This is a genomic window from Eubacterium segne (assembly GCF_014287775.1).
Taxonomy (GTDB): domain Bacteria; phylum Bacillota; class Clostridia; order Lachnospirales; family Lachnospiraceae; genus Eubacterium_G; species Eubacterium_G segne.
The window spans coordinates 57,672-173,014 of record NZ_JACOOZ010000006.1 but is presented as its reverse complement, the minus strand read 5'-3'; the positions used below and the strand labels follow the sequence as shown (position 1 = coordinate 173,014).

103 protein-coding genes, 1 pseudogene and 1 other annotated feature (2 of these 105 cut by a window edge) are annotated in these 115,343 nt (G+C 34.7%); of the genes and pseudogenes, 18 read left to right on the top strand and 86 right to left on the bottom strand.

The window, feature by feature from the left end; all coding sequences use genetic code 11:
* From H8S00_RS09705 to spoVAD, 5 genes are all read right to left on the bottom strand, one after another.
* Positions 1–474 carry the start of a sodium-dependent transporter gene (locus H8S00_RS09705; protein ID WP_186840483.1) on the bottom strand. It extends 897 nt beyond the left edge of the window, so 474 of the gene's 1,371 nt are visible here — the first part of the coding sequence; its start codon is at positions 472–474; its stop codon lies beyond the left edge, outside the window.
* 19 nt (positions 475–493) lie between these two features.
* The gene (locus H8S00_RS09700) at positions 494–1,867 is read right to left on the bottom strand and encodes a sodium-dependent transporter (RefSeq protein WP_186840482.1); all 1,374 of its coding nucleotides are present in this window, start codon (positions 1,865–1,867) and stop codon (positions 494–496) included.
* A 297-nt stretch (positions 1,868–2,164) separates the two neighbouring features.
* Positions 2,165–3,499 carry an NADP-specific glutamate dehydrogenase gene (gene gdhA, locus H8S00_RS09695; RefSeq protein WP_186840481.1) on the bottom strand — a complete coding sequence of 445 codons (1,335 nt, stop codon included), beginning with the start codon at positions 3,497–3,499 and terminating at the stop codon, positions 2,165–2,167.
* Positions 3,500–3,827: 328 nt separating this feature from the next.
* The gene (locus tag H8S00_RS09690) at positions 3,828–4,181 is read right to left on the bottom strand and encodes a SpoVA/SpoVAEb family sporulation membrane protein (RefSeq protein ID WP_118589320.1); all 354 of its coding nucleotides are present in this window, start codon (positions 4,179–4,181) and stop codon (positions 3,828–3,830) included.
* A gap of 12 nt (positions 4,182–4,193) precedes the next feature.
* Positions 4,194–5,201 (bottom strand): stage V sporulation protein AD, encoded by a 1,008-nt coding sequence (spoVAD, locus tag H8S00_RS09685; RefSeq protein WP_021953858.1) that lies wholly within the window; start codon positions 5,199–5,201, stop codon positions 4,194–4,196.
* Between the two features lie 187 nt (positions 5,202–5,388).
* Between spoVAD and putP the strand changes: the two genes are divergently transcribed.
* Positions 5,389–6,924 carry a sodium/proline symporter PutP gene (gene putP / locus H8S00_RS09680; RefSeq protein ID WP_118589321.1) on the top strand — a complete coding sequence of 512 codons (1,536 nt, stop codon included), beginning with the start codon at positions 5,389–5,391 and terminating at the stop codon, positions 6,922–6,924.
* A 40-nt stretch (positions 6,925–6,964) separates the two neighbouring features.
* Here putP and H8S00_RS09675 read toward each other — a convergent pair whose 3' ends face one another.
* From H8S00_RS09675 to hydE, 6 genes are all read right to left on the bottom strand, one after another.
* Complete coding sequence (locus H8S00_RS09675) at positions 6,965–7,279, bottom strand: sce7726 family protein (RefSeq protein WP_147365658.1); 315 nt, start codon at positions 7,277–7,279, stop codon at positions 6,965–6,967.
* Positions 7,280–7,312: 33 nt separating this feature from the next.
* Positions 7,313–8,581, bottom strand: a complete 1,269-nt coding sequence (locus H8S00_RS09670; protein WP_118589322.1) for a peptidoglycan-binding domain-containing protein — start codon at positions 8,579–8,581, stop codon at positions 7,313–7,315.
* Between the two features lie 60 nt (positions 8,582–8,641).
* Positions 8,642–9,130, bottom strand: a complete 489-nt coding sequence (gene ybaK, locus H8S00_RS09665) for a Cys-tRNA(Pro) deacylase (protein WP_021953854.1) — start codon at positions 9,128–9,130, stop codon at positions 8,642–8,644.
* A gap of 63 nt (positions 9,131–9,193) precedes the next feature.
* Positions 9,194–10,399, bottom strand: coding sequence for a [FeFe] hydrogenase H-cluster maturation GTPase HydF (gene hydF, locus H8S00_RS09660; RefSeq protein WP_118589323.1), 1,206 nt, complete (start codon positions 10,397–10,399; stop codon positions 9,194–9,196).
* 18 nt (positions 10,400–10,417) lie between these two features.
* The gene (gene hydG, locus H8S00_RS09655) at positions 10,418–11,839 is read right to left on the bottom strand and encodes a [FeFe] hydrogenase H-cluster radical SAM maturase HydG (RefSeq protein WP_118589324.1); all 1,422 of its coding nucleotides are present in this window, start codon (positions 11,837–11,839) and stop codon (positions 10,418–10,420) included.
* A gap of 5 nt (positions 11,840–11,844) precedes the next feature.
* On the bottom strand, positions 11,845–12,867 hold the full coding sequence (gene hydE, locus H8S00_RS09650; RefSeq protein WP_118589325.1) for a [FeFe] hydrogenase H-cluster radical SAM maturase HydE: 1,023 nt from the start codon (positions 12,865–12,867) through the stop codon (positions 11,845–11,847).
* 146 nt (positions 12,868–13,013) lie between these two features.
* Positions 13,014–13,251 (top strand) — a binding site (T-box leader).
* Between the two features lie 38 nt (positions 13,252–13,289).
* Between hydE and H8S00_RS09645 the strand changes: the two genes are divergently transcribed.
* Complete coding sequence (locus H8S00_RS09645; RefSeq protein ID WP_118589326.1) at positions 13,290–14,507, top strand: aminotransferase class I/II-fold pyridoxal phosphate-dependent enzyme; 1,218 nt, start codon at positions 13,290–13,292, stop codon at positions 14,505–14,507.
* A 69-nt stretch (positions 14,508–14,576) separates the two neighbouring features.
* Here the strand turns inward: H8S00_RS09645 and H8S00_RS09640 are convergent, their stop codons facing one another.
* From H8S00_RS09640 to glmM, 16 genes are all read right to left on the bottom strand, one after another.
* Complete coding sequence (locus tag H8S00_RS09640; protein ID WP_186840480.1) at positions 14,577–15,749, bottom strand: hypothetical protein; 1,173 nt, start codon at positions 15,747–15,749, stop codon at positions 14,577–14,579.
* A 10-nt stretch (positions 15,750–15,759) separates the two neighbouring features.
* A complete protein-coding gene (locus H8S00_RS09635; RefSeq protein ID WP_118589327.1) occupies positions 15,760–17,202 on the bottom strand; it encodes a chromate transporter in 1,443 nt (480 codons plus the stop codon).
* Between the two features lie 9 nt (positions 17,203–17,211).
* Positions 17,212–19,041: an adenylyl-sulfate kinase gene (gene cysC / locus H8S00_RS09630; protein WP_118589328.1), complete on the bottom strand. Its 1,830-nt coding sequence runs from the start codon at positions 19,039–19,041 to the stop codon at positions 17,212–17,214.
* 1 nt (position 19,042) lies between these two features.
* On the bottom strand, positions 19,043–19,936 hold the full coding sequence (cysD, locus tag H8S00_RS09625) for a sulfate adenylyltransferase subunit CysD (RefSeq protein WP_118589329.1): 894 nt from the start codon (positions 19,934–19,936) through the stop codon (positions 19,043–19,045).
* 244 nt (positions 19,937–20,180) lie between these two features.
* A complete protein-coding gene (locus H8S00_RS09620; RefSeq protein WP_243169574.1) occupies positions 20,181–20,339 on the bottom strand; it encodes a hypothetical protein in 159 nt (52 codons plus the stop codon).
* A 130-nt stretch (positions 20,340–20,469) separates the two neighbouring features.
* Positions 20,470–20,955 (bottom strand): Gx transporter family protein, encoded by a 486-nt coding sequence (locus H8S00_RS09615; protein WP_118589331.1) that lies wholly within the window; start codon positions 20,953–20,955, stop codon positions 20,470–20,472.
* Positions 20,956–20,987: 32 nt separating this feature from the next.
* Positions 20,988–21,365, bottom strand: coding sequence for a NusG domain II-containing protein (locus H8S00_RS09610; protein WP_118589332.1), 378 nt, complete (start codon positions 21,363–21,365; stop codon positions 20,988–20,990).
* Between the two features lie 18 nt (positions 21,366–21,383).
* Entirely contained in the window at positions 21,384–21,674 is a 291-nt protein-coding gene (locus H8S00_RS09605) for a 4Fe-4S dicluster domain-containing protein (protein ID WP_186840479.1), read from the bottom strand.
* A gap of 227 nt (positions 21,675–21,901) precedes the next feature.
* Positions 21,902–22,078 (bottom strand): hypothetical protein, encoded by a 177-nt coding sequence (locus H8S00_RS09600; protein ID WP_186840478.1) that lies wholly within the window; start codon positions 22,076–22,078, stop codon positions 21,902–21,904.
* Between the two features lie 93 nt (positions 22,079–22,171).
* The gene (locus tag H8S00_RS09595; RefSeq protein WP_186840477.1) at positions 22,172–22,822 is read right to left on the bottom strand and encodes a peptidoglycan recognition protein family protein; all 651 of its coding nucleotides are present in this window, start codon (positions 22,820–22,822) and stop codon (positions 22,172–22,174) included.
* A gap of 62 nt (positions 22,823–22,884) precedes the next feature.
* Positions 22,885–23,592 (bottom strand): peptidoglycan recognition protein family protein, encoded by a 708-nt coding sequence (locus H8S00_RS09590; protein ID WP_021953837.1) that lies wholly within the window; start codon positions 23,590–23,592, stop codon positions 22,885–22,887.
* Positions 23,593–23,671: 79 nt separating this feature from the next.
* On the bottom strand, positions 23,672–24,193 hold the full coding sequence (locus tag H8S00_RS09585) for a nitroreductase (protein WP_021953836.1): 522 nt from the start codon (positions 24,191–24,193) through the stop codon (positions 23,672–23,674).
* 184 nt (positions 24,194–24,377) lie between these two features.
* Positions 24,378–26,972, bottom strand: coding sequence for an ATP-dependent chaperone ClpB (clpB, locus tag H8S00_RS09580; protein ID WP_186840476.1), 2,595 nt, complete (start codon positions 26,970–26,972; stop codon positions 24,378–24,380).
* A 248-nt stretch (positions 26,973–27,220) separates the two neighbouring features.
* Complete coding sequence (gene hisC / locus H8S00_RS09575; protein ID WP_243169573.1) at positions 27,221–28,270, bottom strand: histidinol-phosphate transaminase; 1,050 nt, start codon at positions 28,268–28,270, stop codon at positions 27,221–27,223.
* Complete coding sequence (locus H8S00_RS09570) at positions 28,252–28,785, bottom strand: VanZ family protein (RefSeq protein ID WP_021953833.1); 534 nt, start codon at positions 28,783–28,785, stop codon at positions 28,252–28,254. Before H8S00_RS09570 ends, hisC begins: the two co-directional genes overlap by 19 nt.
* Positions 28,785–30,128 (bottom strand): phosphoglucosamine mutase, encoded by a 1,344-nt coding sequence (gene glmM / locus H8S00_RS09565; protein WP_021953832.1) that lies wholly within the window; start codon positions 30,126–30,128, stop codon positions 28,785–28,787. The genes H8S00_RS09570 and glmM overlap by 1 nt, the downstream gene beginning before the upstream one ends.
* Before the next feature lie 289 nt (positions 30,129–30,417).
* On the opposite strand from glmM, the gene H8S00_RS09560 reads away from it, so the two are divergent.
* Entirely contained in the window at positions 30,418–30,615 is a 198-nt protein-coding gene (locus H8S00_RS09560) for a hypothetical protein (protein ID WP_118589340.1), read from the top strand.
* 27 nt (positions 30,616–30,642) lie between these two features.
* Here H8S00_RS09560 and H8S00_RS09555 read toward each other — a convergent pair whose 3' ends face one another.
* From H8S00_RS09555 to rho, 13 genes are all read right to left on the bottom strand, one after another.
* On the bottom strand, positions 30,643–32,352 hold the full coding sequence (locus H8S00_RS09555) for an ABC transporter ATP-binding protein (RefSeq protein WP_186840474.1): 1,710 nt from the start codon (positions 32,350–32,352) through the stop codon (positions 30,643–30,645).
* A complete protein-coding gene (locus H8S00_RS09550) occupies positions 32,349–32,825 on the bottom strand; it encodes a S24/S26 family peptidase (RefSeq protein WP_021953830.1) in 477 nt (158 codons plus the stop codon). The genes H8S00_RS09555 and H8S00_RS09550 overlap by 4 nt, the downstream gene beginning before the upstream one ends.
* Complete coding sequence (locus H8S00_RS09545) at positions 32,818–33,081, bottom strand: PqqD family protein (protein ID WP_021953829.1); 264 nt, start codon at positions 33,079–33,081, stop codon at positions 32,818–32,820. The genes H8S00_RS09550 and H8S00_RS09545 overlap by 8 nt, the downstream gene beginning before the upstream one ends.
* The gene (locus H8S00_RS09540) at positions 33,081–33,812 is read right to left on the bottom strand and encodes a hypothetical protein (protein WP_243169572.1); all 732 of its coding nucleotides are present in this window, start codon (positions 33,810–33,812) and stop codon (positions 33,081–33,083) included. The genes H8S00_RS09545 and H8S00_RS09540 overlap by 1 nt, the downstream gene beginning before the upstream one ends.
* A gap of 71 nt (positions 33,813–33,883) precedes the next feature.
* Positions 33,884–34,615 (bottom strand): CpsD/CapB family tyrosine-protein kinase, encoded by a 732-nt coding sequence (locus H8S00_RS09535; protein ID WP_021953827.1) that lies wholly within the window; start codon positions 34,613–34,615, stop codon positions 33,884–33,886.
* A gap of 4 nt (positions 34,616–34,619) precedes the next feature.
* Positions 34,620–35,540 carry a YveK family protein gene (locus H8S00_RS09530; RefSeq protein ID WP_186840473.1) on the bottom strand — a complete coding sequence of 307 codons (921 nt, stop codon included), beginning with the start codon at positions 35,538–35,540 and terminating at the stop codon, positions 34,620–34,622.
* A gap of 23 nt (positions 35,541–35,563) precedes the next feature.
* Entirely contained in the window at positions 35,564–36,292 is a 729-nt protein-coding gene (locus tag H8S00_RS09525) for a CpsB/CapC family capsule biosynthesis tyrosine phosphatase (protein ID WP_021953825.1), read from the bottom strand.
* A gap of 103 nt (positions 36,293–36,395) precedes the next feature.
* Positions 36,396–37,217, bottom strand: a complete 822-nt coding sequence (locus H8S00_RS09520) for a sugar phosphate isomerase/epimerase family protein (RefSeq protein WP_186840472.1) — start codon at positions 37,215–37,217, stop codon at positions 36,396–36,398.
* Between the two features lie 2 nt (positions 37,218–37,219).
* On the bottom strand, positions 37,220–38,290 hold the full coding sequence (prfA, locus tag H8S00_RS09515; protein ID WP_021953823.1) for a peptide chain release factor 1: 1,071 nt from the start codon (positions 38,288–38,290) through the stop codon (positions 37,220–37,222).
* 27 nt (positions 38,291–38,317) lie between these two features.
* Complete coding sequence (gene prmC / locus H8S00_RS09510; RefSeq protein ID WP_186840471.1) at positions 38,318–39,163, bottom strand: peptide chain release factor N(5)-glutamine methyltransferase; 846 nt, start codon at positions 39,161–39,163, stop codon at positions 38,318–38,320.
* Between the two features lie 3 nt (positions 39,164–39,166).
* The gene (locus H8S00_RS09505) at positions 39,167–40,204 is read right to left on the bottom strand and encodes a DUF1385 domain-containing protein (RefSeq protein ID WP_021953821.1); all 1,038 of its coding nucleotides are present in this window, start codon (positions 40,202–40,204) and stop codon (positions 39,167–39,169) included.
* A 68-nt stretch (positions 40,205–40,272) separates the two neighbouring features.
* On the bottom strand, positions 40,273–40,473 hold the full coding sequence (gene rpmE / locus H8S00_RS09500; RefSeq protein WP_021953820.1) for a 50S ribosomal protein L31: 201 nt from the start codon (positions 40,471–40,473) through the stop codon (positions 40,273–40,275).
* Between the two features lie 105 nt (positions 40,474–40,578).
* A complete protein-coding gene (gene rho, locus H8S00_RS09495) occupies positions 40,579–42,156 on the bottom strand; it encodes a transcription termination factor Rho (protein ID WP_186840470.1) in 1,578 nt (525 codons plus the stop codon).
* A gap of 229 nt (positions 42,157–42,385) precedes the next feature.
* Between rho and H8S00_RS09490 the strand changes: the two genes are divergently transcribed.
* Genes H8S00_RS09490 through dut form a run of 3 tightly spaced genes read left to right on the top strand, consistent with a single transcriptional unit; the run spans position 42,386 to position 44,548 of the window.
* Positions 42,386–43,534, top strand: coding sequence for an NAD(P)-dependent malic enzyme (locus tag H8S00_RS09490; RefSeq protein ID WP_021953818.1), 1,149 nt, complete (start codon positions 42,386–42,388; stop codon positions 43,532–43,534).
* Between the two features lie 28 nt (positions 43,535–43,562).
* Positions 43,563–44,090: an anaerobic ribonucleoside-triphosphate reductase activating protein gene (gene nrdG / locus H8S00_RS09485; RefSeq protein ID WP_186840469.1), complete on the top strand. Its 528-nt coding sequence runs from the start codon at positions 43,563–43,565 to the stop codon at positions 44,088–44,090.
* 20 nt (positions 44,091–44,110) lie between these two features.
* A complete protein-coding gene (gene dut / locus H8S00_RS09480; RefSeq protein ID WP_021953816.1) occupies positions 44,111–44,548 on the top strand; it encodes a dUTP diphosphatase in 438 nt (145 codons plus the stop codon).
* Between the two features lie 37 nt (positions 44,549–44,585).
* On the opposite strand, the gene spoIIP is transcribed toward dut, so the two are convergent.
* The gene (gene spoIIP, locus H8S00_RS09475; protein ID WP_186840468.1) at positions 44,586–45,749 is read right to left on the bottom strand and encodes a stage II sporulation protein P; all 1,164 of its coding nucleotides are present in this window, start codon (positions 45,747–45,749) and stop codon (positions 44,586–44,588) included.
* Between the two features lie 179 nt (positions 45,750–45,928).
* A complete protein-coding gene (gpr, locus tag H8S00_RS09470) occupies positions 45,929–46,840 on the bottom strand; it encodes a GPR endopeptidase (protein ID WP_186840467.1) in 912 nt (303 codons plus the stop codon).
* A gap of 220 nt (positions 46,841–47,060) precedes the next feature.
* Between gpr and rpsT the strand changes: the two genes are divergently transcribed.
* A complete protein-coding gene (rpsT, locus tag H8S00_RS09465; protein ID WP_021953813.1) occupies positions 47,061–47,324 on the top strand; it encodes a 30S ribosomal protein S20 in 264 nt (87 codons plus the stop codon).
* A 79-nt stretch (positions 47,325–47,403) separates the two neighbouring features.
* Here the strand turns inward: rpsT and holA are convergent, their stop codons facing one another.
* The 14 genes from holA to argC all read right to left on the bottom strand — a co-directional run bounded on the left by holA (position 47,404) and on the right by argC (position 63,496).
* Positions 47,404–48,387: a DNA polymerase III subunit delta gene (gene holA, locus H8S00_RS09460; protein ID WP_186840466.1), complete on the bottom strand. Its 984-nt coding sequence runs from the start codon at positions 48,385–48,387 to the stop codon at positions 47,404–47,406.
* A gap of 45 nt (positions 48,388–48,432) precedes the next feature.
* Positions 48,433–50,835, bottom strand: a complete 2,403-nt coding sequence (locus H8S00_RS09455) for a DNA internalization-related competence protein ComEC/Rec2 (RefSeq protein ID WP_186840465.1) — start codon at positions 50,833–50,835, stop codon at positions 48,433–48,435.
* 12 nt (positions 50,836–50,847) lie between these two features.
* Positions 50,848–51,819: a GerMN domain-containing protein gene (locus H8S00_RS09450; protein WP_021953810.1), complete on the bottom strand. Its 972-nt coding sequence runs from the start codon at positions 51,817–51,819 to the stop codon at positions 50,848–50,850.
* 15 nt (positions 51,820–51,834) lie between these two features.
* The gene (locus tag H8S00_RS09445) at positions 51,835–53,289 is read right to left on the bottom strand and encodes a sensor histidine kinase (protein ID WP_021953809.1); all 1,455 of its coding nucleotides are present in this window, start codon (positions 53,287–53,289) and stop codon (positions 51,835–51,837) included.
* A 4-nt stretch (positions 53,290–53,293) separates the two neighbouring features.
* The gene (locus H8S00_RS09440; protein ID WP_021953808.1) at positions 53,294–53,980 is read right to left on the bottom strand and encodes a response regulator transcription factor; all 687 of its coding nucleotides are present in this window, start codon (positions 53,978–53,980) and stop codon (positions 53,294–53,296) included.
* A gap of 13 nt (positions 53,981–53,993) precedes the next feature.
* Positions 53,994–54,596 carry a ComEA family DNA-binding protein gene (locus H8S00_RS09435; protein WP_186840464.1) on the bottom strand — a complete coding sequence of 201 codons (603 nt, stop codon included), beginning with the start codon at positions 54,594–54,596 and terminating at the stop codon, positions 53,994–53,996.
* 98 nt (positions 54,597–54,694) lie between these two features.
* The gene (locus H8S00_RS09430; protein ID WP_186840463.1) at positions 54,695–55,123 is read right to left on the bottom strand and encodes a DMT family transporter; all 429 of its coding nucleotides are present in this window, start codon (positions 55,121–55,123) and stop codon (positions 54,695–54,697) included.
* A gap of 51 nt (positions 55,124–55,174) precedes the next feature.
* Complete coding sequence (locus tag H8S00_RS09425) at positions 55,175–56,515, bottom strand: sensor histidine kinase (protein ID WP_021953805.1); 1,341 nt, start codon at positions 56,513–56,515, stop codon at positions 55,175–55,177.
* A 1-nt stretch (position 56,516) separates the two neighbouring features.
* Positions 56,517–57,203 carry a response regulator transcription factor gene (locus H8S00_RS09420; RefSeq protein WP_021953804.1) on the bottom strand — a complete coding sequence of 229 codons (687 nt, stop codon included), beginning with the start codon at positions 57,201–57,203 and terminating at the stop codon, positions 56,517–56,519.
* A gap of 32 nt (positions 57,204–57,235) precedes the next feature.
* Entirely contained in the window at positions 57,236–58,879 is a 1,644-nt protein-coding gene (locus H8S00_RS09415) for a Na/Pi cotransporter family protein (protein WP_021953803.1), read from the bottom strand.
* 179 nt (positions 58,880–59,058) lie between these two features.
* Entirely contained in the window at positions 59,059–60,240 is a 1,182-nt protein-coding gene (locus tag H8S00_RS09410) for an aspartate aminotransferase family protein (RefSeq protein WP_021953802.1), read from the bottom strand.
* Positions 60,241–60,249: 9 nt separating this feature from the next.
* Complete coding sequence (gene argB, locus H8S00_RS09405; RefSeq protein ID WP_021953801.1) at positions 60,250–61,179, bottom strand: acetylglutamate kinase; 930 nt, start codon at positions 61,177–61,179, stop codon at positions 60,250–60,252.
* A 31-nt stretch (positions 61,180–61,210) separates the two neighbouring features.
* Complete coding sequence (gene argJ, locus H8S00_RS09400; RefSeq protein ID WP_186840462.1) at positions 61,211–62,443, bottom strand: bifunctional glutamate N-acetyltransferase/amino-acid acetyltransferase ArgJ; 1,233 nt, start codon at positions 62,441–62,443, stop codon at positions 61,211–61,213.
* Between the two features lie 12 nt (positions 62,444–62,455).
* The gene (gene argC, locus H8S00_RS09395; protein WP_021953799.1) at positions 62,456–63,496 is read right to left on the bottom strand and encodes an N-acetyl-gamma-glutamyl-phosphate reductase; all 1,041 of its coding nucleotides are present in this window, start codon (positions 63,494–63,496) and stop codon (positions 62,456–62,458) included.
* Positions 63,497–63,762: 266 nt separating this feature from the next.
* Here argC and H8S00_RS09390 point away from each other — a divergent pair, with 266 nt between their 5' ends.
* Positions 63,763–64,989, top strand: a complete 1,227-nt coding sequence (locus H8S00_RS09390) for an argininosuccinate synthase (RefSeq protein WP_021953798.1) — start codon at positions 63,763–63,765, stop codon at positions 64,987–64,989.
* A 123-nt stretch (positions 64,990–65,112) separates the two neighbouring features.
* Here the strand turns inward: H8S00_RS09390 and H8S00_RS09385 are convergent, their stop codons facing one another.
* From H8S00_RS09385 to H8S00_RS09325, 13 genes and pseudogenes are all read right to left on the bottom strand, one after another.
* A complete protein-coding gene (locus H8S00_RS09385; RefSeq protein WP_021953797.1) occupies positions 65,113–65,673 on the bottom strand; it encodes a DUF2247 family protein in 561 nt (186 codons plus the stop codon).
* Positions 65,661–65,771, bottom strand: a pseudogene (locus tag H8S00_RS09380) (transposase); the annotation flags it as partial. The gene H8S00_RS09385 and the pseudogene H8S00_RS09380, both read right to left, overlap by 13 nt.
* A gap of 299 nt (positions 65,772–66,070) precedes the next feature.
* Positions 66,071–66,520 (bottom strand): hypothetical protein, encoded by a 450-nt coding sequence (locus tag H8S00_RS09375; protein WP_021953796.1) that lies wholly within the window; start codon positions 66,518–66,520, stop codon positions 66,071–66,073.
* A 2-nt stretch (positions 66,521–66,522) separates the two neighbouring features.
* On the bottom strand, positions 66,523–67,527 hold the full coding sequence (locus tag H8S00_RS09370) for an RHS repeat-associated core domain-containing protein (RefSeq protein ID WP_186840460.1): 1,005 nt from the start codon (positions 67,525–67,527) through the stop codon (positions 66,523–66,525).
* Positions 67,496–67,666: a hypothetical protein gene (locus tag H8S00_RS09365; RefSeq protein ID WP_021953794.1), complete on the bottom strand. Its 171-nt coding sequence runs from the start codon at positions 67,664–67,666 to the stop codon at positions 67,496–67,498. The genes H8S00_RS09370 and H8S00_RS09365 overlap by 32 nt, the downstream gene beginning before the upstream one ends.
* A gap of 288 nt (positions 67,667–67,954) precedes the next feature.
* Positions 67,955–68,395, bottom strand: coding sequence for an immunoglobulin-like domain-containing protein (locus H8S00_RS09360; RefSeq protein ID WP_186840459.1), 441 nt, complete (start codon positions 68,393–68,395; stop codon positions 67,955–67,957).
* Between the two features lie 182 nt (positions 68,396–68,577).
* A complete protein-coding gene (locus tag H8S00_RS09355) occupies positions 68,578–69,195 on the bottom strand; it encodes a sugar O-acetyltransferase (RefSeq protein ID WP_021953792.1) in 618 nt (205 codons plus the stop codon).
* Positions 69,196–69,215: 20 nt separating this feature from the next.
* Entirely contained in the window at positions 69,216–69,905 is a 690-nt protein-coding gene (locus H8S00_RS09350) for an ABC transporter ATP-binding protein (protein WP_021953791.1), read from the bottom strand.
* A 1-nt stretch (position 69,906) separates the two neighbouring features.
* On the bottom strand, positions 69,907–71,118 hold the full coding sequence (locus H8S00_RS09345; RefSeq protein WP_021953790.1) for an ABC transporter permease: 1,212 nt from the start codon (positions 71,116–71,118) through the stop codon (positions 69,907–69,909).
* A gap of 272 nt (positions 71,119–71,390) precedes the next feature.
* On the bottom strand, positions 71,391–72,455 hold the full coding sequence (locus H8S00_RS09340) for an ABC transporter permease (protein ID WP_186840458.1): 1,065 nt from the start codon (positions 72,453–72,455) through the stop codon (positions 71,391–71,393).
* A 53-nt stretch (positions 72,456–72,508) separates the two neighbouring features.
* Positions 72,509–73,420, bottom strand: coding sequence for a hypothetical protein (locus H8S00_RS09335; RefSeq protein WP_186840457.1), 912 nt, complete (start codon positions 73,418–73,420; stop codon positions 72,509–72,511).
* 75 nt (positions 73,421–73,495) lie between these two features.
* On the bottom strand, positions 73,496–73,870 hold the full coding sequence (locus tag H8S00_RS09330; protein WP_021953787.1) for a hypothetical protein: 375 nt from the start codon (positions 73,868–73,870) through the stop codon (positions 73,496–73,498).
* A gap of 126 nt (positions 73,871–73,996) precedes the next feature.
* Positions 73,997–75,661, bottom strand: coding sequence for an alpha-glucosidase (locus H8S00_RS09325; RefSeq protein WP_186840456.1), 1,665 nt, complete (start codon positions 75,659–75,661; stop codon positions 73,997–73,999).
* Between the two features lie 231 nt (positions 75,662–75,892).
* Between H8S00_RS09325 and H8S00_RS09320 the strand changes: the two genes are divergently transcribed.
* Positions 75,893–76,831, top strand: coding sequence for a glycosyltransferase family 2 protein (locus H8S00_RS09320; RefSeq protein ID WP_186840455.1), 939 nt, complete (start codon positions 75,893–75,895; stop codon positions 76,829–76,831).
* A 27-nt stretch (positions 76,832–76,858) separates the two neighbouring features.
* Positions 76,859–79,543: a YfhO family protein gene (locus H8S00_RS09315; protein WP_186840454.1), complete on the top strand. Its 2,685-nt coding sequence runs from the start codon at positions 76,859–76,861 to the stop codon at positions 79,541–79,543.
* 77 nt (positions 79,544–79,620) lie between these two features.
* On the opposite strand, the gene hcp is transcribed toward H8S00_RS09315, so the two are convergent.
* Positions 79,621–81,204, bottom strand: coding sequence for a hydroxylamine reductase (gene hcp / locus H8S00_RS09310; protein ID WP_186840453.1), 1,584 nt, complete (start codon positions 81,202–81,204; stop codon positions 79,621–79,623).
* 88 nt (positions 81,205–81,292) lie between these two features.
* On the opposite strand from hcp, the gene H8S00_RS09305 reads away from it, so the two are divergent.
* Positions 81,293–81,970, top strand: coding sequence for a Crp/Fnr family transcriptional regulator (locus H8S00_RS09305; RefSeq protein ID WP_021953782.1), 678 nt, complete (start codon positions 81,293–81,295; stop codon positions 81,968–81,970).
* Position 81,971: 1 nt separating this feature from the next.
* On the opposite strand, the gene H8S00_RS09300 is transcribed toward H8S00_RS09305, so the two are convergent.
* The 7 genes from H8S00_RS09300 to H8S00_RS09270 are packed head-to-tail and all read right to left on the bottom strand — an operon-like array spanning position 81,972 to position 91,431.
* Entirely contained in the window at positions 81,972–82,958 is a 987-nt protein-coding gene (locus H8S00_RS09300) for a peptidylprolyl isomerase (protein WP_021953781.1), read from the bottom strand.
* A gap of 13 nt (positions 82,959–82,971) precedes the next feature.
* Complete coding sequence (locus H8S00_RS09295) at positions 82,972–83,760, bottom strand: Cof-type HAD-IIB family hydrolase (RefSeq protein WP_186840452.1); 789 nt, start codon at positions 83,758–83,760, stop codon at positions 82,972–82,974.
* A 29-nt stretch (positions 83,761–83,789) separates the two neighbouring features.
* Positions 83,790–85,946, bottom strand: a complete 2,157-nt coding sequence (locus H8S00_RS09290) for a fibronectin type III domain-containing protein (protein WP_186840451.1) — start codon at positions 85,944–85,946, stop codon at positions 83,790–83,792.
* Positions 85,947–85,982: 36 nt separating this feature from the next.
* The gene (locus H8S00_RS09285) at positions 85,983–88,376 is read right to left on the bottom strand and encodes a DNA gyrase/topoisomerase IV subunit A (RefSeq protein ID WP_021953778.1); all 2,394 of its coding nucleotides are present in this window, start codon (positions 88,374–88,376) and stop codon (positions 85,983–85,985) included.
* An 8-nt stretch (positions 88,377–88,384) separates the two neighbouring features.
* Positions 88,385–90,295, bottom strand: coding sequence for a DNA gyrase/topoisomerase IV subunit B (locus tag H8S00_RS09280; protein ID WP_021953777.1), 1,911 nt, complete (start codon positions 90,293–90,295; stop codon positions 88,385–88,387).
* Between the two features lie 18 nt (positions 90,296–90,313).
* Entirely contained in the window at positions 90,314–90,979 is a 666-nt protein-coding gene (locus H8S00_RS09275) for a histidine phosphatase family protein (protein ID WP_186840450.1), read from the bottom strand.
* A 41-nt stretch (positions 90,980–91,020) separates the two neighbouring features.
* A complete protein-coding gene (locus tag H8S00_RS09270) occupies positions 91,021–91,431 on the bottom strand; it encodes a GNAT family N-acetyltransferase (protein ID WP_118589373.1) in 411 nt (136 codons plus the stop codon).
* 224 nt (positions 91,432–91,655) lie between these two features.
* Between H8S00_RS09270 and H8S00_RS09265 the strand changes: the two genes are divergently transcribed.
* Together H8S00_RS09265 and H8S00_RS09260 are read left to right on the top strand one after the other, a co-directional pair.
* Positions 91,656–92,333 carry a Pr6Pr family membrane protein gene (locus H8S00_RS09265; RefSeq protein ID WP_021953774.1) on the top strand — a complete coding sequence of 226 codons (678 nt, stop codon included), beginning with the start codon at positions 91,656–91,658 and terminating at the stop codon, positions 92,331–92,333.
* A gap of 67 nt (positions 92,334–92,400) precedes the next feature.
* Positions 92,401–93,903: a M15 family metallopeptidase gene (locus tag H8S00_RS09260; protein WP_186840449.1), complete on the top strand. Its 1,503-nt coding sequence runs from the start codon at positions 92,401–92,403 to the stop codon at positions 93,901–93,903.
* A 190-nt stretch (positions 93,904–94,093) separates the two neighbouring features.
* Here the strand turns inward: H8S00_RS09260 and H8S00_RS09255 are convergent, their stop codons facing one another.
* The 4 genes from H8S00_RS09255 to rsmH all read right to left on the bottom strand — a co-directional run bounded on the left by H8S00_RS09255 (position 94,094) and on the right by rsmH (position 100,806).
* On the bottom strand, positions 94,094–97,654 hold the full coding sequence (locus tag H8S00_RS09255; RefSeq protein ID WP_186840448.1) for a CARDB domain-containing protein: 3,561 nt from the start codon (positions 97,652–97,654) through the stop codon (positions 94,094–94,096).
* A 315-nt stretch (positions 97,655–97,969) separates the two neighbouring features.
* A complete protein-coding gene (locus tag H8S00_RS09250; protein WP_186840447.1) occupies positions 97,970–98,653 on the bottom strand; it encodes a YjjG family noncanonical pyrimidine nucleotidase in 684 nt (227 codons plus the stop codon).
* Positions 98,653–99,657 carry a tryptophan--tRNA ligase gene (trpS, locus tag H8S00_RS09245; RefSeq protein WP_186840446.1) on the bottom strand — a complete coding sequence of 335 codons (1,005 nt, stop codon included), beginning with the start codon at positions 99,655–99,657 and terminating at the stop codon, positions 98,653–98,655. Before trpS ends, H8S00_RS09250 begins: the two co-directional genes overlap by 1 nt.
* 84 nt (positions 99,658–99,741) lie before the next feature.
* Positions 99,742–100,806, bottom strand: coding sequence for a 16S rRNA (cytosine(1402)-N(4))-methyltransferase RsmH (rsmH, locus tag H8S00_RS09240; RefSeq protein WP_186840445.1), 1,065 nt, complete (start codon positions 100,804–100,806; stop codon positions 99,742–99,744).
* 188 nt (positions 100,807–100,994) lie between these two features.
* Between rsmH and H8S00_RS09235 the strand changes: the two genes are divergently transcribed.
* Together H8S00_RS09235 and H8S00_RS09230 are read left to right on the top strand one after the other, a co-directional pair.
* A complete protein-coding gene (locus H8S00_RS09235) occupies positions 100,995–101,474 on the top strand; it encodes an S-ribosylhomocysteine lyase (protein WP_118589379.1) in 480 nt (159 codons plus the stop codon).
* 500 nt (positions 101,475–101,974) lie between these two features.
* Entirely contained in the window at positions 101,975–104,893 is a 2,919-nt protein-coding gene (locus H8S00_RS09230; RefSeq protein ID WP_118589380.1) for a C1 family peptidase, read from the top strand.
* 164 nt (positions 104,894–105,057) lie between these two features.
* On the opposite strand, the gene H8S00_RS09225 is transcribed toward H8S00_RS09230, so the two are convergent.
* From H8S00_RS09225 to H8S00_RS09215, 3 genes are all read right to left on the bottom strand, one after another.
* Entirely contained in the window at positions 105,058–106,968 is a 1,911-nt protein-coding gene (locus H8S00_RS09225; protein ID WP_118589381.1) for an RICIN domain-containing protein, read from the bottom strand.
* Positions 106,969–107,110: 142 nt separating this feature from the next.
* On the bottom strand, positions 107,111–107,878 hold the full coding sequence (locus tag H8S00_RS09220; protein ID WP_021953765.1) for a TraX family protein: 768 nt from the start codon (positions 107,876–107,878) through the stop codon (positions 107,111–107,113).
* Between the two features lie 13 nt (positions 107,879–107,891).
* On the bottom strand, positions 107,892–109,736 hold the full coding sequence (locus H8S00_RS09215; RefSeq protein WP_021953764.1) for an alpha-amylase family glycosyl hydrolase: 1,845 nt from the start codon (positions 109,734–109,736) through the stop codon (positions 107,892–107,894).
* Positions 109,737–109,915: 179 nt separating this feature from the next.
* On the opposite strand from H8S00_RS09215, the gene H8S00_RS09210 reads away from it, so the two are divergent.
* Both H8S00_RS09210 and H8S00_RS09205 read left to right on the top strand, forming a co-directional pair.
* A complete protein-coding gene (locus H8S00_RS09210) occupies positions 109,916–111,550 on the top strand; it encodes an ABC-F family ATP-binding cassette domain-containing protein (protein ID WP_021953763.1) in 1,635 nt (544 codons plus the stop codon).
* 18 nt (positions 111,551–111,568) lie between these two features.
* Positions 111,569–112,477 carry an alpha/beta fold hydrolase gene (locus H8S00_RS09205; protein WP_021953762.1) on the top strand — a complete coding sequence of 303 codons (909 nt, stop codon included), beginning with the start codon at positions 111,569–111,571 and terminating at the stop codon, positions 112,475–112,477.
* Positions 112,478–112,532: 55 nt separating this feature from the next.
* On the opposite strand, the gene H8S00_RS09200 is transcribed toward H8S00_RS09205, so the two are convergent.
* Positions 112,533–113,384, bottom strand: coding sequence for a LysR family transcriptional regulator (locus H8S00_RS09200; RefSeq protein ID WP_021953761.1), 852 nt, complete (start codon positions 113,382–113,384; stop codon positions 112,533–112,535).
* A 203-nt stretch (positions 113,385–113,587) separates the two neighbouring features.
* Here H8S00_RS09200 and H8S00_RS09195 point away from each other — a divergent pair, with 203 nt between their 5' ends.
* On the top strand, positions 113,588–114,958 hold the full coding sequence (locus H8S00_RS09195) for a hydroxymethylglutaryl-CoA lyase-like TIM-barrel protein (RefSeq protein WP_021953760.1): 1,371 nt from the start codon (positions 113,588–113,590) through the stop codon (positions 114,956–114,958).
* Between the two features lie 214 nt (positions 114,959–115,172).
* Here the strand turns inward: H8S00_RS09195 and H8S00_RS09190 are convergent, their stop codons facing one another.
* On the bottom strand, positions 115,173–115,343 hold the 3' portion of the coding sequence (locus tag H8S00_RS09190) for a PIN domain-containing protein (RefSeq protein WP_021953759.1). 261 nt of this gene lie beyond the right edge of the window; only the last 171 of its 432 coding nucleotides appear in the window; the start codon falls outside the window, past its right edge — the gene reads right to left on this strand; its stop codon occupies positions 115,173–115,175.

Sequence of the window (115,343 nt, the reverse complement as noted above, 5' to 3'; positions counted from 1 at the left end):
AAAAACTCCCACTACCACAACAATTACCATACAGGTAACCATTACCACGGGATTTTGTTTCATATCATCAAACACAACTGAAATCGCCTGTGCATCAAGGCCTGTAAATCTGCCTGTAGCCGTAAGATAAAAATAATATAACATCCAGCCTGCTACTGTGGTATAAAACATCATGATTATATAATTTCCCACCAAGGAAACATACCCATGTATGTGCCATTTCGTCCCTGGCTTTTCCAATTGTTTAAATGACCTGACAGGACTTTTTTTACTGGCACGACCTACCGAAAATTCCATTGTCATAATTGGTATTCCAAGAATCATCAAAAACAGAATGTACAGTAATACAAACATTCCGCCGCCACCCTGTCCTGCCATATATGGAAATTTCCACACATTTCCGATTCCAATGGCACATCCTGCCGACAATAGCAAAAATCCCAGCCTGGATTTTAGTTGTTCTCTTTCCTGCATATTAAATCCTCATACCTTTCTAGCTAAAAAATTTATCATATATTCCAAAGCCAAAAATAAATAAAATTATAATCGGAAGTATATATGTAATATAAAATCTCATTCCATTTCTCATCTTTAATCCCTTACCGGTATTAGCTTCAGCCATGTAATTATCCCAGCCCCAGCCATTTTTTCCGGTACAGAATAAAAGATACACTAAAGAACCCAACGGAAGTAATAAATTACTTACAAGAAAATCTTCAAAATCTAAAACTGTTCCGCCAAATACCTTAAATCCATCCCACTGCCACAAATTGTATCCCAATACGCAAGGAAGAGATAACAGGGTTATTGCTATAAAGTTGACAAAACTTGACTTCTTTCTGCTCCAATTCTTAAGCTCCATTCCACAGCAAATTATATTTTCAAATACTGCCAGCACCGTGGAAAATGCCGCAAAGGACATAAATACAAAGAATAGGCTTCCCCACAGTCTTCCAAGAGGAATATGATTAAAAATATTAGGCAGTGTTATAAATATAAGACTTGGTCCCTGGGTCTGGTCTACTCCGAAAGTAAAGCATGCAGGGAATATAATAAGTCCTGATGTTATTGCCACAAAGGTATCAAGAAAAGCAATATTAATGGATTCACCTAACAATGAACGTTCTTTTCCAATATAACTTCCAAATATTGCCATGGCTCCAATTCCTAAACTAAGGGTGAAAAACGCCTGATTCATGGCAAAAACTATTGTTTTTCCCACACCTACACTTTTCATTCTTGCCACATCTGGTACTAAAAAGAACTTAAGGCCCTCCTTTGCCCCGCTCATAAAAAAGCTGTTTACGGCAAGAACAATCATTATAATAAGAAGTGCCACCATCATAAACTTAGACACTTTTTCAAGACCGCTTTGAACTCCTATGGAACATATAAAAATTCCAACTGCCACAACAATTATCATACATAATGCCATTATTCCCGGCTGACTTAACATTTCGTTAAATACATTGCCAACGCCATCTGCATCAAGTCCTACAAATTTGCCTGTGGCTGTAAGATAGAAATAATATAACATCCAGCCTGATACTGTGGTGTAAAACATCATAAGGAGATAGTTTCCTATAAGTGCCACATAACCATGTATATGCCACTTAGTTCCGGGCTTTTCTAACTGATAATATGCCTGAACCGGACTTTTCCTGCTGGCACGACCTACTGCAAACTCCATAGTCATAATAGGTATTCCTAAAACCAGCAAAAACAGAATGTAAAATAAAACAAACATTCCGCCTCCGCCCTGGCCTGTCATATAAGGAAATTTCCATACGTTTCCAATTCCGATTGCACATCCTGCCGATATAAGCAAAAATCCCAATCTAGACTTTAATTGTTCTCTTTCCTGCATTTTATTAACCTCATTTCATTTTAATCTTTTCCGGAATATATAGTGCCTCCTCCCATCGGTCAGCGGCAATTTATCAGAAATATTCAAAAAAATAAACTCCGTCCTTTTTGTTTTCTCCCCATAGTACCTTCTCCCTTTAGTTCAAGATATATTTTACGGGAAGATTTTTATTGTCAACTAATCTAGTTTACTATAATATCTCCATAAGGTCAAAGAAAAAAACAGCCCTTTAATGATTTTCTATGCAACCATTAAAGAGCTGTTAAATTCAGGAAAATTAACTATATTTTATTGTAATTAGCAAACGCCCTGTGCTTCCATAGCTTCTGCTACTTTTTCAAATCCGGCAATGTTAGCACCTACTACGTAGTTACCTTCAAATCCGTATCTCTTAGCAGCATCACTGATGTTATGATAAATGTTAACCATAATTGTCTGTAATTTAGCGTCAACTTCTTCGAATGTCCATGAAAGTCTTTCGCTGTTCTGTGACATTTCAAGAGCTGATGTAGCAACACCACCTGCGTTAGCAGCTTTACCACCAACGAACCATACGCCGTTTTCCTGTAAGTATTCTGTTGCATCAATTGTTGTAGGCATATTAGCACCTTCACAAACAGCTTTACATCCGTTAGCTACTAACTGCTTAGCATCATCGATAAGTAATTCATTCTGTGTAGCACATGGAAGAGCGATATCACATTTAATCTGCCATACTCCACGTCCTTCATGATATTCAGCTGAAGGTCTTGCAGCAGCATATTCTGTAAGTCTTGCTCTCTTGACTTCCTTAACTTCCTTAAGAAGGTCTACATCGATTCCTTCAGGATCATAAATCCAACCTGTTGAATCTGAACATGTAACAACCTTAGCACCCATCTGCTGTGCTTTCTGAATAGCGTAGATAGCAACGTTACCAGCACCTGAAACAACTACTGTCTTGCCTTCCATGCTTTCATTATGGTCTTTCATTAATTCCTGTGTTAAGTAAAGTAATCCGTAACCTGTAGCTTCTGTTCTAGCTAAAGAACCGCCGTATGTAAGTCCCTTACCTGTAAGAACACCTTCATATAATCCACGGATTCTCTTATACTGTCCAAACATATATCCGATTTCTCTGGCACCTGTTCCGATGTCACCTGCAGGAACGTCAGTATCAGCGCCGATATATTTACAAAGTTCTGTCATAAAGCTCTGGCAGAATGCCATTACTTCTCTATCTGATTTGCCCTTAGGATCGAAGTCAGAACCACCTTTACCACCACCAATTGGAAGTCCTGTAAGTGAGTTCTTGAAAATCTGTTCAAAACCTAAGAATTTAATAATACCAATATTTACTGATGGATGAAGTCTTAAACCACCCTTGTATGGTCCGATAGCTGAGTTAAACTGTACTCTGTAGCCTGTATTAACCTGTACCTGTCCCTTATCATCTACCCAAGGAACTCTGAACTTGAACTGTCTTTCAGGTTCGCAGATTCTTTCAAGTAAAGCCTCTCTTCTATACTTATCCTCGTTTGCATCAATTACAGGTCTAAGTGAATTTAACACTTCTTCAACTGCCTGTAAAAATTCCGGTTCACTAGCATTTTTTTCTTTAACCTTTGCTAATACCTCGTCTACATATGACATTTTGTAGTCCTCCTTCTATAACATAATTTTAGTTAATCTCATGTGTTATAAATGCATATTTTTCATGCACCAAAAGCCTTTTATGACATGCTTCCTATTGCACGATTATGATAAAAAACATCATTAATCCAAATTTTAAGACTTCAACACATTACATTGACAAATTATAATATAAAAATTTAATTTTTTCAACCTTTGCCACGCTTTAACTTAATCAAATAAGGTAATTGTGTATTTTGCTTTATATTATTAAGTTTGTATGGAATTATTTTAATTATTAAAGGTATACCTCCGCCCGGACTACATTACAATTTTAATCTTTTATCCTTTATTGCATTTTTGACTTAAAAATAAGGGATGCAAGATACCCGAAAATCAATGCTCCTGATATACCTACCGCTCCTGATGTAAAGCCTCCTTTAAACAATCCCAGAACTCCGGATTCTCCTATGGCTTCCTTCATTCCCTTCCACAAATTATTGCCAAATCCTAACAGGGGAACTGTCGCCCCACAACCTGCCCAGTCGGCAAAAGGCTGATAAAGCCCTATGGCTCCTAATATTACTCCAAGGCAGACCAATCCTACCATAATTCTTCCCGGTGTAAGTTTTGTCTTATTAATAATAACCTGCACTATGGCACATATTATTCCACCTACCACAAAACTTTTTATAAAAATCATCTTTCTCCCCCTTTAAACCTCTATCATAACACAATGTGCAATTCCCGGAACACTGTTTCCCTCATTAAAACTTACAGGTGACATTAACGCTCCTGTAGGAATAAATAAAATTTTCTTAAAGGCTTTCTTTTTAAGCTGCTTAAAGATATATCCTGTAAGAACCGTGGCTGCACATCCACATCCGCTTCCTCCTGCATGGGTATCCTGAGTTCCTGCATCAAACATTTCTATTCCACAGTCCATATGAACTTTTGAAATATCATATCCTTTTTCCATTAACAAATCAAACAATATTGTTTTTCCTACTATCCCTAAGTCTCCCGTAATTATTTTATCGTAATCTCCCGGAGTGGAATTAAAATCCTTAAAATGCTGATAAATTACCTCAGCAGCTGCCGGTGCCATACATGCTCCCATATTTTGTGCATCCTTAACGCCGTAATCCACTATTTTACCTGTAGTTATTCCGGTAATTTTTGCAAATCCTTTTTGCTTGCCCACAACAACTGCCCCACAACCTGTCACTGTCCATGTGGCAGCATATGGTCGTTGGTTACCATATGCCAAAGGAAATCTGAACTGTCTCTCGGCACTGGCGAAATGGCTGGAGGCCACAGCAATAACATTGTCTGCATTGCCTCCCTCCACCGTTATGGCTGCAATGCTTAAAGCCTCTCCTATGGTAGAACACGCACCATATAATCCGAAAAAAGGAATTTCAAACTCCAATATTCCAAATGTGGTAGCTATAAGCTGCCCTAATAAATCTCCGGCAAAAATATATCTTATATCATCCTTAGTCATATTAGACTTAAGTAGCACCTTCTGAATTGCTTCTTTTTGCAAAAGGCTTTCTGCCTCTTCCCATGTTTCCATTCCAAGCATTGGATCCTGTTCTACCACATCAAAACATTTTCCAAGAGGTCCTTCCCCCTCTTTTTGTCCCACAATTGATGCCCCTTCTATAAGATAAGGTGGATTTTCAAAAAGTACACTTTGTTTTCCAATTACCTGCCCCATATGTTTTTCTCCTTATTTTTCTTACTCTTTCCAACTTGTTATTATTATTCCCATTTATCTTTTAAATATGCTTTTCATATATTATTAATAAGGAAAAAAAAGGTTATTTACACTTGCCTTATACAATTATTTCCTATAAAATAGTGCTTAGTTCTATTTTAATAAAATTACAGAGGAGATAAAAATTATGACAACTTCACAAATTGGAATTCTGATTTCCATCATTGTATACATGGGAGCAATGCTGGTTATCGGTTTTTATTTTTCTAAAAAGTCAAACACAACCCACGACTTTTATTTAGGTGGAAGAAAGCTTGGACCTTTTGTTACGGCTATGAGTGCTGAAGCATCAGATATGAGCAGTTACCTTCTTATGGGACTTCCGGGACTTGCATATCTTACCGGTGTATGTGATACTTTCTGGACTATTGCAGGTCTTGCTCTTGGTACATATGTCAACTGGCTTATTGTTGCAAAAAGACTTAGAAAATACACAGTTATTTGTAACAACTCAATAACAATCCCTGATTTCTTTGCTAACAGATATCGTGATAAAAAAGTTCTTAAATGTGTTTCAGCAATGATAATCATTATATTCTTTGTTCCTTATACTGCATCAGGATTTGCAGCCTGTGGAAAATTATTTAATTCATTATTTGGAATTAATTACATGACAGCTATGATTATCAGTGCCATTGTTATTATTGCTTACACATCCCTTGGTGGATTCCTTGCAGCAAGTACCACAGACTTTATACAAAGTATTATTATGACTGTTGCTTTGGCAATTGTTGTATTTTACGGTATTGATTCCGTTGGTGGAATGGATCAGGTTATTGCCAATGCAAAGGATTTACCGGGATATTTCAGCTTTAATTCAAGCTACAACGCAGCTACTAATTCAGCTAATCAGTATGGTATTATTACTATTATTTCTACATTGGCATGGGGGCTTGGATATTTTGGCATGCCACATATTTTATTAAGATTTATGGCTATTGATGATCCTGAAAATGTTAAATTATCAAGACGTATTGCCAGCACATGGGTAGTTATTTCCATGGCTGCTGCTATTTTAATCGGCATTATCGGATTTAGTATGTCAACTGAAGGAATTTTAGGCGCATATGGTTCATTTGACTCAGAAACAATTATTGTTCAGATTTCAACTGTTATAAGTAAACACGGTTTTATTTTCGCCATTGTAGCCGGAATTATTCTTGCAGGTATTCTTGCATCAACCATGTCCACATCAGACTCACAGCTTTTAGCTGCTTCATCTAGTGTTACTGAAAATATGTTAGACGGGGTATTTGGAATTAAACTTTCTGAAAAGAAAAAAGTAGTTGTAGCCAGAGCAACTGTTATTGTTATTTCAATAATTGCCATATTCCTGGCATCTAATCCTAAAAGTAATGTATTCCAGATTGTATCTTTCGCATGGGCAGGATTTGGTGCTACCTTCGGACCTGTAATGCTGTTTGCATTATTCTGGAAACGTTCAAACAAGTATGGTGCCATTGCCGGTATGCTATCAGGTGGTATTATGATTTTCCTATGGAAATATGTTGTACGTCCTTTAGGTGGAGCTTTAGATATCTACGAATTATTACCTGCCTTTATAGTAGCATGTATATTCATTGTAGTTGTAAGTCTTCTTACTCCTGCTCCTGAAAAGGAAATTGTAGAAGAGTTTGAATCTGTAAAAACAGCACAGGTTTAATAGCTTATAAACTTAAAGCAGTAGTGTTTCAATACCAGCACTACTGCTTTTTTTGTTCCACGGTAATTATTCCCCAGTAATCAGGGACATGCTCCTGTATATGATATGCGTGGCTTGTTCCTACCACCACATAATTATAATCATAAAAGTTGTCATAATCCCTAACCTGACGTTTCAGCCTTGCGTAAGTATCTGCATCGCTTTTTATTTCTATACCGTAAATTGCCAAAGGGGTAACCATAACAACGTCTGCCCTTGAGCATCCCATTTTCTTTTCTTCAATTATTCTGTTTGTTAAATAAATATCATCTAAAAAATCAAAAAGGGGTTCCCTTATATCTTTATCGTACAACATAGTGTTTCCTTAAAATTTATGACATTTTATGATTTATCCTCTTGGAATTCCTTCTGCAATTCTGGTTATTCCCACATATATTTGTGAAATTTTATACCATGTGGCAAAATCCGTTATTCCTGTCTGAGGCAAATCAAATATCTTCTGAAAAGCCCTTACTGATGCCTGAGTATTTTCTCCATACACTCCATCTGCCACTAAACGTGGTATGGCTGTATATACCTGGGCAATTGTATCTAGCTGTTCCTGAAGCTGTCTTACTTTCTGTCCACTGGCTCCTATAGTTAAATCATATCCCGGCCAGGATGCCGGTATTCCTGATATTTGTTCAGCAGTATTAATATACATTTCATCTCCGTAGTAATTTCTGATTATTTCCAAGGTGGAATACCCCTGCTCCCCTAAATTACAGGAACCCCACTGACTTAACCAGTTAGGACATTTTACCCTTTTGCCATCACAGTACTGGGTAAGGATTGGCTGCCTTACATCAGGCAATGATAAATACTGATCAAATATATTATCAACTACACGGCTTATGGATTCAAAAATATTTCTTCCGTTAATCCATTTCTGATCATATGCCGTAGAAGATGTAATTGTAAAGTCTTTTCCCTTATTTCTGTACCACTCTGTGTATACACGATTTAATGTAAAAGACATAATTGCCAGAATGTTTGCCTCTAAGGTTGCCTCAGGCCATGTGGCATATATTTCAGAGGATGCCACATTTTTAATGTAATCTTTATATGTTACATAATAATCCTTTGCATTAGAGGATGGCACGCCATCGTGAACCACAACATACTCCGGTATTACCACACGGCTCAATACGATTTCTCCCGGTTCCCCTACATCCTTTATTTCATCCTCGGGAATCTTTGGAGGATATTCGTAATAAAGGGTATGAGGAGGTATATTAATATTTTCTTCCTGAGTTTTCCTTAATTTCACATTTTGAATTGCCAAAGACCTTGGTAGAATTTCCACATTTTCCACATTTTCCACTTCATATCCCGGCGCATCAATTTCCACATCGTAATTTGCGTAAGGCATTTCCTCGTTATTCTCATTTAGACTGTATTCAAGAGGAGGGGCATCTAAATCCACCACCTGTGTCTGCCCTGAAATATCCGTATTTAATTCCTCTATCATGTCTCCGGAATTAATTGGCTGCTCCGGCAAAATACGTGGTTTTCTGATAATAACTCTTGCATCCTTTATTGGAGCATTTTCACTATCTACAATGTTTACCTGTAATTCTCCCTTATCCTGAGTATTAACCTGCATTTTTATCAACATAGACTTAAACATTCCTATTTAATCTATACATTATATGTATGCACTGTAAAATAATTCCTTTTATTTATTATCTGTGGTTATATCTGCTAATTCAAACTTAATTATTTTTTTTAATTCTTCAATGGAAGTTTCTACCTGATATCCTATTTTTCCACCACTAAACATTATTGTATCAAAATTCCCTGCTGTTTCATCAATTGTTGTTCTGAAAAACTTTTTCATTCCAATAGGAGAGCATCCACCATGAATATAACCTGTAAGTCCTAAAAGTTCCTTTGACTTTATCATGTCTATTTTCTTTTCCCCTACACATTTGGCTGCTTTTTTCAAATCTAATTCTTTTTCCACCGGAACTAAAAAAACATAGTGATTGTTTGTCTTTCCCACGGTAACTAAAGTTTTAAATACCATTTCAGGATTCTGTCCTAAAGCATTAGCTACCTCTGTTCCGCTAATTGCCTCTGTATCTGCATAATTGTGCATTTTATACTTAATTTTTTTTTGGTCTAATAATCTCATAACATTTGTTTTATCTTCATTATGCTTCATTATAATCATCTCCCAATGTTTTTATAAAATTATAACATTTCCCATAAATGTTTCAAGATATAACTAAACTTCTATTTTTTCCAGTATTCCTTTTATATAGGCAATGGTTACACCGTAATTTGTCATAGGTACTCCCTGACTTATGGCACTTTCTACTCTTGACATAACATATTTTCTGTTAAACATACAAGCACCACATTGAATTATCAAATCGTACTCTTTCAAATTTTCAGGGAAATCATTTCCACTTACAATGTCTATAGTAAGATTATCTCCTATGCGTTTTTTAAGCATTTTAGGTATTTTTTCCCTTCCTATATCTTCTTCTAAAGGTGCATGACTGCAACATTCCGCTATAAGCACCTTGGAATTTTCAGTCAGCTTGTCTATACACTTTACACTTTCCAAATAGTAATTAATATCTCCCCTAAGGGCTGCAAATAAAACCGAAAATGAAGTAAGAAGACTTTCTTTTGGCTTATTTTCATACACATAATCAAAAACCTGTGAATCAGTAATTATAAGTTTCGGTGCCTCTTTTAGCATATCAAGTGCTTCCACATATTGGTCTGTAGTAACACTTAAAGCCTTACATTTTTTGTCTAAAAGTTCCCTTATAGTCTGAACCTGAGGCAAAATAAGTCTTCCTTTAGGCGCCTGAATATCCTGAGGCATAACAAGCAAAACCATATCTCCCTTTTTTACCAGATTTCCCGTAATGGTTCTTTCTTCTTCTAAACTAAGACTGAATAAGAATTTTTTAAAATCGCCCATTCCTTCCTTTGTTTTTGCAGACAGTTCAATAATTAGGCAATCCTTTATTTTATGTGTTATATATTCCTTTAAATTTCCGGTATTTTCATTTAAATCAATTTTATTTATAACAAATATTACCGGTGTATCTTTTTTTCTAAAATAGTTATACCACTTAAACTCACCATCATTTAAACTGTCAAAATCATTAATTTCCGAAGAAATAACTATTATGGCAACATCTGACTTTTCAGCTGCTAATTTCGTTTTTTCTATTCTCCTTTTTCCTAATTCACTTTTATCATCAAGACCGGCAGTATCTATTATGACACAGGGACCAATGGGATTAATTTCCATTGGTTTGTAAATCGGATCAGTAGTTGTTCCTGCTACATTTGCCGTTATAGATACATTCTGCCCTGAAAATGCATTAATAAATGATGACTTTCCTGAATTGGTTCGTCCAAAAACTCCTATGTGAATCCTGTTAGCTGACGGTGTACTGTTTAAAGTCATTTTTCCTCCATTAATTCCTTAAAATCTGAAATCTCTTTTGCCATCCTCTATATCGTGAATATGATTATAAGCAATTTGTCTTACCTTTTCGTTAGGAATCTTCTTTAATTCCTCTTCTATAAGTTTCATTCCCAATTCTCTTGTATCATCTTTAGCGTAATCCTCAAGGTATTCCTTTAAAGTCATAAGGGCATTAGGATGACAACAGTTTAGTATCTGCATATTTTTACACAATGCCATAAATCTGTCTCCTGTTCGTCCCTCCCTGTAGCAGGCGGTACAAAAGCTTGGAATATATCCTAACTTTATAAGCCAGTTTACTACTTCATCAAGACTTCTTGTATCACTTACATCAAACTGTTCTGTGGTGAGCTCCTCTTTAATTTCAGGCTTATCATAGCCCCCTACGCTGGTTCTTGAACCTCCGCTGATTTGTGATACTCCAAGAGGCAGTACCATTTCTCTTACCTTCTTACTTTCCCTTGTGGAAATAATCATTCCCGTATAAGGAACTGATATTCTTATTAAAGCACATATTTTGGCAAAAATATCATCACTTATTCCATTATCAAATACATCCGGATCAATATCATCAGCTCTTTTTATTCTTGGAACGCTAATGGTATGAGGCCCCACACCAAACACTGCCTCTAAGTGTTCTGCATGCATTAGCAGACCTGCAAACTCATAGCGGTACATTTCCAGTCCAAACAAAACTCCCAGACCCACATCATCAATTCCACCTTCCATTGCCCTGTCCATTGCCTCGGTATGGTAATTATAATTATGCTTTGGACCTGTAGGATGCAGCTGTTCATAGCTTTTCTTGTGATAAGTTTCCTGAAACAAAATATATGTTCCGATTTCTGCTTCTTTTAATTTTCTGTAATTTTCTACCGTGGTAGCTGCAATATTTACATTTACACGACGTATTGCCCCATTTTTATGTTTAATTCCATATATGGTTTTAATACACTCTAATATATATTCAATAGGATTATTAACCGGGTCTTCTCCTGCCTCAATGGCAAGTCTTTTATGTCCCATATCCTGCAATGCGGTAACTTCCTTGACTATTTCCTCCTGAGTCAGTTTTTTTCTGGCAATATGCTTATTTTTCATATGATAGGGGCAGTAAACACACCCGTTTACACAATAATTTGATAAATACAGTGGAGCAAATAAAACTATTCTGTTTCCGTAATAATCCTGCTTTATTTCATTTGCCAGCTTATACATTTCCTGTACTTTTTCAGGTATGTCACAGGCTAAAAGAACAGATGCCTCTCTATGATTTAATCCTTTCTTTTTTGATGCTTTCCCTAAAATTTCATTAATTAATTTAATATTATTTTTATTTTCATCAGCATATTTTAATGTTTCCCTTATTTCTTCATCTGAAATAAACTCATCTGCATTTAATGATTTTACGTTATACATTTATGTCACACTTTCTTATTTTTAATTGGAACATAATCTCCTCTGTCAGTGACTATGTTATATCCTATGCTTTTTATTCTTCCATCAAGGCATCCCCGGCACTCTGCCACCTCTTCTCCTGTACAGATTTTGTTATCATATAAAGCATATTTTTTTCTTACATTTACAGGAGACAAATTAGGCATTACTACATTAGCTCCTGCTAATATTCCCATTTCCCTACCCATGGGATGAATGGTTCCTAATGCTGTAGTTGCAGGAAGCAGCACATCTGGCTTCATAATTCTTATAATACTTAAAAGTCTAAGGGTCATTTCAAGAGAACCTGCCCTATAATTTTTAAATTCCGTGTCTTTATGTGGAATAAAAGGCCCGATTCCCACCATTTCCGGCTGTAAATCCTCAATAAACCGTAAATCCTTATATATGGATTCCATTGTCTGATAAGGCGAACCTACCATAAATCCACACCCTGTCTGATATCCTATTTCCTTTAAATCATACAAACATCTCTTTCTGTTTTCAAAAGACATATCATCTGGATGCAATCTTTCATAATGCTTTTTGTCTGCTGTTTCATGTCTTAAAAGATATCTGTCTGCACCGGCATTAAAAAACGCTAAATAACTTGCTTTTTTCTTTTCTCCTATGGACAATGTTACTGCACAATCCGGATATTTTTCCTTTATTGAAGACACTATTGCACAAACCTCATCATCAGTATAATAGGCATCCTCTCCTCCCTGTAGCACAAAAGTTCTAAACCCTAATTGATACCCATTATCACAACAGTTAATTATTTCCTTCCTGTCAAGACGATATCTGATAGCACCTTTATTTTCCCTTCTTATTCCACAATAATAGCAATTGTTTTTACAGTAGTTAGTAAATTCAATAAGCCCTCTTGTATATATTTTTTTACCAAATATATCATCTGCTATTCCCCTTGCTTTTTTCTTAAGATTGTCTGTTACTTCTTCATTTTTAGTTGTAAGGAGATAGTTTAACTCTTCTATTTTTAAATTCATAATTACATACTTTTCTCATATTATTAATTATGGCAATTCGTTAGCCATGACTAATTATAGCACAAAATAAAGAATAAAAATATTGCATTGTTAAATTTAGCATTGACTTTTATTTCTTATGGGGATATGATTATTTTTGTTAATATTTAAATGCAGTGACGGAAAATAGTAAACTCATTCACGGTTTCAGAGAGAGAATGGCTGGTGAAAATTCTTACACGGTTTGTTTTGAAGCAGTTCCTAAGCAGCAGTTACGAACAGATTTTATCTTATTAGTTTCTGACGTTTTCCCACGTTACAGGGATTCATCATAATTGTGATGACTGAGTGCAGGTTTAATCCTGAATTTAGGTGGTAACACGGATTTGATTATTCGCCCTAAGCGTTTTCGCTTAGGGTATTTTTTTTGAGAGGTGAAGTAAATGAGAACATTTGAAAAATCAACAAAGCTTGACAATGTATGTTACGATATCAGAGGTCCTGTTATGGACGAGGCTAACAAAATGATTGCCCAGGGTGAAAAAATTATCAAATTAAATATTGGCAATCCTGCTCCTTTTGGCTTTGAAGCGCCAGAGGCAATTATAGATAAAATGTCTGAAAACCTTACTCTTACTGAAGGTTATTCAGATTCAAAGGGGCTTTTTTCAGCCAGAGAGGCAATTCTTTCATATTGCCAAAAGAAAAACATGCCTAATGTTACTATAAATGATATTTATACAGGTAACGGTGTAAGTGAACTTATAACCTTGTCTATGCAGGGACTTTTAAATAATGGTGATGAAGTTTTAGTTCCTTCTCCTGATTATCCTTTATGGACAGCTTCAGTTACTTTAGCAGGGGGAACTGCAGTTCACTATATTTGCGATGAGCAGTCTGAATGGTTTCCTGATATTGAGGATATGAAGAGAAAAATCACAGACAAAACCAAGGCAATTGTTGTTATTAACCCTAACAACCCTACTGGTGCCCTTTATTCTAAGGAAGTTTTACAACAGATTGTTGAACTTGCAAGAGAGCATGAATTAATTTTGTTTGCTGATGAAATATATGACCGTCTGGTAATGGATGGGGAAGAGCATGTTGCCCTTTCTTCGCTGGCACCTGATTTACTTACTGTTTCATTTAACGGTTTATCAAAATCCCATCTTATTGCAGGATACAGATGTGGATGGATGTGCCTTTGCGGTGACAAGTCTAAGGCTAAGGGTTATATAGAAGGAATTAATCTTTTGTCTTCTATGCGTTTATGTTCTAACGTACCTGCCCAGTCCCTTATTCCTACTGCTTTGGCTAATCTTGAAGATGCCAGGGAAATGGTAGCACCAGGTGGTAGAATTTATGAACAAAGAGAATACATATATAATGCGATACAGGATATTCCGGGGCTTTCAGCCTACAAACCTAAGGCTGCATTTTATATTTTCCCTAAACTAGACATTAAGAAGTTTAACATCACAAATGATGAGCAATTCTCTCTTGATTTGCTTAAGGAAAAGAAAATTCTTATTACCCATGGGGGTGGTTTCCACTGGGAAACACCTGACCACTTTAGAATTGTTTACCTTCCATGCATTGATGATTTAAAAAATTCCATGGATGCCATGAAGGACTTCTTAGCAACTTATAAGCAAAAGTAATTTACTGCTTTACCATTAATAATATTTAAAAGGGGATGTTCACTTTTTATGACATCCCCTCTTTTAATGTTATTTTTGTTTTTTTACCATATATCTTATTTTTCTATATAATCTGAATATGGCACTGTTATACACAGATTCTAACCTTCTTTTCTCTTCATCTAACTTCTTTCTTATATCTGAAATTTCATTATATTTGTTTTGTAAATCCTGTATCTGTTGCTGTTGTCTGCAAAAAACTTCTGTCATGGAAATTATTACATCACGGTACATTTTTTTATTGTCCACTTTCCACTTTGGAAATTCCTTTATTTCTTCTTCAAAAAGCCCTGTATTTTTATTTAAATAATATTTTGCCACTTGGTTGTTACTTTTTTCGTATTTATTTAAAAATTCAATCTGCTCATCATAAGAAAAAAAGCTTACCTTTTTTTGTGGTTCAATACTATTTCCATATATGCTGGCATTAATAATAGGTCTGCATAAAAAATCCTCCATTTCCCTATAATCAGTAACCCCATTTATAATTCTTTTAATTTCTATATAATTTCCTGTAAGTCCCACGTTTCCTGCAACCTGATTATAAGTAAATTTTTCATTAAGCTTAACTCCCATAATATCAAAATAATCTTCATATAATGACTGATTTTTTAGCTGTTTTTTCTCATAAACTCTTACAATAAGGTTATCTTTTCCTATATGTTCCTCAATATTTTTTAATTGTTTAAAATAGTCTAACGGAAAATAATCATAATCATTTATTTCCAGACTTTCTTCAAATGTATGTATTTTACGTCTGTGCATTTTTATAAGCTGATTCCATAAAGACTGAACAATCATATCCTGCCGTCTTAAATAAACAACAACCTTAACCTTGCAATCAATTTTTCCAAAATCTTCTTTTAATCTCTCCCAAAATTTTTCCTCATAATTGCATCTGTACCAGATTTGTTCATCAGACAAAATAATATTTTCAAATTTTTTCCCGCACTTTTCTAATTCCCCATATGCTTTTTCATTTAACTCCTTCTGCTTTAATTTATGCTCATCATTATTATCCTGAGTAATATAATTAACTAAAAAATGTGCATTTCTATCACGAAAGATCCCCTTAAGTCCAATATTTAACTGTGGGAATGCATAACCCTGCTCATTTAACAATTTTTCGTTTTCTCTCATAAAGCTTTGAAGAGCTGTAGTTCCTGTTTTTGGTGTTCCTATACACAAATATACTGTTGACATTTGTTTCCTCCTATATGTAATGTAGCGCCCTTATAATAAAAACTGTTCCTATATTCAATACTAATATTAAAGCATTACTTATCCTTGTTTTACTTTTTAGTAAGCATGTAATTATAAACATTAGCACAACGATTATTATTGTGCTTATTCCGGATATTTGATACTTTCCCATTACTCTTACAGACTGATTGCACAATGATAATGAAATATTTATAAGAAATCCCGCTATAATCGGGCGAATACATTCTGATATTCTACTTATAATTCTCAGTGAACTTAGATTATTGTACAAATGATATATTGTCATATAAAATCCACATGATGCCGCAATGCTACATGCAAAACCAACTATAGCAAATAAAACTCCCGTCACAATACTTCCTGATATGTTAATTCCCAGGTAGTATCCTACTCCACATAAGGTTTTACATAATATGGAGCCCGGCAAAACATTAACAACAGATACTATATGACCGTAAAACTGACTTTCCGTTACCATATTTGTATCTACAAATAACCCATCAGCAATAGTTAAATATGCATCCCCTCCACCAAAAGACATAAAAGCCGAAATTATTCCTTTGCCAATAAACTCCACAATATTTGCATTATTTATTAACGCCGGCATAGAACATATGACTAAAAATACAATCCATATAAAAAGTTCCTTAAAAAAATTCTTATAGATCTTTATCTTCATTCCACTGTTTTTCATATCATCTACTATTCCTGCCAGAGAAATCATAATCATTATTGCATCCAAAGCATACATAATATAATTATTATCAATATAATTTCCCTTTCCATGAGTAACAGCAAATAGTGTTGATATAATAACCATTATCACTACGAAACCCACATTTTTATGTCTGTTGTTTTCCATGAATATTATGCAAAAGAAAAATAACATTAAGGCATTAAAGGCAGATAATGAAAATACCGGTGTTTTACTTATTCCTAAAAGCTGATATAAATTTTTGCCACAAACAACAAATAATGATATTGCCATTAAAATAACGGTTTTTCTCTCACATTTTGTATTGCCTGCACACTTATTAAATACATTTCCAATATAAACTTTTAGCATATACAAAATAAATATTGAAACTCCAACTGACGCCAGTTCAATAACATTTAATACTGTTAATTTCATAGTTGAAAAAATAGTAAAAATTGCTATTGCTGCCAGCGTTCCCGGAAGCGCCATGGCAAGTGCTGATAAAAACATTCCTTTGTTTCCACCAGCTCTTTTTCCTATTGAAGCAGCAACTTCTACCGGAAGTGCTCCCGGTGTTATATTTGCCACCATAACATCCTTATCAATATTCTCCTTTGTATCTATACCTGTTTCAACTATCTCGTCTTCAATTATGGGAATAATGGCACTTCCACCACCAAATCCAATACATCCGATTTTTAACATTGAAGTAAACAGCTGTAATTTATTACTCATAATATATGATTATTCCTCAATATATTTTTTAAGCTTATCTATAATTGTATTCACACAATCTTCTATTTTCTTTCCACTGGTGTCTATTTCAACATCCGGTGTTTCAGGTATTTCATAAGGGCTGCTTATTCCCGTGAAGCTCCTGATATTCCCCTTTCTTGCCTCTTTGTAAAGACCTTTAACATCCCTTCTTTCACATTCATCAAGAGGGGTGCTTACGTAGACTTCCACAAAATCATCACCTATTATTTCCTTTGCACTTTGTCTGTCCTGACTATATGGCGAAATAAATGATGTAATTACTATCAGCCCCGCATCATTCATTAATTTGGCAACCTCAGCTATTCTGCGGATATTTTCCACTCTGTCTCCTTCATTAAATCCTAAATTTTTGTTAAGTCCCATTCTTATGTTGTCACCATCAAGAAGCATTGTATGTTTTCCCAGTGTAAATAATCTTTTCTCCAATGCATTAGCAAGGGTAGATTTTCCTGACCCTGAAAGTCCTGTCATCCATACCGTAAAAGCTTTTTGAGATAACTGACGTTCCCTTAACTCCTTTGTTACATCCATTTCATGCCATGTCAGATTTTTTTCATTATCGATAATTTCTGCAATTTGTCCACATGCCGACGTCATATTTGATACTCTGTCAATTAGTATTAATGAACCTAATTCCCTATTATTGATGAATTTATCAACAACTATTTTTTCCCCTAACGTAACCTCACAAAAAGCAATTTCATTCTTAAAGATTGCTTTTGCGTATACTTGTGAACCTGTATTAACATCAATTTTGTAATTTATTTTTGTAATTGTTGCAGGAACTAATTTTGTTCCAACTTTCATAAGGAAATTCCGTCCCTCAACTAGTTTTTTGTCGTCCATCCACAATATACAAATTGAGAAATTCATTCCACACAAAAGATTATAATTTTTCTCTATAATACATCCTCTTGATATATCAATTTCAGAGTCCAGCTGAATTGTCACTCCATGACCTTTACTGCTTTGATTTACTTTTTTATCACCTTCGTATATTTCTTTTACCGTTGCCTTTTCGCCACTTGGCAAAACAGTTATATCATCTCCCCGGCAAATTTTTCCGGATGATATTTGCCCCTGAAATCCCCTAAAATTATGATTTGGACGGCACACTCTTTGAACCGGCATGGAAAATCCTTTAACCTCAACATCTTCCTTTACATCCACTTCCTCAAGATATTTAAGTAATGGGACGCCTTTATACCATTGCATTCGGTCAGATGTCTTTGTTATATTATCTCCCTCTGTAGCAGATACCGGTATTATTTGTAATGTTTTAAAATCAAATTCTGACATTAATCCATTTATTTCTTTTTGGATTTTTTCAAATATTTTAATATCATAATCCACTAAATCCATTTTATTTACCGCAAAAACAAAATGTTTTATTCCCATTAAAGAACATATCCTTGCATGTCTTCTTGTCTGAACCAAAACACCCTGACTTGCATCCGTCAAAATTACGGCAAGGGATGCAAATGAAGCTCCAACAGCCATATTTCTTGTATACTCTTCATGTCCCGGAGTATCCGCTACAATAAAGCTTCTGTTTTCAGTAGCAAAATAACGGTATGCAACATCTATTGTAATTCCCTGTTCCCTTTCAGCCATTAATCCGTCAAGCAACAAAGAATAATCTATGTTTCCTTCTCTTGATCCGACTTTAGAGTCCAATTCCAAAGCTCTCTTCTGATCTGCAAAAATCAGCTTTGCATCATATAACATATGTCCAATTAAAGTTGATTTTCCATCATCAACACTTCCGCAAGTAATAAATTTCAATAAACTTTCCATTTTAAAAATATCCTTCTCTTTTTCTTTTTTCCATGCTTGCAGCCCCTCCGTCAGAATCTATTATTCTACTGGTTCTTTCGGATTCTACTGATGCCATTGTCTCTTCGATAATTTCATCTAATGTCGTAGCATTTGACTCTATGCCTCCGGTTAGCGGATAACATCCTAACGTTCTAAATCTTACCATTTTATTTTGAACTTTTTCTCCCGGCAACAATCTCATTCTGTCATCATCAACCATTATCAACTGCCCATTTCTTTCAACAACCGGTCTTTCTTTGGCAAAATATAATGAAACAATAGGAATATTTTCTCTTTTTATATACTGCCATATATCCTTTTCCGTCCAATTTGATAAAGGAAATACTCTTATACTCTCTCCCTGGTTAATTCTTGTATTGAAAAGCTTCCACATTTCCGGTCTCTGATTTTTTGGATCCCATGCGTGTTGTTTATTCCTAAAAGAAAAAATTCTCTCTTTTGCTCTTGATTTTTCCTCGTCACGTCTTCCTCCGCCAAATGCTGCGGTAAACCCATATTTATCAAGAGCCTGCTTTAGTGCCTGGGTTTTCATTATGTCTGTGTATGATGAACCATAGTCAAAAGGATTAATGTTATTCTTAACACCTTCCTCATTTATGTATTCAATCATTTCAATTCCCAGTTCTTTTGCCCTGCGGTCTCTAAATTCAATCATTTCCTTAAATTTCCATGTAGTATTTACATGCAAAAAAGGAAATGGTGGCTTTTCAGGATAAAAAGCTTTCATTGCCAAATGCAGCATTACTGACGAATCCTTTCCTATGGAATAAAGCATAACAGGATTTTCACATTCTGCCGCCACTTCTCTCATTATGTATATTGCTTCTGCCTCAAGTTCATCTAAATGATTCATATTTTCTCCTAATAAATTTGTTAGTAAATTTTCATACAAAATATACTCAATAAATTTGACGGAAATATGTTATCAATATTACAGCAAAAACGGATGATTTTCTTAAATAGAATAAAATAGAAAATCATCCGAAATATATTTTAAAAATTAATTACTAAAGTTATTTTTTGATTTTAATCTTAACAAACCTTGACCATTTTGAGCCCCTACAGCTTTTACCTGACATATAATTTTTTCTTGTTCTTTAATTTATTACTTGCAAGGGTAACTTTTTTAAATGTTCAACTGCTTCATTTACTGTTGCCTGACTTTGTGGATTTGCAAATTCAGCCTTTGCCTCATCAAATTCCTCTTTAAAAATCTTCCATGAACCTAATCCACCATAATTGCCTGTTAAATCCACACGCATAAACTCACCATATGCACCGATATCATCATTTTTCCAATATAAAACATCATATGTGTTTCCATCTTCATCGTAAATTGTTGTGCCTTTTGTTAAATGTATCTAACTTGTTAGGTAAAAAATTTGTTTATTTTTTTATAACTGATAAAACCCTCTTTGAAACTATGCCTATTACTGCCCCTGTAATTATACCTGCCACTAAAAGTGCCGGCACATAATATATAACACTAACATTTTCTACCACAATTATTGCCACCATCACCTGCCCCATATTATGGCATACTGCCCCTGCCATGCTTACTCCAATAATACTAAACCCCCCTATTTTTTTAATAACTGACATAACAATGAGACTAAACACTGCTCCTGCAAGGCTATAAATTATTGACATACCACTTCCAAACATAAATCCCATAATCAGGATTCTAAGTATAGAAATAATCCAGACATCACTGATTTTTAATATATATAATGCTATAACAATTACCAGATTTGCCAATCCTAATTTCATTCCCGGAATTCCTAAATTAATGGGAATAAGAAATTCAATATAGCTAAATATTATGGCAAGTGCCACTAACATGGACATATTTGCTATTCTTTTTGTGCTCATATCTTGACCTCCCATTAAATTATTAATTATTTCTACTTTACCACAGCATCCACATCGTTATTTTCATTGACTATGTTCTGTTTAATTATCTCAACAACTACTTTATGCGGAAGACATACAATTGTCTGCCCTGTATTTTTAATCTTTCCCTGCTTTATACAATACTTATCCGGACAATCCGCCTCTTCCATTTCCACATAACCATTATGAATATTTATTACATTTCTACCTTTTGAAGTTTTTATATCTATTATCTCGTCCTTGTTAATGGAATATTTTCCATAAACTTTGCCATCAACTGATATTTTTACAGTGGAGGCTTCACCTTTTTGTATAAAATGGATTGCACCGTACATGACACCTGCTATTAAAAGAACCACAATCACTAAAATCACGTCTTTTTTTCTCATAAACTGCTCCCGTTTTTTCTAAATTTCTGCCCATTTCATTATTAAAATTAGAATCAGCCCTCTTACTATAATAAATGTAATTCCGTTTCCCTTTACCAATCCCAATTTAACATTTTGTTTTGGACAAATATTCATACATTTTTGGCACATAAAGCAATCTCCCGGCTGAATATCTTCCTTTAAATCCGAAAGTCCAATTTTTGATGGACATACCTTTGTACATCCACTGCACCCTTTTATGCACTGGTCTCTATTTCTACTTATAGAAAAAAGCGGCAGTACGGGAAGAATTGAAAACACTGCTCCCATAGGACATAAAACTCATGAACAAAATCTCCTAAAGTTCCAAATGCACAAGCAAAACCGCAAAAAATCGTCCAAAAACTATCGTATATAAGCATAACACAATTAATACCGTAACAAAAGATGTTTAGTTGTCAGTAATATCGCCTTGTTAAAATATAATTCATCATCCTGGGATTTAATAATATTAATACTTTTTATTTTCCCATTTTTTACTGTAACACAAACCTGAATCATTTCTCTAAAGTCCTGGGCTTCGCCATAAAAATCCCATCTCTATATGTAAAATCCTCCTGATTTATAACATTAGGCAGATTTGCCGGCAAAACCTTTGAATCAGAATCTGATGAATAGTTACTATAAATTCCGTCTGTTAAATACCGCTTATTTTCATTAGTCAATAATATCATATCGAATTTATCACCACTGTTTTGCCAAATCATTTTTTATATTTATGTATAGTTTTTGTGGTTAGTTGTAAAAAAAGACGCAACCTGCGTCTTTTAATAATGAGCCAATCTATACTTTTCTACATTTTTCTTAAATGTTTTCCATTTGTCCTCATGCTGTACAAAATATCTCGGGCATTCTTTCTTTGTAATATCATAATGTCTTATTACATGGCTTTCATCTATATCACATACATTTTCTAACCATGCCACAAGTTTTACTAAAGAGCTATAGGTTTTCTTTTTAAATTTTCCCGTTTCATCAGGATGACACACCTCAATGGAAATTGTATCATTATTTCTCCAGTTGCTTGCCGCAGACCATTCATTTATAGGAATGCATTGAATAATTTCCCCATCTAATCCCACAACGAAATGAGAACTTACATTAGACTGATCTCCTGCATAGAAATCATGATTTTGCTGAGCTGTTGTCCCCGGATTTCCTACATAGTGAACTACAATGTCTTTTATACCCTTTAATTTATATCCATTTCTTGAAGCGCCATCCACATCTATTATTTGAGAATCAATCCAATCCGGTATCTTAATTTCCGCCAAATTTTTAACTTTTTTGGCCTCACTGTTTTGATTAATCCTTTTTACTACTAAACAGGACATAATAACTATGGCCGCCACAATAATAACAGCCATAACTATTCTTCCTTTTCTTAACTTTCTCTTTCTTTTGCTTTTCTTAGCCATACTTTTCCTCAAATCCGTAGTTTAACTTAATTATAACCCCTTATATAAAATGTTCGATATTTTCACTTATTCCCTGTATATTTTTTTATTCTGTAATCTCTAACTTTTTCTTTAAACAGCTCCCACTCATCTTCATGATCAACAAAATATTTAGGACACTCTTTCTCCGTAATGTCATAATGCCTTATTACATGTTCTTCATCTAAACCATAAACACTTTCAAGCCATGCCACAAGCTTAACGAGAGATTTATATGTTTTTTTGCCAAATTCTCCTGTTTCATCCATATGACACACTTCAATGGAAATGGAATCCCTATTTCTCCAATTGCTTGCCTCTGAATGTTCATCTAACGGAATGCACTGAATTATCTCACCATCCAATCCCACAATAAAATGAGAACTTACATCTGAGTCATCTCCTGCATAAAAATCATGATTTTGCTGAGCTGTTGTTCCGGAATTTCCTACATAATGAATTACAACATCCTTCACTTCTTTAAGTTTAATGCCCCTTCTGGACTTTCCATCCTTTTTTATTATCTGCTTATCTATCCAGGATGGTATCTGTAAAGCAGTTTCCTTTTCTGTTGTTTCTAACACCTGATGATTTTCCACCGGTGATTCTTTAATCTCTACATCAGATGATGCACTTAAATGTTTAAAAATTCCTGCCAAAAGCAATATACCTGCCGTTAACACTGTAACGGCAAGCACTGCCCTTATTTTTCTTACTTTTCTTCTTCTCTTTCTTTTGCTTAATTCACTCATTATATTCCTTCGTAAAAAATTATTACTAAATCACATTGGATTGTCACTGAACAAATTAAGTCAAAAGTGGTATTAAATATTAGTCTATGTAGTAAACATAATCTTCTTTTCTAGGTGCTGCCTCAGGTGCATCTCCCTTAATATAGCCTAAAACACAATGACCTATTCCTTCATAATCTCCTGTTATTCCAAGAGATTTAAGGATTTCTTTTCCTTCCTCACTTTCAAATTCTTCTTTTGCTCTGTGAATCCAACAACTTCCTAAACCTAAATTGTGAGCTTCAAGCATCATGTTTCCCATAACAAGACTTCCATCATAAAGATATGTATTCTTAGTTTTATCTGCCAAAACAATAAGCACTACCGGTGCTCCATAAAAAGGATCTGTGTCTGTTCCCATTATCTTTCCATTCATTTTAGATAATTTGTCCCTGACTTCCCTGTTAGTTACTGCAATTATAATAGGGGACTGATTTCCTCTTCCTGTAGCAGCATATGTTCCTGCTTCAATAACCTTGTCAATTAATTCCTTTTCCACCATATCAGGCTTGTACGCCCTGATGCTTCTTCTTGTTTTAATTGTTTCTAATACTCTATCCATAATTACCTCCATAAATAAATAAATAAATAAATGGTTGTCATTTGGATTTGTTTAGAAAATACTTTGATACTATTGCCCTTAAATTTATTGACTATAATCTAAATTTAATAAAGTAATGTATCTTATTTGTATATTCTAAGCATATTTTTTAATTATTTTCCAATGACAACCATTGCTTTACATTTTATTTATTATTCTTTTCTACCTTAGCAGCTAACCTGTCACCATCTACATAAAAGCATATTGTATCTCCCATATCAACGTTTCCTTCAAGAATAACCTTAGCAGCTATTGTTTCAACATTTTTCTGCAGGTATCTCTTAAGAGGTCTTGCGCCATAAACCGGATCATATCCGTTATCTGCCACAAACTTTTTGGCATCATCAGTAAGTGAAATCTTTAAATCCCTGTCTGCTAAACGCCTATTTACGTTAGCTACAATCAAATCAACAATTCCACCTATATTGTCCTTAGTAAGTGGCTTAAACATTACGATTTCGTCTAAACGGTTAAGAAACTCAGGTCTGAAATGATTTCTTAAATCGTTCATTACAAATTCCTGATTTTCCTTCTTTATGTTTCCGGCATCATCTATTCCCTCTAACAGATATGAAGAACCGATGTTTGATGTCATAATCAGGATAGTGTTCTTAAAGTCAACTGTTCTTCCCTGAGAATCAGTTATTCGACCATCATCTAATACCTGAAGTAACACATTAAACACATCAGGATGTGCCTTTTCTACCTCATCAAATAACACTACCGAATAAGGTTTTCTTCTTACTGCCTCTGTCAGCTGACCACCTTCATCATATCCTACATATCCCGGAGGTGCTCCTATAAGTCTTGACACGCTATATTTTTCCATGTACTCACTCATGTCAATTCTTACCATATTACTTTCATCATCAAACAGATTTTCTGCCAATGCCTTTGCCAGTTCTGTTTTACCTACACCTGTAGGTCCTAAGAACAGGAAAGAACCAATTGGTTTTCCGGGATCCTTAATTCCTGCTTTAGACCTGATTATTGCCTCAGTAATCTTCGTCACAGCTTCATCCTGACCGATAACCCTCTTATGAAGAGCCTCATCAAGATGTAATGTTTTATTTTTTTCTGTTTCAGTAAGTTTTGCCACCGGAATTCCTGTCCATCTGGAAATAATTCTGGCAATTTCCTCATCTGTAACACTTTCCCTTACTAATGACAAATCCTTATCCTTTACATTTTGTTCTTCCACACCAAGCTGTTTTTGAAGTTCAGGCAACTTTCCATATTGAAGTTCTGCTGCCTTATTCAAATCATATTCGCTTTGTGCCTTCTCAATTTCTTTCTTAACATTTTCAACCTGTTCACGAAGCTGCTGCAATCTGTTTACGGAATTTTTCTCATTTTCCCACTGTGCCTTTCTGTTATTAAATTCATCACGGCTTTCAGCAAGTTCCTTCTGTAATTCCGCCAGTCTCTCTTTGCTTAAATTATCCGTTTCCTTCTTTAAAGCAGCTTCCTCGATTTCCATCTGCATAACCTTACGTCTTAATTCATCAAGCTCCGTAGGCATGGAATCCATCTCGGTTTTAATAAGGGCACAAGCCTCATCTACTAAATCTATTGCCTTATCAGGAAGAAATCTGTCTGTTATATATCTGTCTGATAAAACTGCTGCACTTACCAAAGCCCCATCCTGAATTTTAACTCCATGGAACACTTCATATCTTTCCTTAAGACCTCTTAGGATAGATATTGTATCTTCCACTGATGGCTCACTTACCATTACCGGCTGGAATCTTCTCTCTAACGCCTTATCCTTTTCAATATACTGTCTATACTCATCCAAGGTAGTTGCACCTATACAATGAAGTTCTCCTCTTGCTAACATAGGCTTTAGCATATTTCCTGCATCCATTGCCCCGTCTGTTTTTCCTGCGCCTACGATAGTATGAAGTTCATCAATAAATAAAATGATTTCTCCATTGCTGTTTTTTACATCTTCAAGTACAGCCTTTAACCTTTCCTCAAATTCACCTCTGTACTTTGCACCTGCCACTAATGAACCAAGGTCAAGGGAGAATATCTTCTTATCCTTTAATCCCTCCGGAACATCACCTTTTACAATACGCTGTGCCAAACCCTCTACTGCTGCTGTTTTACCAACACCGGGTTCACCAATCAGCACCGGATTGTTTTTGGTTTTTCTTGACAAAATTCTTATAACATTTCTGATTTCACTGTCTCGTCCAATAACAGGATCAAGCTTCTGATTTCTTGCTCTTTCCACTAAATCCTGACCGTATTTTGACAGTGCGTCATAGGTACTCTCCGGATTATCCGAAGTAACTCTTACATTACCTCTTACCTCTTCTAACACTCCTAAAAACTTTTCCCTTGTAATACCAAATTCTTTAAAAAGTTCCTTTATTTCCCTATTGGGTTTGTCAAGCATAGTGAGAAATAAATGTTCCACTGAAACATATTCATCTCCCATTCTCTTTGCTTCATCCTCTGCACTTATTAAAACATTATTAAGAGCCTGGCTCATATACATGTTGCCGCCCTGTACTTTAGGTCTTTTGGCTATATAATCCTCAACTCTGTTTTTAAAATACTCCGGCTGTATTTCCATCTTTTCTATTAACTTAATAATCAAACTGTCTTCTAAACTAACAAGCGCCAATAATAAATGTTCCTGATCAATTTCCTGATTTCCGTATTCTCCGGCTATCTTTTCACAATTTTGTATAGCCTCAACGGATTTTTGAGTAAATTTACTAATATTCATATATTTCGCCTCCTGTCATAAAATCTATAGGATTCTTTCTACTATGACATTTAATCTTCATAGTAAATCAGATGGGATATAAATCCCATCTGTCATCTCTTTCCTATGTATTTTATTCTACTCAGAAATTTTATATTTTTTTATATATAAAATTAACAATTTGTTACATTTTTATGTTAAATGTGTCCCTTACATATAATGCTAAATAACATCTTTACCATAGATTGAAAACATATCAGATATTTCCTTTATTTAACAATTTCCTTAAGAGCTTCGTATAATTTTTCCATCTCCTCATCTGTACCTATAGTAATTCTTAAATAATTATTTATCCTTGGCTTATTAAAATACCTTACATATATTTTTCTCTTCTTTAATTCCTCAAATATTTCCTCTGCCGGCACACTTTTGTGAGTTGCAAATAGAAAATTAGTCTTTGAGTCCGTAAAGAAAAATCCCAGTTTTTTAAGCGTATCCTTAGCCTTTTCACGGGTATTTATTACCTTTGATACAATTTCCTTAAAATACTTATCATCATTTATTGCAGCAGCCCCTGCACAAATAGACACATAATTCATTGTATATGAATTATATGAGAATTTAACTGCCTTAAGGGCGCTAATTAAAGTTTTGCTGCCAATGGCATATCCTATACGCATTCCTGCTAATGCGCGGGATTTAGAATAGGTTCTTACCACCAGAAGATTTTCGTATTTATTCACAAGACCAAGCACTGAAACATCTCCAAAATCAGCATAAGCTTCATCTATAATTACCACTGAATCCCTATTGTTCTTTATAATATATTCTATATCATCCAGCTGCATTTCCACTGCTGTAGGAGCATTGGGATTTGGAAAAATAATACCACCGTTTTCCACAAGATAATCTTCTTTTACAATTTCAAATTTCTCATTCAACGGTTTCATCTCATATTTTATTTTAAACAAATCTGCCCACACATCATAAAAGGAATATGTTATGTCAGGAAACAATATAGGCTTTTCTGAATTAAAAAATGTAAGAAAGCTCATTCCAATCACATCATCTGAACCAACACCTACAAACACCTGATTAGAATCAACATTATAATATTTAGCGATGGCATCAGTTAAAACTGCTGCTTCCGGGTCAGGATAAAGCCTGTTTCTGTTATTTTCAACACTTCTTACAACCTCCTGTACCATGGGTGAAGGTGGATATGGACTTTCATTGGTATTAAGTTTAATTACATCCTTATCCTTTGGCTGTTCTCCCGGCGTGTAGGGAGTAACCTTTCTTATATTATCCTGCCACATTTTTTTCTCTTCCTCCTGCAAATTAAAAAACATATTATTGTAACAAAAACCACTCCCATAAAGCAGCCTGTTGTATCAATGCAAACATCCATAACCTTAGGGCTTCTTCCTTCTACAAAATTCTGGTGAACTTCATCGGAAGATGCATACACCATACCTATAATGGTAGTTATTAAAATTACAATATATCTTTTTTTGTTTCGTATTTTTTCAAATGTCAACAAAAATGTTGAAATAAGAACTCCTAAAATTCCATATTCTCCAAAATGTCCCGTTTTTCTCACAAAGAAACTTACTGTATTAAAGTATTCTTCTTTGGCCTTAACATCCATATCCTCATAATCACTTTTTAAAATATGAACAACCTGAACTGTTATTTTATCACTAAGTGATTGAGACTGTTCTCCATTTTCGGCAGAAAAGCCAAATATGGTGCTCATCCACAATGCTATAAGAGCAATAAGAATAACTCTTACTGCCCATAGCTTTATAAAATATCCTTTTTTGTATGTCATTACACTGCGTAACCTTTTTTCTTAATTACATTAACAACCCTGTCAACACATTCCTCTGCTAACTGGTCTGTTTTTGCTTCAACCATAACACGGATAACAGGCTCTGTTCCGCTTTCCCTAATTAAGATTCTACCGTCATTTCCAAGCTGCTGTGCCACTTCATCTACTGCCTTTTGTACATCAGCATCATTTCTTGCCTCCGGCTTACTTGCAACCTTAACATTCTTAAGGCACTGTGGATAAATAGTTACCGGATTAATAAGCTCTGACATTTTTCTCTTAGAAGAAATCATAACCTCCATCAACTTTATTGATGTAAGGATTCCATCGCCTGTTGTTGCATATTTACTGAAAATAATATGTCCTGATTCCTCTCCGCCTAAACGGTAATCATTCTTTCTCATACATTCATATACATATTTGTCACCGACTGCTGTCTTCTCATATTTAATTCCAACAGCATCAAAGGCTTTATATAATCCTATATTTGACATTACTGTAGTAACTACAGTGTTGTTGTCAAGCTCTCCGTTTTGTTTTAAATACACACCACATACATATAAAATAAGGTCACCATTTACCACATTTCCCTGATCATCCACACAGAAACATCTGTCTGCATCCCCGTCATAGGCAAAACCAATATCTAACTTCTTTTCTTTTACAAATTTCTGTAATGCCTCAATGTGGGTAGAACCGCATCCCATATTAATATTTACACCGTTTGGTTCATTATTAATAACATATGTATCTGCTCCTAATGCATCAAATACGCTTTTGGCTATAGTCCATGCACTACCGTTTGAACAATCAAGTCCGACCTTAATGTTTCTAAAGGAATTTTTTGCCAATGTCATAAGATATCCCATATATCTGTTTCTACCTGCAAAATAGTCAATGGTTCTTCCTATTTTATCCATGGTTGCATAAGGTATTGAGTCAAAGTCTGCATCAATGTATTTTTCAACTTCATCAATGAAATTCTGCTCCATTTTTTCGCCCTTTCCATTGATAAGTTTTATTCCATTATCATAATAAGGGTTATGGCTGGCTGAAATCATAATTCCACAATCAAAATCTTCTGTTTTAACTATATATGATACACTTGGTGTTGTAGTTACATGAAGTAAATATACATCTGCCCCTGTGGATGTAAGTCCTGCTGAAAGGGCATCCTCAAACATATAACTGCTTCTTCTTGTATCTTTTCCAATAGCTACGGAGCATTTATGAAATCTTCCGTAATACCATCCTATAAATCTTCCCACTTTAAAGGCATGCATAGCCGTTAAATTAACATTAGCCTCGCCTCTGAATCCATCTGTTCCAAAATATTTTCCCATTTTACGCCTCCATAATTAAAAATGGTTACATTGCTGATACTTAATAAGCACCAACATATAAATTTTCAAAGTGTCAAGTTTAAATGAACACTTTTTTAATTATATAATATCACAACGTTATTTACAATATTTTTATAACTATAAAAACCAATCCAAAACCAATGTAAAACCCTGTCATCATAAGGGAAGCAAGGTCAATAAAAGTCGATATGTTTTTTACACATTTATTACCTACAGTGTTATAATTTACTATATTGAGAAAAATTTATGTTATGTGGGGGATTTTAATATGAATAACAGCGAGAGATCTCAATTATTACAAAATACAGAAATTCTGCTTACAGAAATTGAAGGACTAAAGAAACAATTAAATTATGAAAAACAGCAACGTAAACATTGGGAAGAGCTTGCCATGTTATTCCATGATGCCTTATGGAATGAACTAAAAGTCTCTAATCAAAATGCTTCCGTTGCTGCCAAATCATGATTATATTAAATTTATGGCTGTTTTGTATTAACCATTGTTTTTGTAAATACAAAACAGTCTTTTATTGTCAATTACAAATTCCTTATCACACACTTCAAGAGCTGCCGCCTTATGGGTAATTATTATACACGTCTTTTTATTAAGACCTTTAATCCTTTCAAGTACATGTTTTTCTGTTTTAGAATCCAGTGCCGAGGTAGCCTCATCTAACAGAAGAATTGGTGCCTTACTAAGAAGTGCCCTTGCTATTGCCAGTCTCTGGGCCTGACCTTCTGAAATGCCAAGTCCTTTTTCTCCTATAACAGTGTCAAGCCCCTTTGGAAGGTTGCATACAAAATCATAAATATCACTAATCTCCAAAGCTTCCTTTATTTCTATATCTGTAGCGTTAGGATTTATTAACAGAATATTATCTCTTAATGTCCCGCTAAAAAGGTAATTTCCCTGAGGTACATAAGAAAACAGGCATCTGGTATCCGGGCTTGCTTCTAAATACTTTCCATTTTCTTCATATAACCTTATACTTCCCCTTTCAGGTTTAAAAACTCCTAAAAGCATCTTCATTAATGTACTTTTACCTATTCCCGAAATCCCCCTTATAGCCACAAACTCGCCCTTTAAAAATTCTGCGTTTCCATCCTCTAATACACTTTCCCTACCATAATTAAATTTAATATTTTTAAACTCAGCCAGTTTAAACTTGGAATAAAATTTATCTGCATCAACCTTAACCTGATTTTTTCTTTCAACATCAATATCTTCAATTTCCATAATTCTTTCTGCCGATGCTAAAATTGCATAGTATTGTGGAATAACCTTGGTTATGCTTACAAAAGGCGTCTGTATCTGGGAAATAAGCTGTAATACCGCAGTAAGGGTTCCATATGTCATAGCATTGGTACACACTTTAAGGGTGCACCAGATAAGAGCAAACAAATAACCCATATTAAAGGCAAATCCAAATCCTGCATTGGCAAAGATACTGATTTTTCTTCTTTTCATCTTTGCATCATAATTTATTCTTTGCAGTTTGTCACCTTTGCGGCAAAACTCATCTTCAACTCCAAAGGTTTTTACCACCAGCATACTCTCAATTGCTTCCTGAAAAAATGACCTTACCCTGCCATCTGTTTCCTGAACTTCCTTGTGAAGACTCTTAAGCTTTGACCTGAATATTAATGTTATAAAGGAAATCACCACTCCTGCAATAATAAATAATGAGGTAAATTTCCAGTCAAACAGTACCAGTACAATAAAAGCTCCTGCAAACTGAGTAATAAAATATAATACGTTTGGCACTATATTGGTTATTCCGTCAGTTATTATCCTTATATCACTGGTAATGCGGTTCATTAATTCTCCACTGTGATACTTATTAATGCTGTTATATTTTTTTTCAAGTATTTCTCCAAACAGCTTAGAACGCATTTGCATTTCCATTCCTGCCTGAACTTTTATGGATAAACTTTGTGCGTATATCCGCAAGAAAAGTCTGAATGCAATAATTGCTAATATAACTATTCCATAAAAAATAATCTGATTTCTGTAATAAACAAAATCAGATTGTACCTTAGACACTGCTGCCTTTTGGGCTGCATCTATGGCGTACTTACTTACCAATGCCAATGCCGTAGATACTAATGCCAATACAATATTAGAAACACTTAAAATTAATATTTTAGGAATTTCTTTTTTCCCATTTTTAATTATCCATTTTAAACTCTTTGTATCTTTCATCTAACTATTCCTAGAAGTTTTCTTTTTATTTTTCCTGCAATATGTCTTAATTTTCTAAGCCACTTTCTTATTTTAACTGTTTTACACCACACAATACAATAAAGCTTATATGACATTTCAGTTCCACTATATTCCTTACCTTTTCTTGAAAAGTGTTCCACAATTCCAATTATCTGTTCCTGAGTGATACCTTTTTCGTTGACAAACTGATTATCACCACGCATTGTGTAGGTTCCGTCTTTTGGTATATCAACAATTCTATGTAATACATACTGCCCGTTATCCCTTACATAAAATGCAATGTCATATTTTTTTAATGGGAACAAGGGACTTTTCAGGGTGACACTATCCTTATTGTTTCTTAAGGTAGGAAGCATACTGTTTCCTTTAGGGGTAAATCTTACTGTTCCATTATAATTTAGCTGTTCTTTTATAAGGGGAACTATATCTTCTATTGACACAACCTTATTCAAGTAAACCCTCTCCTTCTACCTTCTTAATAAAGTCATCCACATCCTTTTGGGCTATTTCCCGTTCCACCTCATACTCACTAATTAAATCCTCTATTAGCTGTTCCTTAGTAGTTCCATCTAACATCTTAGAAAAAATAAATGCTCCTGTTTCATTTAAACTCATCATTCCGTTAAAATCCAGTGTTGCCTGACCGATTGGAACAACCACATTATTCCCTGCAACATTTCTAAGTAAAAAACCTTCTCTAATCTTCATTACACTCTCCTAATTTTTTCGTATGCCGTAATCACAGCATCATCACTTATGTTACATCCCATTTTGTATATTGGGGTTGATGTTAAAATTTCTTCCATATATTGTAAGACTAAATCCATTTTTTCTTCCCTTTTAAGTCTTCTTACCGTCTGATTAAAAAACAATGGGATAGCCTCCTTAACCTCTATCGGAGTTATATGGTTCTCTTTTGCCCTTTCCAAAAAAACAATGGCTCCAAGTTTTGCCTTTACATTAATATTTAAGTCTGTTTTTCCACTCCACGGAGTTCCGTAAACAAACCACTGTCCATTTTCTAACCTTAAAACAGGTTTATCATCATTTATGATAAATGCCTTTTCCTTAAAATGCTCAAGCCACAGACCTGTGTGAGTTGATTTTCCCGTACCACTGTCTGCTGAAAACAAATATGCATATCCATCTACAACTACTGCTGAAGAATGCAGCATACAACCATGGTGATTTATTAGAAGCCTGTTAAATATAGTACCTGTATATATATATTCAATGCTTTCTAAACTACATCCCTGCATATTCTCTTCCTGCATTTTTTCATAAAATTCATTATCCAAATCAATTACTGCATCCGCTTCCTCTTCCTTCCACATATGTTTTGCTATATACGGAAGCGCCTGTTGCCTGGTTCTTTCATAGTATGTTACCATCAAAACCTTCAACCCTGCAATCTCATATCTGTCCTTAATAAACTCCATATATCTTCCTTTAATAAATTACACCTATGAAATTGCCATAGGTGTAATTCTATAATTATTTATATTCTCCGTTATTTATATTCTCCGTTATTTCCATAGCCGTAACCGTAGCCATAGCCATAACCTTTCTTTGAGTATTTACCATAGTATCCACCATAATAACCACCCTTTTCTTCAGGATCAACCTTATTTAAAACTGCTCCTAAAATTCTACATCCGGATTTTCTCATTTGCTCAATTTGTTTCTGGGCATATTTGTAACTGATATTTGCCTGTGAAATAAGGAAAATAACTCCATCTGTCTGCTGTGCAACAATGGCAGGGTCTATAACCTGACCAATTGGTGGTGTATCAATAATAACGTAATCATATTCCTTTCTTGCTGTTTCCAGCAATTCCGTAAACTTTTCATTATTTAAAAGCTCCGCAGGATTTGGTGGAACAGGACCTGACAAAATCAAATCCATGTTTTTTACGTTAGTACTGTATCTTACATCATCTAACTGCTCTACACCTGAAAGATACTGAGTAAGTCCTTTAATTGCCTTGTTTATTTTGTACCTTCCGATTAACACTGATTTTCTTAAATCAGCATCTATAAACAAAACTTTCTTTCCTGTTTCTGCCATGGAAATGGCAAGGTTGAAAGACACCATTGACTTTCCTTCATTAGGAACACAGCTGGTAAGAGAAATTATTTTAACATCATTTCCACAGAACTGTACATTAGTTCTTAAGGTTTTATATGCTTCCTTAGTTTTAAAGTCTAAATCCGTTATTTTATCAAGATTAATATTTAACATTCCCTTACTCCTTTCCCTGGCTCTTATCCTGAACTAAGTCTTTGTTTTTAGCTGCTACCTTATCTGACTTTTTCTCTTTTTTCTTTTTCTTTTTGTCCTTCGGTGCACTGCTGCCATATCCATATCCGTAAGATGACCTTCTGCTGCTTTCCTCACTCTTTAAAGGAATAGCTGCTAAAACGCTTACTCCTAAACGTTTTTCAATATCATCCGGTGTCTTAATGGTATCATCTAATATAAATAAAATGATAACTACAAGAAGGGAAATTCCAAAACCTGCAATAAATCCCATCATGGTATTTCTCTTAACATTAGGTGATGCCGGTGTTGTAGGGAGTTCCGCCTCATCTACAGATCTTACCGGTTCAAGGTCATCCATAATTACCTTTAATCTTTCATTTGCCACCTCTCTTACCTTATCAGCAATCTTTTTTGCTAACTTAGGGTCTGTATTGGTAACTGAAATTTCCATAATTCGTGTATCTGTTTCTACATTTACCGTAATCATTTTTTCCAATTCATCCGTTGACATATCTAAATTAAGTTCTTTTTTTACCTCCTGTAAAACCGGTCGGGTTGTAAGAAGGGTCTCATAATCCTTTGCAAGATAAGATGCAAAAGCGATATCCGATGTTGTAAGCGTCTTCTGATTTGGATCCTGCTTACTTAATATATAAACCTTGGTTGTGGCAACATACTGTGGGCTAATAAAAAATTTAGTGTATACAAACGCCACCCCACCTACTAAAATTCCTATTAAGATAATAACAAAAAGCCTGTTTAAAATTGTTGCAAACAAACTTCTAACGTCAATCTCAATTTCATTTTTCATTTCATCACTTTCTATTCCATTTGGATAAAACGTATTATATCCCGGCTGACCGTCTACTTTATTGCCAAATCTGTTTTCCATTCTGTTGTCCATTTATCTACCAGTTCCTTTCAAAATTATATGTACTCACCCTTCAATATCTTTGATGGATTTTCAACTAAAATCCAGTTAAGATAATCTTCATTGTACTTTTTCTCTAAATAATTCACACATTCTTCCCAATAAACGCCTCGTCTTCCCAAACTATGAGCGTCGCTTGCAATAAGATGCAGATAATCATTATCAATAAGTTTTGATACAAATTTATGTTCACTTCCAAAAACACTTGTAACATTTACCTGCAAATATGCCCCCATTTCAATTAAGTGACTAATATTTTTATTATTTACCCCCTTAAATGCATTCCTAAGACACTTATATCTCTCACAATGAGCTATTACCGGAATATATCCTCCGTTTAGCAATGAACTTATATATTTTTCCATTTGCGAAAAAATTACTGTAGGATAAAATTCTACCAAAACATAATTTGTCTGAGCCAATGTGAATAATTCACCACTTGAAAGCATCTGTGCCATATCATTACATGCCATAATTTCATTGCCTAAAAAAAGATTCATTTCAGGAATTATTTCTTTCGCCTCTTTTTTTAATACCTGAAAATTATCTTCTATTAACTGTCCCTCCGGCATACATTCTCCGGCATGGTAATGTGGTGTACATATTACATTTCTTACACCCTGACTATACTCTTTCTTCAAAATATCTATTGATGTTTTAAGGGATGGTGAACCATCATCAACCTGAAACAGGATGTGGCTGTGAATATCTGTAATGCCTGTCATAATTGTATTCCTCCTTAATGCCACAATTATGTTTAATTGTACCAAAAAATCCACAATCATACAACTACCTAATATAATAAAATGAAATCCCACAGTATATTTTCTAACCAATATACCGTCGGATTTTTTCAAAACATTTATTTAACATATTTATATCTATTTTCCCATCGTTGCCAAAAGCCGTAGCTTCTACAGTAAAGGTATCTTTATACCCGTTTTTCCTTATATAATCAAAAAATTTATCAAAGTCAAAGTGCCCTTTTCCCGGTGGAAGTGTTTTTAATCTGCTCCACTCCATATATCCACCACCATAATCATTAACATGATAGTGTCTTATATGTTTTTCTTTCCACAATATGTCATATTTATCATCATATAAGAGATTTTCCTGACAATGAAAAGCCGCCATTTTAGTATCATATATAAAGTGAATATCTGGATACCGATTTAACAGTTCCATCCAGTGTTTCATTGGATTTTCATGATTGCACACGACATTTTCAATTAATAAATCTATCTCATAAGCTTCGGCAATTTTTCTAAGAATACCATAAGCTTCAAGATTATTTGAAAAATTAGAATCTGACGTGACTCCATCCCATAAATGAACAACCATTTTATGAACTGACAATGCCTTTGCCATTTTGCAGTTGATTTCAAACCGCCTTACGGCCTCTGCCAAATCTTCCTTAGAGCCTTTGCTTATGTACTCTCCTATATGTTTTTCGCAATGAATAACAGGAATATTTATATTTAATTCCAAAAGGAATTTCAAAATATCTCCCTCTAAGCCATACCATGTAGAATACATCATAAATTCAAATCCATCGCAGTTAAGCTTATGACAAACATCCCTTAGAATGCGATAGTCTCTGTTGTTTGGTCGTCCTATTAAAGCTCCTGTAGAGCATAGTATCTGTGCCACAATTAATCATTCACCTTTGCTAATTTTGCAGCCTGGTCGGCAGCAATACACTGATTAATTATCTCATCAATATCACCATTCATAATGTTTTCTAATCTATGAGATGTATATTTTATTCTGTGATCGGTTACTCGTCCCTGTGGGAAGTTATATGTTCTGATTTTTTCAGAACGGTCTCCTGTACCTATCTGACTTCTTCTTGCTTCTGATTCTGCATCCTGCTTTTTCTGGCACTCTAATTCATAAAGTCTTGCTCTTAATACCTTTAATGCCTTATCCTTATTTTTAAGCTGTGACTTTTCATCCTGACATGAAATAACAATACCTGTAGGAATATGAGTAAGTCTTACAGCTGAATCCGTTGTATTTACACACTGTCCACCGTTACCTGATGCTCTAAACACATCAAAACGGCAGTCATTCATATCTATTTCCACGTCTACTTCTTCTGCTTCCGGCATTACTGCAACTGTAGCTGTTGAAGTATGGATACGTCCACCGGACTCTGTTACAGGAATACGCTGTACACGATGTACACCACTTTCGTATTTAAGTCTTGAATATGCACCCTGACCATTTACCATAAACACAACTTCCTTAAATCCGCCAAGTCCGTTTTCATTAACTGATATTAATTCTGTCTTCCATTTCTGGGTTTCCGCATACATACAGTACATTCTGTAAAGTTCAGCTGCAAACAGGGCTGCCTCGTCTCCGCCGGCACCACCTCTTATTTCAACTACAACGTTTTTGTCATCGTTCTCATCCTTTGGTAAAAGAAGAATCTTTAACTGTTCTTCCATTTCAGGAATTGAAGCTTTGGCTTCGTTCATTTCTTCCTTTGCCAATTCTCTCATTTCCTCGTCGCTTTCTTCATCTAAAATAGCAAGACTATCCTGAATGGTCTCCTGTGCTTCCTTATATTTTCTGTATAATTCCACAATAGGAGCTAAATCACTTTGTTCCTTCATAAGTTTTCTGAAATTACTCTGGTCACTTACAACATTAGGATCATTTAACTGCTCCATAATCTCGTCATATCTTTCTAATATTCCATCTAACTTTTCAAACATTTTTTTACCTACTTTCTCATAACCAAATTATCTAAGTGCAAAAACAACTCTGTCATTTTGCGAATAATCTTTTATAATTTTTACTTTTTCAAATCCCTGTTCATTTAATATTTTAGAAACAGACCTTCCCTGATTATATCCTATTTCAAAGAAAACTGCTCCCTGTTCTTTTAAATACCGACTTAAATTGTTACATATGTTCCTATAAAATTCAAGTCCGTCTTTTGTTCCGTCCAGCGCAATGCGGGGTTCAAAGTCTCTAACCTCAGGCATCAGCTTTTCTATTTTTTCTGATTCTATATATGGAGGGTTTGACACTATTACATCAAAACATTCCTTTATATTTTCAAATAAATCAGATTCTATAAAATCAACCCCGGCACTATTTTCTTTATTGTTAATTTCAGCAATCTCCAAGGCCTTCTTTGAAATATCTGCTCCAACAACCTGTGCATTATCACATAATTTATCTATTGATATGGCTATACATCCTGAACCGGTACACATATCAAGAACCTTTACTTTACGTTCCTGACTATTAATATATTTAATAACCTCTTCCACTAATATTTCAGTGTCCTGCCTTGGTATGAGAACATTTTCGTTGACTTTAAAATTAATTCCCATAAACTCCTGATTTCCTGTAAGATGTTGAAGAGGTATATGCGCAGCTCTTTTTTCTATCAGCTGATTGTATATCTGTGCATTTTTCACATCTGTTTCCATGTCAGGATGTACCAAAAGTTTGTAATAATCTATATGAAAAACATATTCTGCCAGAAGTCTGCTGTCTATAACATAGTCTGTCACTTCTGCCTTTTTTAACTTTTCAGAAGCTTTAGCTATTAAATCTTTAATTAAAATCTTTTCCATAGTCTAAAATTTCCAATTATACCCTGAGCCTGCCTTAACTTCTTCGTAACTTTCAGGCAACGTTTCTTCTTTTTTATCTTCCGGAAGTGCAATTCCATTATCTCTTAAATAAGTTTCCCAGTCAAAAACTGCCTCAACAGCTTCTATTGCAACTTCTATCATATCATCATCAGGTTCTTTTGTTGTAATTCTCTGCATCCACAATCCCGGCTTACTTAAAGCACTGATTATAGGGTTATTAGAAGAACCTGCCTTTCTGATAAATTCGTAGGAAATGCCTGCAATTACCGGAATAAGTAATATTCTTATTAAATATTTAAGCCATACTGTATCTGTTCTGATAAGTAAAAACATAATAATACTTATAACTAACACAATTAACAAAAAGCTTGTTCCACAACGCTTATGAAATCTTGAGCTGCTTCTTACATTTTCAACATTAAGCACCTTGCCGTTTTCTATACAGTTAATACATTTGTGCTCTGCACCATGATACATAAAAGTTCTTTGTATGTCCTTCATTAATGAAATAAGTAAAAGATAGCCAATAAAAATTATCATTTTGGCAATACCTTCTATAACCGGCACATGACTCTGAGTAATGCCCGGCACATATTTTTCCATTAAATCAGCAATAAATAAAGGTAGCAGCATAAACATTACCACTGCTATTACAACAGATAAAGCCACTGTAAATCTCATTATTATTTTTTCTGCCTTATCTCCAAATTTTCTAAGAAGCCATTCCTCAAATTTATCCGGTTCTTCTTCTCCTTCATCATCAAAAAAGCTTGCAGATAATGTTAATGTTTTTATTCCTAAAATCATTGAATCAATAAAATTAAAGACTCCCCTTATAAACGGAAGGGACAGTATTTTATTACCCTTTGTTATTCCCTTATACTTTTCTACTTCTACTTCAATGGTTCCATCTGACTTTCTTACGGCAACGGCATAATCATCTTTATTTCTCATCATTATGCCTTCTAAAACTGCCTGACCGCCAATTCCTGATGAACCAAGTTTATTATTCTCACTCATATTAGTCACCTGTATATATACATAAGAAAATAGGTTGAGAATCACTTCTCAACCTGTTATCCTTAAAATTATTTGATACCATATTTTTTGTTGAACTTATCAATTCTACCACGGGCTGAAACAGCTTTCTGCTGTCCTGTGTAGAAAGGATGACATGCTGAGCAAATTTCAACATGGAGTTCTTTTTTAGTTGAACCTGTTACGAATGTGTTACCACAGTTACATGTAACGGTTGCTTCCTGGTAATCTGGATGGATTCCTTTTCTCATTACATTCACCTCTTTTTTATTTTTATGCTAATTGGCAACGCCAATCCGTTTTTACTCAATAGCTTAGACATTATATCATAGTGATAACATAATAGCAACCCTTTTTTAACGATTATTGTAGTTATCTCTGTTATTATGGTTGTTATTATATCCACCACCATTATTGTTAGTGTATGTTATCTTTAATCTTCCTATTTTTTGAACGAATTCTTTGTTGTCACTTGTCCTTGCAAACAGGTTAAGTATCTGTTCAACAGCATCTTCCTTTCGCATACCGTTGGTTTCTTTTCTAATTATATATGATGCTCCAAGTTCATCGGAATCTAAAAGTAAGTCCTCTCTTCTTGTTCCGGACTTCGTAATATCTATAGCAGGGAAAATTCTCTTTTCAGATAATTTACGGTCTAAAACAAGTTCCATATTACCTGTTCCCTTAAATTCCTCGTATACAACATCATCCATCTTACTTCCCGTATCAACCAACGCTGTGGCAAGTATTGTAAGACTTCCGCCTTCACGCATATTTCTTGCAGCACCAAAAAATCTCTTTGGCATGTGAAGAGCTGCAGGATCAAGACCACCGGAAAGAGTTCTTCCACTTGGTGGAACAGTCATGTTATATGCTCTTGCAAGTCTTGTAATACTGTCAAGGAGAATAATTACATCTCTTCCGTGTTCAACAAGTCTTTTTGCTCTCTCTATAACCATTTCAGAAACTCTCTTATGATGATCCGGCAATTCATCAAATGTAGAATAAATTACTTCAACATTTTCACCCTGTATTGCTTCCTTAATATCTGTTACTTCTTCCGGTCTTTCATCAATAAGAAGAATAATCATATGCATTTCAGGATTGTTCTGCTGTATTGCCTTAGCTGTTTCCTTTAATAATGTTGTTTTTCCTGCCTTAGGTGGCGAAACAATCATACCACGCTGGCCTTTACCTATAGGACTTACAATATCAACAATTCTCATTGCAATGCTATGTCCGTCTGTTTCAAGATGTATTCTCTCATTCGGAAAAACAGGCGTCAGTGTTTCAAAGCTTGGTCTGTTAATGGAATTTTCAAGAGGTTCTCCATTAATCTTCTCTAAGTAATACAACGCTCCAAACTTTTCATTTTCTTTCTTATCACGGACTTTTCCTGTAATCATATCTCCTGTTTTAAGTCTGAATTTTTTAATCTGGGATGGTGCCACATAAGCATCAGCCTCTCCCGGAAGATAATTGTCGCATCTTATAAATCCATATCCCTCAGATAATACCTCTAGAATACCTGTCTTAGTATCATTATCTTCCTGAGGTAATTCATTTTTCTGTTCCTTAACCTCTTTTGTAATCTTTGTTTCTCTATTATTTTCTTCTATGTTTTTACTTTTTACCTTACGATGTTCTTTTGAAGATCTGTGTTCTCTGCTTTTTTTAACTTCACCACTTTTACTTCTTCGTGATGAATGTTCTCTTCCTACCGGTTTCTTTTCTTCGTCAGATGTACTCTTTACCAGTGTTTCAGCCTTTTTAGCTGCTTCCTTTTCTAATGTCTCCTGTTCCTTTTTTTCATTAACCTCAATAATTCTGTCTATAAGCTGTTGTTTTCTCATTATTGTAACAGACTTAATACCATTAGCCTTTGCAATTTCTCTCAACTGAACTACAGGCAATGAACTTAACTTTTCTCTCATTAGACTCCTTTCAAGGGTTATTACCCTAATAAGTGTTTTTAGTTTTAATTTATTAATCTCTATATAATGGATTTAATATTGGGGATACCCCAAAGACATCTTTTTTCAGACAACTCATTTTAACACATTTTTTTAAAAAATAATAGAGTAAATTTTTAAAATATGATATGCTTTATTAATGTATGAATTTACCGTACTTAATGACATTTTTAATTTTTGGAGGTATAAAATGACAACAGACGAAAAAGCACTGGAATTACACGAAAAATGGAACGGCAAAATTACTACTGAAGCCAAATGCCATGTAAAAACAAGAGAAGATTTATCATTAGCTTATACACCGGGAGTTGCAAAGCCATGTATGGAAATAGCAAAAAATCCTGATGACGTTTATAAATACACATGGAAAGCCAACACTGTAGCCGTGGTATCCGACGGAAGTGCCGTTTTGGGACTTGGAAATATCGGAGCAAAAGCTGCAATGCCTGTTATGGAAGGAAAGGCTGTTTTATTTAAGGAATTTGGTGGGGTAAATGCGGTTCCTATCTGCTTAGATACCCAGGATTCTCAGGAAATTATAGATACTGTAGTAAGAATTGCCCCGGGATTTGGTGGAATTAACTTAGAAGATATATCTGCTCCAAGATGTTTTGAAATAGAAACTAAATTAAAGGAAATCCTTGATATTCCTGTATTTCATGACGACCAGCATGGTACTGCCATTGTAGTTTTGGCTGGTATAATTAATGCCCTTAAGGTTGTTGGAAAGAAAAAAGAAGATTGTAAGGTTGTAGTAAACGGCGACGGTTCTGCCGGTATTGCAATTTCAAAGCTTTTGCTTAAATATGGTTTTAAGAATTTAACAATATGCGGTCTTTACGGTATTTTATCAAAGGATATTAAAGACCTTAACTGGGCTCAGAAAGAAATGGCTGAAGTTACAAACCTTTCCGGAGAAAACGGCACGTTAAAAGATGCATTAGTTGGTGCAGATGTTTTCGTAGGAGTTTCCGCTCCAAACATTGTTACCGGTGAAATGGTTAAAACCATGAATAAAGATGCCATTATGTTTGCCATGGCAAATCCTGTACCTGAAATCATGCCTGATGTAGCTAAGGCTGCCGGTGCTAAAGTTGTGGGAACAGGACGTTCTGATTTTCCAAATCAGGTAAACAACGTTGTAGCCTTTCCGGGAATATTTAAAGGTGCCCTTGAAGGCAGAGCAAAACAGATTACAGAGGAAATGAAGCTTGCAGCTGCTTTAGCCATTGCTTCATTAGTTCCTGATAATGAATTAAATGAAAATAATATACTTCCTGAAGCATTTAACCCTGATGTGGCAAATGTTGTAAGCGAAGCTGTTAAAGCCAATATTTAATTTATAAAACTATTAGGAGTTCATTAACATGAATTATGCAGAAATAAAAACTTATGATGTGGCAAATGGTCCCGGAATCCGGTTATCCCTGTTTGTAAGTGGCTGTCCTCACAGATGTCCCGGATGTTTTAACCAGCAGGCATGGGATTTCAGTTATGGAAAGCCTTTTACTAACGAAACCATTAATTACATTATTAAGGAACTAAGTTTCCCCGCCTATGCAGGTATTACTTTTTTAGGTGGAGAGCCATTTGCAAAGGAGAATCAACATGACCTTCTTCTTCTGGCAAAAAAAATTAAAGAAACTTACCCTGATAAAAACATATGGTGCTATACCGGTTATGAATTTGAACGGGACATTATGGGATATATGTATGATAAATGGCCATACACAAAAGAACTTATGTCATATATTGACGTTTTAGTAGATGGTCCCTTTATAGAATCCCTAAAGAACCTTAATCTTGTTTTCAGAGGTTCTGAAAACCAGCGTCTTATTAAGTTGCCGGAAACCCTTTCTTCCGGCAGAATATGTTTGTGGGAGAAAGAAATATAAAAATTTTAAGGAGATTAAAAATGCAGTTAAACATAAAAAAACTAAATGAAAAAGCCATTGTTCCTACTTATGGTTCAGACTACGCAGCAGGTGCCGACCTTTACGCCTGCCTTGATGAACCTATTACCATCAATCCCGGTGAAACAAGTTTTATTGGAACAGGTCTTGCCATGGAAATACCTGAAGGCTATGCCGGTCTTGTTTATGCAAGAAGCGGTCTTTCCTGCAAAATGGGATTAGCTCCCGCTAATAAAGTTGGTGTAGTCGATGCGGATTACCGTGGAGAAATCACCGTTGCCTTATACAATCACTCTCAGGAATCCCGCACAGTGGAGCCCGGTGACAGAATTGCCCAGATAGTAGTTACTCCATTTTTGAAAGTTAATTTCAATGAAGTAAATGAACTTTCAGATACTGTAAGAGGTGCTGACGGATTTGGTTCAACAGGAAGAAAATAATTATATAAAACAAGGTGCTGAAGTTTTGGGATTTTCCTTACTTAGAAGCACCTTGTTTATTTTTACCCATTGTAAGATTTATAAGCATTGCTAAGGGCTCTGCCGCATTTTGCGCTTCCTCATATGTATTAGTCTGGGCTCCCACCTCTATTAACATGCACTGCCTGCACAAATCAAGATTATATTTATAAGCATTCACGTAATTTCTTCTTGTAAATCCCGGATAATAAGCCTCTGCATTCACCTTCATCTGTAAAACCAGCGCAAGATTTTCATATAAATAAGGATTATACAAATAATCAATATTTCCTGAATTTTTAAATCTGGACATACCATTAAAAAACATTATCTGTGCAGTCTTTTTTCCATTAACCTCTGTAACTAATCTGGTGTTTTCATTTATGCCGTCACGATGTATGTCAAGCACAAGGCTGATGGAAGGATTTTTTTCCAAAATCTTTTTAACCCCTACTCTTGCCTGATCATATGCTTCACTTCTGTCTAACTTTCCATTTACTATGTCATATTTAGTAGTGTCATGAATTACATTATACCCAAACTGGCTTTTAAGTATTTTGGCTAATCTGTCTCCTACTCCTATTATGGTGGTTGATACATCGTCGCTACTGTCAGCAAATTCTTCCTGGGAATGAGTATGATAAATCAATATTTGAGGTTTTGTATTATTCCCTTTTATTTTAAAATTCTCGTTTAAAGCAGATTTTATGGGTATGTCCCCAGAATAAAGGCTTGTTGCCTCTGTCACAATATAAAATCTGTCCATAACATCTTTAAAGCTACCTATGTTTTGAGCATTATATAGTCTTCCTGTAATTTTTGGCGTAGGAACAATCACATTTGCTGATGCCGCAACTGCCTTTTTCTTTTTAGGTTTTGTCTCTTTTTCTGTAGGCTGTTCCTTTTTTTCTGCATAGTTTGCATTTTCATATATAAGATTAATTACCTGGTCATACCCCGGATCAGCTGTATCATAAGTATATTCACTATGCATCATATATTCAGAAACAATTTTGTTTAACAGTTCCTTCTTTGCCATTTCAGAAATATTTCCGTGATTCTCCACATAAAGCATATATTCATTCATAATCCCCGAATTTTCAACTATTTCCCTTGCAATTACAGATGATGCATTATTTATGGCTTCCCCTGTAACTTCTCCTGCCTTGTTTCCTGAAATCATATTAATACACCTGATGGTTATATATATGCACAATAATACGATTATGATTTTCACTGAAATCGAAAACAGTTTTTCTGAAATATTTATTCTGTTTTTGTTTAAATATAATCCTTTTTGCACATACTCACCCCACTTTGTCCCACTGATATAGTATATGCCACAAGTTTTACCCTTAGAACTTAATTAAATAATTCCCTGCAATATTTATTAAGTCCATGAGCAATGGTTGTGCTTAGATTTTCCACAATTTCATCCACATCCTTTGGTGTTACAAACATCTGCTCTGTTTCCTCTGACAAAAGTTCTTCAAACAGCTGGTATTTCTCCTGCTCTGTATAATCTTCAAAAAGTTTTACCACGGAATTATTTTTAACTGAAGATAGAATTTTAATTAAATTTTCCATAGTGTCATTAACAATGGTAGCACCGCTTACTACCATGGGAACGCCAATGGCAATAACCTTTCGGTTTAATGACTCCTGATTTATTCCTTTCCTATGGTTACCTATACCTGACCCCGGAGTAATTCCCGTATCAGTAATCTGTATGGTTGTAGTTATTCTCCTTACATTACGGGCAGCTAATGAGTCAATAGCAATAACTAAATCAGGATTTACTTCATTTATAATCCCCTTAATTATGGAAAATGTTTCCATTCCTGTTTGGGAAAGTACCCCCGGAGAAACACAATATACTCCCTTTCCGATTTCTATTTTTTCCACGGTTTTAGGCCCTAATGCATCAGGAGTGGCATAAAGGTTTCCCAGCCCCACAATCAATACACTTTCAGGTCTCTGTTTTTCCATAATTGTTACGAGGTTGTCAGTTAATTCTTCAGCAATTTTCTTTCTGAAATCATCATCATTATCCTTTAACAGTTTAGTTTCCATTGTAACGTAACATCCCTCAGGCTTACCCATCTCACCAGCACCCTTTTCGTTAAATATATCCACTACCGTAGTAGTCATATGCATGTTTTCATCATATTTTTTATTTATTTTTACACCTTCAATTTCAACATTTTCCTTAAATCTTTCCCTCTCTTCCAGGGCTAAATCTGTATATATATTGTTATTTTCCAAAAAAGACATTTTCTTCTCCTACTAATTTAATACCTATAATTAGTTTAAGCATCTTTTAATGTTTTATTAATTATTTTTCAATAATACTATTGACATATTATTTTTCTTTTACTAAAATAATCTTTGATGTCTGCGTCGACGTCCGCATTTCCAGTGGCGCAGATAGATAACAGGATTTCCAATCTCTCTCAACGGAAATCTGAAACGTTAATAAGCGGAGGTATTAAAAATGGCTAATATTAAGTCAGCAAAGAAAAGGATTTTAGTTAATCAGACAAAGTACGAAAGAAACAAATCAGTTAAGTCAGCTGTTAAGACTGCTGTTAAGAAAGTTGAAGCTGCTGTTGAAGCAAACGACAAGGCTGCAGCTAACGAAGCATTAATCGCAGCTACAAAGCTTATTGAAATGGCTGGTTCAAAGGGGATTTTCCACAAGAACAATGTTGCCAGAAAAGTTTCAAGATTAACAAAATTAGTTAACACTATTGCATAATTAATTGCAACAAAAATAAGAGGCTGTTGTTTTTTCACTTGTGTTGAAACAACGGTCTCTTATTTTTTTCTTTTATTTACTATCTGCTTTTTCTGCTGTACTTAACTAAAAGCATTTCCACCCCTATATTTTCATCCAAGCGTCCTGATTTTATTAATTCTTCCGTACTTATACTTTCTGCCAGCCCTGCCTTAAGCTCCGAAACCGTAAAGTTTCTGCTTTGGGAAATGCTCTTAGATGCTATAAATCCCTGAACACCCATAGCTCCTGCTATTTGTTCTTTACTCATACCTCTGGCAGATAAATCCTTTGCCTGAAGAATAAGATTAAACTGTCTGCTTATCATAAACAGTATTCTCATAGGTGGCTCTTTTTCTGCTATAAGTTCATAATAACAGTCTAATGTTTTTTGCTGATTTTTTACGGATATGGCATCTATCATATCAAAAATTCTCACATTTAACTGCTTAATGCACACTGCATCAATATCATTTTTATTAATAACATTTTTGTCATAGGCATAACTTATAAGTTTTTCAATTTCCTGTGACAAAATATCCATATCTGTTCCCACATTAGCAATAAAATACGCCATGTCAGCCTTTGTTATCTTCTTTCCATTGTAGTCAAAAATTTTGGCAGCCCACACTTCAATATCCTTTTCGCTCTGGCGGTTTATTTCGCATATATATCCGTTTTTCTTTACTGCCTTATACATTTTGCTGCGCTTGTCCACGTCCTGCTCCACAAAGAGAAAAATGGTAGTTTCAGGAATTTTATCCATATACTCAGCCAACTGTTCTCCACCGGTTTTAAACAAACCTGACTGCTCTAATACAATAAGTCTGTACTTTGCAAAAAAAGGAAATGTTTCAGCATTATCAATAACTTCATTTATGTCAATGTTTTTTCCCTCATACAGGGCTAAATTCATTGTATCTTCCCCTGCTATTGCCTTAATAAGCTGATTTTTGTAGTTAAGCTTAAGGTATTCCTCTTCTCCGCAAATTAAATATGCATTTTTGAAATTTCCACTTTTAATATCCTGTGCTAATGTTTTCACTTCTTACCTCTGCCATTTTTTATTAAACTATGTAATATCTTACCTTTAATTCTTCATAACGTCAATTTCCATATTATTTTCCTTAGAAAAAATCTCTATCTCACCGGATAAATCCGTCCGTAAAATCTTTGAATTTAAACTTTTAAGCTTATTTATGGTTTCAGTCCCCGGATGTCCGTAACTGTTATCTTCCCCTACAGATATAACAGAATACGCCGGCATCACTTTTTTTAAAAATTCCATATCCGAAGAATATTTTGAGCCGTGATGTGCCACCTTAAGAATTGTATAGTTATTATCTATTTTATTTATAATGCTTTTTTCTATTTCTGCCGGGATATCCCCGGTAAACAACGCCGAAAAGTTTTCATATTTCAAGCTTAAAACTGTTGAATAATCATTTCTGTTATCAGATATATATTTCCCATCAGGATGAATACATTTAATTTCCACTTTGCCCAATTTCATAGTGTCTCCCTCTTTTATGTATAACACCTGTATTCCTTTTGTTTTTGCTGCTGTAAGTAATTCATCATATGCTTCATCCTCATAGGAAACATGGGGCATTACCAGATTTCTGATTGTCAGACCGTTTTCAGTATTCATATTTAGAATTTCTTCTATTCCACTTATATGATCCTTATCGGCATGAGTTATAACGGCATAATCAATAACCCCTGTACCTGATGCCTTTATGCAGGGAATCATTCTGTATTTAGCCACATTTTTTACATCACTGCTTCCTCCATCTATTATTATGGTGGTACCATCATCTGCCTTTATAAAAATTCCGTCTCCCTGTCCCACATCCATAAACTGAATATCAAGTCCTTTTGATGGTGTATAATAAATAAAAAATCCTGATAAAATACTTATTCCCATAACAGCCAGACGTATTTTAAAATCGAATTTTCTCTGCTTTTTCAAAATTATCTGACTGCTTATGACTTTCTTACCATTTTCATCAATCATCTCTTTTATATTGCAGTCTTTTTCGTAATTCTTTCTTACCAGTGTAAAACAAAACAGGAAAAATACAATCACCATGTAATATAACACTATGATCTTTATTGTCGGTTTTCCCACCACAATCACCGCTCCCGGTATTTTAAGAACATTTTCACATAGAAAAGTATAAACTTCTAATATAAGACACCCCGGTGTCAAGGCAGTTTTTCCCATTAAAATACTAAGAAATCCCATACCGCTTCCTGCTATCGCCGATATTACCACTATTCCCAACAGTGGAACCACGATAATGTTTAACATAAACGAATATGTCGGCAACTGGAAATAATTATATGCAATTACAGGATTCATAAATATTCCTATGCACAAACTAAGAACAATACTGTTGGCTATTTTGGATTTGATGTTTATTAAATAAACCACTTTAGGCCAGATTATGGTTATGGTAATCATGGCACAAAAAGACATTTGAAAGCCTGAATTAATAATTATAAAGGGATTATCTGCTAACAGAATAAGTGCCGATAAGGATATGGCTGTAATGTAATCATACTTTCTTCCTAAAATTTCTCCTATTAGTTTTAAAACAAACATCACGAATGCTCTTATGGTGGCAATTCCCATGCCTGATGTTATGGCAAATAATGTAACAACTGCTATGGTCAGGGCAGAAGACGTTGCAAAGGAAAATCTTTTTCGAAGCAGGCTATATAAAAACATACCAATTAAGCTTATGTGCAAACCACTAATTGCCAAAATATGGGCTATTCCCGATAAAGAATACAAATCCTTTATTTCCTGATCCAGTTCTGTCTTATCTCCCATAAGAATTGCAGAAAAAATTCCTGCCTTATTACCATACAACCACTTATCTTTCCCATTAGTATCACATAATTTTGAAAACATCCCTACAACATATTCCCTTAACGTACAAAGCTTATCTCTTAAGAAATCGTAATTATCATCTGACACATAATACTCTTTTACTGCTATTTTGGTTGTAATTCCAATGGATAAATAATACTTTTTGCTGTCAAAATTTCCTTTGTTACGGGCAACTTCAAACTGCTGAAATTTCCCCTTTAAATATATCTTATTTCCTATTTTTAAATCAGGTTCTGATTGAAAATAAGCAATAATATTTCCACACTCCCTATTATTAATTAAGGCATTTTTCAAATATACATTATAGCCGTACTGTGTTTTTAATATTTTATCAACACTTCCCTGACCTTCCCCCTCTATATTGCCTAACTTCCATGCCACATCCCGCTGTAACATTTTATTGTTAGTATTTAAAAAACCTAAAGAAATAAACAAAAAAATCACCACAAAAACACCTACATGCTTTTTTGTAATGATTTTTATAATAACCATTATTAAAATAACCGGTATAAAAACGGCTATGTTTAATTTTAAAACAGCTATTACCTCTCCAAGTACAAAGACCAATAACAACACAAAAATCGGTCTTTTCATAACTGTCTCCTATTAATTATCTAACTTTAATTTAGTAGTATCTTCCTCGCTTTCAATTAAATCAAGGTTCCTGATAAAAGGCTCTGATAGAGATATATTATTGTGATATTCTAACATTGCATCACCGTTGATACTTATCTGGACTTTGTGAATTTCATTTAGTCCAGATAAAGAATTTACTATAGAATATATAACTAATGTATCTGACACTGTGCTTTGCTCGTTTAAAAAGCTTTCGTCAAAATCTACATAACAGATATTGTTTGCAGTCATAACATTAACCGTCTTTATCTTATTAGAAAGTGTAGCTACATACCCTTTCTTCTTTGGTCCTCTGATTAACTGTTCCACAATAAACTGTTCCTTTGACTTTTCCCCATACTTAGCATTCATAAGCTTGTATTCCTTAAGCATATTACCCTTTTTATTGGCAAAATACAAAACAAAATCCGCTGTGGCATGAGTATTGGTTCCACCCCCTAAATCTGCCACGAAATCTGAGGCCTTCATTGTGCCCACAAGACTTCCGTCCTTTTGTCTTAAAGGTGCATCATTTACGGTAAATGCCACATAATCTATACCTTTTATCTGTGTTAATGTAAGTACCATTGCTGAGCGGCACAATACCTCCCTGTCAGCAGCCAACATGGAATATTCTTCTGAAAAATTAATTGTGGCAATTCTGTCAGTAATATCGTATCCGTTAATTTTAACCTTTTCAGGTACTGCCGCAGCTTCCCCATCCTGCTTACCATTTTGGGTTAATTTTTCAAGACATTCCTCCGTCAGCTTAGCAGTATCCTTTTGAGTTAATGTAACCCTTTCATTAACAAGTTTCTTTTTATCCAAATCAACATAATAAATCCTTGTACCTGTAGTTGCACTTTTTCTGCTTTCTCCACAACCTGCCAAAACCGCAACGGCAGCAATGCATACTACTAATAACATCATTATTGCTTTTTTATTTAACTTATGATTTTTCATATATTTACCTGCCATTTATGGAATATACTTAAGAGGAATTCTAACAGTAAAGGTAGTACCTTCCCCTTCTTTGCTGTGAATCTTTATGGAGCCATGGTGCTTAAGCACTATATCCTTTGTAATTGCAAGTCCCAGTCCTGTTCCTCCGGTTTCTCTCGACCTTGCCTTGTCCACTCTATAAAATCTGTCAAATACCCTCTTTTGGTCTTCCTCTGATATACCAATTCCGGTATCTGTAACCTTTAAATAAAAATACTGATGATCCGAGTTAAGGGATGCCGTCACAGTTCCGTCAGTATTATTGTACTTAATTGCATTCTCCACAAGGTTTGTTGCCACACTGGCAAATTTTATCTGATCTACATCAGCAATAACCGGTCTGAAACTTTCAAACACAAGTTCAATGTTTTTTGCCTCTGCAATAGGCTTTAATCTCTTTAACACAGCCTCTAATATTTCATTTATATTTACTGATGAAATATTAATTTCAATATCCTGCTTTTCTAATTTTACCAATTCCAGCAAGTCTGTAATAATGTCATTTTCCCTGTCAATTTCCTTACATATATCCTGGAGAAATTCCTGATATAATTCTTCCGGCATTCCCTGCTGACCTATGAGAGATTCAGCTAAAACCTTCATGGAAGTAATTGGAGTCTTTAATTCGTGGGATACATTAGATACAAATTCCTGTCTTGTTTTGTTCTGGGTATTCATTCTGTCTACAGTCTTTTGGAATCTCTCAGTAACCTCAACCACTTCAGAATAATCTCTCTTACGCTTATTAATTTCCTTTCCCTTAGAAATATTTTCAATATTATCCTGAACCCTCTTTAACGGTCTGCTAAATAATCCTGAGCACATCCATGCCAATACAAGGGCTAAAACTGTCAAAATGCAATCTACCATAACAGTGTATCTTTTTATTTTGTCACCATATGTATCCACATCTGCAATTGAATAATTAATATACAACGCCCCAATTATCTTTGATTTGGTTTTGCCCCCTGAATCCGGTGCGGTACTAACAAGAGGTATGGCAAACTCCACATATTGCTCTTTTAGATTCTTAACATATATATTCTCGCCATCTATACACTTCAAAACACTGTCCGAAATACTTGTTTTTCCGATTTCGCTACTGTCTGTATCCTTTAAAATGGTATATTGTCTGTTAATAATCTCAATTCTGCAATTATACTCTTTAGACAATTGTTCAATCTGGGTATCTACAATTTCAGACTTTAAATTTTCAATATACCCTTCACTTATAATGCTGTTTTTAAGCATTGTATTATTAGACTTAAATCTGTCTATCTGCTTGTCGGTATATCCGTTAATAGCCATAACCGCAATGAACACACTAAGCAGTATTGCCGGAATCATTACGGATACAGCTACAATCATAAACACTCTGAATTTTAAACTTTGAATACTTCTTACAAACCTGCTAACTGACTTTTTCTTCATTTAACTAACCCTGAAAATAATATCCCATGCCCCATTTAGTATGAACATACTCTGGTTTTGCCGGATTTTCCTCAATCTTTTCTCTTAACCTTCTTACATTTACATCAACAGTTCTTGCATCACCGGGATACTTTGACCCCCAGATAATGGTAAGTAACTGCTCTCTTGAGTATATTTTTCCCGGATTTTCAGCCAAAAGCTTTAATATATCAAATTCCTTAACAGTAAGTTTTATTTCAATGTCTTCTATGTACAAGCGCTTTGCTTCAATATCTAACTTCATCTTACCTGAAATAATAACCTTCGGCTCCTGTGGTACACTGACGCTTCTCTTTTTGTTTCTTCTTATAATAGCCTTAATTCTCGCTTTAACCTCTAATATATTAAAAGGCTTTGTAATATAATCATCAGCACCATATTCAAGACCTAAAATTTTGTCCATGTCATCCCCTTTAGCCGTAAGCATTATAATTGGCATATCAGAAAACTCCCTTACCTGCTGGCAAACCTCATATCCTGATAATATTGGAAGCATTAAGTCAAGAAGTACAATGTCATACTCCTTCTCCTTACACTTATCTACCGCTTCCTGTCCGTCATATGCACAGTCCACTTCGTATCCTTCCTGCTCTAAACTGAATTTCAGCCCTTTTACAATTAACTTTTCGTCATCAACCACTAAAGCCTTCATTTATTATCCTTTCTTAATTAGCCGTAATTTCATTACTTATTTTTTTAAACAGCGCATCCCCAATTCCCGAAACCTTCTTTATGTCCTCAATATTGGTAAAATTACCATTTTCATTACGGTACTGTATAATCGCCTTTGCCTTAGCTTCACCTATGCCGCTAAGTCCGGTAAGTTCTGCTACGTCTGCACTGTTAATATTAATCTTTCCTGAACCGGTTTTGTTATCATTATTTTGATTTTTTTCATTAGATATTAACTTTTTGTATTGTTTCTTAGTGATTATATTTATATTCTGGCTATCTGCCACTGTTTCTGCCTGATTAATATAGTCCTTCTTTGCTGCTTTAATCATTCCTCCGGCTTTTTCTATCACTTCAAATACCCTACTGCCTTGTTTTACTGCATAAACCCCCGGCTTTTTCACTGCTCCCGTAACATACACATACAAATCTTTAGCCTCTGTCGCAATCTCCTGCCTGGTTTTTGTTTCATTTTCACTTTCTAATGAAACACTGTTTTTGTTATTTTCACATCCGGAAAAAACCACTAAAAAAAATAACGTTAAAATGCCAATTACAACTAATGCTGTATATTTTTTATTTAATTTATTAAACATTCATCCTCCTATTGGAGTTTCCCCATGAACGCATATAATATAATTATACAAAATATAAAAAAGTTAGCAACATTCAAATTGAACAATTTTAATATTTTTTATCGGTGAAAAATGTAAATTCCTACAATTGCCACTAAAGCACCTACTAATTTGCTCCATTCAAAACCTGTTTTTTCAACTCCAAACAATCCAAAAACCTCAATAAGATATGCCACTACTATCTGTGAAATTACTATTATCATTACCGCCTGAGCCGGCCCTAAGCTATCCATGCTTTTAATTACCGTTAAAGTAATAAATGCTCCTATAACGCCTCCTAACAGCATATACTTGTTTTCCATTTGAAACATTCCCGTAACATTTTGTTTTCCGGTTATAAACCATGCTATTACGCAAACAAAAAAAGCAGTCAGCTGTACCCACGAATTGGCGGCCCATACACTACTGCTTTTTGTAACTTCTGTATTAAAAACACCCTGAATACTCATAAGTGCTCCTGAAATTAATGCTATTATAAATCCCCACATAACTACTCTCCTTAAAACTTAATAGTTATATGATTACCGGATTTTTCTACATTATGCATCTTTTTCAATTTTTGTAAATTCAATGGAAATAACAGTTCCCTGACCTATTTCACTTTTAATCACAATTTCAGCATTATGCTGTTCTGCTATATGCTTAACTATTGCAAGACCAAGTCCCGTTCCTCCTGTTTTCTTTGAACGTGCCTTGTCAACTCTGTAAAATCTTTCAAAAATACGCTCCTGCTCCTTTGGGGCAATTCCTATTCCATCATCCTTTACCCTTAAAATAATCTTACTATCCTTTTCAAACACTGAAACCCACACATGGCCCTTTGGCTTATTATATCTGATGGCATTGTCACAAAGATTATATAAAATCTCCTGAATCATATTCTGATTTCCATAAATAATACAATTCTTTTCTATATCCTTAGCAAGAAGGGTTATTTTATGCTTTTCAGCATGCATTTGTAACATTTCCACACAATTTTGTGCTTCATCACTTAAATCCACCGGAGCCTTTTCCATATTTCCATCCATAACATCTAACTGAGACAATTCAATGATGTCATTAATTAGTGATAAAAGTCTGTTAGCACTCTTATGTATTTCACTGGCAAAATGTTTAATATCTTTTTCCTTTGCTATTCCTGTTTCAATAAGTTCAGCATATCCGGAAATAGCTGCTAACGGTGTCTTTAGTTCATGGGACACATTTGCCGTAAAATCCTGTCGCATATTGGCACTTTTCTTCAACGCCTTATGCTGGCTGTGAATTTTGTCAAGAAACGGCTGGATTTCCTCATAACTTTCTAATACCTGATCATCGTCTAAATGTTGAGCCATTTGCTCAATAGGTTCCACCAATCTCTTTGCCAAAAGCTTTGATGCCACAAGACAGATAACTACCGTAAGTAACATTTCTGCCATAAGTATTGGCAAAATGTTAAAGCAGAACTGCCAGATACTTAAAACTTCCTTTGCAACTCTGATAACTCTTCCGTCACTCATTTTTTCCGCATAATAATACGTGGTTTTATCAAGGGTACTGGATTTTCTTTTTGCCTCTCCACTTCCCTTTTCTAAAGCCTCATGAACTTCAGGACGATTTCCATGATTTTCCATGGTTCCAATATCAGCATTGCTGTCATATATTACCTTTCCGTCACTATCAATAACGGTAATTCTCAAATTGTCAATTTGAGGATCAAAATCCTTTTCCACATATTCCAAAACAGCTTCCGTTGATTTTAAAATATGAACGTGGGTTTTCAAGTCCTCCATTACCTGTTCGCTAAACAATCCGTGAAAAACTACAACTGTAATACACATTGTAAGCAACATCATGGCAACAGAAATACTTGTCATTCTTGAATATAATTTCTTTTTCACTCTATCTGTCCTTTCTGTAATTCAATGTATATCCCACATTTCTTACAGTCTGTACTAATGCTCCCTTGTCACCCATTTTTTTTCTCAATGTCTTTATATGCATATCCAGAGTTCTTGATTCCCCTTCATAATCAATTCCCCACACACGGTCTAATATCTGTCCACGCTGAAGGACAATTCCTGAATTTTGCATAAGCATTTTTAATAATTCATATTCCTTAAAAGTAAGTTCACATGGATTTCCATCAATGGTAACCTGATGTTTTGCATCATCAAGAACAATCCCCTCAAACTCCAGATTCATGGCGGCATCATCTAAACCTGCCCGTCTTAACACTGCCTTAACCCTTGATATAAGTTCCATTATTCCAAAAGGCTTGGTAATATAATCATCTGCCCCCTGATCTAATCCCTTAACCTTATCCATTTCAGTAGTCTTTGCAGTAACCATTATTATCGGAATCTTTGCAGTGCCTGCACCTGTTCTCAAATCCCTGAGTATGCTTAAACCGTCTCTGTCCGGAAGCATAACATCAAGAATAACCAAATCAGGATATTCAGCCTTTATTTTTTCTTCAAAATCCTTTGCATTTTTAAAAATCTCCACACTATATCCTGCATTTTTCAGTGCGAATTGCTCGATTTCTGCAATATTCTTATCATCTTCTACTATATATATTTTCTGCATTCTGTTCTCCCTGCGAAATTATAAACAGTGTTTTATTTTTTTTCAGGAAGTATTGAGTATGCGATATTTATGGCGTGGTCCGCAATTCTCTCATATCCTATAATCAAATCCGTAAATATAAGACCTGATTCAATGGAGCATTTGCCTGCTGCCATTCTTTCCACATGATCTTCCTGCCAATCTATCTTCATCTGATCAATAGTATCTTCTAATTTATTAATTTCCTCAAAAGTAGAATCATCCTCTTTAACGAAAATTTCTCTGGCTTTTTCAAAAATTTCAATAACCTTGTCATACATAACTTTCAGTTCATTAATTCCATCCGGAGAAAACTCTATCTTCTGTTTTTTCTCCTTTAAGGCATCATCCATTATGTTGACAGCATGGTCACCAATTCTTTCTACGTCAATAATAACATGGAACAGTCCGCCTAAACGTTCCCTGTCTTTTAAAGGGAGATCATATCTGTTAGCACTAACCATATATTCGGTTATTCCATGACTTAAATAATCTATATATTTCTCTCTTTTATATACTTCTTCTGCTGTTTCGTATTTTTTATCAATAAGTGCTTCCGATGCCAGCTTTAAGTTAGTTTCAACCATTTCTGACATTCTCTCAATTTCCTGAACCACTTCAACCAATACAGTAGCCGGAGTTCTTGCACCTGATGTTCCAATAAACTTAAGAATCATTTCATCCTCGTCATGCTCTTCACCCGGTTTTGCGTGAATAACCTTTCTTGATAACTTAATCAGAAGATTTGAGCATGGAAGAAGAATTACACACTGAGCTGTTTTAAATATGGTATCTGCGTTAGCAACAAATCTCTTGAAATTTTCTGCTCCGCTTATGGCAAACACTCCATTTATAACATGTTCCCCTGCAAAAATAAGAATAATTGAAAATACAACAAGTCCTACCACATTAAACATTAAATGTATAAATGCCGCTCTCTTGGCATTTCTGCTGGCTGACATTGCCGCCATAACAGCCGGAGTACATGAACCGATATTTGCTCCTAAAATAAAGAAAAGACATGGCAATGGTTCCACAAGTCCGGCTCCTGCTAAAAGAACCAGAACGCTTACCGTAACTGATGAACTTTGTAATATTGTTGTAACAATTAATGCTGTAATAACAGCTATAACCGGATTGTTAAGTGCTTCAAACAACACATCAAACTGATGAAATTCAGGTACATGCTGTAATGCATCTGTCATAAAATTAATTCCTAAAAACAATGAACCAAATCCGAATATTACTGCGGCAATTTTATCTAATAACGGTTTCTTGAAAAAAGAAAGAATAACTGCTCCAATAAAGATAATAAAAGGTGCCACTGCAGTAAGCTTTAATGATACTAACTGGGATGTTATTGTTGTTCCTATATTAGCACCGAAAGTTATGCCAACAGACTGCCCTAATGTCATAATTCCTGCGTTTACAAAGCCAACTTCCATAACTGTTGTAGCTCCTGATGACTGTATAAATGCAGTAAATAAAGCTCCAAATACAACTGCCTTATATTTGTTTGTGGTACATCTGTTAAGTATGCCACGTAGCTTCTGTCCTGCTGCCTGCTGTAAACTGTCACTCATGTATTTCATACCAAAAAGAAACAGCGCCAGACCACTTAGTAAATCCATTACTAAATTCATCATTGTGTAATCCATAATGTCTTATCTCCTATGCAATGTTAATTTCTAAATTATTTTAATTACATTCCTATACAGAATAGTACCTTAACATTCCTATGTAAAGTCTATGTAAAATTTTAACATAAATTTTACATAAAAACCAGAAAAAAAGAGTGTCAAAGTATTTAAACCCTGATACACTTTCTTAATTACTATTATATACATTCTTTTAGAATATTAATCATTTCATCAACATTTTCTTTTGTTATAATAAGTGGTGGCAATAATCTAAGTACATTTCCCGCTGCTGAAATAACCAGCAGTCCTTTTTCTATTGCCTTGTTAATTGTATCTCCCACAGGTGTTTTTAGAACCAGTCCCTGCATTAAACCTTTTCCACGTCTTAAAACAATATTTTTATTTTCATTAACCAACTCATCCAGTTTTTCCTCCAAATAAGCGCCTACATTTTTTACATTTTCAAGGATATTTTCTTCCTCATATATGTCAAAAACTGCATTAACTGCTGATGTAACAAGAGGATTTCCACCGTAGGTTGTTCCATGGTCTCCAGGCACTAAAGAGTTGCAGCATTTCTTTCCTGCCACAAAGGCTCCAACAGGCACCCCGCATCCCAATGCCTTAGCAGATGCGATTATGTCAGGCTTTACATTATAATTCTGAAATGCAAACATTTCTCCTGTACGACCCATTCCACACTGAACCTCATCACAAATCATTAAAATATCCTTTTCATCACATATTTTTCTGATTCCTTCAATAAATTCCTTATCAGCAGGATAAATACCGCCTTCACCCTGAACAGGTTCTAAAATAATGGCACATGTTTTATCATTTACTAATGCCTTTACACTGTCTAAATCATTATATTCAGCAAACTTTATACCTGAAATCATAGGGCCAAAAGGCTTCTGATAATGCTCATTTCCCGTAAGTGCCAAAGCTCCCATGGTTCTTCCGTGGAATGAATGTCCCATGGCAATTATTTCATGATCTGACTTTCCATCACGGTCATAAGCATAACGTTTTGCCATTTTTAATGCACCCTCTATGGCTTCTGCACCACTGTTTGTGAAGAATGCCTTTTCAAGCCCTGAAGCCTTAACTAATTTTTCAGCTGCTAAAACTGCCGGCTCATTGTAAAACAAATTAGATGTATGCATTATTTTATCAATCTGTGATTTAATTGCATCTGTATATTTTTTATTTCCATAGCCTAAGCTGGCAACACCTATTCCCGATGCAAAATCCAGATATTTTTTTCCATCTGCATCATAAATATACACACCCTTTGCCTTATCCATTACGATTTTATATCTGTTATATGTGTGTACAAAATATTTGTCTCCAAGCTCCATATATTCCTGTGTTGTCATTTTCTTCTCCTACTTTCCTAATTCAGTATCTGTATAAAACTTTTCCTGTTCATCATCTAAAATTGCTGTTCCAATACCTTTGTTGGTAAAGATTTCAAGCAAAATACTGTGAGGTATTCTTCCATCTAAAATATGTACTCTTGATACTCCGTTTTTAATGGCTCCCATACAGTTTTTAATTTTTGGAAGCATTCCACCTGCAATTATTCCATCATCAATAAGCTTTTGTGCCTCTGAAACAGTCATTTCAGATATAACAGATGCTGCATTATCAGGGTCCATGTAAACCCCTTCCGTATCTGTTAAAAATGCAAGTTTCTCTGCCTTTACAGCTTCTGCTATGGCACTGGCAGCATCATCAGCATTAATGTTATATCCGTGGAAGTTTTCATCTAAACCAATAGGACATACGATAGGAAGGAAATCCTTTTCTAACAAATCTAATAAAATATCTGTATTTACCTTTGTAACTTCTCCTACATATCCTATATCTTCTCCTTCAGATAATTTCTTTTTAACTGTTAAAAGTCTTCCATCTTTACCACTTATTCCAATAGCTCTTACCCCTAACTGTTCCACTATCTGAACAAGTTTTTTGTTTACACTGTTAAGAACCATTTCTGCTGCATCTAATGTTTCATCATCTGTTACACGCAAACCATTAATAAACTTTGTATCCATTCCCAATCTGTCAATATGACGGCTGATTGCCTTTCCGCCGCCGTGAACAATAATAGGTTTAAAGCCTACTAACTTTAACAATGTTATGTCCTGAATAACACTTGTCATAAAATCCTCGTCAAGCATGGCACTTCCGCCATATTTTACAACAATAATCTTTCTGTTAAATCTCTGGATATAAGGCAATGCTTCAATAAGAACATCTCCTTTCTCTATCCATTTTTCCATATGTAAATTCTGCTGTCCCTTCATTAACATTACCTTTTGCCTCTCTTCTTCCTTTTTTATATTAACTTCTGTAATCCGCATTAATGCTTACATATTCATGGGTTAAATCACATCCCCATGCCGTAGCTTCATATTCTCCCATTTTCACGTCTGCAATAGCTGTAACTTCGTTTTCTGAAAGAATCTTTGTGGCAACCTCTTCACTGTAATCTGTTGCCATACCATTTTCTACTATCTTGATTTTTCCTGCTTTGCTTTCAAAATAAATATCTACAATGTCAGGATTAAATTTTGCATTAGAATATCCCATTGCGCACAAAATTCTTCCCCAGTTTGCATCATGACCATAAATTGCAGCCTTTGTAAGACTTGAAGTTACGATTGACTTTGCAAGGGTAACTGCCTGTTCCTTACTTTCTCCGTTAATAACTTTAACTTCAAAAAGTGCTGTGGCACCTTCCCCGTCCCCTGCAATTTTCTTTGACAAATAAACATTTACCTCATGAAGTGCTTCCACAAATTTGTAATAATCCTCATCCATAACCATAATGGTTCTGTTGTTTGCCAGTCCGTTTGACAAAAGCAGTACCGTATCGTTAGTTGATGTGTCTCCATCAACAGATACCATATTAAATGTATCTTTTATATCTTCACTTAATGCATGATAAAGTAAATCCTTTGAAATTCTTACATCCGTTGTGATAAATCCAAGCATTGTACACATATTTGGATGAATCATTCCTGAACCTTTACACATTGCACCTATTTTACATTTTTTCCCGCCAATTTCAAATTCAAAAGCAATTTCCTTTGGCATTGTGTCAGTAGTCATTATTGCCTGGGCAGCCATATGACCACCTTCCTCTGTTTCATCCAGTGTTGGAGCTAAAAGTCCTATTCCGTTGACAATTTTGTCCATTGGCAACTGGGCTCCAATAACACCTGTAGATGCCACTAAAACCTCATCCTTCTTTATGTCAAGTGCATCTGCCGTAGCCTGTGCCATCTCTTCACAATACTTCATACCCTGTTCTCCTGTACAGGCATTGGCAACACCACTGTTACATACAACTGCATGTACAAAAGGTGAACAATAAATAATATCCCTATCCCATTTAACCGGGGCAGCCTTAACCTGATTAGTAGTAAAAGTACCGGCAGCCACACACGGGGTTGCACTATAAATCATTGCCATATCTTTTTTCTTTGGATTTCCCTCTTTGATTCCTACTCTAAGTCCCATTGCAGCAAATCCTAATGGAGCAGTAACTCCGCCTTTAATCTTCTTTAACATTGTATATCCTCCTTATGGGAACATAGGAACCTGCTTCAGTCCCTCATTCTCTTCTAATCCAAATAATAAATTCATGTTCTGGACAGCCTGACCTGCAGCTCCCTTTATAAGATTATCAAGGGCACCCATCATAATAATTCTGCCTGTTCTTTCATCTATTTTAAAGTTTACGTCAACAAAGTTGCTTCCTTCTACCCACCTTGTTTCAGGGCACACATCTTTATCTAATACTCTTATGAAAAATTCATTTCCATAATACTTGTCATATATTGCCCTGACTTCATCATATGTAACTTTCTTTTTAAGGTTAGCATATGCAGTTACCAAAATTCCTCTCTGCATTGGAACAAGATGAGGTGTAAAGTTAATAATCACTTCTTCACCTGCTGCGTAACTTAACTGTTCCTCTATTTCCGGTGTATGTCTGTGGGTAGTTACCCCATACGCCTTAATATTTTCATTTACTTCACAGAAAAGATTAGGAACCTTAGCTCCTCTTCCGGCTCCTGATGTACCTGACTTTGCATCCACTATAATGGATTTCGGATCAATTAATCCTTCCTTAGCTAACGGATAAATCGAAAGAATACTACAGGTTGTATAACATCCCGGATTGGCAATAAGTCTTGCCCCTTTAACTTTATCTCTGTTTATCTCACAAAGTCCATACACAGCTTCATCAATAAACTGTGGACTCTGGTGCTTTATTCCGTACCATTTTTCATATGTAGCAACATCTTTTATTCTGAAATCTGCACTTAAGTCTATTATCTTAACTTTATTTAAAATTTCTTCGGTAACTAATGAGCCACACAATCCCTGAGGTGTAGCTGTAAATATCACATCAACTTCATCTGCAAGTTTCTCCATATTATCATCGAGGCATTTGGCATCAACTATTTTAAACATATTTCTAAATACGTCTCCGTAGTTTTGATCCACATAGCTTCTTGAACCATACCATATTACTTCTGCTTCCTTATGCTGCTGAATAAGACGTACTATCTCAACTCCCGCATATCCCGTAGCACCAATAATTCCTACTTTAATCATCACAAAACCTCTCTTTTTTATCAATTACTCTGATATGATATTTTAGTCTTTTCATTATTAAAATACAAGTCCAAGCTTCACATCCTGGCATATTATACACCCATCCCAGAAATTATGCAAGTTTTATACACAACTTTCATAAATTATTCATATAATCTCATTTTTTTCTTGATTTTTATGCATCCATGATGTATAGTATCAGATGTTAGAGTTATGTCTTTGATTTAGACATTTAAAATAAGAAAATATATTGGAGGATTTGTAAAATGGCAAAAGAAAAAGTTGTTTTGGCATATTCAGGCGGACTTGATACTACAGCTATCATCCCTTGGTTAAAGGAAAATTATGATTATGACGTTGTTTGCTGTTGTGTAGACTGCGGACAGGGAAATGAATTAGACGGACTTGATGAGAGAGCTAAATATTCAGGTGCAGCTAAATTATACATAGAAGATATTACAGATGAATTCTGTGATGATTACATTGTTCCATGTGTACAGGCAGGTGCAGTTTATGAAAACAAGTATTTACTTGGTACCTCAATGGCAAGACCGGGTATTGCAAAAAAATTAGTTGAAATTGCAAGAAAAGAAGGTGCTGTTGCTATTTGCCACGGTGCTACAGGAAAGGGAAATGACCAGATTCGTTTTGAGCTTGCCATTAAAGCATTAGCTCCTGATATTAAAATCATTGCTCCTTGGAGAGATGATAAGTGGACAATGGATTCCCGTGAAGCTGAAATTGAATATTGTAAGGCTCATGGTATTCATCTTCCATTTGGAACAGACCAAAGCTACAGCCGTGACCGTAACCTCTGGCATATCAGCCATGAAGGTCTTGAACTTGAAAATCCGGCTAACGAGCCAAATTACGACCACCTTTTAGTATTAGGTGTTACCCCTGAAAAAGCTCCTGATGAAGGTGAATATGTTACAATGACTTTTGAAAAAGGTGTTCCTACATCAGTCAACGGAAAGCAGATGAAGGTATCTGATATTATACGTGAATTAAACAGACTTGGTGGAAAACATGGTATCGGTATTGTAGATATTGTTGAAAACCGTGTTGTAGGTATGAAGTCCCGTGGTGTTTATGAGACTCCCGGTGGAACAATTCTTATGGAAGCTCATAAACAGCTTGAAGAATTAGTTCTTGACCGTGATACAATGAATGCGAAAAAAGATATGGGCAACAAAATGGCACAGATTGTTTACGAAGGAAAGTGGTTTACTCCTCTTCGTGAAGCTGTACAGGCCTTTGTTGAATCAACTCAGGAATATGTTACAGGCGAAGTTAAATTTAAACTTTACAAAGGAAACATCATTAAAGCCGGAACAACTTCTCCATATTCATTATACAGTGAAAGTCTTGCATCATTTACAACAGGTGATTTATATGACCACCACGATGCTGAAGGATTTATCACATTATTCGGTCTTCCTTTGAAAGTCCGTGCAATGAAAATGCAGGAAGTAAAAAATAACAATAAATAATATTTGAGAATTCGGTTTGGATTTTCCCATGAAAAACATTCCGTTTTCAAAAAAAAACAGGACTAATCAGTACATAATACCGGTAGTCCTGTTTTTTATTATATTCCACAGTATTCTTTTAATCTACCTTTTCAATCGCACTAATTTTTTTCTTTGCTGTAATAAATATTCACTCCAATTATTATAAAATAAATTGTTTTCTTTATCCAACTCATTTTTCGAAGGTATGTAACTAACAACCTTTTTCATTGATTCTGGAAATCCAAAATCATCATACACTACTTCAATAACTGTAGCAGGGTTTTCGAAGATTTGTTTGTTTTCATACAAATAATTCATAACAGCATAAAGTATTTTATCTTTTGCTTCTTGTCTTTCTTCAACTGTTGTTCGTTCAACAAATTTATTTATATAGTTTTCTATTATTTCTTCTCGAATCAACTCATTTGCCTTTATACACGCCAATTCTATTATTAAATCATCACTTTGATCCAGTTCCATTAAATGCACGGCATATTCAACTGCTGCTTCAATATCAAAATAATCATTTTCTATTGCAAACATAATGTCTGCCCAATTTATCTGAACTAACCGCAGAGCATAGGTAACAGGTATTTTAATTGAAAGCGAATTTGTAGGGCAAGTACTGTTAACTATCAACTCATCTATTATTTCATTTCGCATAGTTTTATCAATATATCACGTGTATTTTCCCTGTATGCTCCATATATTGCTTTTCTCATATACTTTGGGATAAATACTATGTGATACTTACACATCATTTGTCTTATTTGCCATTAAAATCACCTTTCCTTTCGTTTATAATCGGCTTGAACAACCTTATTATAAATGGAAATGTGATTTTTTGTATAACATCTACCGCGCACCCGCATAGCGGGTGGTTTATGTTTCGCACGCTTTGCGGACTCAACAGGGGCACGACCCATAAGTTAAAACTCACTAGTCTCCTGCTATGCAGGTGGCTAGTGAGTTTTAAACCAGCAAGGCACAACATTTTATGATATTATAAATGTTGCATCTTACTTACAACTTGTTATTTAACACTTTCATTCTTTATTTTTTACTCATCAAATCCAACAAATGTAGTATAAATTAACTTTCTTTTCCAAGATTTAATGTCGGGCATATGCTCTTTTACAAAATATATCGTCTGATAAGTGAATTTTCTTTCTCCCTTTTCTCCACAACAATATATGCATATTCGACCTGACTCTTTTTCTATTTTTGATACTTGCCCTATCTTGTAACGAAAAATCTCCTTATTAGTAACAATCTCCACTGTTTCACCATTCACTAAATGAACCCCTATTACCATATTTTGATAATGTCTAAAAAGAAAGAGCATTATTCCTCCCCCCATTTCTATCGCCAATATACACAAAAGAACAATTTTCCACTTTCCTTCACATATATTCATTACCATTGCCGGCACCAATACAATCGTTAAAAAGATACATACTAAGATATTTACTATTTTAATATGTTTAAAAAATTTTTTTCCAATATTCATAACTAATATATCCTTATATTTTTATTATTATATACACGAATCGTTTTTTTCATCGCATAAATATATATATTGGTATATTGAGAATATTTTGTCACTTTAACTTTAGCACCTATATGAGATTTTGTTACTGATGTCCCATTTTTTATACTAGATAATTTCCATTTAACTATTGTCCAAGTCCATCCACCTTTAACTTGCCAATACGGAATAGGTGCAAAAGATGCTCCATAACCAACACTTGCTGAAAATCCATTTCCATTTTGTGATAGTTCTGCAGCTCCTGAACCAGATAGATGTATACCAACACTAAACGATGCTCCTGTTGACAAACCAATTCCATTTAAGCTATTTACATTCTTCTTTTTAGGATAATACGCAAGATAACCACTAATATATGCAGACGCATTAGTAATACAAAGTACTCCAAATGCAAGTGTTACTGATAAATTTGTTCCATCATAATTTACACCCACCATAACATAAAGTCCTAATACAAAGGCAGCACCCAACTCAATTCCTGCTGAAACTACCCAATATCCACTAGGGTCAATATATTTTATTGGATTATTATTACAATAAACATATAAATTATCTTTAAATATACTTCCTTCATTAATTCCTATAATTTCCGTATCATCTGCATTAACAAATCTACAAATATTAGTATCATAATATCTGCTCTGCAGATAATAAAATCCCGTCTCTTCATCCCTGTAATAACTTCGATATGTTATATGATTTAATGCGTATGCAGTCTCATTTCCTTCATAACATACCGTGTCAGTTATATTTCCCCACGCATCATATGCATAAGTAGCGATTTCTGTCCCTCTTGCATCCAGAAGTCCGATGACATCTCCCTGAAGATTTTTCTCATAGTATACCCTTGTCTTCTTCAGGCTGTTATCCATTTCACTTATCTGGCTGTACTCAAAACCGATAACGCTGTCATTGCTGTCATAAAAGTACCAGACATCATATGCCTTTTCCGTTGCCTTGTAGGTCACTATATGTTACGCCATCATATCCCCTCACTACTCCGTATTTCATAAGCAACTCATCATATTCTTTCAATATGCTTCGTTCATCTTTGTATATTTCCTGCCTTCTTTTTTCTAAAAAATCAATTAGTTGATTACTTTTCATACCTGACATCCACTCCTTTTATGACTTTGCCTGTATGTATCTTATAGCCTCAGCGCATTTTCCAGATTTCATCATTTTCTCTGATTAAATTATACACTTAAGCTCCACTAACCTAAATATACAACGCCCTTTATTCAATTCATATATGGATACCCGCTAAAGTCAAATGATACAAATTCCAGTTTAACGTATTTTTTCCCTTCTCTGTCACGATAGAAGTGATTTTTCTCATCTACATATGAAAATAAATTTCCAACATTTAGTACAACTTAATAACTAACCATTTCACTATTTAATTTTAAATGATTTTGTTTTTACAAACTTAATTTTGTACTTTCCTCTAGACAAATTCTTTCCAAAGAATTTTTTCCATTTTAATTTTACAGTAACGCTTTTGCCACTCCCCGCCACTATCGTTTTACAGAACACTGCTTTCTCACTGAATTTCACTTTTTTCCATTTATTCTTTCCATGTTTCTTTAAAACAAACAATTCTGAAAAATAGAAATCTTTTTTCCCATTATTTTTAATCTTAATTTTAATTTGTTTTTTTGTAGCCTTTAATACTTTAACTGTTACTTTCCTGCTACTCGTTGTCATGTTTGTTTTATCCGACCCGGCATAAACGTTATTTACGTTATATGCATTAAATATTAGACCACTAAACATTATCAATATAACAATCAAATATTTTTTCATTTTATGCTTGCAATATAATTTTTTATACATTACGTTCCCCTTTCTTCAAAAAATCAATTGTAACCATTTGATTCGATTTCTTAGCTCTTCTTTTACTATTTCAAATTCATTTTTTAATATAATTTTCTCCAATTAATTATGCCCCTCAATACCATATATTACCGCTCTCATCTGATAAACCTATTATACCATCCCCCCGAAGATTTTTCCCACTAAAATAATTCTTTCCTGTATTTTATTGAATCTTTTTCTGTAATTTTCCGAATTACCCTGCATGGATTACCTGCTGCAAACACTCCTTCCGGAATATCTCTGGTAACCACACTTCCTGCTCCAATAATGGCACCTTTTCCTATGGTAACGCCACCACACACTGTTACATTTGATGCAAGCCAGCAACCGTCTTCAATATTAATTGGTGCCGCATATTCTTCATCATATGGTGTGCCATCTTCCTTAAACTTAACTTTACGCTCTTCTATTAACATTGGATGAATTGGTGTTGCCAATGTACAGTTAGGCCCCATTAACACATCATTGCCTATAATAACCGGACAGCAATCCAAAACCACCAGATTAAAATTAACAAAACAATTTGTTCCAAAGACAGTATTTACTCCATAATCAAATTGTACCGGTCCCTGAATGGCTGTGCCCTTTCCCATATTGGGCAATAATCCTTTTAGTATCTCCTCTCTTTTTTCCACTTCATCTTCATATGTATCATTATAATCCTTTGACAACTTATGGGCATTTGTACGCTTCATTGCAAGAACCTTATCTGATGAATCATAAATCATGCCTCTAATCATCTTTTCTTCTTCTGTCATCCTAACACTCTCCTACGACTTTATTGAACCACCCCATCCTTAATATGTATGGTTCTGCCACACATCTGTGCGACTCTTTCATCATGAGTTACAATTATAACCGTTTTCCCCTGATTATTCAATTTAAGAAATACTTTCATTATTTCCTCGCCTATTTTGCTGTCTAATGCCCCTGTCGGCTCATCTGCCAAAATTATTTCCGGGTTATTAACTAATGCTCTGGCAATTGCCACCCTCTGCTGCTGACCACCTGATAACTGTCCCGGTTTCTTGTTTTCGTGATTTTTCAATCCAACCTTTTCTAAGATGTCAGAAGAACTTTTATCCATTACTTTTTTACTGATTTTTTCCTTACCCTTTTTGTAAATATTTGAAAATATAAGACTCATTTTTACGTTTTCTTTTGCAGATAATTCTTTTATTAAATTAAAATTCTGAAATACAAAACCTATTTTTTCATTTCTAGCCATTGCCAATTCATTATTGCTTAATTTTGACGCTTCTATCCCGTCCAACATATATTCTCCTGAATAATTATTATCTAATAATCCCAGAACATTAAGCATTGTTGATTTTCCCGAACCTGATGGTCCCATAATGGCTACCATTTCACCCTTTTCAATGTTTATAGAAATATTTTTTAATATTTGTTGTCTGCTTTCTTTTTCTCCAAAGAATTTATTAATATTTTTTAACTCAATTATATTCATTTTACTTGCCTGCTCCTTCGTTTATAAGTTCTACCGGTTCCTGACCTGCAATTTTTCTCATAGGTAGCAACTCACATACAACCATGCATACAATCATAACGAGCAGTGTAATTGCCACATTTTCTAATGTTATTTTAAAGCCCTCAGATGCCATAAAGAATGTTACTGCAAGACTCCCTGCTATAGAGATTACAAAACTAATGAAAAACATAACCATACCTTCCCCTAATGTCATAATAAGCAAATGTTTTTTTGATAATCCCATGGCATAATGAATACCAAATTCCCGTTTTCTTAGCACCAGATTAGACAATATTGTTCCAATTGTTCCTAACAATGACAAAACAATAATTATAATTGCAAATATCATTGTAGCTAAAATAACTGTTTTCTGTTTATTGTAATATTGTTCAATCTGACTTTCCAGGCTAATAAACTGTATGTTTTTTCCTACATTTTCATATTCATCTGATAATCTGTCCTCAATATTCTCCATATCGCTATTTGCCTTGATTAAAACATTATTCTCATAAGCCAAATCAGAAAAATCTGCTATTTTAGGAAATACCATAAAATCTTCTTTATTTTTAATAGTATCCGAAATACATGTGGCATTCCCTGTAAATATATAAGAATTTTTATCTGCAACAGCCACTACCATAATAGTGGCATTATATGTATCCTCATCTATCATATATTCTATGTTATATTTTTCATTAAGCTTATATTTATCCCTTAATGAATAACTAACAATAACAGGAATAACATCATCGTCATTGTAATTTACCAATTTTTCTATGTTGCCATCCTGAAATTTCCACTTTGCCATATTGATAAAATCTTTATTTACCATAATAGCATTGTCAACCATATTATTTTCATCATAAACACTAATATTGTCTAAAATACCGATAGAGACATTTGTATCACTTTTTATTTCGTCATATATGGTGCTGTATTTATCTTTTTGAGTTTTTGGTGGCTCCTTTCCTACAACTTCTCCGTCCTCTTCGTCATCACTTTCATCCTCTGTAACTGACATTTGCACCGTATCTGAATCCATAATTGATTCAATGTTTCTTCTATATTCCAAAACCTGCTGCACCATACAAATACTTAACAGCAAAGAAAAAAATGCAATTGAAAACTGAATTATGTTAAGGACACTTTTTTTCTTATGAATCTTAAAACTTTTCAAAATAATGCTAATCATATTTCCTCCTAATAATATGTAGTGCCCCCTCCCTTCGGTCAGCGGCATTTCGTCGGAAACATCCTAAAAAATGAACTTCGTTCATTTTGTTTCCCCTTCGTAATATGTAGTGCCCCCTCCCTTCGGTCAGCGGCATTTCGTCGGAAACATCCTGAAAAATGAACTTCGTTCATTTTGTTTCCCCTTCGTAATATGTAGTGCCCCCTCCCTTCGGTCAGCGGCATTTCGTCGGAAACATCCTGAAAAATGAACTTCGTTCATTTTGTTTCCTCCTACTCACATGAAATAACTTCTATTGGGTTAAACATAACACTTTTACGAACTATTAAAAGCGCTGAAATAACCCCACATAATGCGGATACTAATATTGCTAATAAAAGATTTGTAAAGGATAAATTGATATTCACACCATAACTTACAAGCATAGATTTGAAAAGCACATTAATTACAAACTGAATAAACAAAGCTAATATTGCGCCCATTGAAGAAATCATGGTCATTTCCACAACAACCCACTTTATAATGAATCCGTTTAATGCTCCCATTGCTTTCATAATTCCTATTTCTTTTTTTCTTTCCATCATCCAATAATTCATAAGATTAATAATATTAATTATTGCGATAAAAAATACCAGACACGATGCTATGGCTGTAATAGCTATGGAATTGTCTAATGAACTTCCATCTATATTCCTTTCCATTTCCTCATATACTATTTCAACACCATAATTACTTAACTTCTGTTCAATATCACCAAATTCATTAATAAATTCATCTTTTCCATTTTTTAATACCATTATGTAATTATTCTTTTTTTGTGGATTATAAAAATCATTGCCAAATGATGATATGTAGTCTTCAAATTCCATATATATGGCATTATCCCATATTGTTTCTCTGTTTTCCCTTCCGCAAATCCCCCGAACATTATATTTTTTACCATTAATACTCACATTTTTTCCCTTTTTCGACTTCAAAGCATCAGCTGCATCTTTTCCTAAAACAACCTGACCACATTGTCCGTCTAAATAGTTTCCATTAATAATCGGTATATGCCAATCACCCTGATTTTTAGCTTCCACAGGAACAATCTGCAAAACTCCATTATCTGTTTCCACTCCTCCAAGGGATAAAATTTGTATCTCCCCATATTTACCTAATTTCTGAAAAATACTTTTAATTTTCTCAATGTTCAGACCCTCATTAATTTTCATGTCAATATTTAATTGTTTAGAATAATCTCCGGAATTGCAGTCTAATATGTAATTATAATTTTCTTTTACAAGGCTCGCTCCCACCGAAAGAAACAGACTTCCTACAAAAAATCCAATCACCATAAGACTTAATATTATTTTTTTGTGTTTCCATTGCATCATTATATACTTAAACATCATTCAACCTCTAGTGTATACCTGTTACTACTTATAACCGGTATTTCTTTTTCTGTATTTATCACGGCATTGCTTAAATTAGGAATGCATAAAAATTCCATTTCATATTTTCCTGATTTGTCCGGTGCATAAATTTCCATATTCTCTAAATCATCTGAATATGTCATATAATCCTTATTATTTATACTTATCTGATTGCCATTAAGCAGACAAACCAATATATAATCTGTTCCTATTTCATTATTTTTCATATCTATTTTTAACTTAATTTTCTGATTTTTATCTACACTAATTCCTAATGTCTTCTTCATATTCATGCACTTCAAAGATGCTTCTGTATCTAAATCATCATCTAACTCAGAAATCTTTATTTTTTGAGTTTTCACTATTGTTTCCTCACTGGAATTATTTTCGATTATGTAGTGTCTGCATATTGTATTTGTATCACTAACCAGCTCATTTTCATCTGAATAAACATCCGTGTCCTGCCGTAGGACAATAACAACATCGTTTACCTGATACTTAAATGCTTTTTTATCTAATGTAACACTATATTTATTACAGCCCTGAGAAGATAATTCAAATTCATATTTTTGTAATTCCAAATTATCCTTTTTAAAGCTTTTCTGATGATAATTAACTAAAACTGTCATTTCATATTTAACTTTTCTGTCATTATAGTTGTAAATTTCAAAATCTATTTTAATATTATTATCTTTATCTAAAAAATTATCAATGCTATTATTTTTTAGCTCTAACATTCCCTTTAAATTTGAAACTTTCATCCCTGAATGAACACTATACTCCTGTTGAGGTTTTAGACCGTCTATAATCATTTTAGCAGCCACACCACATATTATTATTGTAACAACCATGGAAATTATAAAGATTCTTTTCTTGAACTTACTCATTAATATTCCCCTTCTTATTATTGATTAATCTCCATACCCTGACTTGCAGGGTATGGAGAAACTATAAACTAATATTTAATATTTTTTACTAGCTTTCAACTCAGAATAAATACCATCATGGCTATACCCAGTATGCTTACTTACAAATTTAGTTCCACTAGATTTGTATGTAGGACCTGATATCCAATCTGTTTCAACTCCACCAAATCCACTTTTTAAGCTTTTACTTGAAGATACAGACCTTGTAGTATATCCACTCTTGGATACTGTACATTTAGCGGTTATCTTTTTATAACCGTATGTATCAGAGTATCCCTTAGGTGCACTGTATAATGGATTCTTGGTATATAAAGTTCCTTCTACATACAATGTTGCTGCTCCCACGACCGATGTGAGCATAACGCCACATAAAGCGCCCATTGCAATAACCTTACAAATGCTCTTCTTCATCACACTCGTCTCCTTTCTTACGTATTTTATAAGATGTGTCGACCCCATCTTTACATACATTACATAAAAACACTTTTATTGTCAATGTTTTTTTACTTAATTAATTTTATTTGCATAAAAAAACTTTTACACCAGTACCACACTTTGGCAGCTTTTCAGTTTTACTTTTCCGTCTTCCATATCCAGGTCTTCCATATTATTAAGTATTACCCGGTACTTTCTATTCTCAAGCTCTAACACTTTGTCCTGCTTTCCAAAATTAGCTAAAACTACAATCTCACCGCTTTCATTTACACGTTTGTATGCAAATATTTTATCCTCATTTTCAAAAATAGGCTCTGTTATTCCATAAGTTAGAAGTTCCCTGTACTCATCAGATTTTCTAAGAGCAATTAATTTTCTGTAGTAGTTAAGCAGGGAATCTTCCCTGTTTTCCTGGTCTGAAACATTAATGTCTTTGTAATTAGGATTTACCTTAAGCCACGGTTTTCCATTAGTAAAACCTGCATTTTCTCCATCACTCCACTGCATTGGAGTCCTTGCATTATCTCTGCTATGCTCGTAACATCCCTTTAATGCCAATTCCTTTGATACTCCTGCCTGTACAGCCATATTGTACTGGTTAATGGTACTTATATCATCGTATTCCTCAATTCCTTTCATAGGGCAGTTAGTCATTCCTATTTCCTGTCCCTGATAAATAAAAGGTATTCCTCTTAAAAGAAGATTTACCGTGGCAAGCATTTTTTTGCCCGTTTCATTTTGGGCATAGGATGGAATATACCTGCTTGCTCCTCTTGGCTCATCATGGTTTTCAATAATATTAGCCATAAACCCAACATCTTCACACTCTCTTTGAGAATGAAAAATAACCCTTCTGTAATCCTCAAATGTTATTTCCGGTGCATCGTACCAGCCATGTCCTCCAAAAGCCAAACACTCAGCAGAGAAATCAAACATTGTGGAAAAATGTCCATTGTCCCCAATAAATTCCCTAATTTCATCTTTTCTCATATTAAACACTTCAGCTACTGTAAATGCATCATGCTTTTCAAAAGTATTTTTCTTCAAATCTTCCAGCATATCACCTATTCCCGGCACTTTTTCCGCTGCAACACCTGCATGAACAAATCCGTCATCTCCATCTGCCGGCAGACTCTTAAATTGCAAATCTTTTCTTATATTAATAATTGCATCTATTCTAAAACCGGCTAGTCCCTTATCAAGCCACCAGTTAATCATCGAATATAACTCTTCTTTTACCTTTGGATTGTACCAGTTCAAATCCGGCTGTTCCTTGGCAAACAGGTGCAGATAATAGTAATCTGTTCCCTTAACCTTTTCCCATGCACTTCCTCCAAAATAGGAACGGTAATTACACGGTGGCTGACCGTTTTTCCCTTTCCTAAAATAAAAATAATCTCCATACTCTCCTTCAATATCCTGCAATGCCTTTTTAAACCATACATGCTGGTCTGAACAATGATTTATAACCAAATCCATCAAAATGCCAATGTTTCTTTTTTTTGCTTCAGCAATCAGTTCTTCAAAATCCTCCATTGTTCCGAAACGTTCATCTATTTTATAATAATCTGAAATATCGTATCCCTGATCAACTAAAGGTGACTGATATATAGGTGAAATCCATATAATATCAATTCCTAAATTCTTTAAATAATCAAGCTTATTGATAATTCCCCGTATATCTCCGATTCCATCACCATTTGTATCCATAAAACTTTTAGGATAAATCTGATATGCTACCTTGTCATGCCACCACTTCTTTTCCATAAAAACTGCCCTTTCTTCTGTTATTTTTTCTAATAAGTTAATTATATTTCTCCTATTAATAATGTCAATACCGCTTTATTGTTTATAATTACCGTGGTTTCATTTTTCTTATTGCTTTCTTTGTTTACAGTGAACAAAATTTATAGTAAAATATTACTAATTGTGGGCATTTAACTTGCTAATTAAATTGTCCCTATATTAACTTAACTGATTATTTTTACTGGAGGTATTATGAAAACTGTTGAAGTTGTGGTTCCATGCTATAACGAAGAAGCAATGCTTAATATGTTCTACGTGGAATCCGAAAAAATATATAAAACAATAGATGGATATTCGTTTAGTTATATTTTTGTCAATGACGGTAGCCGGGATAAGACTTATCCCATACTGAAGGATTTAGCCGGAAAACATGATAATGTAAAATTTATTTCATTTTCACGTAATTTCGGTAAGGAAGCAGCCATGTATGCCGGGCTTTGCAACACTACTGCTGACTATGTAATTGTAATGGATGCAGATTTACAGCACCCGCCGGCTTTGGTTCCTGAGATGATAAAGCAGATTGAGGCAGGTTATGACTGCTGCGCTGCCCTTAGGACAAGCAGAAAAGGAGAATCTAAAATCAAAAGTTTCTTCTCCGGAATGTTTTACAAATTCAGCAACAGATTTACTGATGTGCAACTGGTACAAAATGCCGTTGATTTCAGAATAATGAGCAGACAAATGGTAGATAACATAGTGAAGTTATCAGAAGTGCAGCGTTTCTCAAAGGGTATTTTTGAATGGGTTGGTTTTGAAACCAGCTGGATACCTTATGAAAATGTGGAACGTATCGCAGGCGAAACCAAATGGAGTTTTAAAAGTCTGTTTAAGTATGCCATAACCGGTATTACTTCTTTTTCCATAACACCATTAAGATTTCTTACGTGTTTTGGTCTTGTAATATCCGTTGTTGCATTTTTGCTTATAGTATTTACCCTTATTAGAAAGTTAGCCTTTGGAATAGACGTTTCAGGTTATGCTTCACTGCTTATTGCTGTGTTGTTCTTAGGGGGAATTATCGAATTGTCCTTAGGTATTCTCGGTGAATATATTGCCAATATATATTTAGAAGCAAAAGACAGACCTATATACATTATTCAGGATACAAATATTAAAGAATCAAAATAAAACCATTAATAAGGAAGGAGATAAATAATGGAACGTAAGGGAGACTCTAAATTTTCATTTAGTACATGGTTAAAAGATAACTGGCTGTATTTCTTAGCTTTTCTTTTGCCGGTACTGTCAATGTTAATTGTTTATTTTTTCAAAGATATCGCACCTTTTGGCGATCAAATGTATTTAAGAAGTGACTGTTACCATCAGTACACACCATATTTACAGATTTTGCAGGACAAGTTAAGAGGAGGCGGAAGCTTATTTTATACCTGGGAAATCGGTGCCGGTATGAACTTTGTGGCTATAGCCGCCTACTATTTATCAAGTCCTTTTAATCTTTTAACTATTTTATGGCCGGGTAACATGGCTGACTATGTTAGTTTCTTTATAATAGTAAAAATGGGACTTGCAGGTTTTTCAGCTACTTACTATCTTGTAAAAAGATTTAAGACAAAGCATGTTCCTGCTGTTATTTTCGGTATGGTATACGCACTTTCATCTTATTTTGCAGCATTTAGCTGGAACATTATGTGGCTAGACTGTATGTGGCTTTTACCATTTATCATTTTAGGTCTGGACAGACTTGTTACTGAAAGAAAATACAAAATGTACTGTATAGCCCTTGCTCTTGGCATCTTTTCTAACTACTATATTGGAATTATGCTTTGTATTTACAGTGTAATTTATTTTGTATATTTAATCTGCGTATCAGATTTTGATGAAGAAATCGGTAATGTTAAAGGAAGATTATTAGCATTTAAGGATTTTGCAATATACTCCGTTTTAGGTGGCGGGCTTGCTGCCTGCGTAATTTTACCTGAGTATTTTAACCTGCTTACAACTAAATCAGCAGATACATCTTTCCCTGATGCCATAGAAGAATATTTTTCCATTCTCTATATGCTTTTCAGGTCTCTTATTTGTATCCCTGTAGCAGACTTAAAGTATCCACATGACCCTAACATTTATTGTACAGTTGCAGTATTTGTTTTAATTCCTCTTTTCTGGTTATGTAAAAAAATCAGCGTTAAAGATCGTGTTGGAAAAACTGTAATTGCCGTAATTATGCTGTTAAGCTTTAATATTAACATACCTAACTATATCTGGCATGGATTCCATTTTCCAAACAGTCTTCCATGTAGGGAATCTTTCTTATACATTTTCCTTATAGTTACTATGGCATATGAAGCTTTCTTACACATAAAGGAATTTAAGGCCTCCCAGATTATCGGTGCAATGGGTGGTGCCTTAGGACTTATACTTGTCCTTCAGGAATTATTTAAAAACACATCATTCTTTAGCGATTTGGCTGTAGAAACTAATATAAGAAAAATAATATATTTCAGTATGTTGTTTATTGTTATATATGTGATTCTGTATTTCTGTTACAGAAGAAAATCAGATATGAAGGCATTTTTCATTTATCTGCTGGTACTTACTACATTCTGTGAGCTTACCCTTAACTTATGCGTTACAGGTATGGCAAGCACATCCTCAAGGTCTGCATATTACGAAAGTACACAGGCTCATAAACAGTTAAATGAAACAGCTAAAAATAAAGCAGAAAGTGAAGGAGTTAAATTCTACAGAACAGAATCTGCTTCACATTCCACAAGAAATGATGGTGCAAGATTTGATTACGACAGTATTTCAACCTTCTCATCAGTAGCATCAGCTGCTATGCAGGATTATTATAATCAGCTTGGTATGCAGACATCATTTAATGCATATTCATATTACGGACATACACCACTTACTGCTGCTATGTTCTCTGTTAAATATGAATTTACTGACAATACACCTTCTCTTCCAACTAACATGACAGAGATTGGAAGTCAGACATATTCAACAGGCAATAATGCAGCCTCAACTGTTCATTTATATGAGTACAATAATACTCTTCCTCTTGGATTTATGGTAAATATGAGCACTGAGGCAAACTGGAATAAAGAGACGGGAAATCCATTTACAACACAGAACAGTTTTGTAAAAACTGCAATTGATAGTGATGCTAATATTTTCCATCAATTACAGACAACTGACACTGTTGGAACATTTACTGCTAAATATCAGTTAGAGGAAGATGATAATTACAAACCATCAGGAGATGCTGCAACATACGATGTTTACTTCTACTGTGTAACTTCTTCTGAAACTCTTACTGTGAATATTACTAATGGAAGCATAACAGATGACAATTCTACAACAAAGACATTCTCATCTACTAACCAGAATTACATTTGCCATGTTGGTAACGTATCTGCCGGCTCCACTATAACAGTAACAGCCAGCGACGGACAGGCTTTAACCACATGTTATGCATATGCTTTTGATAATGATGCATGGGAAACAGCTTATAAGCTTTTAAACAAAAATCCTTATACTGTTGAATCCTATTCTGATACAAAGATTACCGGTAAGGTTACAGCTAAGAAACAGGGCATTATGTACACTTCTATTCCATATGATAAAGGATGGAATGTATATGTTGATGGTGTAAAATCAAAGACTACATCTATTTGTTCAGGAGCTCTTACAGGTGTTCTTGTAGAAGCAGGCACTCACGAAATTACCTTTAAATATACTCCTAAAGGATTAGTTCCGGGTATTGTTATTACAATTATTTGTCTTTTAATTTTCCTTGGAATAATCTATAAAGACAATATTATAAACTTAATTTCTAACAAATCAAAGAATAACAAGGTTACTTCTAAGAAGTAACACAATCATAAAAAATAGCGACTGCTAATTAATGCAGCCGCTATTTTTTATGGGATTAAATCCGTATCAGATAGGGTTTACTTATTTAAAATTTTCTTTAAATCCTCCTCCGGTGTAGTTATTGGAGATATATTATAATTATCCACTAATACTTTAAGCACATTTGGTGATATAAAAGCCGGCAATGTGGGGCCTAAATATATATCCTTTATTCCTAAATAAAGCAAAGTTAAAAGAATACATACTGCCTTTTGTTCGTACCAGGACAGCACCATAGACAATGGCAACTGATTAACTTCACACTGGAAAGCCTCTGCTAATGCTGTTGCCACCTTAATGGCAGAATAAGCATCATTGCACTGCCCCATATCCATTATTCTTGGAAGTCCCTCTATATCTTCTAAATCTAAGTCGTTGAATCTATACTTTCCACAAGCCAATGTTAAAATAATAGAATCCTTTGGAGTCTGCTTTACAAAATCCGTGTAATAGTTTCTTCCTACCCTGGCACCATCACAACCGCCAACTAAGAAGAAATGACTGATTTTTCCCGTCTTTACGCCATCAATTACTTTATCTGCTACTGACAACACTGTTCCATGGGCAAATCCTGTTGTCACATACTCCCCACCGTTAATACCTGTAAGCTTTTTATCCTCTTCATATCCTCCAAGTTCTAAAGCTTTATTAATTACCGGTGTAAAATCCTTATCCTCACCTATATGCACCATTTCCGGATAAGATACAACCTCTGTAGTAAATACCCTGTCGCTATAGCTTTCCTTAACAGGCATAAGGCAATTAGTTGTAAACAACACAGGACCTTTAATATTGTCAAATTCTTTTTGCTGGTTCTGCCATGCAGTTCCAAAATTTCCCTTTAAATGGCTGTATTTTTTAAGCTCCGGATAACCATGTGCCGGAAGCATTTCTCCGTGAGTATAGATATTTATACCTTTATCTTCTGTTTGTTTTAGCAACAATTCCAAATCCTTTAAATCATGACCTGATATTACAATAAATGGCCCTTTCTCAATAGTAAGTGGCACCTTAGTAGGTGTTGGAGTACCATAAGCGTCTGTATTTGCTCTATCTAATAATTCCATGCACTTTAAATTAACTTCTCCCACCTTAAGAACTGTTTCAAGTAACTTGTCGCTACTTAAGTCATAGCTTATAACTGATAATGCCCTGTAGAAAAATTCATTCACTTCACTATCTTCATATCCTAACACTAAGCCATGATATGCATAGGCAGCCATTCCTCTTATTCCAAACAAAATAAGAGATTTAAGGGAACAAATATCCTCGTCACTATTCCAAAGTTCATCCATGTTGTAATCATCTGTATTGTCACATCTTGAAATACACGCTACACATCCCGGTGCAATTCTTTCCTTTTCCCTATGAACTTTTTCTATCATTTCCTCTAATGTATTATCATTAAAATTTACATTAGTAACTGTGGTAAACAAACCTTCAATAATAATTCTGTCAGTATTTTCTGTCTTTTGGTTGCTCCCACAAGCCTTTGCTAACCCAATCAGGGCTCCTGTAAGTTTGTCCTGTAAATTAGCTGTATTTGCTGTTTTACCACAAACCCCTACATTTTTTGTACATCCGCTGCATCCCGCAGTCTGCTCACACTGAAAACAAAACATTTTCCATTCTCCTCTCTTGAATTTACAATGAAATTATATTAGAATGGCAATAATTAATCGGTGGTTATAACCACAGAAATGAGGAATTATGAAAAAAAACATAATGAAAATTTTGGGAAATTTGGAAATGCCGGTTTTCAAAAACATAGATAATGAAGATTTAGTATACCTTAAATCTATTAATGCTTTCCGCATTGAGAAATATAAAAGAAATAATATAATTTTTCACACCGGAGAAATAATTCATGAAATAGGAATTGTAATTAGTGGAAATGTTATTATAGAAAATAATGATTTATGGGGAAATAAAACCATCTTAAGTATTGTTACATCGGGGCAGGTCTTTGGTGAGTCATACGCCTATAGCCATTTACCTTTAATGGTAAATACCGTAGCCGCAGACTCTGCCACTATTTTATTTTTCGACTTAAATATCCTTGACAATCCCATATATTCTAACTGTTCATGGCAGGACAAAATTATTAGAAATCTTTTAAGAATCGCCACAAGAAAGAATATTATTTTATCAAACAGAAGCTTTTGCACTGCTCCAAAAACCATTCGCGGAAGGCTATCTATATACTTTTCAGGTCAGTCTACCATTAATAATAGTAATGAATTTGATATTCCCTTTAACAGGCAGCAAATGGCTGACTTTTTAAACTTAGACAGAAGTGCCTTATCAAAGGAGCTTTGCAAAATGCGTAATGAAGGATTAATTGATTTTAACAAAAATCACTTCATAATTTATAATATAGATAATTAATCTACAGGCTTGGAAGCTCTATTTTCTTCCATTGTTTATCATTGAACTGATTTTTAGACCCGTCTATAAATTTACTGTATTGTTCATTAAAAGCTGCTTCCTTTGCCTTTTCAACCATATCCTTTTTATTCTCTGTTGTCTTGTCCTTAATATAATTGTTGACACAGTACACCAGATAATAGCTGTCTCCATCTTCTATAATATCACTGATTTTTCCCTTTGTAAGGTTGAATGCTTCCGTTTCATACTTAAGAGTAGCCTCACTCTTCTTTATGTCTTTTTCCACTGTGCTATCAACGCTATACTGCTTTGCTTCACGGGAAAACTCCTGATAGCCCCCTTCAACCACACTTTTTACTTCATTTAATGTAGATTTAATTTTTGAAACCTTTGTTTTAGATGAATCCATTTTTATATATTGAATTTTAATAACTCTTGCGTCTTCCTCGCTAATGTCATCTCCTACATGTTCAGTAATACCTGAATATACTTTTTCAGCCAATTTGTATTTTTCGCACAAATTCTCCACATCAGCTTCTTTTGCATCGGTATAATCCTTTTCTGAATCTGTCATAGCCTTATAATACTGTGATGCCTGCTTACTCACCTCAGTTTTTTCAGTATCTGAAAGGGTAACATTATTCTTCTTTGCCATAGCTGCCAATGCATATTTAACAGTTATACTCTCTTTTACCTTATCCTTTACAAACTCCTCTAATGTCTTATGGTCACTTATTTTATTTTTCCAGTCAACGCTGCCACCAAAATCCTTTGCATATTGTTTTGCAGTATCAAGAAGACAAATCATATACTCTGACTTGCTGCAAACTAACTCATCTATTTTAAACATCTGATTTGACTTAAGTCCTGTAATATTTCCAATTATCGGTGTATTATCACCTATACTGCATCCGGTAAAATTAAGTACCGAACATGCCATAACCAGACTTATAGCCATACATTTTATTCCAATCTGTTTTTTTCTCATTATATCCTCCAGATTACATTCTCATTACATCTTCTAAAATAGTATTTACATTTTCAGTAATATGCTTAGCCGCTCTTTTAACCTCGGCATCAGACCATTGCATTGCATAACTGTAAAAACAATGCTCAAACATATCTATATCACTATATCCACCGCCAAAAATCACTGTATCTTCCTGAGATATATTAAATACATGCTGTAAAAGGGCAATTGCCATTCCCTTTGTAACATATTCTCCGGTTATATACATTTGTTCAGGACTTGAAATGGAAACATGAGCCTTACCTGCCCATTTATTATAAAAATATTCATATGTTTCCCCATCAAATCCATCTCTGGCACAAATTGTTATTTTATTTACATCTCCGTTAAGCTCTTTAGTGTCTCTTATGTACTCCGGCTCAACTCCCATGTTTTTAAGATAATTAATAAAATCAATATCATGGGTGTTAGTCATTGCCCCCCGTTCATCTGAAAATAGCAGTTTAAAACGCCTTATAAATTTATCATTTTTTTCAATTTCAGACACAACTTCCATACATACTAACCTGTCAATAGGTGTCTTGCTAATCACCTTGTCCTGATAAATCACCACACCACCGTCATTACATATATAAACAATGTCATTTTTTACATTCCCAAATAAAGGCTTAACTGCATCATAATTTCTGCCTGTTGCCACGGCAAACTTGACACCATTGGCATTAAGTTCAGATATTAATTCAATTGTTCTATCATCAATTTTGTTCTTATTTTCATATAATAACGTATTCTCTAATCCGCAAACTATAAAATTAATCATTACTGCCTCCTGCTGAGTAATTTTATACATTATTTCTTTATAGACTTAACCTTTGATTTATTTCCATAAATCACCTGTCCTGACGCTTTTTTATAAGCAGCAACCTTATAATAATATGTTTTGCCGCCCTTTACTTTCTTATTGGTATATGTAAATCTCTTATTTCCATATACCTTACCTACCTGTACATATTCTCCTGTCTTTTTATTACTCCTGTATATTTTATATCCACCGGCTCCATCTATTCTCTTCCATGTTAGCTTAACACTGCTTCCTACTGATTTAATGGATGTAATGGAAACTCTTGAAGGTATCGGTATTGCATTAACAGCTTCTGAAACGGCACTTTTTACTTTTGTTCCGTTTACAGCCAGTCTATATGCCTTAACCTTATATGAATATTCTGTTCCTGTAGTAAGTCCACTGTCTGTATATGAAGATACCGGACTTTCTATTATTTTTTTTAATGTATACTGACCTTTAGAATTTCTTCTGTAAACTATATATCCTGTAACCCCTTCTTCTTTCTGCCATGATAATTTAACAGAATTATAATTAGCTGAAGCTGCTTTGGCTACAGGTCTTTTAGGCTTTGCAACTGTAGTGGTACCACCTACTTTAACTGATACGGCACTCATACTTCCTGAGCCTAAAAATGCCCTTATTGTAACACTTCCTGCTTTAACACCTGTTACATTTCCTGAATTATTAACAGTTGCTATTGCCGGATTATCTGACATATAGTATATTGTTTCGCCTTTACTTACACTAACCGGTAATTTATATTTGCTTCCCACTGCTACACTATATTCGTCAGATAAACTTACATAGGTTGCTGCTAAATATCCCGAATAACTTTTACCGTTTTTTACAAGGGATACCTTATACCAGTAAGGATTACTAAGCCATGCTGTACCATAAGACACTTTTGTCATACAACCACCTGATACTGACACCTTATCTCCCTTAGATAAAGTAATTACCTTAGCTGAATTAGTTCCCGGTTTTTTTCTTAAGTTTACTGAAGCAATTGTTTCCCCTGACTTTGAGGGAGCTCCCAATCTTACTGTACTGTTTTCTCCCGGCATATTTTTAAAATATGGAATAACAAATGTCTTTGCAAGAGGAGCTATTCCCAAATCATCATATGCCTCTGAAGTATATGCTGCCTCTGATGCTGCACCGTAAACATTTGTCATATACTGGTGAGTATATAGTGCATACTTTGAACCTTTGTTTACATTAAATCGCTGATAATATGTAGTGTTCTGTCCACAATTTATGTACTTTTCACCTATATACGATGCACCGCCTATAATGGATTTTCCCGGCTTAGTCCAAGGTCTGTTATAAGTTTTATCCTTTCTGTTACTTGCCCATGCCAATCCGTTTGCTATAGGATTAGCACTGGAATAAGCTCCTATATTGTAGAAATTATATATTCCGGTGTATGTCTTTGAATACTGACCTGATACACTTCCACTGGCTCCCATTCCTGCATATTTTGCGTTCTTTTTTGTTCCTACTTCCTGAAGGATTCTTGATGCAATATAATATGCACTTACATCAGCTTTTTTTGCAGCTTCTAATATCTTACTGGAAAAAAGTGTATTGCTTGCCTTATATTTTCCTGCTGTAGTTATGTAACCAATATTAGTTTTATACATAAAAGAACCATCTAATATGGCCTCAACACCTGCCTGGGTCTGAGTAGCACTATCATAGGACAACTGCTCAAACATATATATATGTTCAGCATCTAAAAAATTCCTTGGATCCATGAAATACGCAATGGCATTTTTTGAAGCCGAAACCCAGTTTCCTCCATCTTTAGGAATATATTTACCTGTTGATGCATTGTAATCTCCCGAAGCATTTGACTTAAGGAATTTACTGTAGGCATTTTCAATAAGACTTTTATTATCCTTGTATTCTTCTGAAACTGCCGTATCAAAATATATTCCTGTATTATAAGGTACAAATTTCCACTTTGGATATTTGCTATGTAATGCACGAAGGTACGGCTTATAGCTATCCGGAAATTTACTTATACTTTTTTCAAATGCCGTAGCTGCACTTACAGTTTCACTTTCCGCTTCAAAAGTCGTACACAAAGTAGCAACCATAGCAACTACCATGATTATGGAAATAACAACATTAAATAATCTATTCTTATGTACTCTCATAATACCTCTCTAACTGTCCTAACTAAAAGACACTTACTAGCGTCTTACTTTTACTCCCTTGGTTCCTCGTTTTCCAATTTTTAACTTTCTCAAATCCACCTGTTTTCCTTTATATTCTACCACTTCATTATCGCCTACATCAAGAAGGTAAACATTGGAAACATAATCATTTGCATTAAGTTTTATACCTTTAACGCCTAATGTAGATTTTTTCATTTCAGGGACTTCCTTAATTGGAAATCTTAAGAATATGCCTTCCTCTGTCTGTATCACAAGAATTTCTCTTGTGTATCTAAGCTCAGTTTCCACAGGCACATCCACCATATTGTCCATCTGACCAAATTCCATCTGCTCGTAATCTAATGATTCAAAGTCATCTGAACCACCTGAAAGCATAACAGGCATTTCAAAGTCATCCGGTACCGCTTCTCTTTCTGATACTCTTGTAATCTTTACAGACACAAGCTCATCATCTTTTCCAAGTTTTGTGGCAGCCATTGTCTTTCTGTTAGTTTCAAATTCACTTCCATCTACTAACTTAATCATTCCAAGTTTTGTGGTAAATAATAGCTTTTTGTCTTTTATCATATTAGAGGACATTAAAGCAACAATGCTTTCTCCCTCACTGCTGTAATTTCCCAGATTGTCAATAGGTACACCTTTTTCCCTGACTTTTTTAGTTGGAATTTTTGCTACCTTAATCTGATGAACATTTCCATTATCCGTAAAAATACAAATCGTATCAGTGTTCATACAGTTAAAATAATATTTGTTATCTGTAGTTACTGACTCCCTGTTTCTGTCAAATGCTGCCGGATCAAGTAATTTGGCATAACCGAACTTGTCCTGAACAAAAACTACTTCCTGCTCTACAAAGGCATTTTCATCAAAAACAGCTTCCCTTCCATCTTCAATTAATGTACGTCTCTCAACGTCATATTCCTTCTTAATTTTTTGAAGATCCTTTTTGATAGTCTTAGTCATTACCTTTCTGCTACCAAGAATATCCTCATATTCACCGATTTTATTGACCAACTCTTCATATTCCTTCTGGAGAGCCATAATTTCAAGACCAATAAGTTTTGATAATCTAAGGTCTAAAATAGCCTGAGCCTGTCTTTCGGTAAAGCATAAATTTCCTGCAAGTATTTCAGATTCCGGATGCTTAAATTTAATCCCCTCTGTTTTTCCCGTAACAAGACATTCCTTAACCTGCTTCTGGCTTTGGCATCCTCTTATTATTTCTATTATTAAATCAATAATATTAGTTGCCTTTATAAGACCTTCCTTAATTTCCTTCTGCTCTAATGCCTTATTAAGTAATGTAGTATACTTTCTTGTAGCCAAATCATACTGGAAATCCACATTGTACTTTATAATGCTTCTAAGTCCCATTACTTCAGGTCTTCCATCGGCAATGGCTAGCATATTCACACCAAAGGTGTCCTCTAACTTAGTTTTTTTGTACAGCATGTTTTTTAATTTTTCAACATCTGCACCTTTTTTCAGTTCAAGGATAATTCTCATGCCGTTTTTGTCAGAGGCATTGGAAATATCCACTATATCCGTTGTCTTTTTTGTTTCAACTAAATCAATAACATCTGATATAAACTTGCTGATTCCTGTTCCAATCATGGTATATGGAATTTCCGTTACCACAAGTCTGTCTTTTTCCCTGCCTTTTCCTTTTTCATAAACAAGCTTTCCACGTAATTTTAATTTACCTACACCTGTTTTATAAATATCTAAAAGGTCTGACTTATTAGCTACAATGCCCCCTGTTGGGAAATCAGGTCCCGGCATTATATTTAAAAGCTGTTCAGTGGTAATATCATTATTATCCATATAGGCAATAACTGCATCAATAACTTCCCCTAAATTATGGGTAGGAATGTTAGTTGCCATACCTACTGCAATACCCTCGGCACCATTTACCAAAAGGTTTGGAACTCTTACAGGTAAAACCACCGGTTCCTTCTCTGTTTCATCAAAGTTTGGCATAAAATCAACAACGTCTTTATCAAGGTCAGCTAAATACACATCCTGTGTAAACTTCTTTAGCTTTGCCTCTGTGTAACGCATTGCCGCAGCGCCGTCTCCTTCTATGGAGCCGAAATTACCATGACCGTCTACTAACGCCATGCCTTTTTTAAAATCCTGAGCCAAAACTACAAGAGTTTCGTATATGGAGCTGTCACCATGAGGATGATATTTACCCATGGTATCACCTACTATACGTGCTGACTTTCTGTGAGGCTTATCATAATTTAACCCCAGCTCATCCATGGCATAAAGCACACGTCTTTGTACCGGCTTTAGTCCGTCTCTGGCATCCGGAAGGGCTCTTGCACAAATTACACTCATTGCATAATCAATGTAGCTTTTCTGCATTATTTCCGAATACTCTGTTTTTATTATCTGTTCAGCCATAATATCTCCTAAATATCCAATTCTGCATCAGTGGCATGGGTATAAATAAATTCACGTCTTGGTGCAACTTCACTTCCCATAAGCATACTTGTAATATCGCTTGCCATTTTTGCATCTTCTATTTCAACCTGTTTTAATATTCTCGTTTCAGGATTAAGTGTGGTATCCCAAAGCTGGTCTGCATCCATTTCACCTAAACCTTTATATCTTTGCAATGTAAATCCCTTATGATTCTTTCTGTATTTTTCCAATGCCTTGTCATCATATAAATATTCGCCTTCACCCTTTTTAGGCACTACCTTATAAAGAGGTGGTGTTGCCAGATAAACATGTCCGTGGGTAATAAGTTCCGGCATAAATCTATAGAAAAATGTAAGCAAAAGAGTATCAATGTGTGCCCCGTCAACGTCGGCATCAGTCATAATGATAATCTTGTTAAATCTAAGCTTGTCTATGTCAAAATCATTTCCATAGCCTTCCGAAAATCCACAGCCAAAGGCATTTATCATAGTTTTAATTTCAGCATTTGCCAAAACCTTGTCCATTGTAGCCTTTTCAACGTTCAGGATTTTTCCTCTTATAGGCATAATTGCCTGAGTTCTTCTGTTTCTGGCACTTTTTGCAGAGCCTCCGGCGGAATCACCCTCCACTATAAATATTTCACATTCCTCCGGCTTTCTGCTTTCACAGTTAGATAATTTTCCGTTGCTGTCAATGGAGAACTTGCTTTTTGTTAAAAGATTTGTTTTGGTTCTCTCCTCTGCCTTTCTGATTTTGGCAGACTTTTCCGCACAGGAAATAACATTTTTCAAAGTTTCTAAATTCTTGTCAAAGAACAATGTAAGCTGTTCCCCTGTAATGTTTTTTGTAACCTTTTCTGCATCAGGATTGTCCAGCTTTGTTTTGGTCTGTCCTTCAAATCTAGGGTCAGGATGTTTTACTGCCACAACAGCCACCAAGCCGTTTCTTACATCAGCTCCCGTAAAATTATTATCCTTTTCCTTTAATATTCCCAGCTCCCTTGCATACTGATTAATAGTGGAAGTTAAAACTGACTTAAACCCTGTAATGTGAGTTCCACCTTCCTGAGTATAAATGTTATTACAAAATCCTGAGATATTCTCCGTAAATTCATTTATATACTGAAAAGCCACTTCTACCTCGATTCCGTCTGACTCTTTTTTGAAATAAATAATATCAGTAACCTTTTCCTTATCTTTATTCATGTCACTGATAAATGCCTTTATACCGTCAGCCTCGTGGAAAGTTACTGTTTCTTCTTCCCCTACCCTTTTGTTTTCAAAAACAATGGTAAGTTCCGGATTTAAGTATGCTGTTTCATGTAATCTGCTTTTTATGGCATCCGCCTTAAAATATATTTTTTCAAAAATTTCTCCGTCAGGGAAAAATCTTACAGTTGTTCCTGTGTCATTTTTTCTACAGGTTCCTACCTGCTTTAAATCGTAACTGATTTTTCCTTGTTCATAACGTTGGTTATATATTTTACCATCACGCTTTACATCTACCTCTAACCAAAGGGAAAGTGCATTAACTACTGATGAACCAACACCATGAAGTCCACCGGATATTTTGTAGTTCCCGTCTCCAAACTTACCTCCCGCATGAAGGGTGGTAAATACAACTTCTACCGCCGGTCTTCCTGTCTGCTCGTTTAAGTCAACAGGTATACCTCTTCCGTTGTCCACAATAGTTGCAGAGCCGTCTTTTTCCAATGTGACCTTTATTTCGGAACAATAGCCTGCTAAATGCTCATCTACCGAATTATCCACTATTTCATAAATAAGGTGGTTAAGTCCCTTTGTTCCAACACTTCCTATATACATTCCCGGTCTTTTTCTTACCGGATCTAATCCCTCTAAAACGGAAATACTATTTCCATCATAATTATTTGATGCCATGATTTCTCCTGTTTAAATTTATTTTTTTATGTCCTTCATGTTAAAAAATCCACTTCCAAAATGTTTTCTTAAAAGATAATCTTTATCCTCAAAGTGAGCAAAATCGTTTAATCTTTCAATGTGGAATGTACCCATTTTTTCATCATATAAAATATGTGAAATACTACAGTTTTCTATTTGTCTGCCAATAGTAAGCCAGTTTTTGTAATCTGCACCTATAATTCCTGTAATTAATGCTCTTAAAACCCCTCCATGGGTAACTACGCAAACATTCTTATAAGGCTCTTTTATTAAATCCTTCAAAGCTTCAAAGGAACGCTCAAATACCATCCGGCAGTTTTCACCACCATCAGGGTATGGCATATCCTCTATCATCTTTGCCCGATTTTCAAGATAGTCTCCGTATTTTTCCTTCATTTCTTCATTAGACAATCCTGTCATTCCGCCGAAATCAGCTTCCTGCCATCTCTCATCAATAAATCTCGGCTTGTTCAGATGAGAATTAATAATATCAGCAGTTTCCTTAGCCCTAATAAGCTGACTTGAATAAACAGCATCTATATCATATTTTTCTAATCTTTTTCCAAGCAAATCTGCCTGCTCTCTTCCTTCCTTTGACAGCTCCACATCTACATTACAAAGCCTGCTATTCTGTCTTCCGTGTCTAATTAAATATATATTCATGTTACTGCCTCACATAATAAAATCAGTTTTTATGGTATCTTCTATAAATACATAATCATGCCTGGACCTAATTTTTCATTAGGTCTGGCTGTAAATCCACATTTTTTATAAAATTCTTCTCTGCCCTTTGCACACATTAAATCAAGCATAATTTCCGTGTCCTGAAATTTAATATCCTTTGCGAATTTAACCAGCCTGTCTATAATCATTCTTCCAACACCTTTTTTCTGGTATGATGGAATAACTATTAAATCCTGAATATAGCAGATAACAGCTCCGTCTCCCACTATTCTTCCCATTCCTACAGGCTTATGGTTATCATATGCCACAACTGTGATAAGACTATTATTTATGGCACATTGTGCCTGTTCATTGGATAATTTTTTCCAGCCTACTTCCTGTCTCAATTTTAAATATGTATCCAAATCCAATTCATTTTCTTTTAAAATCATCTTTTAATTATTATCCTCAGTTCCTGATAAAATTTATAAGTCTTAGTATCTTGAATCAACTGTATACTGAGCCCACTTTAACTTTTATATTCTACTATATCCCACACATTTCTTCAAGTTTTCCCGGAAAACTTCTGACTGTTAATATTTTTAATGCTAATTTTTCAAAAAATTAACTGTTATTGTAATTTATATAAAGCTAATAATATTAATGGGTGATTTTTATGAAAGATTTTATTAAGACAAATTTTGAATTAATTTATAGAATAACATTTATTATTGTAAGTTTTATTGGGATAATTATACATTTTGATATAAATGATAAAAACTACAATACACACGAATTTAGTTTTTTTACCATTCAAAGTAATATATTCTGTCTCGTGGTTATGTGCCTTTTGCTTATTAAACATTTTTCAAAAAAAGATGAGCGTACAAGGCTTATGATGTATTTTAAGGGTATGGGGCTTTCCTGCATAATCTGCACTTTTTTAGTGTATCATTTTGCGGAATGCCGCGTTGTATATCCAATATATGTTAAAGGACTTTTCAGTATTCCGTTAGAAAGCCTTCTGGCTCATTACGTGTCCCCCCTTATGTATGTCCTTGACTGGATTTTATTCCAGCCTAAAGGATATTTTAAGTTTTACCATATTTTTACTTGGCTTGCCTTTCCTCTTTTTTATATTTTATGCTTTATAACAAGATGCTGCTGCAATGCCCCATCAGCATTTCTTTCGGTGCCTAAATATCCTTACTTTTTTCTTGACTATGAAACTATCGGTTACTTTAAATGCCTTTCCTATATATTGGTTTTAATGGGAATTTTATTAGCCATAAATGCCTTTATTGTTGCTGCTGACTATCTTATGTACAGATTTTCCAACAAAAAATCCCATTAACTGTTATTTTGTGGTACACTTTTACTATCACTGATATTTAAAATAACATATAGGGAGGATATAAGAAATGTCAACTTTCATTAAAAATTTAAGGCATAAACTTTTGTTTGCAGCATGCATTATTTTATGTCTTGCTTCATTTAAGGGTGTGTCTGTATATGCAGATACCCTGCCAGAGGATTACACACCAATTATAACCAATGTTTCTGCTGATAAATCAACTTATTACATTAGTATTGACTGGAATGTAAAAAATAGTGATTATGAATACTTTATGATATACCGTTCCATTACACCGGATGGTGAATATGATTATTATGATACTGTATATACTACTCATTTCACAGATTACAACCCTTATACCCAGGTTACATATTATTATAAAATAGTTACTGTTAAATACGATGATAATTATGAAGATGTGTACAGCGAACCGGCATTTGCTCATGCTACTATTCCCCTTAATACAACATACATTAAGTCGGTAAAGCCGGTTAAATCTCACGGATTGCAGATTACTTTCAATATTTCTGATGATGCCGAGGGCTATGGTTTGTATCGAAGCGATGCTCCAAATGGCACCTACACTTTAATTAAAAGTATTAAAAATGACCACTATTATTTCTACGATTTTACAACAGAGCTTTCTTTTACTGACAAAAACCTGACTGTTGGCAAAACCTACTATTACAAGGTAAGACCTTATGTAACATATCTTGACACAACCTATTATGGTTCATTTTCAGGCTATAAATATGGTCAGGCAACAATTGATGCCACCCGCATTACCAAAGCTGTTTCTAAGAAAAAGTCTACCAATACACTGACATGGAAAAAGCTTTCTGATGCAGACGGCTATATTGTATATTACTCAACTAAATATAATGGAAAGTACAAAAAGTTAAAAACCATTTCAAATAAAAACACTACAAGTCTCACCCATAAAAAATTAAAAAACGGTGTTGCATACTTCTATAAGGTCTATGGTTATAAAAAGCTTTCCGGAAAAAATCTTATTAGCGTTGAGCCTTCAATTTATGAGAAATATTGTGATTATTTTACATATGCCAACGAATCCTACGAAAGTCGTATTCACAGACTGTTTGGGAACAGTAAAAATACATGGTATTCTACAGCTTCAAAAGCAGGTAAAAACATGAAGGAAGTAAAAATCAAGGTTTGGGATGTAAATTCAAAAGGCAAAAAGTTTACCCGTACATTCTACGTCAGAGTTCATAAAAACCTCGCTCCATCTGTTAAGCAGATGTTTAAGGAAATCTACAAATCCAAAGAAAGATTTCCTATTCATGACATAGGTTGCTATAACTGGCGTGGAAAGGGTTCTGCATCAGAACACTGCATTGGAACTGCTTTTGATATTAATTCAAATGAAAACTATATGATAGACAACGGACAGGTTTTAGCCGGTTCCTTCTGGAAGCCTAAAAAAAGCAGATACTCCATACCTTTAAAATGTAAGTTAGTTTCTATCCTTAATAAATACGGATTCAGCCGTGGTTTCTGGGGTAACCGTAAAGATTATATGCACTTTTCATACCTGGGAACGTGATATTTATCTTAGAAGAATTTCAGGCAGTTGGATTATGAATTTTTCATTTTCCAACTGCCTATTTTTTCATTTTGCTTGCCAATAAAACTTATCTCTATTTTACGATTACATTATTCCAATTATAGCAAAAATGGTTTGAAGCTTTTTAAGGCTCCAAACCATTTTCTTTATTATTTCATTATTTACTGTTTTACCAGTTGCAGTTTGTCTTTGTAACTGTACAATCAGGACATCCGCTTAATCCATACATTGACTGAACTCCCGGATTGTTTACGTTAACATTGTCAAAGTTGAATGAACCTACAACAGATCCCTGTCCCTGCTCTGCACGAATGTTAAACTTAATACCGTATCTTCCCGGATTATTAATTGTAATATCCTTGAAGTTTACATTGCTCATTGTATGAAGAGCACTTCCTGAGTACATTGTCTGAATCATAATACCGAAGTATGTAGGATCATTAATATCAATGTTGCTCATTGTGATGTTCTTAAGTTCCTTATCACCTGAGTATACCCATATAGCACCGAAGTTCTGATAATCATTAATATGGTCATCTGAACCAACGCTTGTCCAGTAATCTCCACCACATCTGTCCATTGTGATTCCATCAACATATGTCATCTTGCTTCCAAATCCATATGCCTGGTATCCAAATGAATAGCTGTTAATTGTAAGACCAGGGTATGTAAGTGTATCTGCTGCATAGAGGTTCTTGAATGTGTTGTCTTCACCACCATAAATAGCAAACGCTGCTGCTCTTCTTACACAAACTGCTGTCAGGTTAGAGTAAGCATTTCCTGTGTTAATGCTTCCGCCTGCATCAGCTGCACTAAATAATGCGAATGAGTCATCACCTGTACCTCTTGCGTAACAGTTACTAATTACGTTGTAGTTTGAACCGTTTGTCATGTTAATACCATCGGCTAATGTGTTCTTCATACGGCAATTTGTGAATGTGTTGTATGAAGCATTCTGTCCCCAATATAAACATGTAAAATGTTCAATCCAAACATTATCAACTGTAATATGATTTACTCCTGCTGCTGTATTAATGAACTTACCTTCCGGTCCGTCACTTCTGTTTCTTCTCTTACTCCAAGCAGATAATTCACGAATCTTTGTTCCGTCTGTTCCACTCTGGATTGAAAAACCTGCACTACCATTTGATCCTGCAGGAACGAGTTTTGTATACCACATTCCGGCACCTACAATATCAAGTGCTTTTCCGTATAATGTAATCTGACCTGTCATTGTCCATTCACCTGCCGGGATATAAACACCTGTATACGTGCTGCTCATACGTGCTGCGTTTACAGCTGCTTCTAATGTCTGATAATTTGAAGCATCTAAGTACTTGCTTGGATCCGGATTTTCTAATGGTGCTGCAACCTTTTCAAATTCTACCATATCGCAGTATACCCACTCAACATCATCAGAATCTTTCTGAATCTTAAGTTTAGTTCCTGCTGGATATGTCTTGTCTAAAAGAAGCTGTCCATCATCATATAACCAATATGCTGTATCTCCACTGTCACTGTATCCTAACTGACCAAGTGATGAAGGTGAACCCATATGATATGAATAATCTGTTGTAAGATTAATTTTACCAATCTTTTTATTGTCAGCGTATACACTTACTGTTCCGTTTGTTCCCTTTGGAATAGAAGCACGAAGAACAATTGCATTTGTTGCTGATGGAAGTGTAAACTCAACATATTCTCCATTTGAATCAAGTAATACTGCTGAACGTCCTGAAGCTTCACCGGCATAATCTGCAAGTTTTCTGTTTGGTGCAAGTCTTGTACCTGTTGTCTTGTTGCTTAAAGCTTCTGCTTCAACTGTAACAAACGGCATGTTTGCTCCACGTCCTACATACAATGAAGAAGAAACCGTATTGTTTTTCTGCTTAACATCAAGCTCTCCGCTATCAGCTGTTACAGAAGTTTCAATTGTATATTTGCCATCAGCTGCTGTCCATTTTCCTAAATCTGTTGTAATGCTTTCGCCTACACTAATCTTTCCTGAAACAACACTTGATAATGTCTTAACAACACTTCCGTTTTCATCTTTAATTTTAACTGTAACTGTTCTGTTTGAATCAGCCGTGTTCTGATTTCCCTTGTTAGATACAGTTACTGTAAAGTTAACCTCATCACCAATACCAGGGTTTGAAGGTGACCAGGAAGCTATAGGAACAATATCTACGCTCTCTACTTCTTTAACAGTTACCTTGCCTGACATTGCAAATAAGTTATTGTCTTCTCTCTTTTCAATAACCTTGTTATCTTCATCTACAACTGCTGATATAGCATATTCGCCTACATCAAGGTTTCCTGCACTAAATCTGATTGTTGTGCTTTCTCCTGCCGCTAAAGCCTTAACATCTGATGTACCAATCTTCTTATCGTCCTGATAGAATGTAATAGTTGAAGCCTTTGAGCTTAATGTTCCTCTGTTCTTAACTACAGCTGAAAGAATAAGGTCTTCATTTTCATAAAGAGATGTTTTGTTAGCTGTTAATCCTGTAATAACAAAGTCAGGGTTATCAGCCGGAATACCGTATACTTCTACTTCAGCTGCCTGTCCACCGCCTGCACCTGTATTAGATACAAACTTAAGCTGAACATCTGATGCCTTTCCTGTTACAGGAATTTTAATCTGATTTCCTGATGCAGGATCAAACTTATAATCTGCTGCTGCAACTAATGTTGTATATTCTGTAGCATACTGTGTATGACCTAACACTTCAATTCTCTGTGTTCTTGCGCCCCATGCACTGCTTGGATTTAACTTAACAACAATATATGAAAGTGTTGCATCAGCACCTAAATCAACTGATAATGTCTGATTAGCGCCTGAACCTTCCCAATATGTATCTGTATTTCCATCAAATGCATTAGCTGCAACGAATGTATGAACTGTAGATGATGCTGTTCCTGTCTTTCCCTTAGAAAGATTTGTAATTTCATCAGGATCATCCGGATCAGGATTTACAGGTGTTTCTGATGAAGGTTCCTCTGTTGGCTTTTCAGTAGGTGCTACTGTAGGAGCTTCTGTTGGCTTCTCTGTAGGTGCTACTGTAGGCTTAGGAGTTGAACTTTCTGCCGGAACAATTGCATGGTTCCAATCATAGCTGACTTCCTTATATGAGCTGTTTGTAACAGACAAAATGCTGTCATATAAATAACTATGTCCCTGAGCATTACTCATCATAATGTTCTTGTAAAGATAATCTGCAAGTTTGTAAATTGTAAGAGACTTTGCATTACTATATATGTAAGAACCATCTTTAAGCTGTGCATATGCTCTTATATAAATTTTTGCATTATAAAATGCTGCTGATACACCATCTCCAAACTTCATTGTCATTACATAACTCTGGTCTGAAGAATCTTTACTATAATTGATATCACTTTTTCCGGTAATGCTGGCACTACTATTAATAATGTTGCCACCTACATTACCAATTACCAAATCAGTATCAGCATTGCTTACACTATCGCCAATACCATAAATAAGCCCAACCTTAGCTGAACCATCGCTGTTTACAGCTACTTGTGATTTTGAATCACTTAATGTGTAAATAGTTCTGTAACCTTCAACTATAGAACTAATCTGGTATCCGTTAATGCTGATTGAAGCATTATCATCTGCTGCCTTAGCTATGCTGGGATAACCTGCCATAGGCTGAACAATAGTTACTGCCGTTAACACTATTGCTAATGCCCGTCTTAAAATTTTTCTCATTAATAACCCTCTCTTTCATTTTTATAACCAAATTCCTCCCAATTAAGGATTTGTGTTCAATATTATAACATTTAACGTTAAACCTTTCCACATTTTTTGTTATTATGAACATGATAAAAAGGGTTTTATGTATATTTTTGTGAAATATGCACGTTTTTAATTCTTTTAATTGTTTATTTTTTAGTCATTATTTTGTAATCGTTTTTGTTCAGTAGAACAAATCCCTTTATTTATTCAATTTTAATCAAACTAAATAAAAAGCCTATATGGGTTTCCACCTGTAGTGTAACTGCCAATATAAGCTTTTATATAAATTCATTCTGTTATTATACCATCAATTTCATCAAGGCTATGTATTTCACGCCAGATGCTTACTCCAAGAGTATTCTTCTGACTTTTCGGGTTATACCAGATATTTTTAATTCCGGCATTTTCTCCACCTAACATATCCGATGTAAGGCTGTCTCCTACTATTACTGTCTCCTCTTTCTTTATACCGGGCATTTCCTTAAAACACAGTTCAAAGAATCGTGCATCAGGCTTATTAACTCCTAACTTTTCCGAAATAAAAATCTTCTTAAAATACGTTGCTAACTTTGCCTTTTCTATACGGCTGTCCTGAACTACAGCTGTTCCGTTGGATACAATGTACAAATTATACTTTTTGCAAAGCTCTTTCACCGTCTCTAATGCCCCATCTATAAAGAAACTTTGATTTCCCAGACTTTTCTTGTATATTTCATTTGCCTTTTCGCCTGAATATGAAACTCCAAGTTCATTAAAAAGCATATTGAATCTGCCTATCAAAACCTCCTGACGGGTTATTTCCTTACGTTCAAGCCTCTTCCAATGTAAGTCATTTATAGCGCTGTATCTTTTAACATTTTCGGAAGTGGGCTCAATGCCAATTTTCTTAAATGTTTCCGCTATTGCCACATTTTCACATTTAGTAAAATCCAGAATAGTTTCATCTAAATCCATTAAAATATTTCTTATCATTATCTAATTTTCTCTGTAAGTCCGACTTTCTTTTGAACTTTTCTTAATGTTTTATTTGCAAAATAAGCTGCCTTCTCATCATTTTCCTTGATTACGGATTCGAGATATTTCTTCTCTTTCTGTAATTCATAGAATCTGTCCTGTAATGGTTTTAATCTGCTAACAACAGTTTCACCTACTGCTAATTTGAAATCACCATATCCTTTTCCTTCAAATTCCTTTTCGACTTCTTCTATTGTCTTGTTGGTTATGCAGGAATAAATATTAATAAGATTCTGTATTCCCGGCTTGTCATCTGAATAACGGATATCCATATCAGAATCAGTAACTGCTCTCTTAAATTTACGGATAATTGTATCAGGATCATCCATAAGCAAAATACTGGCATTTGGATTTTCATCAGATTTTGACATTTTCTTTGTCGGATCCTGAAGGCTCATAATCTTAGCTGTTGACTTTCCAATATAAGCTTCCGGAATGGTAAACACATCACCGTAGATTCCGTTAAATCTGTTAGCAATATCTCTTGTAATCTCTAGGTGCTGTTTCTGGTCAACACCTACCGGAACAACATCTGCCTGATATAACAAAATATCTGCTGCCATAAGTGACGGATATGTAAATAAACCTGCATTAATGTTATCTGCATGCTTAGCTGCCTTATCCTTAAACTGAGTCATTCGGTTTAGTTCACCCATGTATGTGAAACAATTAAGAATCCATGCAAGTTCTGCATGAGCTGAAACATGGGACTGAAAATAAATGCAGTTCTTTTCAGGATCAAGACCTGCGGCAACATATAATGTATATAAGTCCTTAGCTCTCTTTCTAAGTTCAGCCGGATTCTGCCTAACTGTTAAAGAATGTAAATCTGCTATGGCATAAAAACATTCATATTCATCTGCTAATTTAATCCAGTTATCCAACGCTCCAAGGTAATTTCCTAATGTAAGTGTACCTGTTGACTGCATGGCACTGTATAATACTTTCTTATCTCCTATCATTTTATCTCTCCTCTAACTTGTCTTTTTCTTTATAATAATATCACTAATTTAACAAAGTTTCATTATATCTTTTAAAATTATATTTTATAACTTAACTGCCCAACGCATTTTGGTGGACTTTGCTCTGGGATTCATATTACATTCCTCTCTTGAAGGTCTTATAACTTCATTTGCCACATCACTGTAAATTCCCGCTTTCTTTAACGCTTTAAAGGACTTCTTTACCAATCTGTCCTCCCCTGAATGGAATGTTAGTATGGCAACTCTTCCCCCGGGATTTAATGCATCAGGCAATTTTTCCAAAAAGTCATATAACACTTCAAATTCACTATTTACATCAATTCTAAGTGCCTGGAATGTTCTGGCACAACACTTCTTTATTTCGTCCTTACGTTCCTTTGCCGGCAAGAACTGAAGAGCTTTTTCTATTATCTCTCTTAACTGGGTTGTTGTTTCAATTTTTTCCCGTCTCCGACTATCAATAACCGCCTTAGCCACCTCATACGCATATGGTTCATCAGAGTTTTCAATAAGCATCCCTTCTAACTCATCTAGCGAGATATCTGCAATACGCTGTGCCGCTGAAATTCCCTTTGTGGGATTTAACCTTAAATCAAGAGGGCCTTCATACTTGTATGAAAATCCACGCTCCGGATTGTCTATTTGCATGGATGACACTCCCAAATCCGCTAAAATAAAATCAAAAGGACCATGTTCCTTTGCCACCTGGTCTATATTTTTAAAATTAGTATTTATCGCAGTAAATATTTTCTCATCAAAACCTTTTTGTTCCAGTCTTTTCTTTGTTTTTTCTATTTCAATAGGGTCAATGTCAAGGCCATATATATGACCTTCACCTTCAAGACATTTTAGCATTTCCGTTGTATGCCCTCCGTATCCTAAAGTTGCATCCAATCCTTTCTGTCCCGGCCTGATTTGTAAAAAATCTATTATTTCCTTTACACAAATAGAAATATGCATACCCGCCGGTGTACTTCCCTTACTGATTACCTTTTCAATGGTATCTTTATATTTTTCAGGATTTAATTCCTTATATTTTTCTTCAAATTTTCTAGGATGAGTTCCCTTATAACGAACCCTTCTTTTATGAACTTTTGTTTCTTCATTATTAATATTGTTGTTCTGCATTTTTCTCTCCTGCATTTTTGTCGGCTCTTTTATATTAACACATTTATTTATTATGTCACTGATTTTTTGCAAATTATTTGCTATATTGTAAATAAGTTGACCGTAAAGGCTTAATTAATATATAATTATTTAGACAATTAAAGTATTGTTTTGTCAAAATATTTTTGAATTATATAAGGAGATTTTTCATGGATAAAATTACAAGTTTTACAATAGACCACTTGAAACTTCTTCCGGGGCTTTATGTGTCCCGAAAGGATATTGCCGGAGACTGTGTTATAACTACTTTTGACATTAGAATGACACGACCTAATTATGAACCGGTTTTAAACACTGCGGAAGTTCACACCATTGAACATTTAGGTGCTACTTTTTTAAGAAATCATCCTGATTACGGAGATAAGGTGCTTTACTTTGGTCCTATGGGATGTAGAACAGGTTTTTATATGGTTTTAGCCGGAGATTACACATCTAAGGATATTCTTCCTTTAGTAAAGGAAATGTACTTATTTATGAAAGACTTTGAAGGTGACGTTCCCGGTGCCTGTGCAAAAGACTGTGGTAATTATCTGGATATGAATTTAAATATGGCAAAATATGTATGTAACAGATATTACAATGAAGTCCTTTGCAATATAACCAATGAACGTCTGGCATATCCGGAATAATTATTGCAAAATATTATCAAATTACTATATGAGTCTGCTGTGTTGAAAGCTATAAACATCAATGCAGCAGACTTTTCCGTAATATAATCATCGATGCTATGTTTATAATAATAATATGTTATTTTTAATAAAAACATTATTATAATTATTGTTATATTCCTTCTTTTTTTATATATTCACCGTATTTTCAGTGTTTTAATTAGTAAATATATTTTTATTTTTGTGGATTTTTGTCAAAAAACCATGAATATTTATTATCTTTTTAGTATTCATCATTATGTATATATTGTTTCTGTTTTTGCACTAGTTTTAAGTGCAGTTTGTGCAAAATCAGATTTTGTCTACTAAAAATTTGTCTAATTTTTAATTTTTTTAGATACATCTTCTTCCATATTTTCACGAAATTGATTTTTCCATATTGTGTAATTTATTTTTCAATATATAATTACTCTCTGGCACGATACCTAAAAATCAAATCGTTCCAGGAAAGGATTTAGAAAATGAGAAAAAAATTTAAGAAAGTAATGGCTTCGCTGTTGGCATTAACCCTTGCCATAACACCGATTGCCATTCCAAAAGAAGTTAAGGCTGAAAGTAATATGCCGTCAGCCGTGGATTTAAGCACCAGCCCGTATTTTCCGGAAATTGAAAATCAGGGGCGGGTTGGCTGTTGTGTAGCTATGTCTGAGGTATATTATCAGTTTACTTATGAAATGAATAAGTCAATGAATGTTCCTTCCACAAGAGATAATGTATTTTCTCCATACGCTATATACAATATGTTTGATACATATAATGGTATAGAAGGAATTGATGATTCTGAATGTTATGAAGTCCTACAAACATATGGGGTTCCATTATGGAAAGACACCAACTATGATTTTTCTACTGATAACTGTTATGCAGATAACGATGTATGGTCAAATCGTACTAACTATAGGGTTTCAAGTTATTCCTATGAAACAAATGCATCTTTTTTTAACTGTGCTGGTGCTGATGCTAAAATAAAAGAAATCAAAAAATTATTGACAAATGGAAAAATAGTGTCCTTTAGTTCTTATGCACGTAGTTGGAATTTAGGAACAATCACAGACAGCTCTAATGGTTCTTCAAATAAAGCATTAACCGGAGACCGCATTGTTTATGGTTTAGATGGACAACAAGGTCCACACCGTGTTACCTTTGTAGGTTATGACGACAACATTTGGTTTGATTCAAACTATAACGGCAAAGTTGACGATGGTGAAATGGGGGCTTTCAAATTTGCAAACTCATGGGGCAAAAGCTGGGCTAACGATGGTTATTGTTGGATGACTTATGACTCCATAAGAAAGGATTTTAATATGGTTGACAATATTAGCACCATTAATGTAGCACCTTATAATAGCGATTCTGATATTAAATTAGAAGTTGATGTGGATTCAGCCTGTCTTCATGATTCATTTTTAGAGCTTACTGCATATTCAAAGTATACAGAACAGAAATTTAAAGTTGATTTAGTTCCTTTTTATACATATAGTCAATCTGATCTGCGTAAATCTAAATCTCAGAAATTTTATTGTCGTGGTTTTATTACAGGTGAATCTAACGGAACCTTATCATATGATTTAGGTGTACTTATTCCGGAAATTAACCATAGCAATTTTAATGATTTTTATTATGAATTAACTGTAGTTGATTCCGGCAACGAGGAAGGATATACCTCTCTTAATAATGCTTACATTTATGATTATAACGAAAATAGAATGGTAGGAAATTTTCAGTGCACTAAAGAAGAACTATCTAATAATTCACAAGCTTTACCATTCATAAATTATTTATGTGATGGATATGACTTTAAAGTAACTGATTTAAAATACACAAATCACACAATTACTTCTGATGATAAAAATATTATCAGCACAGGTGATATTCTCAGTCTAACATCAACAGTGCAAAACGTAGGTTGTAGAAAAGCACCGGATAATACCAAATTAGGTGTTCTTTACACCATCACTGATGAAAATGGCAATAACGTTAATATTCCTAATGTATGGAGCGATAGTTATGTAAACAAATCAGGACTTGATGCACATAAAAGTGTTGAATTGACATCTAACGGTGGTGCAAACAATGGTAACGGAACATTTTCATTCTCTGAACCGGGAACATATAAAATTACTGCATGGGTAAATGACACAAATGATTTTCCTGATGAATTAGGTGGAAGATTCTCTTCAAACAATAAGTTTACAATCACTGTAACAGTTATTCCTAATACTCCTTTTGAAGTAGAATCATGGGATATATCAAATGCAAATCCTGCTGTAGGTGAACCTGTAACCATTACTGCCAATTTAAAGGAATCATCCGATTGTGAAATCAGTATATCTGCCGTTACAGCAGGTTATTATCAATATAAATCTTACGATTTTGCAGACGGAAATACTGCAACTATGACCTTTGATGATCCTGGAATATATTATCTCACGGCAAGAGTAAGAAGTAAAATCACCAAAATAGCTTTTTCTTACGCTTTAAGAATTAATGTCCAAGAAGCTCAGGAAACCACAATGGTAGAAGAAACCACAACGGTTCCTGAAACTACTACTGTTGAGGAAACTACTACTGTTGAGGAAACTACTACTGTTGAGGAAACAAAGCCTTTAACAGTTGGTAAGCTAACCAGTGACACACTGACAAATACGAATAATAAAGTTAAGATGAACGATACTATTAATTTTAAGGTTAATGATGTCAATAAATCTAATGTTGCCACAAAAATTATCACTTATAGTCCATGGGATAAATACCGTACTCCATTGGATGAAACAGATTTTGTTTCCGGTACATCTGTAGACCTAAAGGTAACCCAAACAGGTCAGTTATGCGCTTATGCAATCGTTAAAGATTTGGATTCAGGCAAAACTACCGAAGTAAAATTCGACGATGTATTTAAATGCTATGAAACTGTTGGTGGATATGATTTCACTGTAAAACAGCTTACATGCGAAAATTATACAACAGGAAAAAATACCATATATTATTCTGATGGCACAATGAATAATTTTTACTCTAACGATATACACGTAGGAGATAAAATCAAATTTGGAGCAACTGTTTATAATGTAGGTGATGTAACATCTGACAGTGGTAAAAAGCTTGGTGTTCAGTTCCAAATCAACGGAAATACCTCTGATATTACATGGTGTGACAGTTTCTATAACCCTAATGGTCTTTTACCGATTTCCGGAAGCAATAACGGTGTTTATCTCCTTGCCTGCGGTGGTTCTGTCAATAAGGAGGGTTATGTAACATTTTCACAGCCGGGAACTTACAACATTACCGCATGGGTAAACGATACTAACGACTATGCTTCAGAATACGGAGGCTATCAGGCTGACAATAATAAGGTTACCTTCAAAGTTGTAGTTAAATAAAATATACGTTTTCTTAAAACGTACCTAAAGTAAAAGAGTGATTACATATTGCATGTAACCACTCTTTTTATTGGCCCGGAATGCGGTTATACCGCCTCCGGGAATTATTACTTAAACAGTCAAATCAACTTTACGTTTTTTGAAGGGGGGCTTCTGCAACGTAATTAATCAACTAATACAAATTTCCAAAGCTGATTTGCCTGCTGATAGTAATCATACTGTTGAACATTAGCACCACTTGCCGTTGACCATCCTGAAACGTCAAGACACTTGTTGCTGTTTTTGTTTATTATGCTTGAATATCCATCTCCAACTTCCGTCAGCCACCACTGCTGATTTGACTGACTGTTTCCACAATCCCACATCTGTACATTAGCACCATTATTCTTTGACCATGCATCAACATCAAGTGCCTTACCATTTATTACACTTGTAATGGTGTAACTATAGTCACTGTTTTGATGAATGTACCACTTTTGTGCATTTGTTCCGTTGCTGTCCCATTGCTGAACATTAGCTCCATTATTTGTATTAGAACCTGAAACATCCAAAACTTTTCCACTATGTTTATTTATAATAGTATATTTTGCTTTTTCCACTTTAATTGATGAAGTAATATCATTAAAATCACTTCCTATCCAGCTTGTATCATTAGTAATAACCTTTGTTCTTCCGCTAAAATTATCATCTGCATACAAAGTTACCTTGTATCCAAAAGGAACTTTCAAAGATGACAAATCATCGTTTTTAAATCCCTTTGCCTGTAATGATGCCAGATTATAACTGCCTTCACCTAAGGATGCCACTCTTCCTCCGTAATTAATATCCTGATATATGTATATATTCCCTGATGATGAATTTACATTGGATGTGTTTCCTGAGGAACCTCCTGAACTTCCACCTGACTTATGAGTATATGTGTAAGCTTCGGTATCCCTTGTGTATCCTGATGTATTGCAGTACGTAAACCAATATTTTACATTGTCGCCTGAATTTAATCCGTTAATAGTATATGTAGCCTTGCTTCCTGACTGAGTCATTCTTACATTCTGCTGTCCTCCGCCATTTACGGAATAATGAATGTCTGTCCACTTTGAATCATTTACATATGCTGTTGCTGAATTAGAACCTGCATAATTCATTCCCATACCATTTGATGGTGTGGAAGTTGAACCTGAATTTCCTGATGAATTTCCACCTGAAGATGTGTTATTTCCATCCACATTATTAGATGATGAACTTGAATATGAAGGATTATCCTGATATACACGAACATAATCCACTTTCATTTCCTGCGGAAATGCGTTATTGTCAATGGAAAATCCCGGCCAGTTTCCTCCTACTGCCACATTTAATAACAGATAAAACGGTTTGTGAAATTCATCAGTATCTCCCGCATTGTTTTCAATATACATCTCGTAAATTTTATTTCCGTCTACAAACATTCGTATATACTGATTATCCCATTGTAAACCGTATGTATGATACTGGGTCCTGTCAAAGTTTCCTGATGACTTGCCATATTCTGCATGTCCGTTACAATTCCAGTGACATGTTCCATATGTTTTGCTTTCTGCGTTAATAGCCTCCATAATGTCTATCTCTCCACATGACGGCCACCCCACGCTTCCTATATTAGCTCCCAGCATCCAGAATGCCGGCCATATTCCCTGACTGGCAGGAAGTGCTATTCTTGCTTCAACATATCCGTATGTAAATGTAAATTTGCCATTGGTATTAAGTCTTGCAGATGTATAATTCATTCCGCCATAAGACTCTTTCTTGGCTCTGATATGCAATGCTCCCCCTGAAACATACGCATTGTCAGACCTGTTTGTATAATACTGCTGTTCATTGTTTCCCCATCCGCTAGAACCTGTTCCTATTTCATATCCCCATTTAGATGTATCAATAGATGCCCCGTTAAACTCATCGCTCCATACCATTTTAGATGACGTTGTAGGTGCTGCTGTTACATCTTTTGACATCTTAAGTGACGTAAATGTCATTGATGACACAATCATTGCCAGAGACAATACAGATGCTGCCGTTTTCTTTAACAACTGTTTTCTCATAAAAAAACTCCTTCCTTATATATTTTTAATTTTACGTTCCAATAAATCTACTTACAGTATAAAAAATTTAAATATATAAAAAAGGGGTTAATTTTATAAAAAAGTGGCTAGATTTTATTTTATTATGGTTAATTAATTATTTTTACATAAAAATCCATTTTTTAATCATTACCAATAACAATATGTGTAACGGATAAAATACATAAAAAACATATTTGCCCTTTCTACATCCTGCTTTTCCATTATACAAAGCTATCGGCAATATGCTTAATACTCCTGCCCATTGTATTCCATATCCAAACATTCCCATATTAAATACTACATTGGATGCAATTTTTCCTATGTGGTGTTTTCTGAAAACATAGAAGCATATGATTAAAAGAATTCCTGCGTAGGAATAAGATGTATTTAAAAAATATGCCGCCCCAAAACCCAGTGCCATAACTATCAATTCAGCTAAATAATTAAGTCGTAACACACCTACTTTGCTGACTAATTTTTCAGGGTATCTTATGGCAAAACCTGTTATTAAGTCAAGTGCCCATATAACCATAAATCCGAAAAACAAGGTGAACATAACATTTTGCTTTTCCAGATTAAAGAAGCTGCCATACATCATATCATATGGAACTTCTGATATCAGTGCAAATATTCCCAGCCTTGTAGCATAACTCATCCGGTTTTTAGTATGAAAATATCCCTCAACCAACACAAAACAGAATATAGGAAAACTTATTCTTCCCACAATTCTGAATGCCTCATACATGTTTCCATAATCTGTAAGTAAAATTACCGCAACGTGGTCAAAAATCATGGTCACCATTGCTATGATTTTCAATGTAAAGGTAGTAAGTCCCCACCTGTCAAGATTAAGGTATGCTCCAATACCCTTATTATCAAATTCCTTCAACTTATATCTCCCATTATTTATTCTCATCACCGGCAACTAACACGCTAATGCTTCTTCCCGGTGCCTCATACATTCTGTCAATATCACAGTCCTTTTTGTTTCCATCTGTGGAAAATTCAAGGTGCCATTTTTTCTTATTTCTGACAGACGGAACTCCAAACTCCTGATTTTCCCAATACATATTGTAAGCTATATATATATCCTGTTCTTCCCCTGCCTTGTCTAACAATGCGTATTTTCCGCAATACATAACTGAAAAATGTCTGTTAAAATGACTAAAGTCCGCATACCATGCCTTTGATCCATGATAAGACATATCCGGAAGACCGTAAGATTTATAATCCATTTGTCTTGTTTCCTGAGACAAATGAAGAACCTTATGCTTTTTCCTGAAAGCTATAATATTTTTTGTAAATTCCAGTATTTCCTTTGCCATGGCGTTGGTATTCCAGTTAGTCCATGATATTTCATTATCAAGACAATATGGATTGTTATTTCCCTTTTGGGAATTACACATTTCATCTCCTGCATACAGCATAGGGACTCCCTGACTTAAAAATACCAGACACAGGGCATTTTTTATCTGCCTTTTTCTCAAATCCATGATTTTCCGCTTTCTGGTATCACCTTCCGCGCCGCAATTCCAGCTGTAATTATACACTGCACCGTCCCTGTTATTTTCACCATTTGCCTCGTTATATTTTCTGTCATAAGAAACAGTATCGTACAATGTAAATGTATTATGGTTTGCCACATAATTTACCACTGCCACTCCCGGAGGATTAGCTTTTATCTTATATGCCATTGTGTTTAGCATATCCTCATCCCCCTTAATAAACCGCCTTGCGCAAACCATAAAGTCATCGTTAAAGTTGGCAATATTTCTGATTTCACTTTTTCTGCCATAAAAATCAGTATTATTTGAAAAACTATATGTGAAAATCTTAGTTGTACATAAAAGATTATCTGTTTCTACCATTCGCATAACTGCCTCTTCGCAGTTTGCATGTATTCCATCTATGTGATATTCCATAACCCAATAATGAAGACAGTCTAAAATAAGCTTAGGATTAGTTCCCTGAGGGAAGAAAAATTCCATGGAAATCTCTATTCCGTTTTTGTGAAGCTCCCTTACCAGATATTTAAACTCTTCCACCTCTCCTCCCGGAGTGTTAGTCCATGCAAAGGATGCCTTAGGTGCAAATGCATAACCGTCAGTATATCCCCAGTAATTAAGTACCGGCGACTCTATGGCAAACTGTCCCTTCATGGAAGTTGCGTTTTCTTTTTTTATTTCATTAAATTCATATGCCGGCATAAGCTCAATCATATTTATGCCTAACTCTTTTAAATATGGGATTTTCTCAACAATACCTAAATACGTTCCCTTGTGTTTTACCTTTGATGTGGCATGCTTTGTAAATCCTCTTACATGCATACGATATAAAATAGTTTCGTCAAAAGGAATATTCAAAGGTGCATCCTGCTGCCAGTCATAATCATCATTTATAATAATACCTTTTAGATTATCACACGCCTTCCCCCAATTCTTTTTTCCTGAAAGTGCCTTTGCATATTCATCAGTAACTATTTCTCCATCCACGGAAAAATTATAATAATATTTTGAATAATCAAGTCCAGACACACTCATGGCGTACACATTTCCTATGACCTGTGCGTTTTCAAAGGGAATACGTGCAACCTCCTCGTCTTTTCCTTTTTCATACAAAACTACCTGGCAATTGCTGCCATATTTAGCTGTAATTGCGAAATTCACCTCATCGCCTATTACCGTAACTCCCATAAGCAATGGATTTCCTCTGTATACTTTAATGTTTTCTAAAAGTTTATTATTCATGATGTCTCCCTTTCACGCCTTAAAACGAAATGATATGAAAATAATTATAACACATAAGTTATTAATTTCACTACCTATTTTATATGGGGATTAACGTTGCTTTAATGTAAAAAAACTGATATACTTTGATTTGCAATTAATTTAGTAAATAATATCAAATATATAAGCGAGGTTTTAAAATGATAAGTACAAGCAACATATCACTGCGTTTTGGCAAAAAGGCACTTTTTGAAGATGTTAATATTAAATTTGTGCCGGGACACTGTTACGGTCTTATCGGTGCCAACGGTGCCGGAAAGTCAACTTTTTTGAAAATTCTTACAGGTGAAATTGAGCCAACCAGTGGTGAAGTTATTATTACCCCGGGTGAGCGTCTTTCCTTCTTAAAGCAGGATCATTTCCAGTACGATGAATATACTGTTCTTGATACTGTTATTATGGGAAACCAGCGTCTTTATGACATTATGAAGGAAAAAGAAGCCATTTACATGAAGGAAGACTTTACTGACGAAGACGGTATCCGTGCTTCTGAGCTTGAAGGCGAGTTTGCTGAAATGAACGGCTGGGAAGCTGAGTCTGATGCAGCTACTCTTTTAAACGGACTTGGTGTTGACACTGAATACCATTACAGTCTTATGAAAGATTTAACCGGTTCACTAAAGGTTAAGGTTTTATTAGCTCAGGCTTTATTTGGAAATCCTGATATTTTGTTATTAGATGAGCCTACTAACCATTTGGATTTGGATGCCATTGCATGGCTTGAGGAATTTTTGATTAACTTTGATAATACTGTTATCGTAGTTTCTCATGACAGATATTTCCTTAACAAAGTATGTACTCAGATTGCAGACATTGACTACGCCAAGATTCAGTTATATGCCGGAAACTACGATTTCTGGTATGAATCAAGCCAGTTAATTGTTAAGCAGATGAAGGAAGCTAACAGAAAGAAAGAAGAAAAAATCAAGGAATTGCAGGAATTTATTCAGCGATTCAGTGCCAATGCTTCAAAGTCAAAACAGGCTACATCAAGAAAACGTGCATTGGAAAAAATTGAGTTGGATGAAATTAAACCTTCCAGCAGAAAATATCCATATATAGATTTCAGACCTGACAGGGAAATTGGAAATGAAGTTCTTACTGTGGAACATCTTTCAAAAACAATTGACGGTATTAAAGTATTAGATGACATTTCCTTTATAATCGGACGTGAAGACAAGGTTGCCTTTGTAGGTTCTAACGGTTTAGCCAAAACCACTCTATTCCGTATTCTTACAGGAGAGATTGAGCCTGACGAAGGAAGTTATAAATGGGGCATAACAACCAGCCAGTCCTACTTCCCTAAGGATAACACAAAGGATTTTGATTCAGATGATGTTATTGTTGACTGGCTTACACAGTATTCTGAAAACAAGGATGCCACATATGTCCGTGGATTCCTTGGAAGAATGTTATTTGCGGGAGATGACGGAATGAAGAAAGTCCGTGTTTTATCCGGTGGTGAAAAAGTCAGGGTAATGCTATCTAAGCTTATGATTAGCGGTGCTAATGTTTTAATTATTGACGAACCTACTGACCACCTTGACATGGAAAGTATCACTGCCCTTAACAACGGTTTAATTAAATTCCCGGGAGTTTTACTTTTCTCTTCAAGAGATCATCAGGTTGTTCAGACAACAGCAAACCGTATTATGGAAATTGTAAACGGCAAGTTAATTGATAAAATTACTACTTATGATGAATATCTTGAAAATGATGAAATGGCAAGAAAAAGAACTATTTACACAACAGAAGGAATGGACATTGATGATTAATGCCATTTAGGAGGCTTTATGAGACCAACTACCATAACTTACCCACCTAATGGTGTTAAACCCATAGGTGTAATGGAATTTGTGCATGGCATGTGTGAAACAAGGCAGCGCTATGCTGAAACAATGAAATATTTTAACAATAAAGGATTTATCTGTGCTATTTCCGACATCAGAGGCCACGGTGAAAATATTCTCACTAAAGAGGATTTAGGCTACTTTGGGGAGGAAGGATATAAAGGGCTTATTGATGATGTACATGAATTTACCATGTTTTTAAGAAGGGAATTTCCTCATTTGCCCCTTATTCTCATTGGTCACAGTATGGGTTCCCTTATTGTGCGTGCTTACTTGAAAAAGAACTCCCGTGAAGTTCAGGCAGTAGTTTTAAGCGGCTCTCCATCCTACAACAGATTTGTAGGGGTTGCTAAATATTTTACACGTTTTCTGGCTTTGTTTAGGGGTTGGCATTACAGAAGTCCCATGATTGAGAAACTGGTAAACGGTCCCTTTGAGAAGCCTTTTGAAAAAGAAGGAATTGTTAATTCATGGTTGTCCAGTGACAGATATGTTGTAGAGTTGTACAATAGTGATCCTATGTGTGGATACCCTTTCACGCTAAACGGTTATTATGCGTTGTTTAACTTAATGCAGACTGTTTACAGCAAAATGGGATGGACCAGCAAGAATCCTTCTCTTCCGGTTATGTTTGTATCTGGTAGTGAAGATCCCTGTAGAAAAAATGACTATTCTTTTAAGAAGGCAGTTACCCATTTTAAACGTTGCGGTTATCCTAACACTTACTACAAGCTGTATCAGGATATGAGGCATGAAGTTTTTAATGAAAAAGAAAAAGAACTGGTATATGAAGATATACTTAAGTTTTTAGAAATAAAGGCTGGAATAGAAGTAGAAGATGGAACCCTGTAGTCCCATCTTCTACTTTTTTTTTCACTTTTGCTGTCTCACCGTGTATGTTTTTATCCTACTCTCCCATAATAATTTTTCTCATATACTGCTTTTCTTTTTTTCCAATTATATAGCTGTTTATCATTGGAGTTTTAAAATCTATCAGTGGAATATTTCTCAGCTTACCTGATTCAATATATGATTTAGCCATATCCCAAGGCAAAAATGTATAATTTTCCTGTCCTAATAAAAAAGGAATGATTTTGGCACAGTCATCAATTTCCAAGGAAAACTGCTGATATTTTGGGAACAACCCTCTTATAAACTGACCTACATCCTGTAGTGCAAAGTTACACATAAGATATTTTTCATTAACTAATTCTTTCTGAGTTATTCCCTCTTTATATTTTTTATTATTATAATCCGTTACCAAAACCATGGTATCCTGTTTATACATTTCACAATAAAAGGCTGCCTTTTTAAGCGGTATATAGCTAAAAACTATATCTAATATATCATCCTGTAACAATTCCAATAAATTGTTAGATATTCCAATCATTATTTTTAGGGAATCCTTAGGGAATTTCCGTTGATGCTCTAATATTATTGAAGACAAATGTGCCTCATAAACAGAGTCTGAACACCCTATACGGATATGATTATCAAATTTGTGTATTGAACTTATTTCCGATAATGAATCATCTGTCAGCTTTATGACTTTTTCAGCATATAAAAGAAACTGCTCTCCCTCCATAGTTAGTTCCACTCTCCTGTTATTTCTTGAAAAAAGGGATATATTTAATTCCTTCTCTAACTCGTTAATCCTGTTGGTTACAGTAGATTGGGCGACAAATAGCTGATTTGCTGCTCTTGTATAATTTTTTACATTAGAAAGTACAATAAAAGTTTTCAATGATTCAATATCCATAATTTTCTCCTTCCTGTCAGCGGCATTTCATGGAAATCATGCTTAGAAATGAAGTTCGCTCATTTGTTTTCTTTGAGATTAATCAGTTTTTTCGATTATAACAATCTAAATAATTCACTTTACTTATAGTTTATCCTAAGCATATAATATTTTCAATACAAATATTATTTTTTGCCATTTTCAGGCATGGAAAGGATTTGCTTATGCAGGAAATTAATTTAAGCCATAAAACCAACTTATTAGAACAGGATCCTTACAGTTATCAATTACAGGATGTCGATTCACCGGAGCTTTTTCACGAGATGTTTCCCTATTCAGAGACTCCCAAAATAGCTTTTAACTATCGACACGTTCCGGCAAACATGCCTGATGATATATATATTACCGATACATCCTTTAGAGACGGTCAGCAATCAAGAGCGCCTTACACAACTGACCAGATGGTACATATTTTCAAACTTCTTCATAAATTAGGTGGAGATAATGGTATGATTCGTCAGACAGAGTTCTTTGTTTACTCAAAAAAAGACCGTCTGGCATTGGAAAAATGTATGGAGCTTGGATACAAATTCCCGGAAATTACTACCTGGATTCGCGCCAATAAAAAAGATTTTGATATGGTTAAGTCTATAGGAGTTAAAGAAACCGGGATTCTTGTAAGCTGTTCCGATTATCATATTTTTCATAAAATGGGGCTTACAAGAAAGCAGGCTTTAGACAAATACTTAGGCATTGTTAAGGAGTGCATTAATGCAGGACTTCGTCCAAGATGCCATTTTGAAGATATAACAAGGGCTGATTTTTACGGTTTCGTTGTTCCTTTTGCCAGCCAGCTCATGCAGATTTCCCAGGAATGTCACATTCCTATTAAGGTTCGTGCCTGTGATACATTAGGTCTTGGTGTTCCATATCCCGGTGTTGCTCTTCCAAGAAGCGTATCCGGCATTATTTACGGACTTCAGCATTACGCAGGAGTTCCCAGTGATATGATTGAATGGCATGGACACAATGATTTTTATAAAGGCGTTGTAAATGCCGCTACTGCCTGGATGTATGGTGCCAGTGCCGTAAACTGTTCACTTCTTGGCATTGGCGAACGTACCGGTAATGTTCCTTTGGAGGCAATGGTTTTTGAGTACGCATCCCTTCGCGGAACAATGAATGGAATGCATCCTGAAGTAATTACTGAAATTGCTGATTATATTAAAAATGAAACTGATTATGATTTGCCACCTATGACGCCTTTTGTTGGTGACAATTTCAATCTAACCCGTGCCGGAATCCATGCTGATGGCATGATGAAAAACCCTGAAATATATAATATTTTTGATACGGAATCTATATTAGACCGTCCACCTAAAGTTTCCGTAACTAACACATCCGGTGTTGCCGGCGTTGCTTTCTGGGTAAATCAATACAACAAAAAGCTGGGCTTACCTGCAGTTTCTAAAAATGATCCTGTTGTGGTTAAAATATATTCCTGGGTTTGTGAACAGTATGACCAGGGACGTATTACAATGATAAGCGACGAGGAGTTAGAGGAACAATATAAGAAATGTAGTCGCATTGAGTAATCAGGGGATTGGTATTAAATAGTTGATACAGGTGTTTGTGCCAAATAACTAACGCATGTAGTAATAGCTAATGTGGACATAAAAAGTACAGGTGAATTTTTTATACTAAACTTCACCTGTACTTTTTTACATCTTAATAATGTGGTAATTCCATGGGGGATGGTCATATTGAAATCACTCTTTTTTTCCTCATCTGTATCCCGCCTTTCCTGTTCTATTCAGTTTCGTTTCCCTCATCTAATAACTTTATTAATGCAGAAGGTTCACACACCTTAACAGAAGATTTCGCATAGTCTTTCATATTTCTGGTTACTATGCAATCCATTTCTGAACGAATTGCTGTTTCCACCATAATAGCATCTTCATAATCACCAATTTCAGAAGA

Bases quoted from the DNA above. Each gene is read 5' to 3' on its own strand.
- H8S00_RS09410 (WP_021953802.1), bottom strand. From the start codon at position 60,240: ATGACAACACAGGAATATATGGAGCTTGGAGACAAATATTTTGTACAC.
- H8S00_RS09490 (WP_021953818.1), top strand. From the start codon at position 42,386: ATGACAACAGACGAAAAAGCACTGGAATTACACGAAAAATGGAACGGC.
- dut (WP_021953816.1), top strand. From the start codon at position 44,111: ATGCAGTTAAACATAAAAAAACTAAATGAAAAAGCCATTGTTCCTACT.
- hydE (WP_118589325.1), bottom strand. From the start codon at position 12,867: ATGAATTTAAAAATAGAAGAGTTAAACTATCTCCTTACAACTAAAAAT.
- H8S00_RS09250 (WP_186840447.1), bottom strand. From the start codon at position 98,653: ATGATAAGAAATATTTTAATGGATTTAGATGAAACTATTCTGGATTTT.
- H8S00_RS09545 (WP_021953829.1), bottom strand. From the start codon at position 33,081: ATGAAGATTAGAGAAGGTTTTTTACTTAGAAATGTTGCAGGGAATAAT.
- H8S00_RS09205 (WP_021953762.1), top strand. From the start codon at position 111,569: ATGAGACCAACTACCATAACTTACCCACCTAATGGTGTTAAACCCATA.
- H8S00_RS09225 (WP_118589381.1), bottom strand. From the start codon at position 106,968: ATGAGAAAACAGTTGTTAAAGAAAACGGCAGCATCTGTATTGTCTCTG.
- H8S00_RS09690 (WP_118589320.1), bottom strand. From the start codon at position 4,181: ATGATTTTTATAAAAAGTTTTGTGGTAGGTGGAATAATATGTGCCATA.
- gpr (WP_186840467.1), bottom strand. From the start codon at position 46,840: ATGTCTTTTTTGGAAAATAACAATATATATACAGATTTAGCCCTGGAA.
- rpmE (WP_021953820.1), bottom strand. From the start codon at position 40,473: ATGAGAAAAGGAATCCATCCAGATTACCAGGAAGCAACCGTTACATGT.
- H8S00_RS09195 (WP_021953760.1), top strand. From the start codon at position 113,588: ATGCAGGAAATTAATTTAAGCCATAAAACCAACTTATTAGAACAGGAT.
- H8S00_RS09360 (WP_186840459.1), bottom strand. From the start codon at position 68,395: ATGTATAAAAAATTATATTGCAAGCATAAAATGAAAAAATATTTGATT.
- H8S00_RS09325 (WP_186840456.1), bottom strand. From the start codon at position 75,661: ATGGAAAAGAAGTGGTGGCATGACAAGGTAGCATATCAGATTTATCCT.
- ybaK (WP_021953854.1), bottom strand. From the start codon at position 9,130: ATGAAGCATAATGAAGATAAAACAAATGTTATGAGATTATTAGACCAA.
- H8S00_RS09555 (WP_186840474.1), bottom strand. From the start codon at position 32,352: ATGAAAGATACAAAGAGTTTAAAATGGATAATTAAAAATGGGAAAAAA.
- cysC (WP_118589328.1), bottom strand. From the start codon at position 19,041: ATGGAAAGTTTATTGAAATTTATTACTTGCGGAAGTGTTGATGATGGA.
- H8S00_RS09340 (WP_186840458.1), bottom strand. From the start codon at position 72,455: ATGGTGATTGGATTTTTTGTAGGAAGTCTGTTTCTTTCGGTGGGAGCG.
- H8S00_RS09590 (WP_021953837.1), bottom strand. From the start codon at position 23,592: ATGAGTGAATTAAGCAAAAGAAAGAGAAGAAGAAAAGTAAGAAAAATA.
- argC (WP_021953799.1), bottom strand. From the start codon at position 63,496: ATGATTAAAGTAGGAATTATTGGTGCTACGGGATATGCGGGAGTTGAG.
- hydG (WP_118589324.1), bottom strand. From the start codon at position 11,839: ATGTATAACGTAAAATCATTAAATGCAGATGAGTTTATTTCAGATGAA.
- hcp (WP_186840453.1), bottom strand. From the start codon at position 81,204: ATGTTTTGTTTTCAGTGTGAGCAGACTGCGGGATGCAGCGGATGTACA.
- H8S00_RS09215 (WP_021953764.1), bottom strand. From the start codon at position 109,736: ATGAATAATAAACTTTTAGAAAACATTAAAGTATACAGAGGAAATCCA.
- H8S00_RS09315 (WP_186840454.1), top strand. From the start codon at position 76,859: ATGGAACGTAAGGGAGACTCTAAATTTTCATTTAGTACATGGTTAAAA.
- hisC (WP_243169573.1), bottom strand. From the start codon at position 28,270: ATGTGGCAGGATAATATAAGAAAGGTTACTCCCTACACGCCGGGAGAA.
- H8S00_RS09635 (WP_118589327.1), bottom strand. From the start codon at position 17,202: ATGAGTAATAAATTACAGCTGTTTACTTCAATGTTAAAAATCGGATGT.
- nrdG (WP_186840469.1), top strand. From the start codon at position 43,563: ATGAATTATGCAGAAATAAAAACTTATGATGTGGCAAATGGTCCCGGA.
- H8S00_RS09375 (WP_021953796.1), bottom strand. From the start codon at position 66,520: ATGAATATTGGAAAAAAATTTTTTAAACATATTAAAATAGTAAATATC.
- rsmH (WP_186840445.1), bottom strand. From the start codon at position 100,806: ATGCAGAACAACAATATTAATAATGAAGAAACAAAAGTTCATAAAAGA.
- trpS (WP_186840446.1), bottom strand. From the start codon at position 99,657: ATGATAGGAGATAAGAAAGTATTATACAGTGCCATGCAGTCAACAGGT.
- H8S00_RS09285 (WP_021953778.1), bottom strand. From the start codon at position 88,376: ATGGCTGAACAGATAATAAAAACAGAGTATTCGGAAATAATGCAGAAA.
- H8S00_RS09640 (WP_186840480.1), bottom strand. From the start codon at position 15,749: ATGTCAACAGTATATTTGTGTATAGGAACACCAAAAACAGGAACTACA.
- H8S00_RS09445 (WP_021953809.1), bottom strand. From the start codon at position 53,289: ATGAAGAAAAAGTCAGTTAGCAGGTTTGTAAGAAGTATTCAAAGTTTA.
- putP (WP_118589321.1), top strand. From the start codon at position 5,389: ATGACAACTTCACAAATTGGAATTCTGATTTCCATCATTGTATACATG.
- H8S00_RS09610 (WP_118589332.1), bottom strand. From the start codon at position 21,365: ATGAGAAAAAAAGACGTGATTTTAGTGATTGTGGTTCTTTTAATAGCA.
- H8S00_RS09645 (WP_118589326.1), top strand. From the start codon at position 13,290: ATGAGAACATTTGAAAAATCAACAAAGCTTGACAATGTATGTTACGAT.
- clpB (WP_186840476.1), bottom strand. From the start codon at position 26,972: ATGAATATTAGTAAATTTACTCAAAAATCCGTTGAGGCTATACAAAAT.
- H8S00_RS09585 (WP_021953836.1), bottom strand. From the start codon at position 24,193: ATGGATAGAGTATTAGAAACAATTAAAACAAGAAGAAGCATCAGGGCG.
- H8S00_RS09560 (WP_118589340.1), top strand. From the start codon at position 30,418: ATGAATAACAGCGAGAGATCTCAATTATTACAAAATACAGAAATTCTG.
- H8S00_RS09700 (WP_186840482.1), bottom strand. From the start codon at position 1,867: ATGCAGGAAAGAGAACAATTAAAGTCTAGATTGGGATTTTTGCTTATA.
- H8S00_RS09530 (WP_186840473.1), bottom strand. From the start codon at position 35,540: ATGGACAACAGAATGGAAAACAGATTTGGCAATAAAGTAGACGGTCAG.
- H8S00_RS09270 (WP_118589373.1), bottom strand. From the start codon at position 91,431: ATGATTTTAAAAGAAAATGAATTGGATTTGGATACATATTTAAAATTG.
- H8S00_RS09505 (WP_021953821.1), bottom strand. From the start codon at position 40,204: ATGAGTGAGAATAATAAACTTGGTTCATCAGGAATTGGCGGTCAGGCA.
- H8S00_RS09675 (WP_147365658.1), bottom strand. From the start codon at position 7,279: ATGTTGTACGATAAAGATATAAGGGAACCCCTTTTTGATTTTTTAGAT.
- H8S00_RS09305 (WP_021953782.1), top strand. From the start codon at position 81,293: ATGAAAAAAAACATAATGAAAATTTTGGGAAATTTGGAAATGCCGGTT.
- H8S00_RS09390 (WP_021953798.1), top strand. From the start codon at position 63,763: ATGGCAAAAGAAAAAGTTGTTTTGGCATATTCAGGCGGACTTGATACT.
- H8S00_RS09430 (WP_186840463.1), bottom strand. From the start codon at position 55,123: ATGTGGGGATTTATAATAGCATTAATTTCAGGAGCACTTATGAGTATT.
- glmM (WP_021953832.1), bottom strand. From the start codon at position 30,128: ATGGGAAAATATTTTGGAACAGATGGATTCAGAGGCGAGGCTAATGTT.
- cysD (WP_118589329.1), bottom strand. From the start codon at position 19,936: ATGAATCATTTAGATGAACTTGAGGCAGAAGCAATATACATAATGAGA.
- H8S00_RS09670 (WP_118589322.1), bottom strand. From the start codon at position 8,581: ATGTTGATAAAAATGCAGGTTAATACTCAGGATAAGGGAGAATTACAG.
- H8S00_RS09600 (WP_186840478.1), bottom strand. From the start codon at position 22,078: ATGATATTATTGACTAATGAAAATAAGCGGTATTTAACAGACGGAATT.
- H8S00_RS09300 (WP_021953781.1), bottom strand. From the start codon at position 82,958: ATGAGAAAAAAACAGATTGGAATAAAATGTATGGCTATAAGTCTGGTT.
- H8S00_RS09350 (WP_021953791.1), bottom strand. From the start codon at position 69,905: ATGAATATAATTGAGTTAAAAAATATTAATAAATTCTTTGGAGAAAAA.
- gdhA (WP_186840481.1), bottom strand. From the start codon at position 3,499: ATGTCATATGTAGACGAGGTATTAGCAAAGGTTAAAGAAAAAAATGCT.
- H8S00_RS09295 (WP_186840452.1), bottom strand. From the start codon at position 83,760: ATGATTAATTTTATAGTTTGCGGATTAGAGAATACGTTATTATATGAA.
- H8S00_RS09320 (WP_186840455.1), top strand. From the start codon at position 75,893: ATGAAAACTGTTGAAGTTGTGGTTCCATGCTATAACGAAGAAGCAATG.
- H8S00_RS09355 (WP_021953792.1), bottom strand. From the start codon at position 69,195: ATGACAGAAGAAGAAAAGATGATTAGAGGCATGATTTATGATTCATCA.
- H8S00_RS09415 (WP_021953803.1), bottom strand. From the start codon at position 58,879: ATGGATTACACAATGATGAATTTAGTAATGGATTTACTAAGTGGTCTG.
- H8S00_RS09255 (WP_186840448.1), bottom strand. From the start codon at position 97,654: ATGAGAAAAATTTTAAGACGGGCATTAGCAATAGTGTTAACGGCAGTA.
- rho (WP_186840470.1), bottom strand. From the start codon at position 42,156: ATGAGAGAAAAGTTAAGTTCATTGCCTGTAGTTCAGTTGAGAGAAATT.
- H8S00_RS09595 (WP_186840477.1), bottom strand. From the start codon at position 22,822: ATGGCTAAGAAAAGCAAAAGAAAGAGAAAGTTAAGAAAAGGAAGAATA.
- H8S00_RS09450 (WP_021953810.1), bottom strand. From the start codon at position 51,819: ATGAAAAATCATAAGTTAAATAAAAAAGCAATAATGATGTTATTAGTA.
- H8S00_RS09440 (WP_021953808.1), bottom strand. From the start codon at position 53,980: ATGAAGGCTTTAGTGGTTGATGACGAAAAGTTAATTGTAAAAGGGCTG.
- H8S00_RS09280 (WP_021953777.1), bottom strand. From the start codon at position 90,295: ATGGCATCAAATAATTATGATGGAAATAGTATTTCCGTTTTAGAGGGA.
- H8S00_RS09605 (WP_186840479.1), bottom strand. From the start codon at position 21,674: ATGGGAGCAGTGTTTTCAATTCTTCCCGTACTGCCGCTTTTTTCTATA.
- H8S00_RS09535 (WP_021953827.1), bottom strand. From the start codon at position 34,615: ATGTTAAATATTAATCTTGATAAAATAACGGATTTAGACTTTAAAACT.
- H8S00_RS09570 (WP_021953833.1), bottom strand. From the start codon at position 28,785: ATGACATACAAAAAAGGATATTTTATAAAGCTATGGGCAGTAAGAGTT.
- H8S00_RS09265 (WP_021953774.1), top strand. From the start codon at position 91,656: ATGAAAGATTTTATTAAGACAAATTTTGAATTAATTTATAGAATAACA.
- H8S00_RS09275 (WP_186840450.1), bottom strand. From the start codon at position 90,979: ATGAATATATATTTAATTAGACACGGAAGACAGAATAGCAGGCTTTGT.
- hydF (WP_118589323.1), bottom strand. From the start codon at position 10,399: ATGACTTTAAACAGTACACCGTCAGCTAACAGGATTCACATAGGAGTT.
- H8S00_RS09540 (WP_243169572.1), bottom strand. From the start codon at position 33,812: ATGGAGTTTATTAAGGACAGATATGAGATTGCAGGGTTGAAGGTTTTG.
- H8S00_RS09335 (WP_186840457.1), bottom strand. From the start codon at position 73,420: ATGAGTAAGTTCAAGAAAAGAATCTTTATAATTTCCATGGTTGTTACA.
- H8S00_RS09385 (WP_021953797.1), bottom strand. From the start codon at position 65,673: ATGCGAAATGAAATAATAGATGAGTTGATAGTTAACAGTACTTGCCCT.
- argB (WP_021953801.1), bottom strand. From the start codon at position 61,179: ATGTTAATGAAGGGACAGCAGAATTTACATATGGAAAAATGGATAGAG.
- H8S00_RS09455 (WP_186840465.1), bottom strand. From the start codon at position 50,835: ATGAAAAGACCGATTTTTGTGTTGTTATTGGTCTTTGTACTTGGAGAG.
- H8S00_RS09615 (WP_118589331.1), bottom strand. From the start codon at position 20,955: ATGAGCACAAAAAGAATAGCAAATATGTCCATGTTAGTGGCACTTGCC.
- H8S00_RS09235 (WP_118589379.1), top strand. From the start codon at position 100,995: ATGGATAAAATTACAAGTTTTACAATAGACCACTTGAAACTTCTTCCG.
- H8S00_RS09420 (WP_021953804.1), bottom strand. From the start codon at position 57,203: ATGCAGAAAATATATATAGTAGAAGATGATAAGAATATTGCAGAAATC.
- H8S00_RS09210 (WP_021953763.1), top strand. From the start codon at position 109,916: ATGATAAGTACAAGCAACATATCACTGCGTTTTGGCAAAAAGGCACTT.
- spoVAD (WP_021953858.1), bottom strand. From the start codon at position 5,201: ATGGGGCAGGTAATTGGAAAACAAAGTGTACTTTTTGAAAATCCACCT.
- H8S00_RS09260 (WP_186840449.1), top strand. From the start codon at position 92,401: ATGTCAACTTTCATTAAAAATTTAAGGCATAAACTTTTGTTTGCAGCA.
- H8S00_RS09365 (WP_021953794.1), bottom strand. From the start codon at position 67,666: ATGAAAAGTAATCAACTAATTGATTTTTTAGAAAAAAGAAGGCAGGAA.
- prfA (WP_021953823.1), bottom strand. From the start codon at position 38,290: ATGTTTGAAAAGTTAGATGGAATATTAGAAAGATATGACGAGATTATG.
- rpsT (WP_021953813.1), top strand. From the start codon at position 47,061: ATGGCTAATATTAAGTCAGCAAAGAAAAGGATTTTAGTTAATCAGACA.
- H8S00_RS09230 (WP_118589380.1), top strand. From the start codon at position 101,975: ATGAGAAAAAAATTTAAGAAAGTAATGGCTTCGCTGTTGGCATTAACC.
- H8S00_RS09290 (WP_186840451.1), bottom strand. From the start codon at position 85,946: ATGAGAGTACATAAGAATAGATTATTTAATGTTGTTATTTCCATAATC.
- H8S00_RS09200 (WP_021953761.1), bottom strand. From the start codon at position 113,384: ATGGATATTGAATCATTGAAAACTTTTATTGTACTTTCTAATGTAAAA.
- H8S00_RS09345 (WP_021953790.1), bottom strand. From the start codon at position 71,118: ATGATTAGCATTATTTTGAAAAGTTTTAAGATTCATAAGAAAAAAAGT.
- spoIIP (WP_186840468.1), bottom strand. From the start codon at position 45,749: ATGATTTCAGGAAACAAGGCAGGAGAAGTTACAGGGGAAGCCATAAAT.
- H8S00_RS09330 (WP_021953787.1), bottom strand. From the start codon at position 73,870: ATGAAGAAGAGCATTTGTAAGGTTATTGCAATGGGCGCTTTATGTGGC.
- H8S00_RS09435 (WP_186840464.1), bottom strand. From the start codon at position 54,596: ATGTTTAATAAATTAAATAAAAAATATACAGCATTAGTTGTAATTGGC.
- H8S00_RS09525 (WP_021953825.1), bottom strand. From the start codon at position 36,292: ATGACAGGCATTACAGATATTCACAGCCACATCCTGTTTCAGGTTGAT.
- prmC (WP_186840471.1), bottom strand. From the start codon at position 39,163: ATGGAAAAGATTTTAATTAAAGATTTAATAGCTAAAGCTTCTGAAAAG.
- argJ (WP_186840462.1), bottom strand. From the start codon at position 62,443: ATGTTAAAGAAGATTAAAGGCGGAGTTACTGCTCCATTAGGATTTGCT.